The sequence below is a fragment of the Candidatus Clostridium helianthi genome (assembly GCF_045310795.1).
GTDB lineage: Bacteria > Bacillota > Clostridia > Clostridiales > Clostridiaceae > Clostridium > Clostridium helianthi.
Genome location: NZ_JBJIAB010000001.1, coordinates 1 through 115343, shown reverse-complemented (window position 1 = coordinate 115343; position 115343 = coordinate 1). Strand labels below are relative to the sequence as shown.

Sequence of the window (115343 nt, the reverse complement as noted above, 5' to 3'; positions counted from 1 at the left end):
TAGATTTTAAAAATGTTACACTGGTTGGAGTTTTAGCGGCAGACATGTCTCTGAATTTGCCTGATTACAGAGCTTCTGAAAGAACATATCAAATAATAACGCAGGTTGCGGGCAGGTCTGGAAGAGGTGAAGATGAAGGCAAGGTAATAGTTCAAAGCTATACGCCAAACCACTATAGTTTAAAGTGTGCTCAAGAAGAGGATTATGAATCTCTATTTAAAGAAGAAATAAAGATTAGAAGGTTGATGGAAAATCCTCCTTTTGGTAAAATATTATTAATTGTTGGATCTTCGAAATTTGAAGAAAAATTAACAAAATTTATGTATACTTTAGAGGCTGATTTGAAAAAATTAGTAGTAGATGATCTTACTATTCTCGGACCAGTTCCTTGTATAATTTCTAAATTAAAAGAAAATTACAGATGGCAGATAATAATAAAAGGAAATTTTGATGATGAGTTTAGTGAAAAAGTTAAAGATACACTTTATCTATTAAATAAGAGTGTATATAATGAAATAAGGGTTAGTATAGATATTAATCCTAATAATATGACATAGGGGGAATACAAAATGGCATTAAGAAATATAAGAAAATATGGTGATGACGTACTAAGAAAGAAATGCAGAGAAGTTGATAAAATAGATGCTAGACTATTGACATTAATTGAAGATATGAAAGAAACAATGTATGACGCTGACGGCGTTGGTCTTGCAGCTCCTCAGGTTGGGATATTAAAGAGATTATTTGTTGTAGATATTGGAGATGGACCACTAGTATTTATTAATCCAGAAATAATAGAAACAAGTGGGTCTCAAATAGACGAAGAAGGATGCCTTAGTTTACCAGGAGAAACAGAAGAAGTTATGAGACCTAATTACGTTAGAGCGAAAGCTTTAAATGAAAAGGGAGAAGAATTCGAAATAGAAGCTGAAGAGTTACTTGCAAGAGCTATATTACATGAATATGACCATTTAAATGGAACTTTATTTATAGATAGAGTTAAAGGTAGAGGGGCTTCAAAAAAATAAATACTGATAGGAGGATAATATAATGAATATAGTATTTATGGGTACTCCTGATTTTGCAGTTCCTTCTTTGCAAAGAATGATTAAAGAGTACAATGTTACTGCTATTTTGACTCAACCAGACAAACCAAAGGGTAGAGGAAAGAAAATGGCATACTCTGCAGTTAAAGAAGAAGGATTAAAACATGAAATCCCAATATACCAGCCAGTAAAGTTAAAAAATGATAGAGATTTGATAGAGAAATTAAAAGAGCTCAAACCAGATTTTATTATAGTAGTGGCATTTGGGCAGATTTTAACTAAAGAAGTATTAGATATACCAAAGTATGGATGTATAAATCTTCATGCATCTTTGCTTCCAATGTATAGAGGTGCTGCACCACTAAATTGGGCAATAATAAATGGAGAGAAGATTTCTGGAAATACCACAATGCTTATGGATGTTGGTTTAGATACAGGAGATATGATTCTTAAGGATGAAGTTGAAATTCCTAATAATATGACAACTGGTGAATTACATGATATATTAATGATTAGAGGAGCAGACTTACTTGTAAAAAGTATAGAGGGAATTTCTAAAGGAGAGATAGTTCCAGAAAAGCAAGGAAATGAGACTTTTTATGCCAAGATGCTTGATAAGAACATCGCTAATATAGATTGGAATAAAAGTGCTGAAGAGATTCATAACTTAGTTAGAGGACTAAATCCATGGCCAATTGCTTACACCGATTATAAGAATGAAAGAATGAAGATATATGAAACAGAAGTTCTAAGAGAAAAAAGCAACAAAGAACCTGGTACTATTATAGATGTAAGCAAAAATGGAGTGAAAGTTTCATGTAAGGAAGATGTTCTCTTAATAAAAAGAGTACAGTTTCCTAATGGTAAGCCTTTGGCAATAGAACAATATATTAATGGACATGAAATAGAGGAAAATATAATTTTACAATAATGGAGTTGATGTTTAATGCATTTTTATCCGTTTTTTGATCCAACAATGATATTATTAGTTCCAGCTATAATAATTTCATTTTGGGCTCAATCCAAAATTAATAGTGCGTATAGTAAGTATAGCCAAGTAAGAACAATAAATGGATATACTGGTCAACAAGTTGCAAGAATGATGTTAGATGAAGCTGGGCTTTTTGATGTTAGAATAGAATTGATAAATTCAAAGCTTGGAGATCATTACGATCCTACAAGTAAAATCCTCAGACTGTCCCCAGAGGTATATTCAGGTGGATCTATTTCTTCAGCAGGCATAGCTGCCCATGAGGTTGGGCATGCATTGCAGCATAAAGAAAGGTATGCTCCACTAGTAATAAGAAATTCTATTGTGCCAGTTGTAAATATTGGCTCAAATGTATCATGGATGCTATTCTTTGTTGGTATATTATTAGGTTTTAAGGGATTAACTACACTTGGAATAATTCTATTTTCAGGAGTTGTAATTTTTCAGCTAATAACATTACCTGTAGAGTTTGATGCATCTACCAGAGCTTTGAATATATTAAAGTCTAGAGGAATATTATATGGTGACGAAACTAAAAGTGCACAAAAGGTTTTAGACGCAGCAGCAATGACATATGTAGCTGCAACGTTAATGGCAGTATCACAGTTAATAAGATTAATTGCTATAAGCAATAGAAGAAATGATTAGTAAAGAGGTAGCGTATGAATTGTAGAAAATTAGCAGTAAAGATATTAGGAAGAGTCTTAAATGAAGGGGCTTACTCTAATATAGTATTAGCAAAAGAGTTAAATGAAGCAGAATTAAGTGATAAAGATAAAGCACTATTGACTGAAATTGTCTATGGAGTTTTAAGAAGGAAAAAAACATTAGATATTATAATTTCAAACTTTGTAAAAGACCTTAAGTTAATGAATAAAGATATCTTAAATATTTTAAGAGTAGCAATATATCAAATGAACTTTTTGGATAAGATACCTAGCTATGCTGCTTGTAATGAAGCAGTAGAGGAAGCTAAAGAAATATCAGAAAATGATTCAAAGTTAGTAAATGGAATACTTAGAAATTTCACTAAAAATCCTGATGATATTGAAGTTCTAGGAAATAAAATTGATGAATATGCATATAAGTTTTCATTTGAACCTTGGATGATAAGACTTTTAATAAAACAATATGGTGAAAATGTATCAAAGAAAATAATGTCTGGATTAAATTCAATCCCACAAGTAAGTGTTAGAGTAAATGAACTTAAAGCAGATTATGATGAAGTCTTTGAAAAATTAGAAGAACTTGAATATGAAGTTGAAGAAGGCGCTATTTGCCCAGAAGCAATTTGCATAAAAGGTGGTAAATCTATAGAAAATAATCCGCTATTCCAAGAAGGAAAAATCACAGTTCAAGATGAAAGTGCAATGATTATAGCACCATTATTAGAATTGGAAGAAGGAATGACAGTTACAGATTTGTGTAGTGCACCTGGTGGTAAAACTACTCATATTGCTGAAATACTTCAAAACACTGGAAAAGTATTAGCGTATGATCTTCATGAATCTAAACTTGGATTAATAAAAGAAAATTGTGAGAGATTAGGTATAACTAACGTTGAAGTTAATACAAGTGATGCAACTAAATTAAACCCAGATTTAATAGCATCTAGTGATAGAATCTTAATAGATGTTCCTTGTTCAGGGCTTGGAATAATAAGAAAAAAACCGGAAATAAAGTGGAACAAGACAAGAAATGAATTAAGAGAAATTATAAAAATTCAAAGAGATATAATGGAATGTGCATGGATGTATTTAAAAGAGGATGGAATAATGATATATTCAACTTGTACATTAAATAAAGAAGAAAATGAAGAAAATATTGAGTGGTTTGTTAGCAGACATAAAGACTGTAGCGTGAAAAAGATCTTTATTGGTAAACAAGATAACTTAGTATACAATAGAGATGGTTCTCTAACTATTATGCCAAATGAAAATATGGATGGATTCTTTGTGGCTAAATTAGAAAAAAGACAATAGTAGGTGAATAAATGAACAATTTGCTAGATTTTACTTTAGAAGAACTTAAAGCATGGATGAAGGAAAATGGTGAAAGTGCATTTAGAGGTCAACAAATATTATCATGGATTTATAAAGGTGTTAAAGAATTCGATGATATGAGAAATATACCAAAGCCATTAGTACACAAACTAAAAGAAAATTTTTTTGTAGGTTTGCCAAAGATAATAGAAGTATATAAATCTAATATAGATGGTACAGAAAAATTCTTGTTAGGATTTAAGGATGGAAACTTAATAGAATCTGTACTAATGAGATATAAGCATGGAAATTCCATATGCATATCCACTCAAGTTGGATGTGCGATGGGATGCAAATTTTGCGCATCTACAATTGAAGGTAAAGTTAGAAATCTTACAACTGGAGAAATTTTATCGCAAATTATGGTTGTTCAAGATTATATCAATGAAAGGATTTCTAACGTCGTATTAATGGGAAGTGGTGAACCACTTGATAATTATGATAATGTTATGAAGTTTCTAAAAATAGTTTCTGCCGAATATGGATTAAATATTGGGCAGAGACATATAACATTATCTACTTGTGGAATTGTACCTAAGATATACGAATTAGCAGGTAAAGAACTTAGTATAACTCTAGCTATATCGTTACATGCATTTAGTAATGATAAGAGAAAAGAGATTATGCCTATAGCTAATAGGTATAGTATTGAGGAAGTATTAGAAGCTTGTAGATATTATATAAGCAAAACTAATAGGAGAATTACGTTTGAGTATGCACTAGTGAAAGACGTAAATGATGGCAGAGAAGATGCAAAAGCATTAGGCAAATTGTTAAAAGGTATGCTTTGTCATGTTAATTTGATACCAGTAAATGAAATAAAGGAAAATACATATAAGAGATCTTCAAAAAAGGCGATAGAAGATTTTTCGGAAATACTAAAAAATCATGGAATAGAAGTTACTACAAGACGTGAAATGGGAAGTGACATTAATGCAGCATGTGGACAACTTAGAAGAAGTTACATAAATACCCAAGAAATAGAGGGGGAGCAAAATGGTAGGTTTAGTTAGTGATGTTGGGTTAAGGCGGACATTAAATGAAGACTCTGCTTCGTATTTAGAAAGAGACGAATTCAAGATTTATGTAGTGGCAGATGGAATGGGTGGACATAATGCAGGAGAAGTGGCCAGCCAGATGGCTGCAACGAATATTGTTGATTACGTAAAAGAAAACTTTTCTTCTAGTAAAGCAGAAAATTTACTTGTAGAAGCTATAGAGAAAGTAAATAAAGATATATTTACTTTCTCTAACACTAGCGAAAATTTAAGTGGAATGGGAACTACTGTTACAACTTGTTTTATGACTAAAAATTTTATACAGGTTGCAAATGTAGGTGATAGTTGTTGTTTTGCAGTTAAAAACAATGAAATTAAAAAGATTACTAAAGATCATTCTTTAGTACAAGAACTAGTTGATATTGGGAGTATAAGTGAAAAAGAGGCGGAAAATCATCCTAAGAAAAATATTATTACAAGAGCATTAGGAACTAGCATTAATGTGAATGTAGATATATTTCAGTTAGAGAACAGAGAATATGACCTTTATATATTGTGTTCAGATGGATTGACAAATGAATTAACTAAAGAAGAGATTCTACAAGTCGTCACTGAAGGAGAAAGTTATGTAAACATTGCTAATAAACTTGTATACTTGGCAAAGCAAAACGGTGGCAGAGATAATATAACAGTATTGTTGTTTGGAGGAGAGATGTAGCATGGATGGAATTGTACTTGGAAACAGATACGAGTTGTTAGAAAAAATAGGGGAAGGCGGAATGTCAGAAGTATTTAAGGCAAGAGACAATAAATTAAATAGGTTTGTTGCAGTTAAAATACTTAAGAAAGAACTTTGCGACAACCCTGATATTGTAGAAAAATTTAAAGGTGAGGCAACAGCTGTTGCAGCCTTATCTGACAATAATATAGTAAATATACTAGATGTAGGAACACAGGATGAAATAAATTATATTGTAATGGAATATGTTAAAGGAAAAACATTAAAAGATATTATAAAACAAGTTGGAAAGATGAATTATGAAACAGCTATATCAGTTGCAATTCAAATAGCCAAAGCTTTAGATTGTGCTCATAGAAACAATATAATACATAGAGATGTTAAGCCACAAAATATTTTAGTAACAGAAGATGGAGTTATGAAAGTAACTGATTTTGGAATAGCAAAATCATCAAATTCTGAAACTATTACAAATACTAGTACAATAATGGGATCTGCTCATTATCTTTCTCCAGAACAAGCAAAAGGAAATTTTATTGATTGTAGAACGGATTTATATTCATTAGGAGTTGTATTATATGAAATGGTTACTGGAAATCTCCCATTCCAAGCAGATACTGCTGTAACTATAGCTTTAAAACATCTTCAGGAAGAGGTTGTTCCGCCAAAAAGTGTTAATTCAAAAATTCCTGAGAGTTTAAATCAATTAATTTTAAAAGCAATGGAAAAGGACCCTATTAAGAGATATCAGAATGCTAAGGAAATGATCTCAGATCTCCAAAGAATAAAGGATGACCCTAATGCAAAGATAGATAAAGAAGACGACAATGATCATACGATAATAATGTCTGCCGTAACTGAACAGATATCAAAGCAAGAGGAAAAGTTGCCCAATAAAAAAGATGATGACTATGATGATGAAGACGATGATGATTATTACTACGAAGATGATGAAGATGAAAAAGGCAGTGGAATAAACAAGAAGAGAATAATGAAAATAACAATAGGTGTAGTTTTAGCATTACTATTAATAGTTTTAGGTGTTGCAGCTTTTAAAATGGTTAGTTCTGCTACTGCTAACAGTAAGGAAGTTCAGGTTCCTGACATAGTAGGAAAGAATGTGGATGATGGGAAGAAAGCACTTGAAGCTTTAAATTTAGTTTTAGTAGAAGGTGGAACTGAAGCAAGCGATCAGCCAGAAGGAACTATTCTTAAGATGAATCCAGATGCTGGAACTAAAGTTAAAGAAAAAAGTCAGATTAGAGTCATTGTAAGTGGAGGAGCAACAAAACTTAAGATGCCTGATTTAAAGGAGTATGATATAGATACTGCAACTACTATTTTAAAATCCTTTGGACTTAAGATTAGTGATAAAAGCGAAGCTTTTAGCGATAGTATACCAGAAGGACAAATAATAAGTCAAACTCCGAAAAAAGATACTGAAGTAACAGCAGATGATAAGATAACAGTCGTTGTAAGTAAAGGACCGGAAGTTAAGACTACAAAAGTACCTGGTGTAGTGGGTAAAGACCAAGATACAGCTACAGGTGAATTACAAGATGCTGGTTTAAAAGTATCTGTAAATTCCCAAGAAACACAAGATGAAAGCCAAAATGGTAAAGTTTTAAAACAAACAGGAGAAGGAAATAGAGTAGAGCAGGGTACTACAATTGTTATAACAGTTGGTAAATATGTTGCAAAACAAGATCCGCCTGTAACTAATAATCCTCCTCAAGGAAATACTAAGCCAGGTGGAAATGGAAGTACTCCTGATAAAAACACTGGAGGAACAGGTGGTACTACTACTGATACACCAGGAAAGACTCCTAATACTCCAGGTACAACTAATCCTACAGGCCCATGGGATGATACAAATAACAGCCAAAACAACACTCAAACTAAAACATCAAATCAAAACCATCAATAATAAGGTAAGGAGAGGTTGATAAAAACCTCTCCTTCTATGATATATATGTTGCAATTCACAATGCATATTTCACAATTCACAATTATGGCTAAAATTCTTAAAATATTTTTAGAATTATGATGAAGAATTATTTTTGCAATATATATTTGTATTTAGACCTACATTAAATCTCTAAAAAGAAAATATACTATGATAGAAAATACTAATTTAGAAATTTAATATATTTTGCAATTAAGTTGTTAAGTTCTAGTCGGGTTTAGGCACTTGGTTTATTAAAATCTTAAACTTACGTTTATCTGATTAATTATTGCAGCATATATTAACATTCTATAGAAGAATATATAAATTTATTTTATAAGTTATGGAGGGAAATTATGAATGGAAAAATAATAAAGGGCATAGGAGGCTTTTATTATATTAAGACAGATGAAGGCTTAATAGAATGTAAAGCTAGAGGGAAATTTAGACATAAGGACATAAAGCCTATGGTAGGGGATGATGTTACAATTAAGATGGAACATGGAAAAGGCGTTATTGAAGAGATACATAAGAGAAAATCTCAATTGGTTAGACCTACTGTGGCAAATGTTTCTTTAGCATTTGTTGTTTTTGCAGTTAAGAATCCAGACATAAATTTTGATTTATTAAATAAGTTTTTAATTCTATGTGAATATAATAACATTGAGGTTATAGTTTGCTTGAATAAGATAGATTTAGTATCGGAAGAAGAAAGAGAAGAAATAAAGAAGCGAATAAATGTCATAGGTTATGAGGTTCTTTTTATAAATGCTAAAAAAGGAATAGGAATAGAGCGGTTAGAAGAAAAGATTAGAGGAAATATAACAGTTTTTTGTGGACCATCAGGAGCAGGAAAGTCAACATTAATAAATAAGCTTTCCAACAAAGAACATATGGAAACAGGTAATGTAAGTGAGAAGCTTGGAAGAGGTAAGCATACTACAAGACATAGTGAGTTAATTGAGGTAGCGGACGGATATATCGTTGATACCCCTGGATTTTCTACACTAGAAATAAAAGATTTAATGGATAAAAATTCTTTAAAATATTGTTTTCCTGAATTTACACAGTATAATGATAAGTGTAAATATAGAGGTTGTTTACATTATAAAGAACCAAATTGTGCTCTAAAAGAGGCTGTAGAAAGCGAAAAGATTAATAGATACAGATATGAATTTTATGTAAGAGCATTAGAAGAAATAATTGAGGAGGAAAAAAATAAATGGTAAAGATTGCACCATCAATATTATCAGCGGATTTTTCAAAGTTAGGAGAGGACATAGAAAGAATAGATAAAGGAGGAGCAGATTTTATTCATATAGATGTAATGGATGGATCTTTTGTTCCTAATATATCTTTTGGTTTACCAGTTATAAAATCTATTAGAAATAGAACAAAGAAGGTATTTGACGTTCATTTAATGATAAATAATCCATCAAATTACATAGATGCTTTTATAGAGGCTGGGGCTGATATAATTACAATTCATCATGAGGCAGATAAACATATAGATAGGACAATTAATTATATTAAGTCAAAAGGAAAAAAAGCAGCGGTTTCTTTAAATCCAGGAACTCCAACAAGCGTATTGAAAGATTTAATACCAAGTTTAGATATGGTCTTGATAATGTCTGTTAATCCGGGATTTGGAGGACAAAAATTTATACCTTATTCTTTAGATAAGATTAGAGAGATAAAAGCACTTAGCGATAGATTGAACCCAGAGCTTTTAATAGAAGTTGATGGTGGTATTGATAAGACAAATGTTAAAGAGGTTATAGAAGCAGGTGCAAATGTCATTGTTGCAGGTTCAGCAGTATTTAATGGTGGGGAAATTGATGAGAATATAAAAGCTCTAAGGGGGTAATAATTTGAACGTTGCAATTGTAAGTGGAGGAAACCCACCTTCAGAGAAGTTACTAAAGAAATATATTAGTGAAGTTGAATTTATAATAGCAGCTGATAAGGGAAGTGAATGTCTTTATAAGTATAATATTATTCCAGACTTGCTTTTAGGTGATTTTGACTCTGCCAAAAAGGAAATTTTGGATAATATGAAGTTAAAGGTTAAGGAAGTCTTAGAATTTCGACCAGAGAAAGATTATACTGATACTGAAATTGCAGTTATGGAAGCGATAAAAAGAGGCGCAGAAAAGATATATTTATTCGGGGCGACTGGAACTAGAATGGATCATACACTAGGAAATATAGGACTTATGCTAACTACGAAAAAAAAAGGTGCTAATTTAGAAATATTAGATGATAATAATAGGCTTTATCTTGGAGAAAATAAAATGAGGTTATACGGAAAATATGGTGAAAATATATCATTTCATGCATTGAGCGATAAAGTAAGCAAACTTGAAATTAGTGGTGGTAAGTACAATCTACCAAGTTATGATTTGGGCTTGTTAGATCCACGAGCTATATGTAATGAATTTATTGATACACCAATAGATATAACTTATGAAGAAGGGGAGTTATTAGTTATTCATTCCATAGACTAAATATTCATGAACTTATTAAATTATTTTTTATATTTATAAAGTGGAACATTTTGAGTAGTAACTGAATATTAATATAATAAGACGGATTAAATTTTGATTTTTATTTTTAATGTATTAATATTTGGGAGGATTTATAAATGAAAATAATAGCTTTTAAATTACCTAAGTTTCTATCTAATATAATAAAGTTTTTTAGAAAAAAAGGCTAGAGGTACATAAGGTATAGTTTAGTTTTAGGCTTTCTAAATAGCTTTAGGCATAATCAAAAATAATAACAAGTCCATCTGCCAAGAAAAGTTCCTTGTTGCAGCATAGCTGCTCTTTTCATAAGCGCCCATTTTCCATCATGCTTCATCAACAGATTGTACTAATAGGCTCGCTATGAGCCCAATCTGCTTCTTCGCCTGATGAAAAATAATCATGGCATTTTAGGCTCGTTATTTTCTTTAATATGCCTTAAAAATAAAAAATGCAATTGGGATAACAATTGCATTTTTTATTATGAACTTATATTGCTCTTTGAACCTTTCCAGATCTAAGGCATCTTGTACATACATGAACAGTTTTTGGTGTTCCGTTAACTAAAGCTTTTACTTTCTTTATGTTAGGAGCCCAAGTTCTCTTTGATTGACGATGTGAATGGCTATAGCTTACTCCAGCTACAACACCCTTATCACAAATTTCGCATCTTCTTGCCATTAGAAAACACCTCCTTATATTCCAAAGATAATCATCTTCAATAGGACAGAGTAAATTATATCATAGGAAAATGTAATAGGCAAGATAAATTATTAATTATAAAATAAAAAATATGTATTGCAGCTAATATAGGGCTTTACAATGGGAGTGAAGCTTATGTGAATACCTGCCGAAATTTGATATATATTATGTTGCAATTCACAATGCACATTTCACAATTTACAATTACGGCTAAAATTCTTGCAATATTTTTAGAATTATGATGAAGAATTATTTTTGCAATATATATATTTATTTCATAGGTAAATTATTCTCATGATTATGTTTTAAAAACTTTTTGGAAGGAAAGACTTTGTAGAGATAGATTTTTAAAGAAGAGAAAAACTTTTAGCTTTGGTTTTAAAGCTCTTAATTGTAATTGGCACTAGTTTTTTTGTACATGAATGTTTTATTTAAAGGTAAAAAGAGCTTTGGTTATACTGCGTATTTTAAGAGAGAAGATGAACGGTTGTACTTTATGATTTCTAAATTGAGAATCATCTTAAGTGGATTCGATTCTTCTGTCTAGGGAAAGGACTTGATTACCCATAGTAAGTTCCTAATTGTGATTTGAAATCTTTTCATATATGCATGCTTTTTTAGGAAAAATGATATAGTTGTGCTTTATGTTTTATAAATGGAGTATAATCTTGAGTGAACTTGATACTTTTTTCTGGGGAAAAGATCTTTATTGCAGTTTGGGTTTTTAAGAGAGAAAATGACTTAGTGGTACTTTGTGTTCTTTTAGTTGAGAATTATCTTAAGTGGATTCGATTCTTTTGTCTAGAGAAAGGATTTGATTACCAATAATAAGTTACTAATTATGCTTTGAAATCTTTTTATATGCATGCCTTTTGAGATGGAAGGGTCTAGGCTGCAGTTTGTGCTTTTCAGAGGGGAAATGATTTAGTTGTACTTTATATTTTCTAAATGGAGTATAATCTTGAGTGAACTTGATACTTTTTTCTAGGGAAAAGATCTTAATTTCAGTTAGTAAGTTTTGAATTGTGCTCTACACTCTTTTCATATGTGTGTGTGTGTTTTATAAATTTATGATCCAGGTTGCAGTTTGTGCTTTTTCATAGGGGGAAATGATTTGGTTGTACTTTATTTTTTCAAAAGCGAGAAGCATCTTAATTGGATTTGAATCTTTTTTTTCTAGGGAAGGAAGCTTGATTGTAGTTAATAAGTTCCGAATTATGTTTTACACTCTTTTCATATTCGGGTGCTTTTTTTAGGAAAAATGATCTTAATTGCGCTACGCGCTTTTTTTAGAGGTGTATATTTTTTGGATACTTGAATAAAATATTGTTCTAATATAGAATAGAAAATAAGATATAAGAATTTAGGAGGAATATGGATGGTTGGATTTTCAAACGAAAATGGTAATATAAATTATTCAGAGGAAGTTATAGCAAAAATTGTTGGATTATCCACAATGGAATGTTATGGAGTAGTTGGAATGGTTTCTAGAAATGCCAGTGAAGGCTTTTGGGAACTTATTGGTATAGAAAATTTTGGCAAAGGTGTAAAGATACAGCTAACAAGCGAGAAAAAATTACAAATAGAATTGTTTGTGATGGTTGAATACGGAACAAAGATATCGGTTATATCTAATAATATAATTCAAAAAGTACGTTATAGTGTTGAAAACTATACAGGACTTAAGGTGTCATCTATAACAGTAAATGTGCAAGCGGTTAGAGTTTAGGAGGTTAAACTAAATGGAATATACAAAGATAAATGGCCATGATTTTTATAACATGGTTGTGAACGCTAGCAATAAATTGCTAGCGCAGAGTGATTTCGTAAATGCACTTAACGTATTTCCTGTTCCAGATGGAGATACTGGAACTAATATGTCTATGACGTTTAAGGCGGCAGTTAAGGAAATAGAAGGTATGGATACTTATTCTATAGGAGAAATATCAAAAAAATTAGCTAAAGGTGCTTTAATGGGAGCCAGGGGGAATTCTGGCGTTATATTATCGCAAATTCTTAGAGGTTTTTCTAAAGGCCTAGAAGGAAAAAAAGAAGTAGATATTAAAGAGTTTGCAGTAGCGTTTTCAGAAGGATCAAAGTCGGCATATAAGGCGGTAATGAGACCTACTGAAGGTACTATACTTTCTGTAATTAGAGCCGCTGCTGAAGCGGCAGTGTCATCTGATGCTAAGGATATGGTTGCCTTTATGGAAGAGATAACAGTTAAATCAAAAGAAATGTTAGATAGAACTCCAGAATTATTGCCGGCACTAAAAAAGGCTAAAGTGGTTGATTCTGGTGGAATGGGGCTTTATATTATACTTCGAGGTATGTTTGAAGCATTGAAAAATGATATTAAAGCTGAATTAAGCGATATGAAAATAAGTGATGCAAATGGTACTTTAGCTAAAGCTACAGAGGAAATTGATATAAAGTTTGGGTATTGTACTGAATTTATAATACTTGGTGATGCTAAACGTGCGCAAGATTTCCAAAATGAGATAGAGAGCCTTGGAGATTCCATGATAGTTGTTGGATATGATGATGTTATAAAAGTGCACATACATACTAATGATCCTGGATTAGTCTTATCAAAGGCAGTTGCTATAGGGGAATTATCAAAGATAAAGATTGATAATATGAGAGAAGAGCATAGAGAGTTATTAATAAGCACTAAGGGATTAACAGAAAATTCATCTGAAGACGAAGGTGTCGATAGTGAAAAGAAAAAGTACGGCTTTATAACAGTTGCTATGGGAGATGGAATTTCAAATATCTTTAAGGACTTAGGAATAGATTATGTCATTGAAGGTGGTCAGACAATGAATCCATCTACTCAGGATATTTTAGATGCTGTTGAGAAAATAAATGCTGAACATATTTTTATCATGCCAAATAATAAGAATATAATTATGGCAGCGAATCAGGCGGCAGAAATATCAAGTAAAAATATATTAGTAGTACCTACAACAACTATTCCTCAAGGAATAGCATGTGCCACAATGTTTAACTATGATTCTGAAGTTGAAGAAAATTTCACTAATTTAAAGGATACAATTGAAGTAGTTAAAACTGGTTCGGTGACATACGCAGTCCGTGATACAGAAATTGATGGAATAGATATTAAACAAGGAAATATGTTAGGACTTGTAGAAGGTAAAATAAAAGAGGTAGGCGAAGACAAGAAGGTTGTTGCCGGTAAAGTTCTAGAAGATATGATAGATGATGAAAGTGAACTTATTACTGTATATTATGGTGAAGATGTAAGTGATGAAGATGCAAATGAATTTGAAGCTGAGCTACAAGAAAAGTACGAAGACTTAGATATTCAATTTTATAAAGGAAATCAACCACTATATTACTTTTTAATATCAGTAGAATAAGAAATAGTAAGGGCACCTAATGCTAGGTGCTCTTATTATTTAAGGAGGAAGAGAAGGGCTTTGGATATATATAGCAATATTTCAACATTAAAAGGAGTAGGCCCAAAGGCCACAGAAAAATTAAATAGATGTGGAATTTTTAATATATTAGATATTCTGTTATATTTTCCAAGAGATTATGAATTTGTAGATAGTAATGTGGAATTTGAAAATATTACAGGAGAAGACAAGCAGATTTTAAAGTGTAAAGTCATTAGATTTAGAAGCGATGTAAAAACTAAAACTGGTAAATTATTAACAACTGTAGAATTTGATTATAATGGACACAAAGTATCTGGAAAGTGGTTTAATCAAAGGTATATAAAAAACTCCTTTAAAATAGGAGAAATATATAATTTGATGGGGAAATTTAAAAGGATAGGAAATACTTTAGAGGTGGTTAATCCTATGGTCACATGTGAAGAAGCTATTTCGAATGAGATTATACCTAAATATCCTCTAAAAGGTGATATAAGCAATAAATTGTTTGAAAAATTAATTAATGAAATTTTGTCCAAGATGACAGTTAAGGAGAATTTACCACAAAATATATTAGATAAGTATTCTTTAATTTCATTAAATGAAGCTATTAGAGGCGTCCATTTTCCTGATAATAAGGAAGTGCTGGAAAACGCTATAATAAGACTTAAATTTCAGGAATTATTTACATATTCACTAAAGTTACTACTTCTTAAAAATAAAATTAAGAAAAACAAAAATGGTATACTTTTTCAGTGGGTAGATGAACTTAGCTTATTTAAAGAGAAGTTACCATTTCCTCTTACTAATGCTCAAACAAGAGTTATACGTGAAATATTGAGAGATCAAAAATCAAATTCATCAATGAATAGACTTATACAAGGAGATGTTGGAAGTGGAAAGACAATAATTGCACTTATAGCTATTTTTAATGTGATCAAAAATGGTTATCAATGTGCATTTATGGCTCCAACAGAGATTCTTGCAAATCAACACTTTGAAGAAGCAAGGAAAGTTTATGATGAATTTAACATAGAAATTGAATTACTAACAGGAACAACTTCAGCAAAAGAAAAGCAGAGGATCAAAGAAAGAATTAAAACTAAAGAACCAATTTTAGTGATAGGAACTCATGCACTTTTCCAAGATGATGTGGAATTTGGAAAGCTAGGGCTTATAGTAACCGATGAGCAGCATAGGTTTGGTGTTGAGCAAAGGAGTAAACTTATAAACAAGGGAAAAAGGGCTGATTGTTTAGTTATGACAGCGACTCCAATTCCAAGAACGTTGGCGTTATACTTATATTCAGATCTTGATGTATCTATAATTGATGAGCTACCACCTGGAAGAAAGAAAATAGATACTAGATTTTATGCTGATAATCAAAGAGATATAGCTTATGATTTGGCATACGATGAAATAAAAAAAGGTCGCCAAGTGTATATTGTATGTCCTCTTATTGAGGAGGATGAAAAAGAGGAGTTAAATTCGGTAGAAACTTTGTATGATAAACTTACCAGTGGAATCTTTAAGGAATTAAAAGTTGAGATACTTCATGGAAAAATGAAAGGCTCTGAAAAAGATGAAATAATAAAAAGGTTCAAGAATAATGAAGTTAACGTTCTAATATCAACAACTGTTATTGAGGTAGGTGTTAATGTTCCTAATGCATCTGTAATGATTGTTGAAAATGCAGAAAGATTTGGACTGTCACAGTTACATCAATTAAGAGGAAGAGTTGGAAGAGGTCAGTATTCATCTTATTGTATATTAATAGCAAAGGCTAAAAGTAATGTGACTAAAAAAAGGATGCAGATAATGACAGAATGTAGTGATGGATTTTTAATATCAGAAAAAGATTTAGAACTCAGAGGCGCAGGAGAGATGTTTGGTAAGAAACAAAGTGGTGATGAAGGATTTGTACTTGCAAATCTTTATGATGATATGAAGATTTTAAGATGTGCTAAATTAGAGGCGAATAACATTTTACAAAACGAATTTGAGGTAAATAGAGAAATAATCAATGAACTTAGTAAAAATTTGGAAAAAAGTAGTAAATATATATGCTTTAATTAATTTGAAATATTATGTATAGATATGTTAATATATAAAATATACACCTATTAAAAGAGCGCGAAGCGCAACCAAGATCATTTCATTGATGAAAAGAGCACGAGGTGTACAACTAAGGTTAATTTTAAATTGTAAATTAAAAAATCTAGAGAGTAGATTTTCTTATATGCTTATTTTAGGAGGAATAAAAATTTGAGAATAATAGCAGGAAAAGCAAGAGGACATAAATTAATACCTCCAGCTACAATGGAAACAAGACCTACGCTAGATAGAGTTAAAGAGGCTATGTTTAGTTCTATTCAAATGTATATACCAGAAGCAGTAGTTGTAGACGTTTTTGCTGGAACAGGAAGCCTTGGATTGGAAGCAGCGAGTAGAGGGGCAAGTGAAGTTTATTTATTTGATAAAAGCTCTGTGACTTTTCCTTTGTTGAAGGAAAATGTAGAAAGCCTTAAATTTCAAGATTTCTGTTTTCCTATGAATATAGATGCTTATGAAGGCTTAAAGAATCTTGCGAAGAAGGGAAAGAAATTTGACATAATATTTATTGATCCACCTTATTGCAAAGAAATGATTCCAGAAGCCATGAAAATTGTTAAGGATAATGAAATTTTAAAAAATGATGGAATAATAGTTACTAAAATAGATACTATTGAAGAAATTTATGAAGGGTATAAAGATATAAAATTAACAAAAAGTAAGAAGTATGGAAATACAACAGTATGTTATTACAAGCATGAGGAGAAGTAAATAATGAGAGTTGCAGTGTACCCTGGAAGCTTTGATCCCATAACTAATGGACATCTTGATATTATAAAAAGAGGAGCAAAGGTTTTTGATAAAGTAATAGTTGCAGTATTAGTTAATGTTGATAAGAAGTATCTTTTTGAAAGCAGCGAAAGAGTTGAACTTATAAAAAGAGTGACAAGAGATATTGGGAATGTTGAAATAAGAAGCTTTGATGGGCTTTTGGTTAATTTTCTAAAAGAATGTAAGACTAATATAATATTAAAAGGATTAAGAACGGCTTCTGATTTTGAGTATGAATTTCAAATGGCGTTTATTAATAAAGAATTAGATCATGATACTGAAACTGTATGTATGATGTCATCATCTAAAAATATACATATTAGTTCCTCAACTGTTAAGCAGGTGGCAAGGTTTGGGGGAGATATTAGCGGGCTTGTTCCCAATGAAATTATTTCAGATATAATGTCAAGAATAAATCTATAAATGATCATTTTCTAAGGAAAAGTATTTTCATAATTAGAATGTGCTATGTTTAAGTAGCTGCATTAACTTAAAATTAACGCTATTAATAATGCTAAAAGCAATTAGAAGTACTAGATGAAGATTTGTTCATGGTATTTTGCTCATTTATAGAATAAATATCTAAGGAGTGTTTTTATGGAAAAGATGGAGGTAAATATAATAGAATTATTAGAGTATTTACAAGACTTGGTGGAAAATTCACCTAAAGTACCAATGAGCGGTAAAGTTATGATAGATAAAAGAGAAGTTGTTGATGTAATAGATCAAATAATTAACTATATGCCTGATCAATTTAAAAAGGCTGAGTGGGTTATGAATGAGAGAGAAAGAATTCTTAATGAAGCTAAAAAAGAGTATGATTCTGTTAGAAAAGAAACAATGACTATGATGAGACAGAATATCGAGAATCACGATATAGTAAGGGAAGCCAAAGGAAGAGCTCAAGAAATTATAGCCTCAGCACAGAGAGAGGCCAAGGCTATAAGATTAGGATCTAGAGATTATTCTGATGAAATATTAACGCAATTAGATCAAGAGCTAGAAGAACACAAAATAAAATTAATAAAGAGTCTTCAAGAAAGTTTTGAAGTAGTAGCTAAAGAGATAGATACAAATTTAACTGGTACATGCGATGTTATAAAAGAGAACATTAAAGAATTACGCAGCATGAAAAAATAATTTCAAGGTTCTATTAAATATACTTAGCAAAAGTGTTAATAACAGTATCGTTAATGCTGGGTATATATATACAAGTAAACTTGAAGAATGACTTGTTTGTAAGTTTGATGTATAAATACTTGTAGGAAACACTTTGCATAACCCATAAGTTATAATAAAACTAACGATTCCTTGGATTACTTTTAGAAATATATATCTGCTATAATTTATCTTAGTATCGCTTACGAAAGAACTTACTTGTGCAATTACAGCAAGGCCAGAAAATGAAGTTAAAAAGCTTATTATACCAAGCTTTAAAGGAATAGAAATTTCTAGAGGAGAGATTATGCTGCATCCATTAGTCATTTCAATGCTTCCTAAAAATATGCTGTATAAAGTTTGAGAAGGCAATTTTAAAATATTATCAAGCTGTCTAAATGCAATGTTGATATAAGGATTATTTTTAACGAGAGATATAACAACTGAAAAAATTATTATGAAACCACCTATAGATAATGTAGTGTTTATTCCGTTTTGAACTGCATTTTTTACAGCATTACCGAAATTCATACTTTCATTTTTTGGACAAGGGAGAGAACTTATATTATTTAAGTTTCTCTTTTTTTTCGTTAAAAATCCCATTATGATTATTGATAAATTGCTTCCTAGAAGCAAAATATAACCTAATGATACATTTCCTAATAAAGTTCCAGCAACAGATCCGATTAAAAACAAGGGCCCAACGTTAGAAGCTATGTTTAAAAGTCTTTCGTATTCATTTCTGTCTATATACTCCATCTTGTACAAATCTACACAATATTTAGCACCTAATGGATAGCCGCATAATATACTCGCTACAATTGGAAAGGAACAATTTCTAGAAAGACCTAATGGTTTGCAAATTAATGGTCCAAGAAATTTAGAATAAAGATTTATTCCATCGTAGTATATTAGTAAATTACATATAACCACAAAAGGAAAGGTAGTTGGCAATATTGAGTTATACCATAATTTACACCCATCAATAGCTGCAATGATGCATTGGTTTATGTTTAAAACAAAAAGAACTATTAAGACAGATATAAATATACAAATGATAGTATTTTTTTTAATATTAAGTTGTTTGATTAAAATAAAAATTAAGCTAATAATAAGAAACCATAAGACAATAATATATATCATGAAATCACTCCAATCAATAATATTTATATTCTTATGGTTATGTAAAATATTACTACATTATAAAAGGACCTTTTAAATAGTCATCCATAGGGTTAACTTTTGGATTTAGCAGCGAATATGCTTTTGTTCCTAAGATATCTATTTTTAGATGATCACATTGATTGTTTCTTGGTACCTTTGTTATTAAATTTATACTAGAATTGGCTTTTATACTCTTTAGAATTCTTTGTCCTGTAGAATTAAAAGCAAGAACTCTTGCGTAAGGAACAGAGCTTTTAGATAAGTTTAATAAATCAAAATCTTCAAGGTTTAAAAAGCTTTGCAAAAGAATTCTACTTATCCTGGTATACGTATACCTCTTGCTTTTAGAATTTAATATTAATTCATTAAGTGAATTGGATTTTAAGATTTCTTTTAATATTTTATTGTCTATGCCTTCTGATACATCTGGCAGATTTGAAAGAGATCTTTCGTTGGTAAGTAATTTATATTTTATATATTTAAATGTGTCTTCTTCAAAAATAAAAGGATAATTAGAAGAAGATAGATTAAGCAGAATGTCATAACTGGCTTTGGGCATAATATCAGCTAGATCATTCAGTGATTTCTCTTTCAAATGCTTTCTTATTGATGTAGCGGAAGCAAATGAATCACTTATGTTGATATCATTATATAATGAACCTTCTCTTTTAATGGTTTTAGGAACTATTTCGCTATTTAAACGAATTAGAGATTTTATATATTCAATACCTAAAATATTATTAGAATTTGATATTGTATCTAATAATTTATTTGAGTTTAAATAATCTTTAAGTGCATTTGCTCGACTCAAATGAAATGGTAAACCCAAGTCTAAATTATCCTTTAAAAGTTTTTTGTATCTTAAAGGTTCAGAAACTAAAACTTTTGCTATGTCTTCTAATATAGATATATTTCCTTCTTCGCTTCCAAAGTATAAGTGATCTATTACGCCTAACGAGTTAAGAAGAGACACGCTTCCAAAAGCAAAATGTTCAGCGGAAGAAATGGAATAAACTAGAGGCAACTCTAGAACTAGATCAACACCATTTTTAATAGCTATTTCAGCTCTTTTCCATTTATCTATAATTGCTGGAATTCCTCGTTGCATAAAATTACCACTCATTACGCAAACTATACCATCTGCGTTTGTGTCAGATTTTGCGTTAATAAGGTGATATTCATGACCTTTATGAAATGGATTATATTCTGTAATTATTCCTGTAAGTATTAAAATCATCTCCTTTATAAAGCTAGTATAGCATATTGTGGAATCTTATAATATTAGTTATTAAGAGTTTAATATGTTATGTATTTTTTGTAAAATGTCAATAAGATATTATAAAATTATTGTTAAAAAATATACTTTTTTAATATTACTCTATTAAAAAGTAGTTTAAAAAATATTCAGAACATTAAAAGAATGGTGAATTTTTAATTATTGCTTAATATTGACAAGAGAATAGCTTATATACAGCTAGTTAAACGAATATACTATGGATTTTTAAGAAAAATTGAATGAAAATAATGGGAAATGGACATGTATTTTTCATATATTGGGTCAATAATTTAAAACATTTGATAGCGTTTAATAATAAATTATAAAATAATTTTAAATAAAATTTAATTGTTAAAAATTATACTTTTCCTATATTGTTATTTTACAGGAGTATTGTCTGACAATTTAGATTATTTCAAATCTAAAGACTTCTATTTTATAGAGAATTTGTGTTGAAAAAAGCACTGATAAAGGAGTATATTAGTATTAGAGATAGGATATAGAGAGGAGATAAATAGATTATGGACCTTATGAAAAAAATATGGACTGCAGCACAATCAAATAAACAAAAAATTGTTCTTCCAGAGGGAAACGAGGAAAGAAATATAGCAGCTGCAGAGAAAATACAAGAATTAGGATTAGCTTACCCAATTTTAATAGGTAACAAAGAAGAGATAAATAATAAGGCAAAGGAATTAGATGTAAATTTATCAGGAATTGAGATTATCGATCCAAATGAATCAGATAAATTAGAAAAGTATATTGAAGCCTTCTATGAACTTAGAAAGACAAAAGGCGTTACAATGGAAAAGGCAGATAAAATAGTTAGAGATCCTCTATATTTTGGTACGATGATGGTTAAATTAGATGATGCAGATGGAATGGTATCAGGAGCAATTCACACAACTGGAGATTTATTAAGACCAGGATTACAAATTATAAAGACAGCACCAGGAGTATCTGTTGTTTCAAGCTTCTTTATAATGCAAGTTCCAGGATCATCTTATGGTGAAGAAGGAACATTAATATTCTCAGACTGTGCAGTTAACCCTAATCCTAACGAGGATCAATTAGCAGCAATTGCAATAGCTACTGCAGAAACAGCTAAGAGTTTATGTAACATGGAACCTAAGGTAGCAATGTTATCATTCTCTACTATGGGAAGTGCTGATAATGAGTTAGTTGATAAGGTTAGAAATGCTACTCAAAAAGCAAAGGAAATGAGACCTGACTTAGATATAGATGGTGAGCTACAATTAGATGCAGCTATAGTTGGAAAAGTAGCAGCTCAAAAGGCACCAGAAAGTACTGTTGCTGGAAAAGCTAATGTTTTAGTATTCCCAGATTTACAAGCTGGAAATATAGGTTATAAATTAGTTCAAAGATTTGCAAATGCTGAAGCTATTGGACCTATCTGTCAAGGTTTTGCAAAACCAATCAATGACTTATCAAGAGGTTGTAGCTCAGATGATATTGTAAATGTTGTTGCGCTTACAGCAGTTCAAGCTCAAACAAACAAATAGTAAGTATTATTTTTACAGATAATTTAAGGTAAGTTAGCTTATAGATTGTTAAAACAAAAATACAAAAGGTTTGAATGTTAAAAGGAGAGTAGAGTTATGAAAGTATTAGTTATAAATTGTGGTAGTTCTTCACTAAAATATCAACTTATTGATATGAGTAATGAAGAGTCTTTGGCTCAAGGACTTGTTGAAAGAATAGGAATTACTGGGTCAATATTGACTCAAAAAGTTGAAGGAAAAGATAAATATGTAGTTGAAACACCATTAAAAGATCATCAAGATGCAATAGAACTTGTTTTAAAATGCTTAGTTGATGAAAACCATGGTGTAATAAGTTCAATGGATGAGATATCAGCTGTTGGACATAGAGTTGTTCATGGTGGTGAAAAATACGCAACTTCAGTAGTAATTAATGAAGAAGTAATTAAGGCACTTGATGAATTTACAAAATTAGCACCACTTCATAATCCTCCAAATATAATTGGAATAAATGCATGTAAGGCTCTTATGCCAAAAACTCCAATGGTAGCAGTATTTGATACAGCATTCCATCAAACTATGCCAGAAAAAGCATTTATGTATGCTCTTCCATATGAATTATACACAGAAGATCACGTAAGAAGATATGGATTCCATGGTACATCTCATAAGTATGTAGCAGGTGAAATGGCAAAATGGATGGATAAAGACATAAGCGATTTAAAGATAGTAACTTGTCATATAGGTAATGGTGTAAGTATTACAGCTGTTGATGGTGGAAAATCTGTAGATACTACAATGGGATTCACTCCATTAGATGGTATTATAATGGGATCAAGATCTGGAAGCATAGATCCAGCAATAGTTACTTATTTAGTAAAAGAAAAAGGATATTCTATAGATGAAGTAAATGATATCTTAAATAAGAAATCAGGGGTTCTAGGTATATCAGGAATAGGAACAGATTTTAGAGATATTAGAAGTGCTGTGGAAAATGATAATGATCCTAGAGCATTACTTACAATGGATATATTCGGATATCAAGTTAAGAAGCAAATAGGTGCTTATGCTGCCGTAATGGGTGGTGTTGATGCGATTGTATTTACAGCAGGAATAGGAGAACATGCTCCAGAAATAAGATCAAGAGCTTTAACTAATATGGAATTCTTAGGAATAGAAGTAGATTTAGAAAAGAACGAAAGTCATAACATCGGAGATGGTATGGAAATTTCTAAGGAAACTTCAAAGGTTAAAGTAGTTGTAATACCTACAAACGAAGAATTAATGATTGCTAAAGAAACTTTAGAATTAGTTAAGTAAGGCATAATTGAAAAAATAGTAATTTAACATGCTGATTGTTTTTATTTATAATTTATCAGCATGTTTTTTCAATAGCTTTCTACAATATATTTGGCTGTACTTCCTTTATAGAAGAAAATATATACGTAAAAGGGAGCAGTTATTATACATACAAAAACACTTATATCACGAGCCTGCTGTTTTCTTTCATATGGAGAAATAGGAATTTATAATAAATTTCTTGACTTTTTGGCACGCAATTTATATAATTAGTTGTGTTTGTTTTATAAATATATGTGCTAAGGAGTGAAAGAGGAAATATTATATAGTTTACATTAGTTTTATTATATAATTATCCTGTGATTTTATGAAAGTACAAATTTCAGATATTATTTCAGGTAAAGATAGAAGCAAGAAGATTGATTATACATTTGATGCACCACAATTTGATTTTGAGGGAGATATAATTAAGCCAATAAAACCTTGTGAAGTTGTTGGGAAGATCGCATCAGATGGGGATATATTAATATTAAATGCTAAAATCAAAACTGATTTAGAAATGATATGTTCAAGATGTTTAGATACCTTTATCTATCCAATAGATATTGATATAGAAGAAAGGTTTACAACTAATAGAGATAGTGATGACGATGAAGCTATTGTTGTAATGGATGATGTTTTAGACATCACAGAAATTGTTGAAAGTAGCATAATTTCAACACTACCTATTAAAAGAGTTTGCAAGAACGACTGTAAAGGGCTATGTCAAGAATGTGGGTGTAACTTAAATCACAACTCATGTTCGTGTCAAAAAGAAGATGTAGATATACGTTTTGAGGCCTTGAAAGGTTTGTTTGATAATAAGGAGGTGTAATGAATGGGTTGTCCAGCAAGAAAATCAGGAAAAGCTAAAGTAAAAGCAAGAAGAGCTCAAACTTTTAAAGCTAGTTTACCTGGCATAGTTGAATGTCCACAATGCCACGAAATGAAACTTGCTCATAGAGTATGTAAAAATTGTGGTTATTATAAAGGTAAGGAAGTTGTAGCTTCTGAAAAATAAAAGAAAGTCTTTATGACTTTCTTTTCTTATATAAAGAAATATATACATGTTGCGCTATTAAATTTATACTTAAAACTTCTTATCGAAATTTTCATAGTTCTGAGAAATAACGATGTTTCTACTTTGGGTTTATTACCACATAAGTATAAGTTGAATAATCTTTATCTAAAAAAGAGAATATTCTATTTATTAATTAAACTAATTTATTTATAATTAAAGTGGAAGAAGGGAGGTATTCAGATGAAAATAGCTATAGATGGCATGGGGGGAGATAATGCACCTGTGGCAGTAATAGAAGGCTCTATTCAAGCTCTTAAGGCATATAATGATATCCAATTGTATATTACCGGTCCAGAAGAAGTTCTAAATCTAGAGTTAGCTAAATATACTTATCCCAAGGAAAAAGTTATTATAGTAGATGCAAAGGAAGTAATTTCACCTAATGAGCATCCTGTCATGGCTCTACGAAAGAAGAAAGATTCAAGTATAGTTAAGGCACTAAACTTAGTTAAAGAAGGAATTTGTGATGCTGTAGTATCAGGAGGCAGTACAGGTGCATTTTTAGCTGGGTGTACGTTGATAGTAGGCAGAGTTAAAGGAATAGAAAGGCCTGCTCTTGCGCCTATAATGCCGGGTAGACGTGGAAAGTTTATGATAGTAGATGTTGGTGCTAATGTTGATTGCAAACCTTCATTTTTGGTGCAATTTGCAAAGATGGGAAAAATATATTATCAAAAGGTTTTCAATGTTGAAAATCCGACTATAGGACTTATAAATATTGGAGAAGAAGAAGAAAAAGGAAATGAACTTACAAAAGCTGCTTTTAAGCTTTTGAAGAAAGAGAGTTCTATAAATTTTAAAGGGAATATAGAGCCTAGAGAAATACCTACTGGCGACACTAATATTTTAGTAAGTGATGGTTTTGTGGGAAATACAGCTTTAAAGATGTATGAAGGGTCCGCTTCGAGTATATTAGGTATAATTAAAGATGAGGTGCTTAAATCGTCGATTATATCTAAAATAGGAGTAGTTCTACTAAAACCTGTGCTAAAAAATATAATGAAAAAGTTTGATTATAAGGAATATGGTGGAGCTCCGTTCTTAGGAGTTGATGGGATTTGTATAAAAGCTCATGGCAGTTCTGACGCAAGAGCATTTAAGAATTCTATTAAACAAACTAAAATTTTCTATGATAATAATGTATTAAAAGATATAAGAAATGAATTTTCTTCGGAAAATTAGTTAAAATATATTGAAACTAATATTGACGATTTAAACAATATATAATATTATCTAAATGTAGAACTTGGGAGGTGAAACAAATGTTTGAAAAGATCCAAGCAATTATTGCTGATAAATTAAGTATCGATGTAGAAAGCGTTGTTATGGAAGCATCATTTATTGAAGATTTAAATGCGGACTCATTAGATATAGTTGAGCTTATAATGGCTCTAGAAGATGAACTAGATATGGAAATACCTGACGAAGACGTTGAAAACTTCAAAACAGTTGGAGATGTTGTCAATTACGTAAAAGCTCATCACGAAGAATAAAATAATCCCGCATCTTGCGGGATTTTATATTTTACAAAGTGAGGACTAAATTTAAAATCATTTTAAAATAGATTTTAGTGAGAAATGTACTTTAGTAATATATTTGCGTACAAATGTTACTGTCTATGATAACGATGTTTTTAGTTGGAAATTAGGAATGAAAATCAATATAGTAACTAAAATATCAAATTAATAGTTTATTCTTGAATTTGTTATGTGTGACATACAGTAATAAGTTAGCAAGTTGAAGAATAAACTTCAAGGAGTGGAATACATGAATAGATATACACTTAAAGAAATAGAAGAAAATTTAGGGGTTTTTTTTAATAACCACACACTACTAAAAACGGCTCTTACTCATAGCTCTTTTGGAAATCAATTTAAGGATGCGGAATATAATGAAAGACTTGAATTTCTAGGGGACTCAGTATTGCAGCTTTGTATTACAGAATACCTTTTTAATAATTACAAACATAAAACAGAAGGTGAGCTGACAAAAATAAGAAGCTTGATAGTTTGTGAAAATTCTCTTTACGAAATTGCAAAAAAGATAAACCTAGGATCTTATATTAGAATGAGTAAAGGTGAAGAAATTACAGGTGGAAGAGAAAGAATTTCAATACAAGCAGATGCTGTTGAAGCAATCATTGCAGCTGTTTATTTAGACAAAGGCATTGGTTTTGTAAGAGATTTTATATTGCTTCATTTTGAAGAGATAATAAATAAAGCAATAAATAATGAAATAGTATTAGATTTCAAAACAAAACTTCAAGAACTTCTTCAAAAAGATGGAGAAGTAGCAATTCAATATGAACTTACAAAATTTGAAGGACCACCTCACAGAAGAAAATTTTTTACGAATGTAGTTATAGATAAAAAATTAATGGGTGAAGGTTCAGGCTATAGTAAAAAAGAAGCAGAACAAAATGCAGCTAAACAGGCATTGGATATATTGGAAGGTAAACATGAGTAAAAATTATTATATAATACCGATATTTGTACCTCACGAAGGATGTCCGCATAATTGCGTATTCTGCAATCAGGATAGAATAACAGGTGTTGATGATGAAGAGGTTACGGCAAGTTCAGTAATTACCACAATAAATGATTATTTAGAAACTATAAAGAATAAAAATGCAACTATTGAAATTTCATTTTTTGGTGGTACATTTACAGGGATTAGGGAAGAAAAACAAAGGGAACTTCTAAAAGTGGCTAAGGAGTTCAAAGAAAAAGGTCTCATAGATAAAATAAGACTTTCTACAAGACCAGATTACATCAATGATTATATACTTACATATCTTAAAGAGTATGGAGTTGACATAATAGAGCTTGGAGTTCAATCTCTAAATGAAGAAGTGCTAAAAAAGGCAGGTAGAGGACATAGCGTTAGTGACGTTATAAATGCATCTAAATTAATAAAGGAATATAAATTTATATTAGGGCATCAAATAATGCCAGGACTGCCAGGAGATACTTTTGAAAGAGATATAGAAACGACTAAGGAATCAATTAAGATGAATCCAGATATTTGTAGAATATATCCGTCTTTAGTTATAAAAGATACTCCAATGGAAAGAATGTATATTAATAAAGAGTATAATCCGTATTCTCTTGAAGAGGCAGTTAACGTAAGTAAGGTTATGTATGAGATGTATAAAAAGCATAACATCAATGTAATAAGAATTGGTCTTCAGCCAACAGAAAGCATAAATGAAGGAAAAGATATAGTGGCAGGTCCGTTCCATCCATCGTTTAGAGAATTGGTCGAAGGCAGTTTATTGTCAGATATCATTTTAAAAAATATGATGGAAGAAAAAATAGGACTTCTATATATTAACCCAAGGGATTTAAGTAAGCTTTACGCTAATAAGAAAACATATTTCAGTAAGCTTAGAGATAATGGGAAAATTATTGATGTAAAACAAGATGATGATATTGAAAGATGTCATATAAAACTTTGTCTAAAAAATAGAGATTTAGATATAGAATACTAGCGAGGGGAGACTCTCGCTTTTAATAATGCAGATTATTGGTGACAAATTAAAACTTGAAAGTGATAAGTTAAAAGCTTGAAAGTTAATTAGTGGCAAATTAAGGATGAAATTTTCTTGAGAAGATCTTTAATAAAGAATAAAAAGCCTGGGCTTTTTACCTTAATTTACTACTTATCATTTTTCACTTGTAACTTAGAAATCTTACGGCATTTTTATTAGTGAATTATTGATATTTAATAAGCTTTACTATAAACTAAATTATAATAAGGAGTTGTTTAATATGAAAAAAAAGACCAGAGAAAAAATGATGATTGCAATGACTATTTTTATTATAGTAATCTTTGTTGTAACATTATTACCTAGTATATTTTCTTTTTAAGGAGAGGACACATGTTTTTAAAATCTCTAGAAATACGAGGATTTAAATCTTTTGCTGATAAAACAGAATTAAAATTTAAACAAGGCGTTACAGCTGTTGTAGGACCTAACGGAAGTGGAAAGAGTAATATTTCGGATGCTGTAAGATGGGTATTGGGAGAACAGAGCGTTAAGGTTCTAAGAGGCGGAAAAATGGAAGATGTAATATTTGCAGGAACGCAGTTTAGAAAGCCGGTGGGCCTTGCTCAGGTTTCGCTAACCCTTGATAATAGTGATGAAAAGCTCGCGACAGAATATAACGAAGTAGTTGTATCAAGAAGAATATTTAGATCAGGAGAATCGGAATATTTAATAAATAATTCAAAGTGTAGGCTAAAAGATGTAATAAATCTTTTTATGGATACAGGAATTGGTAAGGAAGGTTACTCACTAATTGGACAAGGTAAGATTGAAGCCATATTAAGTGGTAAGCCAGAAGATAGAAGAAATCTCTTAGAGGAAGCTGCAGGTATTGTAAAGTTTAAAAATAGAAAAGAAGAAGCAGAGAAAAAGTTAAGCAATACGGATGAAAATTTAGTTAGAATAAATGATATTCTATCAACTTATGAAGAGAGAATAGAACCCTTGAGGATTGAAAGAGAGAAGGCATTAGAATTTACTGACTTATCTAACAATTTGAAAAAGAAAGAAGTATCACTTATAGTACATACCATAGACAAGATGGAAGAAGAATTAAAAGGCTTCAATGAAGATTTAAATTCAAAAATTAAAGAAATTGAAGATAAGCGTAAAGAAGTGTCTAGTTATAAGTCACAACTTAAAGAGTTAGAACTGAAAATAGAAAAGCTAGAAAAGAAGAATTTAGAAGAAAAAGAGAAATATTATAGCCTAAAAGAAACTGTTAGTGAAGATGAAAAAAGTATAGAACTTTACAAAGAAAGAATTAAGAGTTTTGAAGAAAAGATCAATAGGAATAATTATGAGCTAGATGATATTTTAGTTAAGGTAAATCAGCTTAATGAAAACAAGAAATTATTAGAAAGCGAATTGAGTGAAAGACTAAAGGAACAAAGATTAAGAGAAGAAGATATAGTAAGTTTAGAAGAAAACAATATAAAAAGTTCTAAGGAACTTAAAAGTATAGATGAAGAAATAAAATCTCTAAGAGAAGGTGAATTTGAACTTTTAAGAAGTAACTCAGATATGAAGAATGAGATTACTATGCTAAATAAAGATCTTTCGCTAAGAGAAGAGAAAAAAGAAACCCTAAATTCGTCTACATCTTTTCTAGAAAATAATATTGTTATTAATTTAGCGACTTATAAAGACCTAACTAGTGAAATTGAAAAGAATAAAGACAATATAAAATTGTTAAATATGCAAATAGTAGAGCATAAGAAAAAAATAGGTTCTCTATCAGCAAATTTAACTAAAAAAGAAAATGAACTTAGAGAATTAAGTGGGACTTTAACAAAACTTGATGCAAATAGATCAATGTTAGAAAACTTGGAAAAGCATTATGAAGGATATAACAGGTCAGTAAAATCTTTAATGGAATTAATTCATAGGGAAAGAATTACGGCTGCAAATGATACTAAAGTCTTAGGTGAAATTTTCACTGTAGGTAAAAAGTATGAAGTTGCTATAGAAATAGCTTTAGGTGCTGCAATTTCAAATGTTATAACAAAAAATGAAGAAATAGCAAAAGTTCTTATAGGATATTTGAAAAAAAATAGTCTAGGAAGAGCGACATTTTTACCTTTAAATATTATAAAAGGAAAGAAGTTAGAACTAGATAGAAATATAACTGAAGCTGATGGATATATTGGGATTGCAAGTGACATAATATCTTACGACAAAGAGTATAAAAATATAATGGATTATTCTCTAGGAAGAACAATAATCTGCAGTAACATGGACTGCGCTCTTAATATCGCAAGAATCGGAAAATATAATTATAGAATCGTTACTTTGGATGGAGAAATCATAAATCCAGGGGGAGCATTAACAGGTGGTAGCATAAAGGGGAAAAATTCAAATGTTCTAGGTAGAAAAAGAGAGATTGAAGAATTAGTATTAGATATAAGCAATAAAAAAGAGAAATATGAGGAATTGAAAATACTAGTTCAAGATATCAAGAAAGAAATACAAAACCTAGACGAGGATATGCTAAATAAAAGGGACGAAGTTCATGAGAAAAATATTGAGCTTACAAAAAAGGAAAGTGAGATTAAAGGGTTACAATCTGATACGGACAAGTTAAAGAGAAATCTAGAAACTGCTAAAGAAGAAATAAAAAGAATAGCAGGTGAAAGAGAAGCTATTTTAGAAAAGATTAGAGCTAAAGAATCTGAAGTTCAGGTGATTGAAAGTGAAAATACAGCTAACAAGAGCAAAAGTATAGAACTGGAACAATTAATGAAAATCAAAGTTCAAGAAGTTAATGATAGCGATACTAAGCTTACAGAAATGAAAATCAGTAAGGCTAAGTTGGATGAGGCGATAGAAAATAAAAAGAATGAATTTTTAAGAATAGAAAAAGAAATTAAAGATTTAGAGATTAAAAATGAACTTTTAAATAATGAAAATGAGGAAAATAAAAAAAATATTGAAAGTTTAAATTTAGATATAAAAGCTAAGAATAAGAATATTGAAGAAAATAATATTAATATCAGCAATTTAGAAGTAAACTTTAAAGATGATGAGATATTAAAAGAAAAGTTAAAGCAAGAATTTAAAGAAAAAGATAATGTAATAAGCGGTATTTTGGATGAAGTCAGCTTAAAAGAAATGGAAGTTAATAAACGAGAAGTGATTAAAGCTAAGAAAGAAAATGATAGGGAGCATGTTTATAAGAAACTTAATGAAGAGCTAGAATTAACTTATGCAGAGGCATTAGATAAATGTGAGCCAGTAGTTGATGAGGAAGCTTTGAAACAAGAAATCTTTGTTACTAAAGGAAAGATAACAAAACTTGGAGTAGTAAATTTAGCAGCAATAGAAGAGTATGAAGAAATTAAAGAAAAGTATGAGTTTATGTCTACTCAGGCAGAGGATTTAGAAAATGCCAAGAGGGAGTTAAATGCTGTTATTGAAGAAATGACTAATGAAATGAAAAGTTTATTTAAAGAAAACTTCAAAATATTGAATTATAATTTTGATAAAACTTTTAAAGATTTGTTTAAAGGTGGAAGTGCTGAGCTTATTTTAGGTGAAGGCGACGAGCTTACAGCTAATATTGACATAAATGTAGAGCCGCCAGGAAAAAAACTTCAAAATATTAATCTAATGTCTGGTGGAGAGAAGGTTTTATCTGCAATAGCTTTACTTTTTGCAATTTTAAAGATGAAACCAACGCCTTTCTGTATATTGGATGAAATAGAAGCGGCTTTAGATGATGCAAATGTATATAGATATGCAGAGTTCCTAAAAATGTTCTCTCAAAATACTCAATTTATAATTATAACTCATAGAAAGGGAACTATGGAGGTAAGTGATATTATATATGGAGTAACAATGGAAGAGAAAGGTGTATCAAAGGTAGTTTCAGTAGACTTTTCCGATAGCTAGCATACGTAAACCGTCTACTTATAATGAGAGGTAACGGCTGCAAGCTTCTGGATTAGTTCGACTAAGATTTAAGATGAGATGACTTATCTTAAATCAAGTTTCACTCGAGCAGAAAATTTTAATTAGGAGGAAATGAATTTGTTTGGAAATTTATTTAATAAACTAAAAGAGGGATTAGCAAAGACAAGAGATGGATTGACTGATAAGATAAATGAGGCCTTAAATTTGGCAGTAACTATAGATGAGGATTTATATGAGGAATTAGAAGAAATATTAATCATGTCTGATATCGGTATGGACACAACAGTAGATATTATAGAAAGATTAAGGGTTAAAATCAGAAAAGAAAAAATAAACGATCCTCAAGAAGTAAAACCGGCATTAAAAGAAGTAATTAGAGATATATTACTTGAAGGTACATATGAAGATGACGAAAAAGAAAAGAAAGTAATGCTTATAATTGGGGTAAATGGTGTTGGTAAAACTACATCTATAGGAAAACTTGCAGCAAAGAATAAACAAGAAGGAAAAAAAGTATTACTGGCTGCAGCTGATACATTTAGAGCTGCTGCTATTGATCAGCTTGAAGTATGGAGTTCTAGAGCTGAAGTTGATATAGTTAAACATCAGGAAGGATCGGATCCGGCTGCGGTTGTTTTCGATGCAATAGAAGCGTCAAAGGCTAGAAATGTTGATCTATTAATATGTGATACGGCTGGAAGGCTTCATAATAAAAAGAACTTAATGAATGAGCTTGAAAAGATAAACAGAATAATTGATAGGGAATTGCAAGGCTATAGAAAAGAAACATTACTAGTTTTAGATGCAACAACAGGTCAAAATGCTGTTATTCAAGCAAAGCAGTTCATGGAAGCTTGTCCGATAGATGGAATAATATTAACTAAATTAGATGGAACAGCAAAAGGTGGCGTTGTTTTATCTATAAAGCAAAGCTTAAATATTCCTGTTAGATACATAGGAGTCGGGGAAGGTATTGATGATCTTCAAAAATTTGATGCAGAAGGATTTGCTGAAGCATTAATATAGGGTTAGATAAGAAATAATAGGCCAGTATGTTTGGTCTATTATTTTCTTTCATTGCGTTAGGAAATTATAATGAAGTCAAATATACGAATAACTTTTAAAAGTGGCGAAATGTGCACGGTTTTGGAAGTGGATTTTCTTGTGTGTCTTAAAAATATTTCTAGAAAAATATATAAAAATTAAACTATGTTTAAATGTTTATACGAAAATATATTTCTATAAACACATTTTTAAAGGTACATAGGTTTATATAAAAATAGTTTCAAAGATTCATATTTTTAAATATACATATGAAAATATGTAAATATTTATTGGAAACATCAGGGGTTCAAGGTTTTTGATTATGAATATACAAAATATAAGCAATTTAAAAATCATTAATTGTATCAAAAAACTTGAGATATAGAGCCTAGGTGTAAAAAAATAAAAGTGTTAAGTAAAAATACTTGACACTTTGAAATAATCCTGTTAAAATCTCTTTTGTGGGTAAGGTGATTAAATGGAAGATAGAGTTGAGATTTCGTTACTTATGGATTTTTATGGTCCGTTATTAACAGAAAAGCAAAGTGAAATTATGCAGTGGTATTATAATGATGATTTATCGTTAGCTGAAATAGCTGAGCTTAATCAAACGAGTCGTCAGGCTATTCATGATTTAATCAAAAGATGTTATAAACAACTTCTCTCCTATGAACGTAAACTTAACTTACTTCAAAAGAGTATAAATAGAAAAAAGGAAATTATGAATTTTTTAGAACACTTAAAAAATAAATATTCCATAGATGATGAGGATATTATAAAATATAAAGAAAAGCTAGAAAATTTATAAGGAGGAGTAAACATGGCTTTCGAAGGATTAGGTGAAAAATTACAGGAAACTTTTAGAAAATTAAAAGGTAAAGGAAAGTTGACTGAAAAAGATATAAAAGAAGCCATGAGAGAAGTAAAGCTTGCCTTACTAGAAGCAGATGTTAACTATAAAGTTGTTAAACAATTTATTTCTTCTGTTAGTTCTAAATGTGTTGGAAGTGAAGTTCTTGAAAGTCTAACACCAGGACAACATGTAATAAAGATAGTTAATGAAGAACTTACTAATCTTATGGGTGGAACTGAAAGTAAACTTAATTATAGTAGTTCAGGACTTACAGTTATAATGTTAGTTGGATTACAAGGAGCAGGTAAAACTACTATGTGTGGTAAACTTGCGTTAAACCTTAGAAAAAATAATAAAAAACCATTATTAGTGGCTTGTGATATTTATAGACCAGCAGCTATAAAGCAATTAGAAGTTGTAGGAAAACAAATCGAAATTCCAGTATTTTCGATGGGAGATAAAGTAAACCCTGTTGAAATTGCAAAGAATGCAATCACTCATGCAAAAGATAATGGAAATAATGTAGTTATCATAGATACTGCAGGTAGACTTCACATTGATGAAGAATTAATGCAGGAACTAAAAAATATAAAAGATAATGTAAACCCATCAGAAATATTATTAGTTGTTGATGCAATGACAGGTCAAGATGCTGTTAATGTTGCAGAAAACTTTAATAATGATTTAGATTTAAGTGGAGTTATTTTAACAAAACTAGATGGTGATACTAGAGGTGGAGCTGCACTGTCAATTAAAACTATAATTGATAAGCCAATCAAATATGCCGGTGTTGGTGAAAAAATGAATGATTTTGAAGTGTTCCATCCTGATAGAATGGCATCAAGAATTTTAGGAATGGGTGATGTATTATCGCTTATTGAAAAAGCTCAAGAAGCCATTGATGAAAAGGAAGCAGCTGATTTAGGTAAGAGAATGTTAAATCAAGAATTTAACTTTGAAGATTATCTAATGGCAATGGAACAAATGAAAAAACTTGGACCTTTAAATAAGATTATGGAAATGATACCTGGCTTAAATTCAAAGGAACTTCAAGGAGTTGACTTTGATAAGGGGACTGAGGCTCTTGATAAGACTAAGGCGATTATTCAATCAATGACACTAAAAGAAAGAAGAAATCCAAGCCTTATACTAAAATCTCCATCAAGAAAAAGCAGAATAGCTAAAGGATCAGGTACTAATATACAAGAAGTTAATAAACTCATGAAGGGCTATGAAATGATGAAAAAGAACATGAAGCAAATGAAGTCATTCCAGAAGCAGGCAAAGAAAGGCGGCCTATTTGGCAAGTTACCTTTCTAAGCATTAGAGTTAAAATATATATTTATTATCCTTTAAAGGAGGTGAAATTAAAATGGCAGTAAAAATCAGATTAAGAAGAATGGGTGCTAAGAAAGCTCCTTTCTATAGAATAATTGTTGCAGATTCAAGAGCACCAAGAGATGGTAAGTTCATCGATGAAATTGGATACTATAATCCATTAACTGAACCAGTTGAAGTTAAAATCAACGAAGAAAAAGCTAATGAATGGTTATCTAATGGAGCACAACCAACAGAAGTAGTTAAGAGACTTTTCAATAATGCAGGTCTTACTAAGTAATTTTTGGAGGTGAATTCTACAGTTAGTACATACTAATTGTAGGCGTTTATGAAGGAATTAGTTGAATTTATGGCTAAATCCCTTGTTGATAACCCAGATGCAGTTACTGTTAATGAAGTAGATGGAGAACAATCCATAATACTTGAATTAAAAGTTGCACCAGAAGATATGGGTAAGATTATAGGTAAGCAAGGAAGAATTGCGAAAGCTATAAGAACAGTTATAAAAGCTGCAGCAGTTAAACAGAATAAACGAGTTATAGTAGAAATCATCTAAAAATTGAGAGTTAGGGTAACCTAACTCTTTTTAAATATACACATTAGAAAAAAGCGCGCAAGCGCAACTGAGAACATTTCGCTTAGAAAAAAGCGCCTTAGCGCAACCAAGATCATTTAACTATAAAAAAGCGCATAAGTGCAACTGAGAACATTTTGTCTATAAAAATGCGCGTCAGCACAATTAAGATTAATTCGCATATGAAAAAGCACACATATATGAGAAGAGTGTGCTTAACAATTCGGAACTTGTTAAGTGAAACTAAGATCATATAGACAATCTAATATCTTTAACAATGAGTTCAAGGAAAAAAGTATATAATAATTTATATAGGGCATAATCAAAAAAATAATGGATTTTAGTATAAGATACTATTAAAAATAACAACAAGTCAGCATGCTGGTCTATTTTTCGTCATACGCGTCTCTAAGTTATTTTATGCCATTATTCTTCTTATGCTTAAAATGAGGTGAAAAGAGTGGGAAATTTATTTAAAATTGGTCAGATTATAAATACACATGGAATTAAAGGCGAAGTTAAAGTGTATCCTCTAACAGAAGATGTAAATAAATTTAAACGTCTAAAAACTGTTTTAGTAGGTGGAGAGGAAAAGGAAATACTAGGAGTTAAATTCCAAAAAGATAGAGTTATACTAAAAATTGAAGGTATAGACTCTATGAATGATGCTGAAACTTATAAACAAAAATATATTGAAATACCACGCGAAAATGAGCCAGAACTTCCACCTGACACATATTATGTTTCTGATTTAAAAGAATGTACTATATATGATACTAATGAAAAAGAAATTGGAAGAATTTTCGATGTAATAAGCACTCCTAACAATGATGTATATTGGATTAAGGAACCTAAGGAACTATTAATACCAGTTCTTAGAGATATAGTTCTAGATATAGATATAAACTTGAAAAAAATCATTATTAAGCCAGTAGGTGAATGGCAAGATGAAGATTAGCATATTAACGTTATTTCCAGAAATGTTTTCTATTTTTGATCATAGTATAATAGGAAGAGCAAGAGAAAATAACATAGTAGATTTAGAAACGCTAAACATAAGGGATTATACGTTAAACAAACACAAAAAAGTTGATGATTATCCTTATGGGGGCGGTGCTGGAATGGTTATGGCACCTCAGCCTATAGTTGATACTATAAGGGATGCAAAGTTAAGTAATAAAGGGAAGGTTGTTTTCTTAGGGCCGAGAGGAAAAACTTTCAACCAAGAGATTGCTAAAGAGCTTTCTAAGGAAGAAGGACTTATATTTTTATGTGGACATTATGAAGGAATAGATGAAAGAGTTTATAAGCATATAGATATGGAAATTTCACTTGGAGATTTTGTGCTGACTGGCGGAGAGATGGCTGCAATTCCGGTGATTGATTGTATATTAAGATTAATTCCAGGTGTTTTGGGAAAAGAAGAGAGTTTTATGGAAGAATCATTTTATAATGGACTTTTAGAATATCCACAATACACTAGACCAGAAGAGTTTGAAGGAGATAAGGTGCCTGAAATTCTGTTATCTGGGCATCATGAAAATATAAGAAAATGGAGAAGACTTAAGTCTCTTGAGGTAACAAAGAAGATTAGACCCGATTTATATAAGAAAATTACATTAACCAAAGAAGATATTAAAATATTAAAAAATAACAATAATAAATAATTTTTGTTGAAATATAAAAAATTATGTGATAATATTAAGTTTGTGCTAGTACGGGCGTTCCGCTGTCATACATATGTGTTAAGAACGTCAAATTATCGTTAAGGAGGGAATGCACAATGAACGAAATAATAAGAGCTATAGAAGCTGAACAAATCAGAACTGACTTACCTAAATTTGCTATCGGGGATACTATAAAGGTATACGTTAAGATTCAAGAAGGTAACAAAGAAAGAATTCAAATGTTCGAAGGTACTGTTATCAAAAAACAAAATGGTGGTTTAAGAGAAACTTTCACTGTAAGAAGAGTTGCTTACGGAACTGGAGTTGAAAGAACATTCCCAATGAATGCACCAATCATCGACAAAATTGAAATCGCTAGAAAAGGTAAAGTTAGAAGAGCTAAACTTTACTACTTAAGAGATAGAGTTGGTAAGGCTGCTAAAGTTAAAGAATTATTAACTAGATAGTATTTGAAAAGGGGACTGTTTCAGTCCTTTTTTTATTATATAAGAAAAATAATATTAATACGTGATTAATGTACAATTAAAGCAAGGATTTTTTTAGAATAGGATTAGAAAATTACTAAGTCATTTTAGTATAAATTTCTTACAGGGTATCCTAAAGGCATGAAATGTGAATTGTGTATTTTGAACTGAAAAATAAATTTAAGGAGGAATTCATATGGCAATTAATTGGTTTCCGGGACATATGAAAAAAACTCAAAGAGAAATTAAAGAAAACTTGAAATTGGTAGATGCTGTAATTGAAATAAGAGATGCAAGAATTCCAAGAAGTTCTGCGAATCCTGATATTGAAAAATTGTTAGAGGGAAAACCAAGAATTATACTTTTAAATAAGAGTGATTTAACCGATGGTAGAGTTACAAAAGAGTGGATAAATTATTTAACTAAAGATGATGTTAAAGTATTAGAGGTTAATTGTTTAAAAGGTGATGGACTTAAGAATATAAAGCCTACATTGCTAACATTACTTAAGGAAAAGCATGATAGATTAAAGGCAAAAGGTATGGTTAACATAACAATGAGAGTAATGGTTGTTGGAATACCTAACGTAGGCAAATCTACATTTATCAATAAAATGGCTAGAAATAATATAGCTAAAACAGGTGATAGGCCAGGAGTTACTAAGAGCAAACAATGGATTAAAACAGGAATGGGGATTGAAATGCTAGATACCCCAGGAGTGTTATGGCCTAGATTTGAAGATGATGAAACAGCTTTGAATTTAGCTTTTACTGGTGCTATAAAAGATGAAATAATGGATATAGAAGAATTAGCTTTGAAACTTGTTGAAAGATTACAAAGTAATTATGAAGAGAAATTAAAAGAAAGATATAAACTTAAAGAAGTTTTTGAAAATCCATTAGATACATTAGATGCTATAGGCAAAAAAAGAGGTACTTTAATTTCTGGAGGACAAATTGACTATAATAGAATAGCTGTTATACTACTTGACGAATTCAGGGGAGGAAAAATGGGCAATATCACATTGGAGCGCCCAACAGAAGAAAATGATACAGTTTAATGAAGATATAAGATCACTATCATTTGCGGAAATTAAGGAAGAAATACATAAGTTATCTATAGTTGATTTATATAGAAATGATGAACATACAAAAGTTATAAACTGGCTAGAAGAAGATAAAAGGAAAAATGTATTATCACTTAAGAAAAAGATTGAGAAAGATTTAGAATCATATTTAAATGAAGTTAAAAGACTCAAAACAATGTATGAGTTTGATAAATCATTTGGAAGTTATCGGTATATAGCTGGTGTAGATGAAGTTGGTAGAGGACCTCTTGCGGGTCCTATCGTAGCTTGTAGTGTTATTCTTGATTTAAATGTTTTAGAAAAAGATTTAATCTTATATATAAATGATTCAAAAAAAGTAAAAGAGCATAAAAGGGAAGAACTTTCTGAAATAATAAAAGAAAAGGCATTAAGTTACCAAATAGCAGTTTCTTCTAATAAAGAAATTGATGAAAAAGGAATAGCTTTTGCAAATAATAAAGTGTTTTTAGAAAGTTGTAATGCACTTAGTATAAAACCAGATTTAGTATTATCTGATGGCTATTTAATTAAGAACATTGGTATAGAGAATAAATCTGTTATAAAAGGTGATACAAAAAGTGCTAGTATTGCTGCAGCATCAATTGTAGCAAAAGTGTATAGAGATAAGCTGATGAAAGAATATGCTAAGAAATACCCACATTATGACTTTGAAAATAATGTCGGATATGGTACATCAAAACATATAGAAGGTCTAAAAAAATACGGAAAAAGCGACATTCATAGAAATAGTTTTTTAACAAAATTATTGTAATTAAATTTTGCTTAAGCACATGAAAATAGATAATAAGTCAAAAGTGCCATTAATATTTTTTATCAGGCAAGGAAAGGCGACAAATTGGCATCATAGCAGGCCTGCTAGGTCAATACGCCAACATAGTATGTTGAAAAATAAAATTGCAAATAGATTTGTTATTTATTCGAATGTGACTAAATGGAATTTATATGAAGAGATTAGTATGTTCATGATAAATAAATTAATAAAAAAACTATAAGAATATTAGAAATTTAAATAATATTCTTATAGTTTTTTTGTTTTATATGCTGTGGTAGTAAATTTGCATTAAAAACTCAAGTAAACTAATAAATTAGTTAAGTCTAAAAGCATCCTTTATATGGTTTATTTTAAAATTTGTACTTTCTAAATTTAGATAAACTTCAATGACATCAAATCTAACATTAATATTAGGTAATCTTTTATAGTTAATATAAGAATTTGCAACTTTTATTATGGACTTTTGTTTTGAAAAATTAACAGATTCTCTTGGCAATCCATAATTATTGTTATATCTACTCTTAACTTCCACAATAATTAATAAATTATTCTTTTTGCATATAATATCAATTTCACCTAAAAAGTTTTTGAAATTACAATCCAAAATATTATAATCATTCTTTTCTAAATATTTCTTGGCTAAATCTTCGCTAAAATCACCTATATCTTTATTTATTTTTTTCACTAGATCACTTCCAATTTTATTTACTAAAATATATTAAAAATTACTAACTGCATTGCTATTATATCTTTGAATTATTAACAATTAAAAAATAAATATAACAAATGTATTTTTATGGAATTAATATTTAAATGTATGTCTATAATTTTTAGTAGGTGATTTATATGGCAGTGAAAATAATTAGTGCAACGCACAATGGATTAGAAGGTTTTTTAATAAAAGTAGAGGTAGATATATCTAAGGGTTTACCGGTGTTTAATATTGTGGGACTTCCAGACGCTTCTGTAAAAGAGGCAAAAGAAAGGGTTAGAGCCGCAATATTAAACTGTGGGTTTGAATTTCCGTTAGGAAGAATTACTATTAACTTAGCTCCAGCAGATGTAAGAAAAATTGGATCTCTTTTAGATTTGCCAATTGCAATTGGTATATTAATGGAATCAAATCAAATTTGCAGAAAGAATTTGGAGGAGTATATTATATTCGGAGAATTATCCTTATTTGGCGAACTTAAAGGGGTAAAAGGTACTATACCTATAATAATTGAAGGTGCAAGGAAGGAAATTAGAAAATTCATCTTTCCTTATGAAAACTTAGAAGAAAGTTATTATTTCAAGAATGTTGAATATTACCCATTAAAAAATTTAAAAGAAGTAGTCTCACACATTACATATGAAGATATGCTCCCTTATGAGATGGAGAGCGATGAAAGAGAAGAAGAAATACTATATTCACTAGATTATGGGGATATTATAGGACAATATTCTTCTAAAAGAGCATTAGAGATTGCGGCAGCTGGAAAACACAATATAATTCTTTATGGAGAGCCAGGATGTGGTAAAACAATGCTTGCAAAAGCATTAATTTCAATTTTACCATCCTTGTCTCAAGAGGAATTAATAGAAATTGCAAAAATATATAGTGCATGCGGCCTTATGACAAAGATTTCTCATATTAGCAGACCTTTCAGAGCTCCACATCATACAACTACAAGAATAGCCTTAATTGGCGGAGGAAAAGAAATAAGGCCTGGAGAAATAACTCTTGCACATAATGGTGTATTATTTTTAGATGAAATTTTGGAGTTTAAGAAGGATGTTCTTGAATCTCTAAGAGAACCTCTTGAAGAAAAAAATGTGAATATTAATAGGCTTAGTGGAAGTTATCAAATGCCTGCTGATTTTCTTCTAATCGGGGCCTTTAATCCAGTAGAAAACAATGAGGATAAAGATTTAAATGATAGCAAATATTATTTAAATACTAAAATTACTAAATATTCTAAGAAATTTTCAAGTGCTTTGCTAGATAGAATTGATATATTAAATTATGTGCCTAGACTCAATTATGATGAGATAGAAAACAAAAAAGATTCGTACGATTCAAAAATTATGAAAGAAAATGTACTTAGAGCTAGAGAGATACAAAAACTGAGATTTAAGAATACGGCTTATAAATATAATTCAGATATAAAAGGAAAGGACATTTTTGAAATTTGTAGGGTTAATAAGAAATGTTCAGAGCTTCTAAAAAAATATTATAATACATCAAGCGTATCGTTAAGAGGTTATGGGAAGGTAATAAAATTGGCAAGAACTATAGCGGATATAGATAATCAAAGGGATATTTTAGAGTTTCATATTCTAGAAGCTTTTAGCTATAGGAAAAATATTAATGGAGAAATTATATAGGTTTAGAAGGGAATATGTATAAATGGATTATGAATTATGGTTAATACTTATTGATATTACAAGTTTTCAAAAAATAAAATTAATAAATAAATATAAAACAGCAGAAAATGTATATAATAATTTTGAGGAGATATTAAAAGAAAATGAAACAATATCTAAAAAATTAAAAAATTTTCAAAAAGATGATTTATGCTATGAAGTTTTAAAATTAGAAGAAACATTATATAAAAAAAATATAGGATATATAACATACTCTAATCCTTTATATAAAGAGAAATTGAGCGGGATTTTAAATCCTCCTTATTTCCTTTTTTACATGGGAAATATAGGCATTATAAATAATAAATCTATAGGTGTAGTAGGGGCAAGAAAATACTCAAATTATGGACTAACTGTAACAAAACTCTTGACAAAGGAGCTTATTACTAATAATATAACGCTTATAAGCGGAGGTGCAAGAGGAATTGATTCGATTGCACATAAAACAGCTTTAGAGAATGATGGATATAACATATGCGTATTAGGATGTGGAATAGATAGAGCTTATCCATCTGAAAATAAAATGTTGTTTTCTAAAATAGCAGAAAAAGGCGTAGTAATTTCAGAATTTTTACTTGGTACAGCACCATTAAGAGAAAATTTTCCTAAAAGGAATAGAATAATTAGTGGTCTTAGTGAGGGTGTAATAGTTATAGAAGCTTCAGAAAAAAGTGGATCTTTAATAACAGCTAGACTTGCGCAGCAGCAGGAGAAAAAAGTTATTGCTGTTCCAGGCTCTATATTATATGCTGGAGCAAGTGGTTCTAACAAACTAATTAGAGATGGTGCTAGTATATGTACTGATATAGAGGATTTAAGAGTTTTACTTAGTTTAGAACATGTTGAAATTCAACCGATGAATTTTACACCAGAGAAAAGTGAAATACTAGAGTTAATTACAGATTCACCAATTCACATAGATGATATTTTTAAAAATACGTCTGTTGATAGAGGAGCTTTATACGCATTATTATTTGAAATGCAAATAAAAAGTGAAATTATTTGTCTACCGGGAAATTACTATGTGAAAACAATTTAAAAATGTGTAGGGGGTGAATACTTCATAAATTTTATGGAGTTATACTATGGGTCAAAAACTTGTAATTGTTGAGTCGCCGGCTAAAGCAAAAACAATCGGCAAATATTTGGGTAAGAATTATATTGTAGAAGCATCAATGGGACACGTAAGAGATTTACCTAAGAGTACATTAGGTGTTGATATAGAAAATAACTATACTCCTAAGTATATAACTATTAGAGGAAAAGGAGAATTAATAGATAAACTAAGAAAGGCTGCAAAAAAAGCAGAAAAGGTTTATCTCGCAACCGACCCTGATAGAGAAGGTGAAGCGATTTCGTGGCATTTAGCCAATATATTAAAAATTTCAGAGGATGAAACATGCAGAATTGTATTTAATGAGGTTACAAAGACAGCTGTAAAAGCATCTATAAAGCAAGCTAGAAAAATAGACTTGGATTTAGTTGATGCCCAACAAGCAAGAAGAATATTAGATAGACTTGTTGGTTATGAAATAAGTCCGATTTTATGGAAAAATGTAAAGTGGGGACTTAGTGCAGGAAGAGTCCAATCAGCTGCTTTAAAATTGATTTGTGATAGAGAAAAGGAAATAAATGAATTTATACCAAAGGAATATTGGTCAATAGACTGTACACTTAAAAAAGAAAAAAAGAAATTTCCAGTCAGGTTATCAACATATAAAGGAAAGAAGATTGAGATCGGAAACGAAGAAACATCAAATGGAATTATAAAAGAGCTTAATCAGGGAAACTTTGTAGTAAAAAGTATAAAAAAAGGTAAGAAAAATAGAAATCCTCTTCCACCTTTTACTACAAGTACTCTGCAACAGGATGCAAATAGAAAATTAAATTTTATGACAAAGAGAACTATGTCAATTGCACAAGTACTTTATGAAGGTGTTGAAGTCAAAAGTTATGGTACAGTCGGATTGATAACATATATGAGAACTGATTCTGTAAGAATTTCAGAGGAGGCTCAAGAAAGAGCAAAAGAATTTATAGAAGGTACTTATGGAAAAGAATATCTTCCAAGTGCTCCTAGAGTATATAAAGGTAAGAAAAATATCCAAGATGCTCATGAAGCAATAAGACCTACTTATGTAGAGATTACACCTGAAATTGCTAAAGAAAATTTAACTCCAGAGCAATATAAATTGTATTCTCTAATATGGAATAGATTTGTTGCAAGTCAAATGGCGTCATGTGAATTAAATACAAACTCAATAGATATAGAAAATGGAGACTATAAATTTAAAGCATCTGGTTCAGTGATCTCTTTTGATGGTTTTATGAAAATATATGAATACTCAAATGAAGAAGATGAGAATTCTGTAATATTACCAGAGCTTAAGGAAAATGAAGAGCTAAAAGTGGAATCGCTAAATGGAACACAACATTTTACACAACCACAGCCAAGGTATACTGAAGCATCTTTTGTTAAGTTATTAGAAGAAAAAGGTATAGGCAGACCTAGTACGTATGTTCCAACAATTTCAACGCTTCTAGGAAGGAATTATGTTGTTCGTGAAAAGAAGAATCTAATTCCAACTGAACTTGGTGAAATAGTAAATAATATTGTAAGCGAATATTTTAGACAAATAGTTGATGTTGATTTTACGGCAGATATGGAGAGAAAGCTTGATGATGTAGAAGAAGGAAATGAGAATTGGACTCAAATAGTAGAAGAATTCTTTAGTCCACTAAAAGTTGCTATTGAAAAGGCTGAAAAAGAAATATCAAAAGTAGTAATTGAAGATAAGGTCAGCGATGTAAAATGTGAAAAGTGTGGCCGAATGATGGTTATTAAAAGAGGAAGGTTTGGAGAATTTTTGGCATGTCCTGGATATCCAGAGTGTAAGAATGCTAAACCTATTGTTGAGGAGTTGGATGTTCCATGTCCTGAATGTGGAAAACCAATTGTAGCTAAAAAGAGCAAAAAGGGAAAGAAATTTTTTGGATGTTTAGGTTACCCTGAATGTAAATTTGTAAGTTGGTATGAACCAGTAAAAGAAAAATGTCCTAATTGCAATTCTTATATGGTAGCAAAATATTCGAAAACAAAAGGAAATTATATACAATGCTCAAATAGTGAGTGTAATTATAAAGAAGAAGTAAAAAAAGATAACGCAAAAGAAGAATAGAAATAAATACGAAGAAAACAGCTTTATAATTAAATAAGTAATATTATTTTGTCGAATCTAATAAAAAGAGTGTTGAAAAGCAAGATTTTATATGATAAACTAGTCTTGGTAGCAACTTGTAAAAAAATTCAATAAATTAAGAATTTTCTAACAATAATATTCTTTTGCTAAATAATATTGTTATACAGCTGCCAAGGAGGATTATAATATGTCATCATTATTAACTAAAACTAGAATGTTAAATAAGATTCTGCAGAAATCTGGTACAGAACCTGTAGCATTTCAAGATATATGTACATTATTAAGTGAAGTTCTTGAATGTAATGTATACATAATAAGCAAAAAGGGGAAAGTACTTGGATATACTTTTGGTAAAGATTTTGAATGTGAAGCCATGAAGAAAAAGGTAATAGAGGATAAAAAATTTCCAGAAGATTATAATAAGACATTGTTGGAAGTTAATGAAACATTATCTAATCTCCCTAACGAAGGCAGATGTGTATTTCAAGAGATTGGTAAATGCAAGAAGGTAGATAAGCTATCAACAATAGTTCCTATTATAGGAAGTAGAGAAAGACTAGGAACATTAATTTTAGCTAGATTTGGCAATCCATTTACTGATGAGGATTTAGTTATAGTAGAATATAGTGCAACAATTGTAGGAATGGAAATGCTTAGAGCTATGCAAGATGAAATAACAGAAGACACTAGAAAAAAGGCAGTAGTCCAATTAGCAATAGGAACCCTTTCATACTCAGAATTGGAAGCAGTTGAACATATTTTTGATGAGTTAAATGGAAATGAAGGACTTTTAGTAGCTTCAAAGATAGCTGATAAAGTTGGTATAACTAGAAGTGTTATAGTAAATGCACTCAGAAAATTTGAAAGCGCAGGAGTGATTGAATCAAGATCGCTTGGAATGAAAGGTACTTATATTAGAATATTAAATGAAAAGCTAATAGATGAATTAAAAAAGATTAAGTAATAGATAGCTATAGACAAGTAATGGTCTATAGCTATTTTTTTATTCTTTAAGAATTTACAATTCAGTAAAATATGTGAACAATTTTTTGAACGGGTAATTAACTAAGGGAGTATCTGAAAGAATAAAAAATAAATTGTATCGCCAGCTAGATTTTTCTTAAATGCGTTCGAAAAGGCAGAAGTGTAAAAAAAATCTTGCTTAACAGCTTCAGAGATTTTATTCTAAATAAAAATAAATCTTGAAGCACAATAATACAAATAATAATATATAGTTTATTCCATTTGTGTATAAGATTTAACTATTTTGAGAAGACTTTAAGATGATTAATAAAATTTTATTAAATACAAATAATGTGCATATTTTTATTTATGCAAGTTAAATTGAAAAAATTTTTGTTGATACCATAATTACCTTATGATATACTACTTAAGGTAAGAAATACACACACTATCCAATTTATAGATTTGGTGCCCTTATTTTAAGGGAAATTTATAAGCTGAAGATAGTGGAGGTAAAAACCAAGGAGGTAACAAAATGTCAGTAATATCAATGAAACAATTATTAGAAGCAGGTGTACACTTCGGTCACCAAACAAGAAGATGGAATCCTAAAATGGCTCCATATATCTTCACAGAAAGAAACGGGATCTATATAATAGACCTTCAAAAAACAGTTAAGAAAGCTGAAGAAGCTTATAACTTCGTTAAGCAAGTAGCTGAAGAAGGAAAAGATATACTTTTCGTTGGAACTAAGAAACAAGCTCAAGAAGCAATACAAGAAGAAGCTATCAGAAGTAACATGCATTTCGTAAATAACAGATGGTTAGGTGGAATGTTAACAAACTTCTCAACTATCAGAGGTAGAATAAGAAAATTAGAACAAATTGAAAAAATGCAAGAAGATGGAACTTTTGACGTTCTTCCTAAGAAAGAAGTTATAAAGCTTAAAGGCGAAATGGAAAAACTTGAAAAGAATCTTGGCGGTATCAGAAACTTAGATGCATCAAACGTTGGAGCAATGTTTATAGTTGATCCAAGAAAAGAAAAAAATGCTATCTTAGAAGCTAAGATTTTAGGAATACCAGTTGTTGCTATTGTAGATACTAACTGTGATCCAGAAGAAGTTGACTACGTAATCCCAGGTAATGACGATGCTATTAGAGCTGTTAAATTAATAACTGCTAAAATGGCTGATGCTATTATGGAAGGAAGACAAGGCGAACAATTAGCTGAGTAGTTTATATAAACTTTAAAAGGGTAAGTGAGTTCACTCCAACTGCCCTTTTATTAGGTGTTAAGGATTACTTTCGATATAGAGGAGGAATTAAATTTATGGCAAATATAAGCGCACAATTAGTTAAAGAACTAAGAGAAATGACTGGAGCTAAAATGATGGATTGTAAGAAAGCTCTAGTTGAAACAGAAGGAAGTATTGAAAAGGCTGTTGAATTCTTAAGAGAAAAAGGACTTGCAGATGCAGCTAAGAAGTCAGGTAGAGTTGCTGCTGAAGGTATAGTTAAGACATATATTTCAGATGATAAGAAAACAGGAACAGTTCTTGAATTCAACTGTGAAACAGATTTTGTTGCATTAAACGAAGAATTTGTTGGTTTTGCTGATAAGTTAGCTAAAATGGTAGCTGAAACTTCAGTTAAAACAGTAGAAGAACTTCTTGAAGAAAAGTTTGATGGAGAAGCAACAGTAGCAGAAAGTTTAAAAGCTTTAATAGCAAAACTTGGTGAAAACATGTCAGTAAGAAGATTTACTAAATTCACTATTGATAATGGAATAGTTAGTAGCTATATCCATGGTGGTGGAAGAATTGGAGTTTTAGTAGAAGTTTCTTGCGATAAAGCTTCAGAAGTTTTAGATGAAGTTGCAAAAGAAGTTTGTATGCAAATTGCAGCAGCAAACCCATTATTCTTAGGTAAAGATGATGTTGATGCAACATCTATGGAAAAAGAAAAAGAAATCTACAGAGTTCAAGCTTTAAATGAAGGAAAACCAGAAAATATCGTTGAAAAAATGGTAATGGGAAGAATTCAAAAGTACTTTAAAGAAGTTTGTCTTTTAGAACAACCATGGGTAAAAGATTCTGATAAGACAATCAATAAATTCTTAGAAGAGAAATCTAAAGAGGTTGGTTCTCCAGTTAAGATAACTAGATTCGTAAGATACGAAAGAGGAGAAGGAATCGAAGTTGAAAAGGTAGACTTTGCTGAAGAAGTTGCAAGACAAATCGGTAAATAGTTGGAACCTAAAGAGAACACTTTGTGTTCTCTTTTTTTAAGAAATAAAGTACATATATTTATTAAAAAGGTTTTATTGATCCCTAAAATATTCAGGAGGTAATTATAAATGGCAGATTGTAAATACAAGAGAGTAATTTTAAAACTTTCAGGAGAAGCATTAGCAGGAGTTAATGGATTTGGGCTTGATTTTAATGTAGCAAAAAGAATTGCGCTTGAAATTAAAGAATTAATTGATATGGGCGTTGAAGTAGGAACAGTAGTTGGTGGCGGAAACATTTGGAGAGGCAGAAGTGGAGAAGGCATGGACAGAACTACTGCAGATTACATGGGAATGATGGCAACTTGTATAAATGCATTAGCGCTACAAGATTCTTTAGAACAAGTTGGAGTTAAAACAAGAGTACAAACTGCTATAGAAATGAAGGAAATTGCAGAACCATTCATAAGAAGAAGAGCAATGAGACACTTAGAAAAAGGAAGAGTTGTTATATTTGCTGCTGGTACAGGAAATCCATATTTTTCAACAGATACTACTGCAGCACTTAGAGCTGCTGAAATTGAAGCGGATGTAATTCTTTTAGCTAAAAAAGTTGATGGAGTTTATGATAAAGACCCTCATAAGTATTCAGATGCAAAAAAATATGATACACTATCATATATAGAAGTATTAGAACAAGGATTACAAGTAATGGACTCTACAGCAACTTCATTGTGTATGGACAATGAAATTCCTATCCTTGTATTTGGGTTAGATGAGCCAGGAAATATTAGAAGAGCTATGTATGGAGAAAATATAGGTACATTAGTTGCAACACAACCAAGAAAATAATAAACCAGTATGCTTGTTTATTTTGTGCCATTGGAAGCTCGACTCGCATGAGCTCGCTGAGTAAGCGATTCATACTAAATCATAGATTTGGGTTCTCTGCTCATCAGTAAACTCTACTAATAGCATCGCTGTGAGCAGAATTTATTTCCGTGTCTGACGCGAAATATACGTAGCATCTTTGGTCTATTATTTCTTTTATGTGTTTAAAAAGAAATAGGAGGAAAAATCATGATTAAGGATATTATTCAAAATGCAGAAGAAAAAATGAAAAAAACAATATCTGTATTAAAATCAGATTTATCAACAATGAAAGCAGGAAGAGCGAACCCTACGATGCTTGATAGAATTCATGTTGAATATTATGGAAGCATGTGCCCACTTAGCCAAGTAGCTAATGTCTCAGCTCCAGAGCCAAGAGTACTTATGATAACACCGTGGGAAAAGCCTCTATTGAAAGAGATAGAAAAAGCTATATTGAAATCAGATTTAGGATTAAATCCTTCAAGTGATGGTTCAATCATCAGATTAGTAATACCAGAATTAACAGAAGAAACTAGAAAAACTCTTGTTAAAAATGTTAAAAAAACAGGAGAAGAAGCTAAGGTAGCTATAAGATCAATAAGAAAAACTGCTAATGATAAAATAAAAGCATTAAAAAAGGATGCGGATTTATCAGAAGATGAAATAAAAAAAGCTGAAGATGAGGTTCAAAAGAAGACTGATGCAGTTGTAAAGGAAATAGATGCTATAATTGCTGCAAAAGAAAAAGAAGTCTTATCAGTTTAAATTTTAAAGCCTGCTAGAAAAGCAGGTTTTTTCCTTAAGCAGATTTTAGAATTCAGAATTTAGTATATGAATAATTTATTCTTTGAACAAGCTGAAGAGTAAAAATCTAAATATATTATTTGGATTGGTTAATTTAGTTGACTCATATAAGGGTTAACTTATTTTTGGATAAAAGATAAGTTGTAAAGCGAATTTTTCCTCAGGGAAAGTGAAATATGATTCAATATCAGTATGAACAAGATATTTGTGAAATTGTTGAAGAGTAATACATATTATTACATTTTGTTTAAATGAGGATAATTAGTAAAGACTTTATTGTTGACTTCATATGAAAAAGGTTTAGTATTAATAATGTATATAAAGAATATATGCGGGTAGGTCAAGTTTTTCTAATAAACTAGGGGGAGAAAGATGTTAAATATATTTAAATCAAAAAAGGAATTTAATCAAGATTTTGACTTGGATATGAATAACATACCAAATCATATAGCTATAATAATGGATGGAAATGGACGATGGGCAAAAGAACAGAATTTACCTAGAAGCATGGGACATAGAGCGGGTATGGAGAGTATTAGAAGAGTTTTAAAGGAAGCAACAAGGCTTGGAATAAAAAATTTGACTTTATATGCTTTTTCAACTGAAAATTGGGCTAGACCTAAAGATGAGGTAGGAGCAATAATGAAAATATTGGTAACTTATCTTAAAAAAGAGCTAAAAGAGTGTCATGAAAATGGTGTGAAAATGAATGTTTTAGGTGATATGACAAGATTGCCACAAGAATGTCAAGATGCTTTGGAAGAAGCATTAGAAATCACTAAAAATAATACTAAAATAAATTTGAATTTTGCCTTAAATTATGGTGGCAGAGATGAGATAATTAGAGCTATTAAGCTCATTGGTTCAGATATAAAGAATGGCAAATTAAGCGAAGAAGATATTAATGAAGCGTTAGTAGAAAAGTATTTATATACAAAAGGGATACCTGACCCGGATTTAATTATTAGACCATCAGGGGAACAAAGGCTTAGTAACTTTTTATTATGGCAATGTGCTTACTCAGAATTTTGGTATTCTGATATTAATTGGCCTGATTTTAAAGAAGAAAATTTAAGAAAAGCTATAGCGGATTATCAAAATAGAGATAGGCGCTTTGGAAAAGTTAAATAGAGGAGTGGTTAGATTTTGAAGTCTAATAATAGATATTTGGGTGCTGCTATGATTGCTCCATTTATAGTGTTTGTATTTCTTGGGGGAATTTATCTTAAATGCTTTATATTTGCATTGTCAGCGATGGCTTTGTGGGAATTTTACAATGCATTAAAAGAGAATGATTTTAAACCAATGAGAAGTGCAGGATATATCCTGTTGATAATATATTATCTTTTGAATAACAATTTCGAAAATATGATGTATGTTGTTGTTGCTGCAACGTTCATATTATTGATATTTCCGGTTATAAACTTGAAATACACTTTTATTGACACATCACTAACATTGCTTGGTTTTATATATTGTGGAATTTTATTTAGTTTTGTGTATCTTGTTAATGTGAAAGCACATGGTGAATTTTTAGTTTGGATTATATTTATAGGATCATGGCTTTCAGATACAGCTGCTTTTTATAGTGGAAAGCTTTTTGGAAAGCACAAACTTTCACCTAAAGTTTCACCTAAGAAAACCATAGAAGGTTCAATAGGAGGCCTTATAGGGGCGACTGTTTTTACAGGTATATTTGGAATAGTAGTACAAAAGTATGTTAATATTATGCCAATATATAATTATTTTATTATTGGTATTTTATGCGGATTATTTGGACAATTAGGAGATTTGGTTGCATCCTCAATAAAAAGATATGTAGGAGTGAAAGATTATAGTAATTTAATTCCTGGCCATGGGGGAGTTCTAGATAGATTCGATAGTATAATTTTTTCAGCAGCAGCAGTATTTTATTACTTAACTTTTATAATAAAGATTTAAAAATTAGAGAGAAATTAAGCGTTATATAGTATAACTTATATAAGGCTTAATTTTTTTGCGTTAACTGAACTTTTAGATTTACAAAGAATTCACAAGTTTGTAATCTCTAAGGATTTATATTCAAGCTAAATCTGCAGATGAGTTATGGAAAAGATTGATTCAGAAAGCTATGGTTTATAAAAAGAATAAAAAAGAAAATATATTCGCCTGTTAAATTTTTCTCTCATAAGTTTGAAAAAGCCAGATGCGTAAAAAAATCTACACATATGAAAAGAGTGCGAAGCACAATACGGAACTTAATAGCAGTCATCTTTAATTTTTTTATATAAGTTAAGTTATGAAGTTTTTAACAGAAGATGATTGGCATATAATATACAAATATTAATAATTATTAGGTTAGTGAGGTGAAGAATATTTTTAAAACTTATAAGAAACTTTTCTCACTTTTATTGTCTTTTGTATTTGTATTGATAGGAACTTTTTTTATAAAATACTATTTTAAGCCGTTTTTATCAATGATTATAATAATCATAGTATGTACTCCTATATACAAAATAATGATTAAGGCTAAAATACCAAGTAAAATTGCGGGGGCTTTAAGTATTGTTACTGTCAATATTATTATAATACTTGTGACAATATATTTGGGAAGTGAAATTTTTTATATAATAAAAAAATTATACCTAACAAATTTAGAATGGATAGAGAAATTTATTCAGGATATTTCAGTTGCGTTAAATGTAAATTTTAATAACTTGGAAATTGGAAAGAGTGTAATATCTATAATTAATGATCAGAATATAAGGAAGGGAGCAGTAAATACTGGGGATAGTGTTTTAGCCTATTTTATAGGAAACATATGTGCCTTTTTTATATTGATTGATAAATCAAAAATCTTAGAATTAATTTCTATGTTACTTCCAAAGGAAATGATGATGAGATTTAGAGATCAAAAAGAAAATTTTACTCAAATGATTGGAATAGAGGGGATCTTAGTCATAATTTCAACTATGGAGATAATAATGGGCTTTTGTATACTTGGGGTATCGAATTTTTTTGCACTTGGTATAGTGTGTGGAATCTTAGATGTATTACCATATGTTGGAACTATAATTGTATTTATTCCGATTATAATATACAATATTATAATGAAGAATTTCCTTACTGCATTTGGTCTTATATGTCTATATATACTAGTGCAAGTTATTAGGGAAATACTAGAGGCTAAATTTTTAGGCGATAAATTAGATATGCACCCTCTTGTTATATTGTTATCTATATACATAGGAGTGAAAATATTTGGTGTTTTAGGTATATTAATTGGCCCAATGTATAGCATTCTAGCAAAAGAAATAATTTATAGTACTGAGTGATTATGAAGAATAAAGAATCTTAGTTTGATTTAAATAATTTATTTAAAGTTAATTGAGACGCTTTTAATCTTCGAATTAAACCTTAAGCAGTACTGATTAAGATTTGCTTTTAGGAGGAAAAATAATGAAAAACATTTCTATACTAGGGGCTACGGGTTCGATAGGATCTCAGACCTTAGATGTAATAAGAAAATCAAATGGAGAACTAAAGCTTATAGGAGTAACAGCAAACACATCTGTAAAAAAAGTTATTGAGATAATTGAAGAGTTCAAACCTTTTTATGTAGGTATGATGGATGCTGCAAGTGCTCACGAAATAAAAAAATATTGTGAAGAGCATGATAAAAAGATTAAAGTATTGGAAGGTATAGAAGGACTTGATGAGATAGCTTCTTTAAATGAAATTGATATGGTAGTAACTTCTGTAGTTGGAATGATAGGATTAGAGCCAACTATGAAAGCTATAGAGGCAAAAAAGGACATTGCTCTTGCCAATAAGGAAACTTTGGTTGTAGCAGGCGAAATTGTAATGAAAGCTGCCAAAGAGAACAATGTAAAAATATTTCCAGTGGATTCGGAACACAGTGCTATATTTCAATGCTTAAGGGGGAATGATATAAATACTTTAAGAAAAATAATTTTAACTGCTTCAGGAGGACCTTTTAGAGGAAGAACTTTAGAAAATCTTGAAGATATAAAGGTGGAAGATGCACTGAAACATCCAAAATGGAATATGGGGAGAAAAATTTCCATAGATTCTGCGACACTTATGAATAAAGGACTTGAAGTGATAGAAGCACATTGGCTTTTTAACTGTGATTACGATAATATACAGGTCGTAGTTCATCCACAAAGTATTGTGCATTCGATGGTAGAATATAATGATGGAAGTATAGTTGCACAACTTGGAGCACAGGATATGAGATTACCAATACAATATGCTCTACTTTACGAAAATAGGGAAAAGCGTATTGCAGATACGATAGATTTTTATGAAATATCTCAATTAACATTTGAAAAACCTGATATAAATACTTTTAAAGCTTTAAGTTTAGCGTTTAAAGCTGGGAAAGCAGGCGGACTTATGCCAACTATTTTAAATGGGGCAAATGAAGCGGCGGTAGAGTTATTTTTAGATAGAAAGATAAAATTTTTACAAATAGCTGCCATAATAGAAAGATGTATGGAAGTATTCAAAGCTCAGGCAAACAAGGAATTAACCCTAGAAAACATTATTGATTTAGATAAAGAAGTTAAGGAATATGTAATAAAAAATGCGGTACTTTAAGGAGGGAAAAATTTAATATGTATATAATTTTGGCTATATTAGCATTTGGAGTCTTAATAATAGTTCATGAGCTTGGACATTTTACATTAGCGAAACTTAATGGAGTAAGAGTAGAAGAATTTTCAATTGGGATGGGACCCAAAATTTTTTCCAACCAAGGAAAAGAAACACAATATTCTTTGAGGTTATTTCCAATAGGTGGATATGTAAAAATGATGGGAGAAGAAGAAAGTGTTGAAGATGAAAGAAGTTTTTCAGCAAAATCTCCGTTGAGAAGGATAAGTATAATAATTGCTGGTGTATTTATGAATTATGTATTAGCGATAGTTATTTTTACTTTCTTTATACATGCGTTTGGGTACACAAATAAGATTCCGACTGGCGTTACTCCAGACTCACCGGCTTCAGAAGCAGGGATTTTACCAGGAGATAAAATAGTGAAAGTAAATGGAATGAGAGCTTTCTCATACGATAATATTTCGGCTGGAATAGTATTATCAAATGGAAATCCAGTGGATATTTCTATTGAAAGAAATGGAGAAAAGAAAGACGTTGTAGTAACACCAAAGAAGAATGAACAAGGACAATTGTTAATAGGACTTAATTTTGAAAGAGTTCAAAATCCAGGATATGCTGAGAGCTTTAAGCAAAGTTTTAATCAGACAGCATCGTTAGTTTCTCAAACTTTTAAAGGTTTAGAGATGATATTCACAGGTAAGGCAAATTTAAAAACTGATGTAGGTGGTCCACTTACAATAGTTAAGATGTCAGCAGAAACTGCTAAAGCTGGAATTTGGCCACTACTTTACTTTACTGCTTTTTTAAGTGTTAATTTAGCTGTTTTTAATCTCTTACCTTTCCCAGCTTTAGATGGAGGCTGGTGTGTGATATTACTTATAGAGTTAATAACTAGAAGAAAAGTTCCGGATAAAATAGTTGGAGTTTTAAATTATATAGGATTTGCTGCACTTATAGGCTTGATGATATTAGTAACAATAAAAGATATATTGTTTCCTGTAAAGTTCTAGGAATAAAAAATGATTTTATAACTATAAAAAACTTGCATTCAGATTTGAAGTGATTCTTATATGAATGCAAGTTTGCTAAGTTTAATGTATTAAGCTTACTATACATAATTTTAATAATGTACAATTTATAAAAATTATAAGATGATATTAAAAGTAGTATTAGAAATATTTTTATAAAAGAAAAATGTACAAGAATATATATGATGCAATGCACAATTCACAATTCACAATTACGGCTAAAATTCTTGCAATATTTTTAGAATTATGATGAAGAATTATTTTTGCAATATATATAATGTTTATATTTTAGGTTAATTATAATTAGAGGAGATACATTGTATGGAAAGAAGAAAATCTAGAAAAGTCAAGGTTGGAAATGTATTTGTTGGAGGGGATTCACCTGTCACAGTACAATCAATGACAAACACTCGTACTAAGGATGTAGAAAGTACTTTGAATCAAATAGAAAAGCTATATAACGCTGGATGTGATATCATAAGATGCGCAGTTTTGGATATGGAAGATGCAGAAAGCCTAGGGGAAATTACAAAAAGATCTCCAATCCCAGTAGTTGCAGATATACATTTTGATTACAAATTAGCGCTAAAAGCAATAGAAAATGGTGTTTCAGCTCTTAGAATAAACCCTGGTAATATAGGAAGTGTAGATAGAATAAAAATACTTAAGGAAGCTTGTAGTGAGAAAAAGATACCAATAAGAATAGGTGTTAATTCTGGGTCTCTAGAAAAAGATATTCTAGAAAAATATGGCATGCCAACTGCAGAGGGTTTGGTTGAAAGTGCTTTAAGGCATGTTAAAATTTTAGAGGATTTAGACTTTCACGATATTGTGATATCCATAAAATCATCTAGTGTACAAATGATGATAGAATGTTACAGATTGATAGCAGAAAAATGTGACTACCCTCTTCATTTAGGAGTGACAGAAGCAGGAACTATTCAAAGAGGGACAATTAAATCAAGTATAGGAATAGGGACGCTTCTTGCAGAAGGAATAGGTGATACTATAAGGGTATCATTAACCACTGATCCAATTGAAGAAATAAAGGTTGGAATTGAAATTTTAAAAGCATTGGGATTAAGGAAAAAAGGTGTTGAATTCGTATCTTGTCCTACTTGCGGTAGAACACAAATAAACTTGATAAAAATTGCAGAAGAAGTTGAGAAAAGGCTTGAAAATTATAAAAAAGATATTAAAGTTGCTGTCATGGGATGTGTTGTGAATGGGCCTGGAGAGGCTAGAGAATCTGATATTGGTATTGCTGGTGGAAAAGGAGAAGGAATAATTTTTAAAAAAGGCGAAATCATAAAGAAAGTAAAGGAAGAAGATCTTATTGATGCCCTAATGGAAGAAATAGAAAAATTATGCACAGATGAAAAAGGTGCGGAGCACAATTAAGAACATTTCACAGATGAAAAAGGTGTGGAGCGCAATTAAGAACATTTCACAGATGAAAAAGGTGAGAAGAAAAATTAAGAATAATTCATAGATTAAAAAGGCACGAAGTGTAATTAAGGATGTTTTCGCAGATTGAAAAATTATGGCTAAGTATATATAATAATGTGTATGTCTATAAAAGGTATTTTAAAATTGTGAATTATGAACTATGCATTAAAATATTGAGCAGATATTTAAAATTTGGGAATATCACTTGTAAAGTTAATTTGTTTATGATATCATATAAGAAGATTTATTTCTAATAGCTAGAAAAAAGGAGTGGGAAGTTACCCGCTCTTTCTGTTTGTAACGCAACTAACTTAAGATAGTTGCGTTTTTGATTACAAATTTTAAAAATGCATAAGATAGATATGAGACATGTGTTTTTAAAAGATGAAAGTGAGGGTTAGAAAGATGAAAAAAGATGTATTGATTGAAAGAATTGAAGAATTAGTAAGACCTATTGTTTCAGAATTGTCATGTGAATTATATTATGTAGAATATGTTAAGGAAAACGGTGAGTTTTACTTAAGAATATATATAGATAAAGAAGGTAGAGTATCACTAAATGATTGTGAAGCAGTTTCAAGAAGAGTTAGTGATGTTCTAGATTCAGAAGATCCAATTAAGGAAGCCTATTATCTAGAAGTTTCTTCACCAGGTCTAAATAGAGGATTATATAAAGAAGAGCATTTTAATAAGTACATAGGAAGAGAAGTGCTAATTAGGCTTACTAGTTCACTAAATGGAGTGAAAAGTGTAAAAGGAGTATTAAGAGATGTCTCAGAAGATTCTATATTAGTAGAAGGCGAGACAGAAGTTAAAATACCAAGAGATAAAATTAAAGCAGCAAATTTAGAAGGGGAAATATAACGAGGAGGGTATAAAAATGAATGAAGAGTTTGTAGGTGCTCTTAAAGAATTAGTTAAGGAAAAGGGGATTTGTGAAGATTTACTTTTTACAACTATTCAAGATGCGATGGTTGCAGCGTATAAGAAAAATTATGCCAATGCCAATACAAATGCGCAAAACGTTAAAGTTAATATTGATAGAGAAACAGGAGAAATACATGTATATGCTCAAAAAACAGTAGTTGATGAGGTATATGATGATGTAACAGAAATTTCATTAGAAGAAGCTAAAGAATTAAATCCAAAAAGTGAAGTTGATGATATTATAAGTTTAGAAGTAACTCCTAAAAATTTCGGAAGAGTTGCAGCACAACTTGCTAAACAGGTTGTTACTCAAAGAATTAAGGAAGCTGAAAGAACTATAATATATGACGAATACAAAGAAAAAGAATTTGATATAATTACAGGGACTATATTAAGAAAAGATAAAGGTATTGTTTTTGTAAATTTGGGAAAATTGGAAGGTATAATAGGACCTAATGAACAAATTCCAAATGAGGAATATAAATTCAACGAAAAGTTAAAACTATATATAGTTGAAGTTAAAAATGGTAATAAAGGACCTCAAATACATGTATCAAGAACACATCCTGGATTAGTTAAAAGACTATTCGAACTTGAAGTTCCAGAAATATTTGAAGGAGTAGTTGAAATTAAAAGTATTTCAAGAGAAGCAGGTTCAAGAAGTAAAATAGCTGTATACTCTAACGATGAAGAAGTAGATCCAATGGGCGCTTGTGTGGGACCAAAAGGAGTAAGAGTACAAAGTATAGTTAATGAACTTAAAAACGAAAAAATAGATATAATAAAATGGAGCAAGAATCCAGAAGAATTTATAGCTAATTCTTTAAGTCCTGCAAAGGTCTTAAGTGTAGCAGTTGATGAAGATAATAAATCTGCTAAGGTTGTTGTTGATGATAATCAATTATCTCTTGCAATAGGTAAAGAAGGCCAAAATGTAAGACTTGCGGCTAAGCTTACAAATTGGAAGATAGATATAAAGAGTAAATCTCAAAAAGAAGCACAAGATGAAGAAGATGAAAGAATTCTAAATACCGAAGTAGAAATAGAAAATGAACAAACTACTGATTTAAATGAATTAGAAATTTTTGATGATATTGAAGTTGATGATTCAATAGATGAAGAAACTTCAATGGAAGAAATACAAGAATAGAGGGGTGCTTTTCATGAAGGTTAAGAAAATTCCTTTAAGAATGTGCACTGGTTGCATGGAAATGAAACCCAAAAAAGAATTAATAAGAGTAGTTAAAACTCCAGAAGGCGAAGTGTGTGTTGATCTGACTGGTAAAAAATCAGGAAGAGGCGCATACATTTGTAAGAACACAGAGTGCTTAGAAAAAGCATTTAAAGCAAAAAGACTTAGTAGAAATTTAGAAATTCCTATAAGTGAAGAAATTTATAATAAACTAAAGGATGAAGTAAATAATGAATAAGTTTTTTAACTTTCTAAGTATGGCAAAGAAGTCAGGAAACTTGCTTGAAGGATATAGCAAGTGTGATGACTATAGAAATAATACTAAAATTTATCTTTTTATCATATCTAATGATTTATCAGATAAATCTAAAGATAAATTTAAAAAGCATTGTAATGAAAAAAATATACCATATATTGAAGACTTCTCAAAAGAACAACTAGGACCTCCAATTGGACGTAAAGAAATTATGTTGCTGGGAATTCTAGATAACGATATAGCAAAAAGACTGTTAGCGTTATATGAGGAGGAAAAAATATATGAGTAGATAATAATACGGGGGTGACTGCATGTCAAAAATAAGAGTACATGAATTAGCAAAAGAATTAAACATAGAGTCAAAGGAATTAATAACTATATTAAAGGAAGAATTTAATATAGAAGTAAAAAATCATATGAGTACAATTGAAGATGAAGATGCTGAATTAATAAAAGAATTATTAGCAGGAAAATCACCAAGCGATTTAGTAGCATCGGCTGATAATGCTGAGAATTCAAAAAGCATAGTTGACGAATATGAAGATGAATTAGCAGAACAACTTAACAAAGGTATAAAGAAAAAGAAAAAGACTAAAAAAGAAGAACAAGAAGAAGCAAGAATAGCTGCTGAAGCAGAGGCTGAAGGTAAAGTAATTGAAATTGGTGGAAGCATAACCGTTAAGGAATTGGCAGAAAAATTGCAACAACCTTCAAATGATGTAATAAGAACGTTAATTTTTGCTGGAGTTATGGCAGCAATAAATGCGGAAATAGATTTTGAAACTGCAGAAAAGGTATGTGCTGAATATGGAGTTTTAGTTGAAAGAAAAGAAGAAATTCAAGAATTAGAAGTATTAAAAATAGAAGAAGATGATGAAGAAAATCTTCAAAAGAGACCACCAATTGTAACTGTTATGGGTCATGTTGACCATGGTAAAACATCTTTACTTGATTGTATAAGAAAAGCAAAAGTTACTGATACAGAAGCAGGTGGTATAACTCAGCATATAGGTGCTTATACTATTAAATTGAACGGAGAAGAAATAACATTTTTAGATACTCCGGGTCATGAAGCGTTTACAGCTATGAGAGCTAGAGGTGCACAAATTACAGATGTCGTTATATTAGTTGTTGCTGCAGATGATGGAATCATGCCACAAACTAAGGAAGCTATCAATCACTGTAAAGCAGCAGGAGTTCCTATTGTTGTTGCAATAAATAAAATAGATAAACCAGGAGCAAATGTAGATAGAGTTAAGCAAGAATTAGCTGAACAAGGATTGCTTGCAGAAGACTGGGGCGGAGATACTATATGTGAAGAAGTATCTGCGAAACAAAACCTTAATATTGATAAGTTATTAGAGATGGTTCTACTTACTGCAGAAATGCTTGAGCTTAAAGCAAACAAAGATAGAAGAGCAGTTGGAACTGTTATAGAAGCTAAATTAGATAAAGGTAGAGGAGCAGTTGCTAGTCTTTTAGTTCAAAATGGAACTTTAAGAGTAGGAGATTCTATATTAGTCGGATCTACATATGGTAGAATAAGGGCTATGTTTGATGATACTGGTAAAAAAATAAAATCTGCTGGACCATCTATACCAGTGGAGGTTCTCGGACTTTCTGAAGTTCCAGAAGCTGGAGATAGATTTAATCAAGTAAAAGATGAAAAAACTGCTAGAAATATGGCTGAAAGCAGAAAAGACAAATTAAAAGCAGAAACTTTACTTGCTAACCATAGAGTATCATTAGAAGATTTATATAATCAAATTAAAGAAGGTAAGGTTAAAGAGCTTGCTATAATAGTAAAAGCAGATGTTCAAGGTTCTGTTGAAGCTATAAAGCAATCTTTAGAAAAACTTTCTACTGATGATGTAAAGGTAAGAGTTATTCATGGTGGCGTTGGAGCTATAACTGAAACAGATATAACTCTTGCGACAGCATCTAATGCAATAGTTATCGGATTTAATGTAAGACCTGATAACAATGCAGCTGCTCAAGCTGATAGAGATGGAGTAGATATTAAATCTTATAGAATTATCTATGATGCAATTGATGATGTTAAATCAGCAATGATAGGAATGCTTGAACCAGATTATAAAGAAGTTATATTAGGAACAGCAGAAGTAAGAGAAACTTATAAAATTTCAAATGTAGGAACAATTGCTGGTTGTTATGTACTAAAGGGTAAACTTCAAAGAAATGCAGAGACAAGAGTTATAAGAGATGGAATAGTAATATTTGAATCTGCATTATCATCATTAAAGAGATTTAAAGATGATGCAAAAGAAGTTAATGCTGGATACGAATGTGGTTTAACAATTGAAAAATTTAACGATATTAAAGAAGGTGACATCGTTGAATGCTTCATGATGGAGGCAATTAAGAGAAAAGAACTTTAAAAGAGGTGAAGATCAACATGGCAAACTATAGAGGTGGAAGAATTAACGAAGAATTTAAAAGAGAAATTAGTAATTTAATTCAAAATGAAGTTAAAGATCCAAGACTTACAGCTATGATTTCAGTTACAGATGTTAAAGTTACAAAAGATTTAAGATATGCTAAGGTTTATGTAAGCATATTCTCTAAAGATGATGAGGAAAAGAAAAATAATCTAGAGGCATTAAAAAATGCAAGTGGATTTATAAGGAAATCAGTAGGCCAAAAAATAAATTTAAGGCACACACCAGAAATAATTATTGAATTAGATGACTCTATAAATTACGGTATGCATATGGATGAATTAATTCAAAGGATAAGTAAGGGTAATGAGTAGTCTTAAAGAAATAAAAGAAGAGATTTTAAAATCAAAAAGAATTGGATTATCATTCCATACATCTCCAGATGGAGATGCTATAGGTAGCACTTTAGCACTACTAAATGCATTAAGGCATTTAGGGAAGGATTCATATATTATATCAAGAGATGTTATTTCTGATAACCTCTCTTTCCTTTCTTTTGCAAATGAAATTGATGGTAATACTTTAGAACCAAAAGAAGGTACTGATCTTGTAATAATACTAGATTGTGGTAATGTTGAAAGAATATCTGCAGATCTAAGTAATTACAAAGGTAAGGTCATTAATATTGATCATCATATTTCAAATGAAGAATATGGATTTATTAATTATGTAGATGTAAGTGCAGCAGCCACATGTGAAATATCATATTTGCTAGCAGAAGAGTTAGGAATTGATTTTAAGAATAAAACTGATGTTGAAATAAATATAGGGAGTGCAGTTTATACAGGAATTGTAACAGATACAGGTTCTTTTAGACATTCCAATGTTACTAAGAGAACTCATAAAATAGTATCAGAACTTATAGAACTTGGAGTAAACAACAGTAAAGTCCATAGCAATCTTTTTGATAATAAACCATTTGAGAAAGTAAAATTAATGGGATGTGTGTTATCTAATATTGAGCTCGCTCTAGAAAATAAAGTGGCAGTCCTTGAGATACCGAAGGGAATGTTAGAGGAATTTAACTTAAAAAATACTGATACTTCAGATATAATTTCAGTTGGCCTTGGAATTAAAGGCGTAGAAGTTTCTATGCTTTTGAAAGAAGTTGAAGATGGAGTTAAAGGAAGCTTAAGATCTAAAAATGATGTGGATGTTCGAAAAGTTGCAGAAGTATATGGCGGTGGCGGACATATAAAAGCTGCTGGAGTTATGCAAAAAGGCGTAGATATAGAAACTGCAAAAGAAAATCTGCTAAAGATACTTAAAGAAGAGCTTAAATAATAAAAAATAAAATATAAATTATATTTATGAAAAGTAAGTAATAACTTCACTTATATAAGGAAGGAATAGAGAATTCATATATGAAAGATACAAAAACTTCACAGATAAATGGAGTATTAAATATATTCAAAAATAAAGGAATGACTTCCTTTGATGTAGTTAGAAAAATAAAATTCTTAGCTAACGAGAAGAAAGTTGGTCATACTGGAACATTGGACCCAGAAGCTACTGGAGTCCTTCCAGTCTGCCTTGGAAAAGCTACAAAAACTATTGATTATATAATGAACAGTAATAAGGTATATGAGGTGAAGTTTCTACTTGGAGTGAAGACAACTACATATGATCTTGAAGGTGAGATATTGGAGAAGAATGAAATAGATCATATTAAGAGTGATGAAGTTTCAGAGGTTGCATTATCTTTTATCGGAGAATATGACCAAGTTCCACCTATGTATTCTGCCCTTAAAAAAAATGGAGTAAGGCTCTATGATTTGGCGAGGAAAGGTATTGAGGTAGAAAGAGAAGCGAGAAAAGTTAGAATATTTAATATATCAGACTTGAAGATTGAATTACCTTATGTATATATGAAAGTAGCTTGTTCAAAAGGGACATATATTAGAAGTTTATGTTATGATATTGGTGAAAAACTAAAAGTTGGAGCAGCTATGGCAGAATTAAATAGATCTGAAACATCTATTTTTAAGCAATCAGATAGTGTAAACATAGATGATTTAACTAAGGAAAATATACAAGATTATATTATGACTATAGAGGATGCACTTTCTTTTTACCCTAAGATTACAGTAAAGAGTACATTTACTAAATTATTAGTAAATGGAGTTAAAGTATTCGATAAGAGATTGACAAATGAAAAAAGAGAAAAAAATGTTTTATATAGGGTATATGATAGTGAAGGTACTTTTATAGGAATTGGAAAACAAGATGATGATGGATTCAAAATCGAAAAATTGTTGCTTTAGGCATCTTAACTAGTATGTAGCTGTTTTTCTGGGTGCCTTGATTTAGGAGTAAGAATAATGATAATTATAGATAAACATTCAAAAGATATTCAAAGTTCTAATAATTATATAGCTCTTGGAAGTTTTGATGGACTTCATATTGGGCATCTTTCTTTAATAAACAAAGTAGTAGAAGTTGCAAAAAAAAATAAAGGGAGAAGTATGGTTTTTACATTTAAAAACCATCCGAGAACTCTTATAAATAAAGAAAACTCAGTAAAACTTTTGATGGACAATGAAAGAAAAGCAAAAATTCTGGAAAAACATAAAGTAGATATAGTTTGCTTTAAGGAATTTGATCTTGAATTTATGAAAATGACTCCAAAGGAATTTATAGAGTTTTTGATAGTTAATTATAATATCAAGGGGTTTGTTGTAGGGTTTAATTATAAATTCGGATACAAAAATTTAGGAAATGTAGAACTTCTAAGAGAATTGCAAAATGAATATGGGTATGAACTATATGTTATGGATCCATGTACATATAATAACGATGTTGTAAGCAGTACTAGAATTAGAAAAGCCATTCAAGATGGTGAGGTTTCAGAAGCTAATAATATGCTCAGCATGCCTTATACATTAAGTGGTGAAATTATTCATGGAAAGAAAATTGGAAGAACTATAGGTTTTCCTACAGCGAATTTAAAATATGATGAAAATTTCATTTTACCTAAGATTGGTGTATATTATACTAATATTAAGGTAAATAATAATATATATAAAGGAATTACATCTGTTGGATATAATCCTACGGTTGAAGGTAAAAATTTAACGGTAGAAACGTATATATTAGATTTTAATAAAGAAATATACGGAGATAAAATAGATGTGAGTTTTATAAAAAAAATCCGCGACGAAGAAAAATTTAATAGTTTAGAAGAGTTAAAGGACCAGCTCGAAAATGATAAGGCTTTTGCAAAAAATGAGAATTGCATGTCGGCTTTAATAATATAGTTTACAATAATAGTTACTTTTGATATAATAACACAGGGAACCTAATTCTAAGTTGTAAGGTGCCATCTTTTACTTGGAACTAGGGGATAATTAATATAATACACGGAGGTGCACTTATAATGGATAAGGCAAGAAAATTGGAATTAATTAAAAAGTTTGGAAGAAGCGAAGGAGACACTGGTTCACCAGAAGTTCAAGTAGCATTACTTACTGAAAGAATTCAATCTTTAACTGAACATTTAAAAGTTCATAAGAAAGATCATCACTCAAGAAGAGGGCTATTAATGATGGTTGGTCAAAGAAGAGGTCTTTTAAACTATTTAAGTGATCAAGATATCGAAAGATATAGAACTTTAATCAAAGAATTAGGTTTAAGAAGATAATTTTTAGAGCGGAGTTTTCCGCTCTATTATTTTAAACTATACAAATTATAGAAAAATTATACAATATTATTAATGATTAGATGAACCTAAAGGGAGGTCATAAATTATGAATAACGTTCTAACGACTGAAATCGCTGGAAGAGAATTGAAAGTTGAGTTCGGAAAAGTAGGTATGTTATCAAATGCAGCAACATTTACTAGCTATGGAGACACAGTAATTTTAACTAATGTTAATGCATCAGAGCAGCCAAGAGAAGGAATTGATTTCTTTCCTCTAAGTGTTGAATATGAAGAAAGATTATATGCAGTAGGTAAAATTCCAGGTGGATTTATCAAGAGAGAAGGAAGACCATCAGAAAAAGCTATATTAAATGGTAGAGCTGTTGATAGAACTCTAAGACCTCTATTTCCAAAGGGATACAGAAATGACGTTCAAGTTGTTACTACAGTTGTATCCGTAGAAAAAGATAATTTGCCAGAAATCTTAGCAATTAATGCAGCATCGCTTGCATTATGCCTTTCAAGTATTCCTTATACAATTCCAGCTGCAGCAGTTCAAGTGGGAATTATCGATGGTAAATTCGTTACAAATCCAGATACAGAAGGCCGTGAAAAAAGCATTCTTCACTTAACAGTGTGTGCTACAAAAGAAAGAGTAATGATGATTGAAGCTGGTGGACAGGAGATACCAGAAGATACTATGATAGACGCCATTAAATATGGTTTTGATGAGTGTCAAAAGATTATTGCATTCCAAGAAGAAGCAGTAGCTAAGTTTGGAAAGAAAAAAGATGAGCCAGTATTATATGCTGTAGATCCAGAACTTGAAAAAGATGTTAAAGAATTTGCATCTGACATGATTAAAGAAGCAATGTACATCATGGAAAAAGATGAAAGAAATGCTGCTGTTGATGCAGTTTATGAAAAAGTTAATGAAGCATTTGGTGAAAAATATGCTGATAAAATGGGTGATATTAAAGAAGTTCTTTACACTATGCAAAAGAAAGTTGTAAGACATATGCTTCTAAAAGATAAGAGAAGACCAGATGGAAGAGCATTTGATCAAATCAGACCATTAGGGTGTGAAGTAGGAATTTTACCTAGAACACATGGTACAGGATTATTCACAAGAGGATTAACTCAAGTAATGACAGTTGCAACTCTTGGGTCAATTAGCGAGATTCAAATACTAGATGGAATAGATGAAGCTCAATCAAAACGATATATGCATCATTATAATTTCCCAGGATACAGTGTTGGAGAAGTAAAACCTTTAAGAGGTCCTGGTAGACGTGAAATAGGTCATGGAGCTTTAGCAGAAAGAGCTTTAGAACCATTAATCCCTTCCGAAGAAGAATTCCCATATACAATAAGATTAGTATCAGAAGTTTTAAGTTCTAATGGTTCAACTTCACAAGCATCAGTTTGTGGTTCAACATTAGCATTATTAGATGCAGGTGTACCAATTAAAAGACCAGCAGCTGGTATTGCAATGGGATTAATAACTTCAGAAGATTTAAGTGAAGAAGCAGTATTAACTGATATTCAAGGAATAGAAGATTTCTTTGGAGATATGGATTTCAAGGTAGCTGGAACAACAGAAGGTATAACATCTATTCAAGTAGATACTAAGCTTCAAGGTTTTAGTTTTAATGTAGTAGAAAATGCTATAAGAGATGCTAGAAAAGCTAGACTTACTATAATTGATAAAATAAATGAATGTATTTCTACACCTAGAGAAGATGTTTCATTATATGCTCCAAAAACACAAATTATGAGCATAAATCCTGATAAAATAAGGGATGTAATAGGAGCAGGCGGTAAGGTTATAAATAAAATAATACAAGATACAGGAGTTAAGATAGATATAAAAGAAGATGGAACTGTATTTGTAAGCTCAACTGATCATAATGGTGTTAATGAAGCCATAAAGATAATAGAAGGATTAACTAAAGAAGTTAAAGCCGGAGAAGTTTATCTTGGAAAAGTTACTAAAATAACTACATTTGGAGCATTTGTTGAGATCTTACCAAGTAAAGAAGGATTAGTTCATATTTCTAAGTTAGCTAAAGAAAGAGTGAACAAAGTAGAAGATGTAGTATCTATTGGAGATGAGATTTTAGTTAAGGTTACAGAAATTGATAACCAAGGTAGAATAAATCTTTCAAGAAAAGATGCTTTATTAGAACAAGAAAATAAGGAAGAGAAATAAAGGGCAATTAATTGCCTTTTTTTTAACTAAGAAGGAGGGCAAGGACAAAATGTATAACACATATACCCTTAAAAATGGATTAAGAATTGTAACAGAAAAAATAGAACACTTAAACTCTATCAGTGTTGGAGTAATGGTTCAAAATGGTTCTAGAAATGAGAACCCAGAAGTTAATGGGATATCGCATTTTATTGAGCATATGTTTTTTAAAGGAACTGATAAAAGAACTTCGAAAGAAATAATGGAGGATATTGAAAATGTTGGAGGACAGATCAATGCTTTCACAAGTAAAGAGGCTACCTGCTATTATATAAAAGCATTAGATACCCATCTGGATTTAACTTTAGATGTTCTTTCAGACATACTTTTAAATGCAAAATTTGATCCAGAAGAGATAGAAAAAGAAAAAGGCGTAGTAATTGAAGAAATTAATATGAGTGAAGATTCACCGGAAGATGTATTAGATGATGTGCATTCTAAAGCTTGTTTTGGAAATGAGTCGTTAGGATATCCTATTTTAGGAACAATACCATTGGTAAAGTCATTTACTAGAGAAAAGATACTAAATTTTATTAGTGAAAAGTATACTCCATATAATTCTGTAATATCAGTTTGTGGTAAATTCAATGATAAAGAGTTAGATGAATTGATTAATAAATACTTTGGTGAATGGAAAAGTAAAGGTGAATATACTCCGGAATATGATAAAACAATAATACAAGTTGATTCTGCATATGCAAAGAAAGAAATTGAGCAGCTTCATATTTCTTTGGGATTAGAGGGATTGCCTTATGGAGATGAAAACAATTACGCATTAGTGCTGCTTAATAATATATTTGGAAGTGGCGCATCTTCAATCCTTTTCCAAAAAGTGCGAGAAGAATTAGGATTGTGTTATTCTATAACATCTTACCTGCAACCATTTCAGGGAGTAGGAACGTTAAATATATATGCCGGCTTAAATAGAAATTATGGAGAGAAGGCCTTAGAGGTTATAGAAAAAGAAATTACTCTATTTAGTAAGAATGGAATAACTGATAAGCAGCTTGAAATAAACAAGGAGAAAATTAAAGCTAATTATATTTTAGGGCTTGAAAGTACGAGTTCGAGAATGTTTTCGAATGCAAAGACATTCCTGTTTAGAAATAAAATAAAAACTCAAGAAGAAGTAATAAAGAAAATAGATAATATAAGAAAAGATGATATACAATACGTCTTAGAAAGATGTTTTAAAAAGGGAGTTATAAATGCAGCGTATGTTGGGCAAGATGTAGAATGTAGTAAATTAGATTCTATAATACTAAAGAATGCCAAAGCATATGATAACTCAAATCATAATGGTAAAATTAATTTATAGAAGATTATGTAATAATACACCTCCTTTTCTCATATTATTTTATGAGTACTAAAAGGAGGTTTTTATTATGAGCGAAGAAAATAAGGTAAAATATTTAAGTGATATAGAGAGATACGAACTTATTAATATAAATGATGGTGAAAAGTATGATTATCTATTAAATAATGATTTAATAATAGATGAAGAAGGAAACTTTAAATATTTAATAGTTAATTTAAGTGGCGGAAAATTTAATCTGTTTAGCAGTAAAGATTTTTTAGAAATTCCATGGGATTGTGTAAAAAAAATTGGTGCTAAAACTATCATATTAGATGCAGATGAGGAAGTAATAAAAAAAGTAAAGTTATAATTCAGGAGGAAATTTAATGAAAATAGTTGTACAAAAGTTTGGAGGAACTTCAGTATCCACTGAAGAAAATAGAAGGAAAGTAATTGAAAAAGTTAAGAGTGCTATTAAAGAAGGATATAGTCCTGTTGTAGTAGTATCAGCGATGGGAAGAAAAGGTCAGCCATATGCAACAGATACATTATTATCATTAATAAGCGATAAATTTAAAAATGCCAATAAGTTAGCACAAGACTTATTAATGACATGTGGAGAAATTATAAGCTCAGTTGTTATGAGTAATGATTTATATAATGCAGGAATTGATGCTGTACCACTTACTGGCGGACAAGCAGGAATATTAACTGATAATAATTTTACAGATGCAACTTGTATTGAGGTGAAACCTAAAAAAATATTAGAGTTAGTGTCTCAAGGAAGAATTCCTGTAGTAACTGGATTTCAAGGAATGACTGAAAACGGATATTTAACTACTTTAGGTAGAGGGGGAAGCGATACGACGGCTTCTATTTTAGGAGTGGCCCTCAAAGCGTCAGCAATTGAAATATATACTGATGTAGATGGAATTATGACAGCAGATCCAAGAGTGGTTGAAAATGCAAATTTAATTGATGTAATAAGTTATAATGAAGTATTCCAACTAGCGGATAAGGGTGCAACAGTAATTCATCCAAAAGCTGTAGAAGTTGCTATGGAAGGAAATATTCCTATATTAATTAAAAATACTATGAGCAATAGTAAAGGAACTTTAATAAACAACTTTGGGGATAAAGGTAATGACAGGATAATGACAGGAATCGCAAGCCAAAAGAATAGAATTCAGATTTCTATCAGGGCTGTAGAAAATCAAGGAAATGTGAAATACAAAAATGTATTGGATTTATTAGCCGCAAATAAAATAAGCTTAGACCTAATAAATATATTCCCTGATGAGCAAATTTTCACTATAAATCAAGTGGATAAAGAGATTTTAGAAAATGTTTTAAACAATGCTAACTTGAAGTATACTTTGATAGATAACTGCAGCAAAGTAGCAGTTATTGGTTCGAGAATGAAGGGAATACCAGGAGTAATGGCTAAAATAATCAAGGCATTAAGTGATAATAATATAGAAGTACTACAGACAGCAGATTCGCATATGACAATCTGGTGCTTGGTTCACTCTGAAAACGAAAAAGAAGCGATAAATGTTTTACATAAAACTTTTAAACTTTAATATAAAGGAAGTTAAACTAAGTGCATTCCATGAGTTTTTATAGGTAGTAAGTTCGATTAATCAAATCATAGATTTGGAATTCAAAAGGAAACTCGATTTGCTGAGTAAGTTCAATTAACTAAATTATAGATTTGGAATTTCACTTATGAATAAAATAATTCCTACTGTACAAAATAAAAAGAGTATAGGAGGAATTATTTTATGGATAAATATATTTTAAATAATAATGAGAAAGAGAAAGAAAAAGAAGATAAAAATACATCAGAAGCACAAGATAAAATAGAAAATGTAAAAGAACTTGGAAATACTACATTAGCAACACCAAATAAAAGAATACAGGTTTTATCTATAATAGGGCAGATTGAAGGACATTCTGTACTTCCGCCACAAACAAAAGCCACAAAATATGAACACATCATACCTCAATTAATAGACATTGAGCAAAATGACGATGCAAAAGGGTTGCTTATAGTCTTAAATACCGTTGGAGGAGATGTGGAAGCAGGTTTAGCTATTTCTGAAATGATTCGAAGTATGTCAAAACCAACCGTTTCAATAGTTATTGGTGGAGGTCACTCTATAGGAGTGCCACTTGCTACATCAGCAGATTTTTCATTTATTACACCATCTGCAACAATGATAGTTCACCCAGTAAGAATGAATGGATTTGTAATTGGAGTATCGCAAACATTTGAATACTTTAAGAAAATGCAAGAAAGAATAAATGAGTTTATAGTTAGAACATCAAATATAAAACAAGATACTTTAGAAAGGTTTATGCTTCAAACAGATGATTTATTAAATGATGTTGGAACAATGTTAATTGGAAAGCAAGCAGTTGATTGTGGACTTATTGATCAAGTTGGAGGAATACAGGAAGCTTTAAGTAAACTTAATGAACTCATAGAAAAATAGTATCTATTTTTAAGGTTATAGAAAAAAATCTATAGCCGATTTTTGTTTTTAGTGTTATCTTATTAAAGGAGAATTGCTATTCAATGTAGAAATAAAAATATGAGGTGATTTAAGGTGGGTAGGACTAAAGGCAAACATAGCACTACAAAAAGTAAAAAAGATGAAAATACAATAAATCCAGATGTAGTAGGAATAGTGTATATTGCAACAGGAATAATACTTGGCATAGCAATATACACTTCTTTAGCTGGAATATTATCATCTTTAGCACAAAGAGTATCGTATGTGGTAATTGGAATAGGTGCAAATGCATTGCCTATTTATTTAATATATTTTGGATTCCAATACATAAAAACAAGAGGAAATATTAAATTAAGTAAGAATTTTTTTGGAATAACTATATTGGTGTTTGTTACAATATTGACATTTGGAACAATAAACATTCAAAGTTTAGACGGCCAAGGCAGTTTTTTTGAAAATATTAAGGTTATACTTAATGATAGCTCACAGACTCCTCATGGTGGAATAATGGCATATCTTATATGTTATCCAATGTATAAAATTATAGGGGCTCTGGGGACATATATAGTTCTTCTCGCATTTTCAATAATTGCCATCACTTTGATTTTCGATATTACTCTTTATGATTTAGGGATAAAGGCCTACAATAAAGGTGAAAAAATAAGAAATAGCAGAAGAAGTAGAAGAGTAAGGGATGAGCAGAAGCCAGTTAGAGAGAATTTTATAAATATAGTAGAAAAAGATGATAAAGAAAATGAAAAAGAAGCATTTCTTTCTGGTGTAGAAAAGAAAATAAAAATTCTAGATTTTATGAAAAATACTAGTGATGATACAGAAATTTCACCTATATCGAAAGCTGAAGTATCATCAGATATTCAAATAGAGAGTTTTATAGAAAAACCTACGCAAAGTCATACTAAGAAAAAAGAAAACTTAGGTAATGATGTTAAGGAAGTAGTAAATAAAGAGATACAAGAGCATATTATGGAACAAAAAGAGACTAAAGAATATAAGCATCCAAGTCTTGAATTATTAAAATTAAATTCAAATACAAAACTTAATAGTAGTGACAAAAAAGAATTAATAGAGAATGCTAATAAGCTTGAAGAAATATTATCTAACTTTGGAGTAGATGCCAAGGTTACTCAAGTTACAAAAGGTCCATCAGTTACTAGATTCGAGCTTCAGCCAAGTCCAGGTGTCAAAGTTAGTAAGATCGTAAATCTATCTGATGATATAGCTTTAGGATTAGCGGCTTCAGGGATAAGAATAGAAGCTCCAATTCCGGGTAAGGCGGCAGTTGGTATAGAAGTTCCAAATGGGAAACAAAAACCAGTCTTTTTAAGAGAGGTTCTAGAAAATGATGAATTTATCGAGTCTAAGAAAAAGCTTGCATTTGCTCTAGGAAAAGATATATCAGGAAAATGTGTTGTGGGAGATTTGAGTAAGATGCCACATACACTGATTGCAGGGGCAACTGGTTCTGGTAAGAGTGTATGTATAAACTCTCTTATAATAAGCCTATTATATAAGTATAATCCAGAAGAAGTTAAACTTTTAATGGTAGACCCAAAGGTTGTTGAGTTAAATGTTTATAATGGAATACCACATCTTTTGATTCCAGTTGTTACAGATCCTAAGAAAGCGGCAGCAGCTTTAAATTGGGCAGTAAATGAAATGACCAATAGGTATAAGCTATTTGCAGACTCTGGAGTTAGAAATATGGAGTCGTATAATGAATTATTTAATAAGGGTATAATAGAACAAAAACTGCCATATATAGTTATTATAGTAGATGAGCTTGCTGATCTTATGATGGTATGTCCTAATGATGTAGAAGATTATATCGGAAGATTAGCACAAATGGCAAGAGCTGCAGGTATGCATTTAGTTATAGCAACTCAAAGACCATCAGTTGATGTAATAACAGGGGTAATTAAAGCTAATATTCCATCTAGAATATCATTTGCAGTATCATCTCAAATTGATTCTAGAACTATCTTAGATGGATCTGGAGCGGAAAAACTGTTAGGAAAAGGTGACATGTTATATTATCCAGTGGGAGAAAGTAAACCGCTTAGAGTTCAAGGTTGCTTCATATCGGAAGAAGAAGTAGAGCAAGTTGTATCGTTTATTAAGAGTGAACAGGGTGATACTAAGTATGAAGAAGATATAATTGATCATATTAATAATGCGTCAGATTCAAAATCTGTAGATGCAAATGATAATAATGATGATGTTGATGAATTACTTAATGAAGTGATAAACGTTGTAGTTGAGTATGGTCAAGCGTCAACTTCGTTTATTCAAAGAAAGTTCAGGATAGGATTTAATAGAGCTTCTAGAATAATGGATCAATTAGAAGAACGAGGCATTATATCAGAAAAAGATGGAAGTAGACCACGACAGGTGCTTATTACTAAGCAGCAACTATTGGGAGATGAACATGAAGAGGAAAATTAATTATGCCCAAAAAGTTTAAAACTTTAGTTATGATTAATTATGAAATAAAATTAAACTTTATGTTAACTTTTTTAATTTAACTCTTTTGAGAGGAAATAATAAGTGATTTTTATGAGATATGGGAGTAGTATATGTATAATAGCAACTTGTAAAATGTAGTTCTAATTTGTTATAATTAAGACTATTAGAACGTAGGAGGATATAAGAAGTTGAGCGAAATTAAAATAGAAATAGCGAAGAATAAAGAACAATATAATGAAGAGGCTTCAAGCAAGTATAAAGTTGGAATGGTAAGCTTAGGATGTGATAAAAATAGAGTTGACTCAGAGATAATCTTAGGTAAGATGAGTGATGAGTATGAGATAACTAATAATCCCAAAAACGCGGATATAATTATAGTAAATACATGCGGATTTATAGAGAGTGCCAAACAAGAATCTATTGACACAATTTTAGAGATGGCTAATTATAAAATTAATTATAAATGCAAACTGCTTATAGCTACAGGCTGTCTTACTCAAAGATACGGAGAAGAATTGAGAACATTAATACCTGAAATAGATATAATGCTTGGAGTTAATGATTATAATAAAATAAATGAAATTATAACTGAATTTATAGAAGGTAATAAATTAGCAACAGAACTTTTAAATTATTCTGATGAGAATATTAATGAAGGAAAGAGAATTATTACAACTCAAAGAGAAAGTGCATATATAAGAATAGCAGAAGGATGCAATAATTTTTGCACATATTGTATAATTCCTAAGATAAGGGGAAAATTTAGAAGTAGGAAGATGGAAAATATTATAAATGAAGCAAGAGATTTGAGTGAGAGTGGAGTAAAGGAAATCATACTTATAGCTCAAGATACTACTTTATATGGAAGCGACATTTATGGGAAAAAGAATCTTCATGTTCTTCTTAGTGAATTATCCAAAATTGAAGGAATTAAATGGATAAGAGTACTTTATTGTTATCCAGAAGAGATATATGATGAACTTATAAACGAAATTGCTAGTAATGAAAAAGTTGTAAAGTATTTAGATATACCTATTCAACATATAAGCGATAAGATTTTAAAACTTATGGGAAGAAAAACGAGTAAAAAAGATATAATTAATAAAATACAAATTTTAAGGGAAAGAGTTCCTGAAATTGTTATAAGAACAACATTTATAGTAGGATTTCCAAACGAAACTGAGGAAGATTTTAATGAAATTATTGATTTCTTAAAGGAATATAAGCTTGAGAAAGTAGGTGCATTTACTTATTCTCAGGAAGAAGATACTCCAGCAGCTAAGATGGATGGGCAAATAGAAGAAGAAATTAAGGAAAAAAGAGAAGAAGATTTAATGCTTTTACAAAAGAATATTTCAGAAGAAATAAATAAATTGAAAATTGGAAAGTTATATGATATTCTTGTTGAGGGATATAATGGAAAGTGCTATTATGGAAGAAGCTATGAAATGGCTCCTGATATAGATGCAAATGTATTATTTGAATCAAATGCAAAAATAGAAAATGGTCAATTTGTAAAGGTAAAAATAGTAGAGAATATGGATTATGATTTAGTGGGAGTTGTTGTTGATGAATCTTGCAAATAAGTTAACCTTAATTAGAATATTTTTGGTTCCTGTATTTTTAGTATTTATAGCTGTTAAGGGTATACCTTATGGCAGTTTTATAGGTACATTTATATTTATCTTAGCATCATTAACTGATAAATTAGATGGATATATTGCGAGAAGCAGAAATCAAATAACTAATTTTGGAAAGTTTATGGATCCTTTAGCAGATAAGTTATTGGTCACAGCTGCGTTAATTTCTTTAGTAGAATTACACGTAGTGCCATCATGGGCTGCAGTTGTTATAATTGCTCGTGAGTTTGCTGTTTCAGGTCTAAGATCAATAGCAGCAGCGCAAGGAAGAGTTATAGCTGCAAGTTGGTGGGGAAAAGTAAAAACTGTTATACAAATAATAGCAATAATTTTATTATTATTAAAAATCAATATACATGACGCAAGACTTTTGAAAATCTTTGTTATAGAGAACCATTATTTAAAACTATTTTTTGCAATAGCCCCAAATCTAATGCTTATGATTGCAGTTATAGTAACACTAATTTCAGGTTACGATTACTTTAAGAAGAATAAGGAAGCTGTTTCTTACGATAAATAAAATATATAAGATCCATGTTTAGAAATATAAAAAAATGGATATGAATTAAAAAGGTTCCTTCTTTGCTAGCAAAGAAGGGGCTTTTCTTAGAATTAATTATTGACTATGGTTTGTAATTAATTTATAATAAATATAGAACATAAGTTCGATGGAAGGGAGTTAATTAGTATTATGGGAATTATAAATGCAGAAAAGTTAAAAGCAATTGAAAGTGCTATGAGTCATATAGAAAAACAATTTGGTAAAGGATCAGTAATGAAATTGGGTGACCACAATATTTCAAATATGGATGCTATATCAACAGGATGTTTAGATTTAGATATAGCTCTTGGAATTGGAGGAGTACCTAAGGGTAGAATTATTGAAATTTATGGACCAGAAAGTTCAGGAAAAACTACAGTTGCGCTTCATATAGCAGCAGAATCACAAAAGAAAGGTGGAGCAGTAGGATACATAGATGCAGAACATGCATTAGATCCTAGTTATGCCCAAAAACTTGGTGTTGATGTAGATAGTTTAATAATTTCACAACCTGATACAGGAGAACAAGGACTTGAAATAGCTGAAGCACTAGTTCGTTCTGGAGCTATTGACGTTTTAGTAGTAGACTCTGTTGCAGCTTTAGTACCTAAAGCTGAAATTGAAGGAGAAATGGGAGATTCACATATTGGTCTTCAAGCAAGACTTATGTCACAGGCTTTAAGAAAACTTGCAGGAACAATAAATAAGACTAATTGTGTTGCTATATTTATTAACCAACTAAGAGAAAAAGTTGGGGTTATGTTTGGTTCACCAGAAACAACAACTGGAGGTAGAGCATTAAAATTCTATGCATCAGTAAGACTTGATATTAGAAGAATAGATTCTATAAAACAAGGGGATTCTATAATAGGTAACAGAACAAGAGTAAAAGTAATGAAAAATAAAGTTGCCCCACCATTTAAACAAGCAGAATTTGATATTATGTATAATGAAGGTATTTCAAGATATGGTAATATAGTAGATGTTGGAGTAAAAGAAGAAATAGTTCAAAAGAGTGGAGCTTGGTTTTCTTATGGAGACGTAAGATTAGGTCAAGGAAGAGAAAATGCTAAATTATATCTAAAAGAAAATCCTGAAGTAGCTTTAGATATAGAAAATCAAATTAGAGAAAAGTATAATCTTGCACCAGCAGAACTATTTAAAGGAGCTGCACCAGAAGTAGCTAACGAAGATATAAAAGATAAAGATGATGTTGCTGTAGATACAAAAGAATAAAGAAGATGTAATAAATAGAAAGTTTAAATGTAAATTTACTTCATAATATTTATTAATAAATATATAGCTGCATATATATGATAACTCATATATATGCAGCTATATTAAGTATTTAACAGCATAATGCAGTATGTAACAGTTATATGCGCAAACTTGACATAATTTTGTTTTTAATATAGAATAAAAAGGAATACTGGTTTATCATATTCCAAATGCAGTGAGAAGAATATGACACCTACTATACTTTCTTGTTAATAATATAATGAGAAAATGATAAATTAGGAGGTGTTTATGTGGTAACAGCAGTAATGATATTAATAGATGTAATAGTTTTATTAATATTAGGAATAGTGGTTTATAAAACGATTCAAAACATATCAAAAGCAAAGATTGAATCGCTTGAAAAAGAAGCAGAAGAAATTCTAGTAAGAGCCAAAAAGGATGCAGAAGCAACTAAAAAAGAAGCAATCCTTGAGGCAAAAGAAGAACTTCATAAATTAAGAAATGATTTTGATAAGGAATCTCGTGAGAGAAGAAATGAGATTCAAAGGCTTGAAAGAAGAGTAATTCAAAGAGAAGAAGCACTTGATAAAAAGAGTGAACTTCTTGAAAAGAAGGACGAAACAATCAATCAAAGAATGCTTGAGGTAGATCAAGTAGAAGCAAGAGTACAGAAGCTTTATGAAGAAAGAAGAGCAGAACTTGAAAGAATATCGGCTCTATCTAGTGAAGAAGCACGTGAGATTCTTCTAGATGAAATAAGGAAAGAAATTACACACGATGCAGCTTTAATGATAAAAGATATTGAAAGTAAGGCAAAAGAAGAGGCAGACAAGAGGGCAAGGGAAGTAATTACAACTGCGATCCAAAGATGTGCTGCCGATCATGTGTCTGAATCAACTGTACACGTTGTTGCACTACCGAATGATGAGATGAAAGGTAGAATAATAGGTAGAGAAGGAAGAAACATTAGAACCTTGGAAACATTAACAGGAGTTGATTTAATTATAGATGATACTCCAGAAGCAGTCATTCTTTCTAGCTTTGATCCAATTAGGAGAGAAGTTGCGAGAATGGCACTAGAAAAGTTAATAGTGGATGGCAGAATACATCCAGCAAGAATCGAAGAGATGGTTGAAAGAGCAACTAAGGACGTGGAAAGTAGTATAAAAGAAGAAGGAGAGCAAGCAGCTCTGGAAACTAGTGTACATGGACTACATCCTGAAATTATAAAACTTCTTGGTAGATTGAAGTATAGAACAAGTTATGGGCAAAATGTGTTAAAGCATTCCATAGAAGTTTCATACTTAGCTGGCTTAATGGCTTCAGAGCTAGGTTTAGATGTTACTTTAGCTAAAAGAGCAGGATTGCTACACGATATTGGTAAAGCTGTGGATCAAGAACAAGAAGGGCCTCATGCTCTAATTGGTGGAGATCTAGCTAAAAAGTATCACGAATCGCCATTAGTAATAAATGCAATAGCAGCGCATCATTCAGATGTAGAAATGCAATCTTTAGAAGCAGTACTAGTTCAAGCGGCAGATGCAATATCAGCGGCTAGACCAGGCGCTAGAAGAGAGACATTGGAAGCATACATTAAGAGATTGGAAAAGTTAGAGGAAATTGCAAATTCACATGAAGGTGTAGAAAAGTCATATGCCATTCAAGCTGGTAGAGAGATTAGAATTATGGTTAAACCAGATAAAGTAGATGATGCTGGAACAATTGAATTGGCACGTAATTTAGTTAAAAGTGTCGAGGAAGAACTTGAATATCCAGGACAAATTAAAATTAATGTCATAAGAGAAACTAGAGCAGTAGATTTTGCTAAGTAAAAAAGTGAAGTATATTTTGTTAAGTGATGAAATATACTTCATTTTATTATAGATTAAGTGTAATTAATTCATTTAAACTATAATTGAGTATTTAAAAACAAAATACCTAGAAAGAAAAATATTTTTTAATTTAGTAATTCTAAAAGGAATTTTAGGAATTATATAGAATATATTTAATGTAAACGATTTGTGTATTAAATTCTAGGAGGAATAACAAAAATGGAAGTATTAAAAGTATCAACAAAGTCAAATCCTAATTCTGTAGCAGGTGCACTAGCAGCTATAATAAAGGAAAAAAATATTGCAGAAATTCAAGCTGTTGGTGCAGGTGCTATAAATCAAGCTGTTAAAGCTATTGCAATAGCAAGGGGATTTGTTGCACCAAGTGGAAAAGATATAGTATGTGTACCGGCTTTCACAGATATACAAATAGATGGAGAAGAAAGAACGGCCATAAAATTAATAGTACAACCTAGATAATTAAAATTATTTCTAAATTATTATATGAGCAATCATTTTTAAGTTGAAATTATCAATAAAAACGATTATACTATAATAGTTAAATGCTATATTTATTAATTTTTTGTAAAGAGGTGTATATAATGATAGCAAAAGAGGTTACAGTAAAAAATTCATCTGGTCTTCATGCTAGACCAGCAACATTATTAGTTAAGAAGGCTTCTTCATTTAAATCAGACGTTAGTATAGAATATAACGGAAAGAAAGCAAATGTAAAAAGCTTAATCGGAGTATTATCTTTAGCAGTAACTAAAGATGCTACTATCAAGGTTGTTGCTTCAGGAGATGACGAAGCTTTAGCAGTTGAAGAAATCGTTAAATTAGTTCAAACTTTAGAAGACTAATATACCAAAAAGGGTTCCATATTATTAATATGGAACCTTTTTTGGTGCATTAGTAGTATAAGTATTAAATAATTTATATAAGTATAAATTTTGATATCGATTACTCATGCAGATCTTTAATTAAAGGCTAATTCTCATCCATTATTAAATTGCATCTAAATAGCAATGAAAACAAATCTAAGGCACCTAAAAATACTGCAATATAGATAAACCTCTCTATTATTGGAATATTCATAGAAATTAATTTTGCTATATTTAGGTTAAACAAACCTATTGTTCCCCAATTTAATGAACCTATAAGAACTAATAAAAAGGAAAGTTTATCTAAGATACCTATCTTACACATATTTCTTCACTCCAATCTTTAATATGATCCTTAGTATATATATATGATTCTTAGAGACAATAATAACAAAAATGTAAAATAAATTTAAATACAAAAGAGTACAAATAATTCTAAAATTAAATAGGCAAAAATGAAAAAAATATGATATAATACGAATGTTAAAAGAAAAAGCATAAAATATATTCGTGTGGAGGTTTTTAGATGAGAAATTTATATAGCACACCTTTAAATTCAAGATACGCATCAAAGGAAATGAGTTTTATTTTTTCTGATGATATGAAGTTTACAACTTGGAGAAAATTATGGGTAGCTTTAGCAGAAGGAGAAAGAGAACTCGGATTAAATATAACTGAGGAACAAATAAAAGAGTTAAAAGAACATATCAATGATATAAATTATGATGAGGCTGCTAAAAAAGAAAAAGAAGTTAGACATGATGTTATGAGTCATGTATATGCATATGGTCTTCAATGTCCAAGCGCAAAGGGAATTATCCATTTAGGAGCTACATCTTGTTATGTTGGAGATAATACAGATATTATAATAATGAGAGATGCTTTAAATCTAATTAAAAATAAAATAGTTACAGTTCTAAATCATTTGAAAAATTTTGCACTAGAATATAAAGACATGCCAACATTAGGTTTTACACATTTCCAACCAGCTCAATTAACTACAGTAGGAAAAAGAGCTACATTATGGATGCAAGATTTAGTAATGGATGTTGAAAATATCGACTTTTTATTATCAACATTAAAGCTTAGAGGTGTTAAGGGTACTACAGGCACTCAAGCTAGTTTTATGGAACTTTTTGATGGGGATGAAAATAAAGTTAAATCTTTAGATAAAATTGTTGCAGAAAAAATGGGATTTGAAAAAAGTTATGGAGTAACAGGTCAAACATACCCAAGAAAACTTGACTCTATCGTATTAAATACATTATCAGAAATTGCTCAAAGTGCTTACAAATTTAGTAATGATTTAAGATTACTTCAAAATATGAAAGAAATGGAAGAGCCATTTGAAAAAAACCAAATAGGATCATCAGCTATGGCTTATAAGAGAAATCCTATGAGAAGTGAAAGAATAAGTGCATTAGCTAGATATGTAATAGTAGATGCATTAAATCCAGCAATTACAGCAGGAACTCAGTGGTTTGAAAGAACACTAGATGATTCGGCTAACAAGAGACTATCTGTAGCTGAAGGATTTTTGGCATTAGATGGAGTTTTAAATTTATACATAAATATTGCTGAAAACATGGTAGTATATGATAAAGTTATAGCATCTCACGTGCAAAGAGAATTACCATTTATGGCTACTGAAAATATAATGATGGAAGCTGTAAAAAGAGGTAAGGATAGACAAGAATTACACGAACAGATTAGAATACATTCTATGGCTGCTGCTCAAAGAGTAAAAGGAGAAGGGTTAGATAATGACCTAATCGATAGAATAATAAATGATGATTCATTTGGTCTATCTAAGGAAGAAATTTTAGCAATTATAGATCCAACTAAGTTTGTTGGAAGAGCACCAAGTCAAGTTGTTGAGTTTATAGATGAATATGTAGATCCTATTATTAAGAATAATGAAGATGCATTAAAAATCAAGAGTGATATAACTGTATAACAATATAAACGTTAAAATTAAGCATATACATAAATCAAAGAAATGAGATACATATTTATGAATATGTATTTGAAAGCTAACTGTTATAAGTGAAAGTTCAAATTTATAATTTGAGTTCATGAACTTAGTTAACTTATTAAAGATTGATTTAATTACAAGTAAGGTTGTTCAGGATTAGCTTGCTAAATCAGAGTTGAAGCAAGCTAGTCCTTGATGCAACCTATTTTTTTATGTGCTTTCAGAGCTATGCTTTGGTAGTATTCAGGTAAACATGCATCTGATTTAGATTAATGTAATCTAGAGTTTGAGATAGATATTGTATATCAATCGAATTTCAAGGCTCTAAGTGTTGGATACCTGTTAGGATAAATTTGGCTAAGGGGATAATTCAGTTTGTCATAACTATGACAGCAATAAAGACAGTCACCATTTTGAAGTCTATAAGTAATAAAGCCGTTATGAAAATACCGTCCTATAGATGGAGTGTAAAATTGAATTAAACAGCCTCTATCTAATGATTTATCGTTTGGAAGCTTAGTGGCTCCTAATTTTGGCGTTATTAAGTATTGATATAGCTCTTCAACTCGAATCCAGGCATGAGTGTATGGCTTCCAAGCTGCATTTTGACTAAAACCCCCAGCATGAATTATTTGAGACATAAAATTAGTACAATCCCCTCCGATTCCAGAAAATGATTTATATTCAGGATTATAATTTAATGCAAATCTTTCAGCATAATTGCAGGCATCTGTGACATTAAATTTGGAAGATCTTTTTTCATCGTGGTTATTAGTAGAAAGACAGCTAGAAGCTATAAACATTTCAAATAATGAATCAATTGATGAAAGTTTATCCTTATATGCATTTATGTTGCGGTTTTCATTGAAGTTAAGGCTATTTACTAGGCTTGATAAATCAGTGTTTAGGATATGTTCATATAAAAGTGGATTTTCTTCATTCTCTGCTATAAATTGTATTTTGCATTTGTCTTGCAAATACTCTAAAATGAGTATATATTCATTTATTGAAACTGAATTTATATTTTGAGGATAATTTTTTATAATAAAAGAAGTCTTCAGAATTAATTTAACTTTAATGAAACTTGGGATTTGTTCTAATATATTATACGCATAATCAAATTTATAGTCTTTAAATGAAGAATTTAATTTTTTTGCCCATTCAAAGTTGAATAATTTTTTTAGGTAAATTTCTTTTAATATGGTATCATCTAAATTATACTTATGTTTAGAAATTAAATTAAGATTATTATAAGGCATTGATAGTAAAAAGGATAAATTATATAAACTGTCTGTTAGCATATAGTTTCCTTATTTAAAATTGTTATCATTAAATATGTTTATGAGGGAAATTATAGAAATGTGTTAATAAATTAATTTTTTATAAAGTTATTTGTTTGTACTACCTGATTGATAGTTTAATATGGGCTTTAGGCATAATCAAAAAATAAAATGTTCATTTATTTTATATGCCTTAATGAATTAAAGTTTTAAGAAAAATATATATTAAGATTTGTAATACCCTAGATTATAGATTAAAACAACAAAAATATTCATAAAAATTTAAAAGTAGATACAAATATATTTAATATGTTATAATGTAATATGGACGAAAAAAGTGATGAACTTATAATATTTTTATAGAGAATATTGTAAATCTAAAATGAAAATTATAAATTTGGTGACTATACTTGCAAATTATAATTGTTGTAGGATAAAGTCAAATTTGTTAAAGATTTTTATAAAGGAGCTATAAGAAGAAATGCAAGAATTATCTAACGGAATAGCTAGCAAGTATGAAGAAATAATTGAAAAAATAAAGAGTTTTTCAGATGAATATCTAAATGAAGATTATAAGAATATTTGTGTTCTAGCAACAGAAACTTTATTTTTAAATTATGAAGAACAATTTAAAAAGGGGAAGAGCTTTTCATGGGGAGCAGGAATAGTGCATGCTATAGGAACTGTAAATAACTTATTTGATTCAAAAGAAAAGCCATATATTAAAGTTGCTGACTTATATAAGGAGTTTGGTGTTAGTAGTAGTACAGGCTCTAGTAAATCAAAAGAAGTAAAAAGCTTATTAGATATATCAAAAGATAATAATAAATGGATAATAGGCGAAAATAAGGATGCAGAAGCTTCAGAAGGTACTATGCTAAAAGCTAAAGAAGAAGTTGCATTAACAATGAATGATGAAATAGAAGAGGATAAAGCTGTTAAGGATGAAACAAAAGTTCCTTTTAAATTTGTTGTCCATAAAGATTATATAATGGCTCAAAGAATTATTGAGTATGCATGGAGACAAAAGAATTATAAAAATAAGGCGAAATATGCAAAAGAAGCTTTAGAAGTATATGAAGATTGTGCGGATGCATATATAATATTATCAAAAGATTCTAGTTTAAATAATAACCAGAAGACAGAACTTCTAGAAAAAGCAGTTACAGCAGCAAAGAATTTATTAAGAATAGATGATTTGAAAAATGCACCAGCAGAGCTTCTTAGATTAAAGATAGCGAGGCAACTTTTCGGAGCTAAGTATAGTTTGGCGATTCATTTATGGGAAATTGGTGAAAAAGAAGCTGCAATAGAGAATGCTTTAGAAATCCTAGAGTATGATGAGAAAGATGAATTAGTGGTTAGAAGTTTAGTAGTTAATTGGCTTTTAATTGAGAAAAGATATGAACAACTAAAAAGCCTGCTAGAAAAATATGAAAAAGATAATTTGGCAGCTATACATTATAGTAGAGTAGCGTTATTATATAACACCAATGAAATTAGAGCGGCAGAAAGTGCTTTAAGAAGAGCCTATAAGAGAAATCCGCATGTGATACCATACATATTAAAACAAAAAAGAGTTTCAAACTCTTTGCCAAACCTAATTAGATTTGGAAGCGAAGAAGAAGCTATGAAATATGCTAGCTTAGGGTTAGATGTTTGGAATGATCCTAAGATGCTTCAATGGATTAAAGAAAAGAAGAAAGAATTTGATATAATAAATTTTGGATAGTTACTTTACAATGATAAAGTTTCATGATATTATAATTATTGTAAATTGAATAAAGAAATCTTCGGGGTTGGGTGAAATTCCCTATCGGCGGTACAGCCCGCGAGCTTTAAAAAGCAGATTCGGTTAGATTCCGAAGCCGACAGTAAAGTCTGGATGAAAGAAGAGAGCAATGTTATAAATTATATTTAAAATTAAAGTTTTAAATGTTATTTGTTCGTATTTAAGTACCCTGAATTAAGTAAAATTCAGGGTTTTTTATTGCAATATATTTTTAAGTTTGAAATTATATAAGATTGATAGAACTGGCTTAAAATATATGCTGTAATATATAGGATAAATTTTAAAATTTTACTTGTATATATAAATAATCATTACAATTTTTGAAACTCCGAGGATTTGAATCCCGGAGTTTCTTTATTATTCATTAAATTATAATTCAACTAAGTGTTTATAAGATTATATTATAGGAAATAGTATAAAAAATTGGAGATGATTAGTTTTGGATGAGAAGTACATGGAGATAGCTTTAGAATTAGCTAAAAGAGGAATAGGAAGAGTAAATCCTAACCCACTAGTTGGAGCCGTTATAGTTAAAGAAAATGAAATAATAGGAGAAGGTTATCATGAGTGCTATGGAGAAGCTCATGCAGAAAGAAATGCAGTGAAAAATGCAACAAAACCTGTGGAGGGGAGCACAATTTACGTCACCTTAGAACCTTGTGCGCATTATGGAAAGACACCGCCATGCGTAGATCTAATAATTGAAAAGAAGTTTAAAAGAGTAGTAATAGGAATGTTAGATCCAAATGAGTTAGTTTCAGGAAAAAGTGTGGAAAAGTTAAAAGAGCATGGGATTGAAGTTGTAGTAGGTATTAAAGAAAAAGAATGTAAAGAATTGAATGAGATTTTTATAAAGTATATAACATCAAAGATTCCATTTGTTATTTTGAAAAGTGGAATGTCCATTGATGGGAAGATAGCAACTTATAGTGGAGAATCAAAATGGATTACATCTAAAGAATCTAGAGAAGATTCTCAACACTTAAGAAATAGGTTTCATTCGATTATGGTAGGTGTAAATACAGTAATTGAAGATGATCCTGAGCTAACATGCAGAATCAACCATGAGAAGAAGCTAATAAGGATTATTGTAGATAGTAATCTTAGAATTCCATTAGATTCTAAAGTTCTTATAAATAATGATAAAGCTGCAATAGTAGCAACGACTTTGAAATCAGATGAAGAAAAGAAAAAGAAATTAAGATCTATGGGCATTAAAGTTATAGAAGTGGAAGATAAAGATAATAGAGTTAATCTGAAAGAGCTGGTTAAGAGGATTGGAGAAGAAGGAATAGATTCAATACTTATAGAAGGTGGAGGAACTTTAAATTTTTCTGCATTGGAAGAGAGAATTGTAGATAAAGTAAGATTTTATATAGCACCTAAGATAATAGGCGGACAAAACAGCAGAAGTAGTATAGCAGGAAAAGGGTTCTTTAAATTAGATGACGCAGTTAGATTAAAGGACATTAATTATAGAACAATTGGAGAGGACTTAGTACTAGAAGGTTATGTTGCTAAATAAGAGGTGAAAGAATAAGGAGGAGAAGATGTTTACTGGAATTATTGAAGAAGTTGGCGTGTTAGAGAAATTTAGCACAGGTAATGGCTTTGGAGTTATGGAAATCAAGTGTAGTGAAGTTTTAAAGGAAACTAGAGTCGGAGATAGTATAGCTACCAATGGAGTTTGTTTAACAGTAAAAGAAAAATATTCAGATTCCTTTAAAGCAGAAGTGATGGGAGAAACTTTAGATAAAAGTAACTTAGGAAATTTAAAGGCTGGAGATAAAGTAAACCTTGAAAGGGCATTGAGATTAAGCGATAGGCTTGGTGGTCATATCGTAAGTGGACATATAGATGGTGTTGGGAAAATAGTTTCCATAAAAGAAGAAAGTAATGGAACTTGGTTTACCATATCTGCACCTGAGGAGGTACTAAGATACATTATATATAAAGGATCAATTGGAATAGATGGAATAAGCTTAACTGTTGCTTATGTTGATGATGAAGTATTTAAGGTTTCTGTCATACCTCATACTATAGATAATACTATACTTTCATATAAAAAAGTCAATTCAAAGGTTAATTTGGAGTGCGATTTAATTGGAAAATATGTAGAAAAGTTATTTGGCGGAAAAGAAAAAGAAGAAAATGAAAATAGCAATATTACAATGGAATTCCTAAGAAAAAATGGGTTTTAATAATCTAAATTATCAGAATGAATTTTAAGTATATATAAAATATAAATTTAAGGAGCTGAGCATTATGTTTAATAGTATAGAAGAGGCATTAAAGGATATTAAAGAAGGGAAAATGATAATAATTGTAGATGATGAGGGAAGAGAAAATGAAGGGGATTTAGTAATTCCAGCAGAATTGGCTAATGGAGAGAATATCAATTTTATGATTAAGTATGCGAGAGGACTTGTTTGTGCACCAGTAGAAGAAGAAATTGCAGTGAAACTTGGATTAAATCCAATGGTTGAAAAAAATACTGACAACCATGAAACTGCTTTTACAGTATCCATAGATCATAAGGATACGACAACAGGCATATCAGCATTTGAAAGAGCTTATACAATAAATAAACTTGTAACTGCAAGTGAAGGCGATGACTTTAGACGACCAGGGCATGTATTTCCTTTGATAGCTAAGAATGGCGGAGTCTTTGAGAGAATTGGTCATACAGAGGCAGCAGTAGATTTGGCAAAACTTGCAGGATTTAAAGGTGCGGCAGCTATATGTGAAATAGTAAAAGATGATGGAACAATGGCAAGACGTGATGATTTGATAAAGTTTGCTAAGGAGCATAGCTTAAAGATAGTTACTATAGCTGATCTAGTTAAATACAGAAAAGAAGAACATTTAAGTGTCGTTATGGAAACGGAAGCTAATCTTCCAACTAAGTATGGGAATTTTAAAGTACTCGCATTTAAAGAAAAAGATTCCTCAAAATGTCATTTGGCTTTAGTCAAAGGAGATATTAAAAATAATGATGAACCAATACTTGTTAGAGTTCATTCTGAATGTTTAACCGGAGATGCTCTAGGATCTAGAAAATGCGATTGTGGAGAACAATATGAAGCTTCGATGAGAATGATAGCAAAAGAGGACTCGGGAATACTTTTGTATATGAGACAGGAAGGAAGAGGAATAGGACTTTTAAATAAGTTGAAGGCATATACGCTTCAAGACCAAGGATTGGATACAGTAGATGCAAATTTAGCTCTAGGATTCAGAGAAGACATGAGAGATTACAAAACAAGTGCTGATATGCTTAAGATTTTAGGTATAAAGAATGTTAGATTAATTACCAATAACCCAGATAAAATAGAAGGATTAGAAAAAAATGATATAAAAGTTGTAGAAAGAGTTTCAATACAAATGCCTTTGAATGAAAATGATGAGTTTTATTTAAAGACTAAAAAAGAAAGAATGAATCATTTGCTAAATATTTGATAACTAAATTCTAATAACATGTTACTACATTTGGAGTAACATTAGCGGGGATAAGTTGGATGTAATATTTGTGGTTATAAATTCAATTAGTATTTAGTCTACATTCAAATCTAATTGAAGTTGATAAAAAATAAATAATATAAAATATTGGAGGAAAAAACAATGAATATATTTGAAGGAAATTTAGTTTCAGAAGGATTAAAATTTGGGATAGTAGTAGGAAGATTTAATGAATTTATTGGAGGAAAACTTTTAGAAGGTGCAATAGACGGATTAAAGAGACATGGAGTAAAAGAAGAAGATATCGATATTGCATGGGTGCCAGGTGCTTTTGAAATACCACTGATTGCTAAAAAAATGGCTAAGAGCCCTAAATACGATGGAGTAATATGTTTAGGAGCAGTAATAAAAGGATCTACATCACATTATGATTATGTTTGCTCAGAAGTATCAAAGGGAATCGCGAGTGTTTCTCTTGAAAGTGGAAAGCCAGTAATTTTTGGTGTTCTTACAACAAATACTATAGAACAAGCAATTGAAAGAGCAGGAACTAAAGCTGGTAATAAAGGATATGAAAGTGCAGTTTCAGCTATCGAAATGGCGAACCTACTTAATACAATAGGATAAACCAACTATAATCTATACTTATGCGTATAGCTCGCCGAAATGAATAATATACTTTTGTTCCAGTTTCTAGGCAATTCTGATGGGTGGTTCTAAGGCTATAAAGTTGCACCCAAAGTGCTAGCCTCAAAGAACGAAATATAAAATTTCGATTCTCACTTTTTGAACTAGCACATTTGGAATAGTTCAAAGGAAACTCGACTCACTTCGTTCACTGAGTAATTTCAATTGACCAAATCATAGATTTGGAATTTCAATTAAGAACCACATCCATCAGAATTACCAATGAAACATTCCACAAAAGTATATTACTCATTTCTAGTTGTAATATGTTTCATAGTTTAAGTATAGTTTATTGATTGTGTTATCTATATGGGACCATGAAAATATAATAAGCCTATAAATATATGTATATATTTATATAGAATTAAAGGTATATATTTTTAAAGAAATATATTTACGTATAAAAATATTTTCATATGTACATATATAAATATTTATAGGAAATATCAGGGTTAAGGGCTACTTGGAGAAAGAGGGGGAACGCTTTGCTTATTCAATTTAAAATGGAATAGGTTTAAGTGGAACTCTCTTTCTCTTAATTATTTCTGAAGTTCTCATGGCTTTTCGGAATTAAAATATTTATAATTTTGGTAAGCGCCAACACAAGTATGACTATTAGTCGCGATATATAAAAAGACAAAACAATTATTAGTTGGATTTATACTATGATATATTATTAACTAGAAAGTGGGAACATTTTTATGCAGCAGGCATTTGAAAATGAGATGTTAAAAGTTCTTAATTGGAGGTTGTTCAACTAATGCTTGTCACAATGAAATTGGGAGCAAGCATTAGTTATGCAACCTCTAATTTAGTACTTTCAGCGAAATTTTTATAGTCCTGCGAAATAACAATGTTTCTACTTTCGGTGAATTGCCGCATAATGCCATCTATATAAGAAAAGTATCACAACAGTTTGACTATATTTTGCTTGTGAGATACACTTAAGTTAGATTTGTTTTCAGCAAAATCTCGTGTTTAATTTTTTTGAATTATGCGAGCTAAAGGAGGAAGTTAAGTTGGCCACTATAAAGGAAATAGCTTCTATAGCAGAAGTTTCTATAGCAACAGTTTCTAGAGTTTTAAATTTTGATGAAACATTAAATGTAAGTGATGCAACAAGGGAAAAAATATTAAAAATAGCAGATGAACTTGATTATGTTTCAGCAAAGACAAAAAAAGCTAAGAATAAGAAAAGCAAGGATATAGGAATTATTTATTGGTATAACTATGAGGAAGAATTAGGAGATCCATATTACTTATCAATAAGGTTAGCTGCTGAAAAAAAATGTAATGAAAATAATTTTAATTTGGTGAAGCTAAGTGAGGATAGCAGTATTGAGGATATTAAGAATGTTAGTGGAATAATTGCTATTGGAAAGTTCTCTTCAAGTACCATAGATAAATTAGCAAGTGCTAATGATAATATAGTATTTGTAGATTTTTCACCTGATGAAAATAAATTTGATTCAGTGATGGCGGATTTAGGAAAAGCAACTTATGAAATCTTAGACTATTTGTACAGTTTAGGCCATAGAAAGATTGGTTTTATTGGTGGAAAGAAATTAGAATGCATAGATTATAGAGATACATATTTGGATAAAAGGGATATAAAATATAAAGAATTTATGGAAAGTAAGAACATCTATAATAATAAATACATATATGAGACAGAGAAATTTACTTTTAAAGCTGGATATAATCTTATGAAAGAAGCATTAAAATCTAAAAATAACATAACAGCTTTTTTCATTGGAAATGATACAATGGCAGTTGGAGCTTACAAAGCAATTTCGGAGGAAGGATTATCAATACCAGATGATATAAGCATAATTGGATTTAATGATCAGCCTAGTGCAAAGTATATGATACCAGCCCTAACTACGATAAGAATACCAAGTGAGTATTTAGGAAAAGCAGCTGTTGACTTGCTGTTTGAAAATTTGAATGGAATTAGGGAATATAATAAAAAAGTAATAATACCAACTGAATTTAAAATTAGAGAGAGTTGTAAGAGAATATAAAAAATAAGCAGTAGCCTTTTTGTAGAAAGGGGTTACTATTTTTTTGCTCTAAAAAATATATATTGCAGAAATAATTCTTCATCATAATCTAAAAATATTGAAAGAATTTTAGCCGTAATTGTGAATTGTGCATTGTGAATCGCAACATATATATTTAAACTTTTTAAGAATTAGATAAAGAAAAAATACAAAAAGCATGTTAGATTCTTATCACCATTAAATCTAACGTGAAGATTAAATTCTTTCATTGAAAAAGACGAGTTTAATACTTATATCAAGCTAATAAAAAAAGTGCTAATAACCAAAAAAAGTACAAATCCCAATATTAATATTATAAAATTATTACAAATTGATACCAATAATGCAATAACGTTTACTATATTGAGAATGCTATAATGTAAACAAATACATAAGTGATATAAAGTGGAAAATTACTTATGTATAAACTTTAATTTGAAGGGGGAATAATTAATGAAACTTAAAAAAATTATGGCTGCAGTTGTAACTGGCATGATGGCTTTTAGTTTAATGGCATGTGGTTCATCATCAGGTGGTAGCAACGCTTCGTCATCAAGCAAAGGAAAAGATGATAAAACAATTACTATATGGGCTTGGGATGATACATTCAATATAAAAGCAGCTAATATGGCTAAAGAAAAATATCTAAAGGATCATCCGGATGTAACTATTAATGTAGTAAGTATGGCACAAGATGATGTAGTGCAAAAATTAAATACAGGTCTTTCATCTGGAACATATGATGGACTTCCTAATGTTGTGCTAATTGAAGATTATAAAATTCAAAATTATTTGCAATCTTATCCTGGTGAGATTAAAGATTTAAGTGGAAAGATAGATAAAAGTAAATTTATGGATTACAAATTAAAGTCTATGCAGCAAGGTGATAAGACTTATGGAGTACCATTTGATAGTGGTGTAACAGCGCTATTTTATAGAACAGATTTAATTGAACAAGCTGGATATAAGAAAGAAGATATGCAAAATCTTACTTGGGAAAAATATATAGAAATCGGTAAAGCTGTTAAAGCTAAAACTGGAAAAGCTATGATAACTATAGATCCAAGTGATTTAAATCAACTAAGAGCTATGATGCAGTCAGCTGGTTCATGGTATGTTAAAGATGATGGGAAAACAGTAAATATTGCTGGTAATCAAGCTTTAAAAGATGCGATTAATATATACAAGCAAATGGTTGATGCAGGAATTACAAAACAAGTATCTGGATGGGACGCATTTATAGCAGCATTCCAAAAAGGTGACGTTGCTACTGTGCCAAGTGGATGTTGGGTTTCATCTTCAATACAAGCTTCTGAAGACCAAAGTGGAAAATGGGCAGTAGCAGCTATTCCAAGAATGGCTTCAAATCCAAAATCAGTTAATGCATCTAACCTTGGGGGTAGTAGCTGGTATGTTCTAGATAAGGTTGGAAATTCAGATTTAGCTGCTGACTTTTTAGCAAGTACTTTTGCATCAGATGATGCTTTAATGAATGAGTTAGTTCCAGCAATTGGTTTAGTAAGTACGTTGAAATCTGCAAGTACAAGTGAAAATTATAGTAAGCCAATAAAATTTTATGGCGATCAACAAGTGTTTAAAGATTTATCAGCTTGGGCTGAAAAGGTTCCATCTGTAAACTATGGTCTTTACACATATCAGTTAGAAAGTGTTATGTCAGAAGGAATGCAGGCTATTGTTGGTGGAGCTGATATAGATGAAACTCTTCAAAAAACTCAAGCTCAAGCAGAAGCGGCTGTAAGTAAATAACAGAGATAAAATAACCGTAATTTGAAAAATATGAATTTGTAAAGGCTATTTGTTAAAAATCTAAATACATGTTTAGCAAATAGCCTTTTATAAACCTCAAAGGAGTTGAAAAAATGAAACGTAAAATTGGATCTGGTATTAACAGCAAAGAAAACTTTTGGGGATGGGTTTATGTAGCATTAGGTACGTTTTTAATAGGATTATTTGTGTTTTTACCAATGATACAATCTTTGATAATGTCACTACAATCAGGTAAAGGCAATAATTTGAAGTTTAGTGGTTTTAGTAATTATGTAAGAATGTTTTCTGATGCAACATTGATTAAAGCAGTTGGAAATACATTTGTATTTTTAATAGTCCAAGTTCCAATAATGATTATTTTAGCACTTATTATTTCTTCAGTTCTTAACGATAAAAAATTAAAATTTAGCGGTTTTTTTAGAACAGCAATTTTCTTGCCTTGCGTAGCATCCCTAGTTGGGTATTCAGTTATTATAAAGAGTATATTTGCATCAGATGGTTTAGTAAATAAATTACTCATTAATATTCATTTAATCTCGGTGCCAATTGAATGGATTACAGATCCATTTTGGGCTAAGATATTAATTATTATAGCTATAACTTGGAGATGGACAGGCTATAATATGATATTTTATTTGTCAGGCTTGCAAAATATTGATCATTCAATTTATGAAGCTGCAGAAATTGATGGGGCATCTCCATTTAAAAAATTCACATCTATAACAGTACCACTATTAAAACCTATAATATTATTTACAACAATCACTTCGACAATTGGTACATTACAGTTATTTGATGAACCTATGAATATTACAAAAGGTGGTCCAGCGAATGCAACAACTACCATTTCTAAATATATATATGATTTATGTTTCACATATACACCAGACTTTGGATATGCAACAGCAGTAGCTTATCTTGTTGTTATTATAGTAATAGTATTAGCTATAATTCAGTTCAAAATAGGAGGAGATAAGAATGACAAGTAAAATGAATAGAGTATTCAAATATATATTTTTAAGTGTAGCATCGTTTGTCTCCATATTTCCGTTTTTTTGGATGGTTATTAGTGCGACCAATAAATCAGTAGATGTGACAAGAGGAAAATTAATTCCAGGAAGTAGCTTTATGGAAAATTTAAATAATCTTTTTAAGCCAGAATTAGGCTTTGCTTCTTCCTTAGTTAATTCAGCAAAAATCGCAATTATAACTACAATTCTTGCACTTCTTGTTTCGTCTATAGCAGGGTATGGGTTTGAAATATTCAGAACAAAAGCTAGAGATAGACTATTTAACATTTTACTTCTGTCTATGATGGTCCCATTTTCAGCATTAATGATTCCATTATTCAAATTTTTCTCAAATTTAAAAAGTTCACAATTAAGCTTTCTTGGGGTAAATACATTATGGGCTGTAGTTTTACCTAGTGTTTGTACTGCATTTTTAATTTTCTTCTTTAGACAAAACACAAAGTCCTTCCCTAAAGAAATTTTAGAAGCAGCAAGAATTGATGGATTAGGTGAGGTTGGAATTTTCTTTAAAATATTTTTTCCAACTATGAGAACAACTTATGCAGCTGCAGCGATTATAACATTTATGGGCGCATGGAATGCTTATTTATGGCCATTGATTGCATTACAATCACCAGAAAAGAAAACTGTTTTACTTATAATTTCAAAGTTAGCATCAAGTTATTCTCCAGATTATGGGTTAATAATGATGGCTATAGTAATTACGACTTTACCAACTGCATTTGTATTCTTTGTTATGCAAAAACACTTTGTCGCAGGAATGACTGGTTCAATAAAATAAAATTTAATAGAAATAAAAATATAAGTATATATAAATTATGAATAATATAATTCATTAAATAATTAGAATCTGAAAAAATAAGAGTTTTATAAAATATTGGAGGTTAAGCTTGTGAAGAAGGAATTTCCTGTACTTAGTAGTAAAATAAATGGATTTTTGCATGGTGGTGACTATAATCCAGATCAATGGCTAAATTATCCCGAAGTATTAAAAGAAGATGTGCGGCTTATGAAACTTGCAAATTGCAATTGTGTATCAATAAACATATTTGGCTGGAGTGCAATAGAGCCGGAAGAAGGGAAATATAAATTTGATTGGTTAGATAAAATTATGAATGATATGGAAGAAAACAATATTCATGTAATTTTATCGACTCCAAGTGGTGCAAGACCTGCATGGATGTCAGAAAAATATCCAGAGGTCTTAAGAGTAAATAGTGATAGAAGTAAAAATCTTCACGGTCAGAGACACAATCATTGCTTTACTTCACCTGTTTATAGGAAAAAGACATATGAAATAAATAAAATTCTTGCTGAGAGATATAAAGATCATCCAGCGCTTATTATGTGGCATGTTTCTAACGAATATGGAGGAGAATGTCACTGCGATCTCTGTCAAGATGCTTTTAGAGAATGGCTTAAGAGAAAGTATAATAATAATTTAGATAAATTAAATGAGGCTTGGTGGACTGGTTTCTGGAGTCATAGATTTAACAATTGGTCACAAATCGAAAGTCCGTCTGAAAAGGGTGAAATGTTTGTTCATGGACATAATTTAGATTGGAAGCGGTTCGTTACAGATCAGACAATAGATTTTTATAAAAATGAAATTGCCCCCATAAGAGAAATAACACCTAACATACCTGTAACAGCTAATTTCATGGGCAATTATCCACGTATGGGCTTGTTCACAGGTTTAGATTATTGGAAGTTTGCAAAAGAAGTGGATGTTGCTACATGGGACAACTATCCTGCATGGCATAATGATTTTGAAAGTACTGAAGATCTTGCAGCTAATGTTAGTTTTGTGCATGATATATACAGGTCGTTAAAAGGTGGACAGCCGTTTTTAATAATGGAAAGTACTCCAAGTCTAGTAAATTGGCATGATACTAATAAATTAAAGCGCCCTGGAATGCATTTATTATCATCAATGCAAGGTGTGGCTCATGGAGCAGATTCTGTTCTATACTTCCAATGGAGAAAAGGAAGAGGAGCTTCAGAAAAATTCCATGGTGCTGTTGTAGATCATTGTGGACATGAGAATACAAGAGTATTTAGAGAAGTTACAGAAGTTGGCGAAGTCTTAAAAAAGATTAAAGAAATTCAAGGGTCAGTTAAAGAATCAGAAGTGGCCATAATATTTGATGTTGAAAACTTATGGGCTATCGATGATGCGCAGGGCTTAAAAAAATGTAGAAAGGGCTATGAAGAAAGCTGTCAAGCAGCTTATAAAGTGTTTTGGGAAAATGGAATTTCAGTAGATATTATTAATATGGATTGTGATATATCAGATTATAAACTTGTAATAGCACCAATGCTATATATGATAAGACCAAATGTTGCAGAAAGAATTAATGAATTTGTAAAGGCAGGAGGAACTTTTGTAACTACTTATTTCAGTGGAATAGTGGATGAAAATGATCTTTGCTTCTTAGGAGGATTTCCAGGACCACTTCGAGAAGTAACTGGAATTTGGTCAGAAGAAATAGATTCACTATATGATGATGAAGTGAATTATATAGAATTTAAAAATGATAAAGTTAAAGAACTAAAGAGCCAATATGAAGTAAAAGATTACTGTGACTTAATCCATGTGGAAACAGCAAAAGTTCTTGGAGTGTATAAAGAAGATTTTTATGCTGATATGCCTGCGTTAACAGTTAATAACTATGGGGAGGGAAAAGCATATTATATTTCAGCAAGAACGGGAGCGGATTTTAACAATGATTTTTATTCAAGTCTTATTAAGGATTTAAATATTAAGAGTGTTATAGAGGGAGAATTGCCACAAGGTGTTACAGCTCAAATGCGTTCTAATAAAAATAATAAGTATACTTTCATTATGAATTTCACTGAAGAAGAAAAAAAGGTGGATTTAGGAGAAGAAATATATTTTGATATGCTTTCTGATGAAAAAATCAGTGGAAAAATCATATTAGATAAATATGGTCTAAAAATACTAAAGCAAGTTAATCATAATAAATTATTAGAATAAGAAAAATTCTTTATGTATATATGTTGCAATAATAAATTGACATTTAAAATTTCAATAAGACAAGTGTTTAGTTAAGGCCAGAATGTAGAAATTAAATTGTGATATATATTAAAAAATTAATATATTACCCCCAATTAAGATAAAATCACTATAAATAATTTGAAAGTTTGTAGTGATTTTATCTTATTTATAAGTGAGGTGAAAGAATGAAAATTAACAATGAATTAATTTAATGCTATACTATAAATAAACTAAATAGGTATAAATTAGATAAAATATTTTAAATAAATAATAAAAGTTGAAAGGATAAGTTATTTATGGATAATAGTAAAATTTGTGTTGTAGGGTTAGGTGGAGTTGGAGGATATATTGGCTGTATGCTTGCAAAGCATTTTTCTAATGTTTATTTTTTAGCAAGAGGCAAAAGATTAGAATCAATAAAAAATAATGGTTTGAAATTATACAGTAATCTTCATGGAGAATTAAATGTACATCCTAAATTAGCAAGCGATAGCGCTGATGAAATTGGAATAATGGATTATATTTTTATATGTGTTAAACATTTTTCTTTGGAACAAGTATGTAAACAAATAAAACCGATGATTAATGAAAATACTGTAATAATTCCATTAATGAATGGAGTTGGAGTATCTGAAAAAGTAAGAAAATTTATAAATAATGGCCAAGTTATTGATGGTTTAATATATATAGTTTCTGGGGCAGAAAAAGATTTTTCAATACATCATGCAAGTTCTTATTGTAAGATACATATAGGGTATGGCTTAAAAAACAATGATGAAGTACAGAATGCATTAATTAGAATTCAAAAAATATTACAAGAAGCTGAAATCATTTGTAAAATAGAAGAAGATATAGAAGCTGCAATTTGGAGAAAATATATATTAAATTGTGCTTATAACGTAATAACTGCTTATTATAACGCAACAACAGCAGAAATCATAAAAAATGATGAAGCAGTCAATCAAACTAAAATATTACTAAAAGAAGCTTGTGCTGTAGCTCGTAAATTAAAAATTAATATTTCTGGCGATTTAGAAGAAGAACATTTTTATCACTTAATGAATAAGCAAGCTGGAGAATCAACAAGTTCATTAAAAAGAGATATTGAGGCAGGAAGGCAAAATGAATTAGAGGTCTTTTCTGGAAAGTTAATTGAACTAGCTTTAAAATGTCAAGTAGAAGTTCCGATGAGTCAATTTTTCTATAGAGAATTAAAGAAAAAAAGTTAAGAATTATAGAATGCGTTTTATTACTAAAAAACTATAATATGTTGTATTTGAAACTTAATATATTCTAGAAAGTTTAATTCATAAGAGATTACTCCAAACTATTGGGCGATTCAAAACAAATAATTTTATAAAGAATGAATTATACTATTTAGAACTTATATACAACATATTATAGTTTTTAAATTTTTATTCTTTAGCAATTTATATTCAAGTTAAATCTGTGAACGTTGTGCCCCTTGAGGACATAAGTTACGGAAAAGGCTGGTTCAGAAAGTTATGGCTCGCAAAGAGAATAAAAAAAGAAAATTAAAAAAAGAAAATATATTCGCCTGCATAAAATAATGTTCTTATATTTAGAATAGTTCAGTATTGTAGCATAGCTACTATTTTTATAAATGCATAGCTGCCGTTTCTGATGTACAGATTTTTCCTACATAATTTAATTCTCTATAAATTCCTTTTGAGCAGGTATTGTTACTCTTACAGTAGTTCCTTTACCTAGTTCACTGCTGATCGAAATGCCATAGTCATCTCCATATAGAAGTTTAATTCTATCATTAACATTTTGAATACCAATACTTGTGAAATGTTCATGCTTTTTAGAGGCGTCATTAAGAATTTTTTTGACTTCTTCAGCTGTCATGCCTACGCCATTATCTATGATTTCACAAATTAAATTTTGATTTTGTTCATTTACAAACACATGTATAGACCCATTATTTCGTTCATTAAAGCCATGAAAAAATGCATTTTCAATGAAAGGTTGCAAAATTAATTTTGGAATTACATAGTTTTCACAATTTGGCATTACGAAAAAATTTACATTAATATTATCTCCATAGCGCATATGATTAATTAAAACATAGTTATTTAAATTTTCTATTTCTTCTTGTATTGTTATCATTTCATTTTTATTACTGATAGTATTTCTAAGAAGCGATATAAATGCATCTATAGTTTGTATGGACTTTTCTGTACTTCCTTGCCACATAAGCCACTTGATTGAAGCTAAAGTATTGTAAATAAAGTGTGGATTAATTTGCATTTGCAAAGCATGTATTTCGGCTTTTCTCTTTTCTTTCTGCATTTTTATCTGAGCATGAACATAATTATTTAAACCATCTAGCATATAATTAAAATTAGCTGATAGTTCACGAACTTCATAGCTTCCGACAACAGGAATATGATTGTTGAAATCACCGTGAATTATTTTGGGCATAACTTTAACAAGAGCTGAAATTGGTTTTGTCGTTCTTCGTATTACAAAGAAAGTAATAGCAATGAATATTGATGCAATTAATATGCTTACTGCTATAATTTCAGAAGAATCATATATCTCACTTAACACTATATTTTTATCAATCGTACCAACTATATTAAAATTGTAAGTTGATAAATGCTTTGATAATATTGCCACATCAGAAGAGCCTAATTTAGTGTTAACGTACTTTAGGCTATTATTTAAAATAACATTTGATATATTATATAAATCTAAATTCTTCGTCCCTATTTTTGAGGAAAGGCTAGAAGAAACAATAGTGCCATCACTTGATATAATAGAAATACTATTTCCATTACCTACAAAATAATCATAATATTTATGAAATGTATGCTCGCTGATAAGTACATATACAAATCCATAGGGCTCTCGTGTAAGTTTGTCACATAAAACCTTTATGGCCACAATGGTACTAGAGTTCTTTGTAAGTTTTGTAAAGCCATGATCTAAGTATTGATATAAAACAGTATTTTTATTATCTAATGCTTTTTTAGTAAAGCTGCTATTTAAAACTTCATTAGTATCTATAATAAGGCGGTCATAATCACTTGCTACATAAGTATTACCATTAATGCCCACAGCTAGTACAGTAATATCATAAAGATCTTTATCAGGGATCATTTTATGGAAGCCTGTAAACATATTATATAAAGTTCGATAATTCTGTTGTGGTGTGAGGTCCTTTTCTGATAAATATCGCTGAAAATCTGGGATATAATCAATCGCATTCATAATATTGATTGTATTATCATTAAACGTATTGAGTTCATTGCTTATTTGTGTTAAAACTTTATAATTTGATTTGCTGAAAGTATCAGCAAGTGTATCTTTTGAAATTTTAATCGTAATAATTCCTATTGAAATAGATACTAAAATAACGCTTATAAGAACAACTGAAGCAACTCTAAAAAACAGGCTCGTAGAATGTACTGATTTTGATAATTTTAGCATAATGAAAAGTCCTTTCCTTTGTTACTAGTATTAATATCTTTTTTTCTAAAAGCGCTAGGAGTGAGTCCGGTAAATTTCTTAAAAACTTTACAAAAGTAACTTTGATCTGAGTAACCAACCATTCCGCTTATATCTGAGATAGGAATATCCTGTTTTAAAAAATCACAAGCTTTTTGTATTCTAATTTTATTAAGAAATTCATTAAATCCCTCTTCATTATGAGAACTAAAGTAGGCTGATAAGTATGAATAATTAAAATTAAATAGCTTAGATACATTAGTTAAAGTGAGTTGCTCGTCGTAATGAACATGAATGTATTGAATAATTTTATTGATCATATGTGAATTTATTTTATTTTCATATGTGTCTATTATTTGTTTAAAGCGATTTAAGAGAGAATTATAGGCCACAAGTAAGTCTTCTGAATATTTAGTTTTATCTATGTCATGAAAGCACTCTTGCTTTAAGAAATTTAGCTTATCTAAATCGAAATTTAAATATTCTAAAGAAGTAATCACATTATAAAAAGAATTTTGAATTAATGCTTTTAATTCAAATTCTGTAAGAGATCTTTGATAAATAGCATTTGTAACGTATATTGTTAGCATTTCGAATGCATTCTGAAATTGCATTATAGAAATTGCTTCTGAAAAACGCTTAAAATTAAATTTTTCTATTATCGATGGTGTTTTGAAGTTGGAAGAACACATTAAAGAAACATTTTTGTTGTAAAAATATTGTTGAGTTAACACTAAGAATTCCTTTTCGTATATATCTTTAATATTTCTACTAGAATAGAAGAGATTGCTCAATACAAAAAATGCTTCTTTAAAACTATTTGAAACTACTTCTGAAATATTTTCTAGCTTACTAAATAAAGAATTATAATTTTTATCATCAAAATTTAGAATTACAACTATGATTTCGTTTTCAATATTAGCAATTTGTATATTATAATTGCTATTTAATCCTTCTAAAGAAAATTCTTTGCCGATTTCTGAAATTGTAAAATCAATAATTTCATGGCGTTTGCTATAATTATCATATATTTTCTTTGCGTTTAAACCAAATAAGCAAAATGATTGAAAAGTAAATATTGTATCAAAGTAGTTAAAGTCAGGATCATTGTCAAAACCTGATATAAGGCGATTTAAGGCGCTATTAGTGAGACTTAAAGAGTTTCCGTCTAAAGTCTTTCTTTTCATTTTAATTGAAATCTTTTTTAGAGTACTTAATAACTCAGAAGGATTTAGAGAAGGTTTTAAAATATAATCAACAGCACCATTTTGAAAAGATGATTTAACATACTCAAAATCGCTATAACTACTTAAGATGATAATTCTTATCTTAGGATATTTGTCCTGCACAAATTTAGCTAATTCAACCCCATTTATTTGAGGCATTACAACATCAGAAATTATAATGTCAGGAATATCCTTTTTTATCATTTCGAGAGCTTCTTGACCATTAGAAGCCTGTCCTATAATTTGAAAGCCTTCTTTTTCCCAATCAATCATATGAGTTATGCCTTGCCGCATAATAAATTCATCATCAACAACTAAAATTTTACTATATTCGTTCAATAGTTAGCACCCCTATTCTAAAATTACCACAAGATAGATAAATATTGCTTAATACTGATTATATATTATAAATTAAAGGTTTTCAATTAAACAATAAATTACTTTAGTAAAGTTTAGTAAAATATAATTGATTTTTTACTAAAAAGATAATAAAATGAAACTATAAATTTAGTTAATAGCATAAATCTAACATCAGAAGATAGGATAAATTAAAGAAGTAATGTAATTGATTACGAAACAAAATCTCATATTAATATTAGCCCATAATTTTTTTATTCTCATATATGTTTAAGTATTAATTAAATGTGACTTTATAAAAAGGTTGCATTTAGTTAATACGATTAACAACTTTAATTTAAAAAAGCAATAACTCTACAAAGTGAAAGTGAGGGGTAAATATGATTAATAATAAACCGTCATTAGATTGGCTAGAAAATCCGGAAATATTTAGAGTTAATAGAATAGATGCTCATTCTGATCATTGGTTTTATGAAAAATTTGAGGATGTTAAATTAGAAGACACCATGCCTCTTAAGCAAAATTTAAATGGAAAATGGAGATTTTCATATAGTGAAAATTCATCATTAAGAATTAAAGAGTTTTATAAGGATGAGTTTGACGTAAGTGGATTTGATTATATTGAAGTTCCAGGTCATATTCAGCTTCAAGGATATGATAAATGTCAATATATTAATACTATGTATCCTTGGGAAGGTCACGATGAATTAAGACCACCTCATATTTCAAAAACATATAATCCGGTGGGAAGCTATGTGACATTTTTTGAAGTTAAAGATGAACTCAAAAATAAGCAGACTTTTATTTCTTTTCAAGGTGTTGAAACAGCATTTTACGTATGGGTAAATGGAGAATTTGTAGGATATAGCGAAGATACATTTACACCATCAGAATTTGATATTACTGATTATTTAAGAGAGGGAGAAAATAAACTTGCAGTTGAGGTTTATAAAAGGAGTAGCGCAAGTTGGATAGAAGATCAAGATTTCTGGAGATTTTCAGGCATCTTTAGAGATGTATATTTATATGCAGTTCCAGAAACTCATGTAAATGATATATTTATAAAAACAGATTTATATGATGATTTCAAAAATGCAAAGTTAAATGCTGAACTTAAAATGATTGGAAATTCAGAAACAACAGTTGAAACATATTTAGAAGATAAAGAAGGGAATAAAATAGCTATATCTGAAAAAGTTCCGTTTTCTGATGAGTTGACTTTATATTTAGATGCGCAAAATATAAGCTTATGGAGTGCAGAAGAGCCTAACTTATACACACTTTATATTTTAGTAAAGAAAAAAGATGGTACTTTAGTTGAGGTTGTAACTCAAAAGATAGGTTTTAGGCACTTTGAAATGAAGGATAAAATTATGTGTCTAAATGGAAAGAGAATTATCTTTAAAGGCGTAAACCGTCACGAATTTAGTGCAAGACGTGGACGCTCAATTACGAAAGAGGACATGTTGTGGGATATTAAGTTCTTGAAACAACACAATATTAATGCTGTTAGAACATCACATTATCCAAATCAAAGCTTATGGTACAGGCTTTGCGACGAATACGGAATATATTTAATAGATGAAGCAAATTTAGAAAGCCATGGTTCATGGCAAAAGATGGGGCAGATTGAACCATCATGGAATGTGCCAGGAAGTCTTCCACAGTGGCAGACAGCAGTTTTAGATCGAGCATCATCAATGGTTGAAAGAGATAAAAATCATCCATCTGTACTTATTTGGTCATGTGGTAATGAATCCTATGCGGGTGAAGATATTTATCAGATGTCTAAATACTTTAGAAAAAAAGATCCTTCACGTTTAGTGCACTATGAAGGGGTAACTAGATGCAGAGAATTTGATGACACGAGCGACATGGAAAGTAGAATGTATGCAAAGGCAGCAGAAATAGAAGAATATCTTAATGATAATCCGAAGAAACCTTATATCAGCTGCGAATACATGCACTCAATGGGTAACTCAACTGGTGGAATGATGAAATACACAGAACTTGAAGATAAATATTTGATGTATCAAGGTGGATTCATTTGGGATTACGGCGATCAGGCGTTGTATAGAAAACTTCCAGATGGAAAAGAAGTTCTAGCTTATGGAGGAGACTTTACAGATCGTCCAACAGACTATAATTTCTCTGGAAATGGTTTGATTTATGCAGATAGAACTATATCACCTAAAGCACAGGAAGTTAAGTATCTATATCAAAACGTAAAATTAGAACCAGATGAAAAAGGGGTGACTATTAAGAATCAAAATCTTTTTGTTAATACTGATAAATATGATTTATACTATATCGTTGAAAGAGATGGAAAACTAATAAAAGATGGTTATCTAAATGTATCTGTAGCTCAAGGTGAAGAAAAATATATAGAACTTCCAATAGAAAAGTATAATTTTCTTGAAGAAATTGTACTTACAACCTCATTAAGATTAGCACAAGCTACACTTTGGGCAGAAAAAGGATATGAAATAGCATTTGGACAAAAGGTTATTAAAGAAAAATCAGATATGAATAATCATAATTCAGAGTCTAAAATGAAGATCATTCATGGAGATGTAAACATAGGGGTTCACGGAAAAGATTTCAAGGCTATATTCTCTAAACAAGAAGGAGGAATCGTATCCTTGAGATATAATAATAAGGAGTTTATAACGAGAACGCCAAAAACTTTCTATTGGAGAGCAACAACAGATAATGATAGAGGAAATAGACATGAATTTAGATGCAGTCAATGGCTGGCTGCTACTATGGGGCAGAAGTATGTGGATTTTTCAGTTGAGGAATTTGATGAGAAGATTACATTATATTATACTTATCAATTGCCAACAGTGCCATCTACTAATGTTAAGATAACTTATGAAGTATCTGGAGAAGGAATAATTAAAGTAAATGTTAAGTATAAAGGAGCTAGCGGATTATCTGAAATGCCTGTAATAGGAATGAATTTTAAATTATTAGCCGAATTTAATTCATTTAGCTGGTATGGAATGGGGCCAGAAGAAAACTATATAGACAGATGTGAGGGTGCAAAACTTGGAATATATGAAAGTACACCAATAGAAAATCTATCAAGGTATTTAGTACCACAAGAATGTGGTAACAGGATAGGAACTAGATGGGTAGTAGTTAAAAATCATAAGAATGAAGGTCTTAAATTTACTTATGTTAAAGTTCAATTTGAATTTAGCGTTTTACCATACAGCAACATGGAATTAGAAAACGCACTTCATATAGAAGAATTACCATCTGTTAATTTTACACATGTGAATATAATAGGTAAACAAATGGGTGTTGGCGGAGATGACAGCTGGGGAGCGCCAGTATTACCTGAATTCTGTATCGATTCAAGTAAGGATTTAGAATATAGTTTTACAATTTCTAAAATATAATACGCACATATAGGAACTATAGATATCCAAAACAAAACTTAGACTTATGCAATAATTTACCGAAAGGACAGGTACTCTGTTGTTTCGGTTACTAAGAATAAGTTGAGGCTTTCTAACATCATAAGTTGCACCATTTCAGCATGCTCCCGAGACAAGCTCGTGACAAGCAAAAATGGAACAACTTATGATGAAGAAATGCCTGCAACATATTCTTTAATGTAACACTGCACAAAAGAGTACCTGTCCTTTCTGATATAGCAGATTTTTCAAGCTATAAGTATATCTCACCGAAATCATAAATATTTTGATTCCGAAAAGCTATGAAAATATCGCTGAAGGTTCTAAGCAGCTGGTTGTGTGCACCTTAGCATGCTCCAACTTTCAGTTTGACAAGCTAAAATGGAACAATCTACAGCTAAGAAACTTTAACAGCTCATTTTCAAATGTTTTCTACACAAATATATTTATGATTTCTAGTGAAGATATGAAATTAAATTTTTAGCGACTTTGTAAATATGTTAATCTAATAAATCGAATTCTTAAACTGTTTATCTATATAGATAAGCCAATTATAAGTTAGATTTATACTATGAAATATATCCCAACTAGAAACTGGAACAAAAGTATGTTATTCATTTCGGCGAGTTATATGCATAAGTTCAGGTCTTAGTTGGTTTATCTATAAAATGTTATAAATTATATAAATGAAAAATATCTATTAGATAAACATCGGTTAAGAGATTCTAGAAGTATATATCTATTAAGTAAAGAAAAAATAGGATACTCATAAAAGCATCCTATTTTTTGTATCATATAAGTTTATCATAATTTTATTAATTAGGATAAACTAAATTTTTCTCAGTTATATTTAATAAGATATCGTTAAAAAATTTATTTGCTAAATATTTTGCCATTGGTAAATTCATATCTAAATAGTTTCCACAATCTTTTGCAGAAGCACCAGGAATATCTCCTTCAAATTCAGCCATAAATTTATATAGTTCTGTAAGTAGAGGAACTATATCTTTAGATTTATAATCACCATGTAAAATTAAATAAAAGCCTGTCCTACATCCCATTGGTCCAAAGTAAACTGTTTTATCTGCATAATCTTTATGATTTCTTAAGAATGTAGCAGCTAAGTGCTCAATTGCATGCATCTCTGCTGTATTCATAGTTGGCTCAAAGTTTGGTCTAGTCATTCTAATATCAAAAGTTGTAAGAACTGTATCACCAAACTTATCTTGTCTTGAGACATATACACCAGGAAGTAATTCTAGGTGATTAATTGTAAAACTTGCTATCTTCTCCATTAACGTCACTCCTTAATATAATTTAGAATAAATGCTCAATAATATACTATAATAGTTACATCTATTAGAACCTTATTTAAATTTGTTTCTATTAAATTTTAACACTTGTAATTTCTATTATCAATAACATGCTTACATATTAGATAATTATCCAGAAAACCATAAAATATATTATATGAAAAAGAATTTATAATTAATAGAGAAAAAGATGATACTTTTAAATGACCAAAGAACATATCAGTGATATTATTTTTATAAAGAATTAAAAACAATAGGAGATAGAAATTATAAATTTAGAATATAGTTTGTATGAATTTGAAAGGAGAAAAAATGAATTATTTAGCGCACATATATCTCGCAGATAGTAGCGAAGAAAATATGTTGGGAAATTTCCTAGGGGACTTTGTAAATAAGTCTTTGGAAAATGAATTTGAACAATCCATAAGGCAAGGGATTATTATGCATAAAAAGCTTGATACTTTCACTGATTCACATCCAGACTTTCTAAGGAGTAGAAAAAGAATTTCAAAAAGTAATAGACGCTTGGCAGGGGTATTGATTGATATATTTTATGATCATTTCTTAGCTAAAAATTGGAAGGATTATTCAACAATGCCTTTAGAAGAATATGCTGATAATTTTTATAGAATACTTAGAAAGTTTTCTTACTGTCTGCCAGATAAATTATTAAGAAGGATGAATTATATTATAGAAGAAAACTGGCTCCTTTCTTACAGAGATATACATGGCATCCAAACAGCAGTTGATAGGATTGCTACAAGATTTGCTAATACAAAGCACCCATTAGTAAATCCTATAGAAGAGTTAATTAATAATTACGAAGGTCTTGAAAATGACTTTAAATGTTTTTATCCTCAGGCAATTGATTATTCGAATAATCTTAAAATAATTCTTTAATGGAATAATTTATAGTAGTTAGAGTTAATGTAGAGTATACAATATATTTTGAATGTTAAACCAATATATTGTATATTTTTATGTTTAGAATATTCTAGCTTATCATAGGAAAACATAATTTTATTGAAATACTAAGCTCTAAATATAGGTAATTTAAGGGTAGAGGAATGGTTTTATATTTTTAAGATGAGCCATTATATGCGAGGATATTCAAAAATTAAATATTTTAATAAGAATATTTAAAAAAATATAGGCGATTAAAGACAAAAAATATAGTATTATATGAAAATCGTGTTATAATATTGCTTGTGAAATATAAAAGGAGGTGCCCTTATGAATAATAAATTGTCCAAAGATGCATATGGCGGTGTGGCTGGTAAGAACTATGTTCCATACATTTCTAATGGTTCTAAGTCGGGTGGAAACGTTTCGGTTTTAATTATTGGTATTATATTGGCTGTTCTATTTGCAGCATCAACGGCCTACTCGGGAATGAAATCAGGACTTACAGTTGCTGCTGGTATACCAGGATCTATAATAGGGTCTGGGTTTATAGCTGTATTTGCAAAGCAAAAAGGTATACTTGGTAAAAATTTAGTTCAAGGTATGTCAAGTGGTGGAGAATCTGTTGCTAGTGGTGTAATATTCGTATTACCAGCAATTCTTTTAATCGGCTCTAAAGTTAGTTTCATAGAAGGTTTTTCTGTTGGAGCAGCTGGAGTTTTATTTGGTATAGGAATAGCTTCTCTTGTTTACAATTACTTAATTGTTGAAGAACATGGAAAATTAATGTATCCAGAATCAATGGCTATATCTGAAACACTTGTTGCTTCAGAAGGTGCTGGAGAATCAATGAAGTTCATGGGAATTGGTTTTGGAATAGGCGGTATTATAACTGTTATAACAAGTTCATTTTTGAATTTAGTTAACAATGTTATAAGTTATGTAAATGAGTCGTTTTATAAGTGGAAATTCGAAGTTGAAGTTAATCCGTTACTATTAGGAATAGGATTCATAGTTGGTATGGAGGTTTCTTTAACCATGTTTGCTGGAGCCATACTAGCTAACTTTGGAATTATGCCATTAATAGGTTACTTCTCAAGTCTTGGAAGAGATGGAGGATCTGTATGGAATAATCCTAATGTTGCTATAAATGCTATGCAAGTTAAAGATATAGCTGGTAGCTATGTAAAATATATAGGGGCAGGAATGATGCTTTCTGGTGGTTTAATAGGCGCTATAAAACTTATTCCGACTATAATATCTTCTATAAAAGAAACTCTTAATGCTAAAGCTTCAAATAGTGGAAAGAGTTCATCTGTTGAAAATATGATATTACTTGGTGGTATAATATTAGGATTTGTAGGTGGTTTTGTAGCATCTAATGGTAATATAGTAATGGCAATACTTGCTTCTATTTTATCATTATTCTTATCATTATTATTTGTTATAGTTTCTGGTCGTTTGACTGGTACTATAGGAACCTCAAATCTTCCTGTATCAGGTATGACTATAGCTTCTATAGTTATTGTGACATCATTATTTGTTGTAATGGGATGGAAGAGCCCTGAAAGCAACAAATCACTACTTTTATTTGGAACATTTATTGTTACTGCTATATCAGTAGCTGGAGGGTACTCACAATCTCAAAAGGTTACTTTTGTAATAGGTGGAGACAAAAGAGAAATGGAAAAGTACTTTGCAATAGCTGGAATTCTAGGTGTTGCAGTAGTTGTTGGTACTATATTATTACTTTCAGATCAACTTGCAATTACTGGTGATAATGTTCCGTTTGCATTACCACAAGCTAATTTAATGTCTACACTAACTGCTGGAATAATGTCAGGCCAATTACCTTGGGTAATGGTAATTGCTGGTGTTGTTATGGGACTTGTTTTATTTATGTTAAACCTTCCTATAATGGCAGTTGCTATAGGATTCTATTTACCTATATCTACAACTACTATAATATTGGCAGGAGCGCTAGTACGTCTATTTATAGAAAAGAATTCTAAATCTGAAAAGGAAAAAGAAGCTAAAGTTTCAAATGGTATAAGCTTATCTTCTGGACTAGTTGCTGGAGGTTCCATTCTTGGACTTGTAGGCATAATATTCCAAATATCAGGTCTTGTAGGTGGAGCTGAGCCAAGTGGATTTGCTGCTTCTAATGGAATGGCGTTCATATTACTAATAGTTTTAGTAATAGCAACTGCAGTACCAATTCTAAAGAGTAAGATAAAAAATGCTGGAAAGTAATAAAGATGTTTTAGAGTTAGTATATAAGATATCTGATGATTTAGAGTATGAAGTGGATAAAGATAATATTGTGACTATACTTTTAAAACAAGACCATAAGGTCCAAAGGTTCTTTAGAAAACTTAAATTCAGAATTCCAGAGTATAAAAAGATTACTTTAGATGAATATGGAAGCTGGATATTATTGCAGATAGATGGAAAGAAAAATGTGAAAGACATAGGAGAAAGTCTAGAAGCAAAATATGGTGATAAGGTTCATCCGCTTTATGAGAGATTATTATTATTTTTAAATCATATTGATGTTAATTGTCACTATATAGAAAAAGTGAATTTTCAAAATTAAATATGATATTTTATTATACTTGTCATAAATTATAATATATAAAGCTAAAGCCATAGAGATTTGAGTTTCTCTATGGTTTTAATTTTTTGTATACATCCTAGAAAGAGCTAAGTAAATATTTTGAATATTATTATAAAGTCCACGATTATCATTATATAATGTGACTATGCCTCAATGAATAGTGGATTTTTTATTTTAGTGATATCAAGCAATTCTGTTTCTTAATTGTTAATATAAAATTTAATGTGTTTGACTCTAAAGAGATGTGTTAGAATAAAAGACTATTTCTAAATTCTAATTTGACTGCAGTTAAAATTTGTATTATATTAAAAGTAGATGGAAAACTTTAATAAATTGGTAATAAAAATTCAAAAGTGTTAACGAATTCGTTATTGGGGGGCTATAAGTGAAAGAAATTAATATGAAATATGGAAGAGATAAAATGAAGGCTTTTATTGAAGAAAAAAATCTTTTGGAGATAATTGAAAGCAACGATTTTAAGAAGAGTAAGACAGAAGATGAAATTATAGCTGAGGCATTGTATAATCCTATTGACAGCGAAAGACTTAAAGATATTGTACATGAAGGTGAAAAAGTTTGTATAATAATTTCAGATATTACAAGAAGTTGGCAAAAGCCATATAAATTTTTATATAAAATCGTAGAGGAACTAAATGAAGGCGGAGTTAAAGACGAAGATATTATATTTTTATCTGCTCAGGGAACTCATAGGAAACAGACAAGAGAAGAACATCAAATACTTCTTGGAGAAAAGCTATCAAAAAGATTTGAAGTTTACGATCATGATTGCTTCGATGAAGAAAACATGATATATCTAGGGGATACAAGCTATGGCACTCCTGTTATGTTAAATAAAAAAGCTATTGAATGTGATCATATAGTTATTACAGGAGCTATAGTTTATCATTTTCTTGTAGGCTGGTCAGGAGGAAAAAAATCTATACTTCCTGGTATTGCATCATTTAAAACAATATCAGCAAACCATTCACTTTCCTTAAATGATGGATTTGGAAGCGGGACAAGAGAGAGTGTGTGCTCAGGAAATATTATAGAAAATCCTGTACATGATGATATGATGCAAGCAGCTGCAATGGTGAAACCTGCATTTATGTTTAATGTAGTCATGGGACCTGATGGAAATATAGCGGGGGCGGTTGCTGGAGACTATATAACAGCTCATGAGGCAGGAAGAAAATTGGTGGATAGTATTGACGGTGTCAATATAAGAAGTAAATCAGATATAGTTATTGCAAGTGCGGGAGGGGCACCAAAAGACATAAATCTTTATCAATCAATAAAAACTTTGATAAATGCCAAAGAAGCAGTTGTAGAAGGAGGTACCATTATAATACTTGCTGAGTGCAGTGAGGGAATTGGAGAAATTAAAGATATTAATGATATGATATTAAATTTTGACAATATGCTTGATAGAGAAAGAGATCTTAGAGAGAATTATACTATCTCAAAATATGTAGGGTACTTCTTCTGCGAAACAGGAGAAAAGTATAGGTTAATTTTGGTTTCAGAAATTGATCCTGATTTGCTGAAGAATACAAAAATTATTGTTGTTAGAACGTTAGAGGAGGCACTTAAAATTTCTTATAATAATGATGAAAATAAAAATCTTACGATTAACCTTATGACTCATGGAGCGACTACACTTCCCAAATTAGTTTAAAATAGTATTTGTCATAAATTGTGAAGTATTTTAATGAAAGCACAACTGTTCTTTATATGGAAGTTAGTGCTTTTTTTCTTTTATGAGACTAAAATCTAATAAATATAAATACTTTGTTAACTAGGAAAACATAAAGGTGAAAAATCAAAATAATATTAATGGAGTAGTTTTTTGAGTAATAAATTTAATAGTGAAATTATAGAAAAAGTAGTGGCGGATCAAAAAATATTCTTATCGTAAAAGTCTGCATTCTTATATAAAATATGCCAACGTATATAAAAATATTTATAAACCTTAACTTAAGTAAATGTGAAGATTTTACCAAATTTTTAAGGAGAATAAGAGAATGGGGAAGAAAAACTAATTTAATGTATCATCACAGCATATATGAGGTTTGTTGACGGTTACTAAAAGTGCTATAATTATGTATAACAGGGGATGACAAAGGGGGAAAGGGTTGTAACAACCGACGGTATTATGAAAAATAAGGTTTTAGCACTTATATTAGCAACAGTAATCACTACAAGTAGTTCAATAGCTGCTTTTGCAGCACCTGATAATGCACAGTTGGATGCTTCAAGACAGAAATATGCTGAAATAGAAAATAACATAAAAGATATTGAAAATAAAATTTATGATTTAGATACTCAGATGGAGCCATTACAAGCAACTGTGGATAAAAATAAAATAGAGATAGATAATATTAATAAAATTACTGAGAAGACAAAAAAGGATATTGAGCAATACAAAAAAGACATCAATGATTTAGATCTAGCTTTAGGACAAAGAGTTAAAGTTATGTATGCATCAGGAGATTTGGAATTTAATTACTTAAATTTTGTTGTTAACTCTGATTCAACAACTGAATTTTTCTCAAGACTACAAGCAGTTAGTAAAATTGTAGGGAAAGACAAGTCTTACATAGAAGATATCAATAACAAGAAAAATGAATTAAATGCTAAAATAAAGTCATTAGACGATAAAAAAGCAGAAATTAGCAAGCTTAACAAAGAGACACAAGATAATTTAAATCAGCTATCGCAAAAAAAGAAAGAAGAAGAACAATTAGCTAATCAGGCTAAGGCAGAAAAAAGTAAATTTGATGAACAGTATTTATCACAACTTGAAAGAGAAGCTGTAAAGTATCAATTTGATGTAATTGATAGTTCAAATAGTTCATCAACAGAGATTCAAGGAGCAGTGAACCAGTTAATTAGTATTAGGGATAGTCAAATTAAGAGCCCAATTGTTACTAAGGAAATTAATGATAAAATAGAAAAAGGAAAGGCAGCCGCGGCTAAAAAGAAGCAAGAGGAAGATAGGATTGCTGCAGAAAGTGTAAAGCAATCAGTAGTAGCTTCAAATGTACAATCAAGCGTCAAATCAAAGAGTAGTCAGAAATCAAGTTCATCTGTAGCTGCGCCATCTGGAGGTAGTGCACAAGCAGTTCTTAATGAGGCATATAAGCATTTAGGAGCATCTTATGTATGGGGAGCAACAGGGCCAAGTACATTTGATTGTTCAGGATTTACAGAATATGTTTATGAGCATGCTACAGGGATAGATATTTCAAGAACAACTTATACACAGATTGATGTTGGACGACCTGTTAGTGAGGATCAACTTCAACCTGGAGACTTAGTGTTCCCTCATGCTGGACATGTTGGAATATATGTTGGAAATGGACAAATGATTCATGCGCCACAAACAGGTGATGTTGTTAAGGTTGGTCCAGTATATAACTTTTACGCAGCAAGAAGAATACTTTAAAAAAGCTTTTATATTGGATTAGAGTATAATATAAAACATAAATCAATTTAGAATATATGATAAGGATAGAAACTTAGTGATTCTATCCTTATTGTTTTTTATTCTATAGGAACTGCTCATGACGGCAAAGCCTTAACAAAGTATACTGAGAATATTGGAAAGCACAATACGTAACTTAACCACAGTCGCCTGTGATTTTTTTATACTAATATGCATTATTGAAATAACTGCATAAAAATTACATATTTAAGTCAGATTAATTGGAGGGATTTATATGAGAATAGACTACAAATATTTATATATTTTCATAGCTTTATTTTTAACTGAAGTATATATTGGAGTTTTCATACATGATAATATAATTAGACCTTTTATTGGAGATGTATTAGTTGTATGTTTAATTTATTTTTTTATTGGAGTGTTTACTAAGAAGGTTTCACCAATACAGGTTTTCATATTTGCTTGCTTAATTGAGATTGGCCAGTATTTTAATTTGGCTTCTCTTTTGCACATGGAAGATTTTAAAATAGCTAAGATAATTATTGGATCAACTTTTGATTTTTATGATATAATTTCGTATTTTATAGGAGCAATTCTTATATTTGAGGATATTTCATAATTAAAATATCCGAATCTGTGGATAACTTTTAGAAATTTTTAAAAAAAGCCGATAGCGAAGC

General features: G+C 30.3%; 100 protein-coding genes and 1 riboswitch (1 of these 101 running past the window's edge). Of the genes, 91 read left to right on the top strand and 9 right to left on the bottom strand.

The genetic code is table 11. From position 1 onward, the window contains the following. From priA to ACJDTP_RS00450, 11 genes are all read left to right on the top strand, one after another. Positions 1-557: the 3' portion of a primosomal protein N' gene (priA, locus tag ACJDTP_RS00500; RefSeq protein ID WP_103698106.1), read on the top strand. 1642 nt of this gene lie to the left of the window's left edge; the window shows 557 of its 2199 coding nt (coding positions 1643-2199); its start codon lies off the left edge, out of view; the stop codon is at positions 555-557. A gap of 12 nt (positions 558-569) precedes the next feature. Further along, entirely contained in the window at positions 570-1028 is a 459-nt protein-coding gene (gene def / locus ACJDTP_RS00495; RefSeq protein ID WP_077844578.1) for a peptide deformylase, read from the top strand. Between the two features lie 22 nt (positions 1029-1050). Beyond that, a complete protein-coding gene (gene fmt / locus ACJDTP_RS00490; RefSeq protein WP_406760192.1) occupies positions 1051-1977 on the top strand; it encodes a methionyl-tRNA formyltransferase in 927 nt (308 codons plus the stop codon). A gap of 15 nt (positions 1978-1992) precedes the next feature. Then, positions 1993-2685, top strand: a complete 693-nt coding sequence (locus tag ACJDTP_RS00485) for a zinc metallopeptidase (protein WP_103698108.1) — start codon at positions 1993-1995, stop codon at positions 2683-2685. A gap of 14 nt (positions 2686-2699) precedes the next feature. Then, positions 2700-4019 (top strand): 16S rRNA (cytosine(967)-C(5))-methyltransferase RsmB, encoded by a 1320-nt coding sequence (rsmB, locus tag ACJDTP_RS00480; protein ID WP_077840599.1) that lies wholly within the window; start codon positions 2700-2702, stop codon positions 4017-4019. An 11-nt stretch (positions 4020-4030) separates the two neighbouring features. Continuing rightward, entirely contained in the window at positions 4031-5092 is a 1062-nt protein-coding gene (gene rlmN / locus ACJDTP_RS00475) for a dual-specificity RNA methyltransferase RlmN (RefSeq protein WP_103698109.1), read from the top strand. Further along, complete coding sequence (locus ACJDTP_RS00470) at positions 5076-5795, top strand: Stp1/IreP family PP2C-type Ser/Thr phosphatase (protein WP_077844574.1); 720 nt, start codon at positions 5076-5078, stop codon at positions 5793-5795. Before rlmN ends, ACJDTP_RS00470 begins: the two co-directional genes overlap by 17 nt. A gap of 1 nt (position 5796) precedes the next feature. Beyond that, a complete protein-coding gene (pknB, locus tag ACJDTP_RS00465) occupies positions 5797-7743 on the top strand; it encodes a Stk1 family PASTA domain-containing Ser/Thr kinase (protein ID WP_103698110.1) in 1947 nt (648 codons plus the stop codon). Positions 7744-8117: 374 nt separating this feature from the next. After that, positions 8118-8990 carry a ribosome small subunit-dependent GTPase A gene (gene rsgA, locus ACJDTP_RS00460; protein ID WP_078114848.1) on the top strand — a complete coding sequence of 291 codons (873 nt, stop codon included), beginning with the start codon at positions 8118-8120 and terminating at the stop codon, positions 8988-8990. Further along, entirely contained in the window at positions 8984-9628 is a 645-nt protein-coding gene (rpe, locus tag ACJDTP_RS00455) for a ribulose-phosphate 3-epimerase (RefSeq protein WP_077838829.1), read from the top strand. The genes rsgA and rpe overlap by 7 nt, the downstream gene beginning before the upstream one ends. A 4-nt stretch (positions 9629-9632) precedes the next feature. Beyond that, positions 9633-10268, top strand: coding sequence for a thiamine diphosphokinase (locus tag ACJDTP_RS00450; RefSeq protein ID WP_103698111.1), 636 nt, complete (start codon positions 9633-9635; stop codon positions 10266-10268). Positions 10269-10775: 507 nt separating this feature from the next. On the opposite strand, the gene rpmB is transcribed toward ACJDTP_RS00450, so the two are convergent. Then, positions 10776-10967, bottom strand: coding sequence for a 50S ribosomal protein L28 (gene rpmB, locus ACJDTP_RS00445; RefSeq protein WP_008424849.1), 192 nt, complete (start codon positions 10965-10967; stop codon positions 10776-10778). A gap of 1399 nt (positions 10968-12366) precedes the next feature. Here rpmB and ACJDTP_RS00440 point away from each other — a divergent pair. The 6 genes from ACJDTP_RS00440 (at position 12367) to ACJDTP_RS00415 (ending at position 18412) form a co-directional block, all read left to right on the top strand. Next, a complete protein-coding gene (locus tag ACJDTP_RS00440; protein ID WP_041894943.1) occupies positions 12367-12717 on the top strand; it encodes an Asp23/Gls24 family envelope stress response protein in 351 nt (116 codons plus the stop codon). Between the two features lie 13 nt (positions 12718-12730). Then, positions 12731-14371 (top strand): DAK2 domain-containing protein, encoded by a 1641-nt coding sequence (locus ACJDTP_RS00435; protein ID WP_406760191.1) that lies wholly within the window; start codon positions 12731-12733, stop codon positions 14369-14371. Positions 14372-14374: 3 nt separating this feature from the next. After that, the gene (gene recG, locus ACJDTP_RS00430; RefSeq protein ID WP_278286274.1) at positions 14375-16465 is read left to right on the top strand and encodes an ATP-dependent DNA helicase RecG; all 2091 of its coding nucleotides are present in this window, start codon (positions 14375-14377) and stop codon (positions 16463-16465) included. A gap of 189 nt (positions 16466-16654) precedes the next feature. Continuing rightward, the gene (rsmD, locus tag ACJDTP_RS00425; protein WP_077838833.1) at positions 16655-17212 is read left to right on the top strand and encodes a 16S rRNA (guanine(966)-N(2))-methyltransferase RsmD; all 558 of its coding nucleotides are present in this window, start codon (positions 16655-16657) and stop codon (positions 17210-17212) included. A gap of 3 nt (positions 17213-17215) precedes the next feature. After that, the gene (gene coaD, locus ACJDTP_RS00420) at positions 17216-17695 is read left to right on the top strand and encodes a pantetheine-phosphate adenylyltransferase (protein WP_077838834.1); all 480 of its coding nucleotides are present in this window, start codon (positions 17216-17218) and stop codon (positions 17693-17695) included. A 174-nt stretch (positions 17696-17869) separates the two neighbouring features. After that, positions 17870-18412, top strand: a complete 543-nt coding sequence (locus ACJDTP_RS00415) for an ATPase (protein WP_077838835.1) — start codon at positions 17870-17872, stop codon at positions 18410-18412. Here ACJDTP_RS00415 and ylbJ read toward each other — a convergent pair. Continuing rightward, positions 18392-19573 carry a sporulation integral membrane protein YlbJ gene (ylbJ, locus tag ACJDTP_RS00410; protein WP_161222959.1) on the bottom strand — a complete coding sequence of 394 codons (1182 nt, stop codon included), beginning with the start codon at positions 19571-19573 and terminating at the stop codon, positions 18392-18394. The genes ACJDTP_RS00415 and ylbJ overlap by 21 nt on opposite strands. 52 nt (positions 19574-19625) lie before the next feature. Further along, positions 19626-20831: a nucleotidyltransferase gene (locus tag ACJDTP_RS00405; RefSeq protein WP_406760190.1), complete on the bottom strand. Its 1206-nt coding sequence runs from the start codon at positions 20829-20831 to the stop codon at positions 19626-19628. Positions 20832-21391: 560 nt separating this feature from the next. Between ACJDTP_RS00405 and pta the strand changes: the two genes are divergently transcribed. From pta to ACJDTP_RS00310, 19 genes are all read left to right on the top strand, one after another. Beyond that, the gene (gene pta / locus ACJDTP_RS00400) at positions 21392-22393 is read left to right on the top strand and encodes a phosphate acetyltransferase (protein ID WP_161222961.1); all 1002 of its coding nucleotides are present in this window, start codon (positions 21392-21394) and stop codon (positions 22391-22393) included. Between the two features lie 96 nt (positions 22394-22489). After that, positions 22490-23692, top strand: coding sequence for an acetate/propionate family kinase (locus ACJDTP_RS00395; protein ID WP_161222962.1), 1203 nt, complete (start codon positions 22490-22492; stop codon positions 23690-23692). 346 nt (positions 23693-24038) lie between these two features. Continuing rightward, a complete protein-coding gene (locus ACJDTP_RS00390; RefSeq protein WP_077844564.1) occupies positions 24039-24545 on the top strand; it encodes a YceD family protein in 507 nt (168 codons plus the stop codon). Positions 24546-24548: 3 nt separating this feature from the next. Continuing rightward, entirely contained in the window at positions 24549-24731 is a 183-nt protein-coding gene (gene rpmF, locus ACJDTP_RS00385; RefSeq protein ID WP_011968506.1) for a 50S ribosomal protein L32, read from the top strand. A 240-nt stretch (positions 24732-24971) separates the two neighbouring features. Continuing rightward, positions 24972-25973 (top strand): phosphate acyltransferase PlsX, encoded by a 1002-nt coding sequence (gene plsX / locus ACJDTP_RS00380; protein ID WP_406760189.1) that lies wholly within the window; start codon positions 24972-24974, stop codon positions 25971-25973. 80 nt (positions 25974-26053) lie between these two features. Further along, the gene (gene acpP / locus ACJDTP_RS00375; RefSeq protein WP_009169140.1) at positions 26054-26284 is read left to right on the top strand and encodes an acyl carrier protein; all 231 of its coding nucleotides are present in this window, start codon (positions 26054-26056) and stop codon (positions 26282-26284) included. Positions 26285-26558: 274 nt separating this feature from the next. Next, entirely contained in the window at positions 26559-27257 is a 699-nt protein-coding gene (rnc, locus tag ACJDTP_RS00370) for a ribonuclease III (RefSeq protein ID WP_103698118.1), read from the top strand. Next, a complete protein-coding gene (locus ACJDTP_RS00365) occupies positions 27250-28281 on the top strand; it encodes an elongator complex protein 3 (protein WP_406760188.1) in 1032 nt (343 codons plus the stop codon). The genes rnc and ACJDTP_RS00365 overlap by 8 nt, the downstream gene beginning before the upstream one ends. A 390-nt stretch (positions 28282-28671) precedes the next feature. Further along, positions 28672-32229: a chromosome segregation protein SMC gene (smc, locus tag ACJDTP_RS00360; protein ID WP_406760187.1), complete on the top strand. Its 3558-nt coding sequence runs from the start codon at positions 28672-28674 to the stop codon at positions 32227-32229. A gap of 138 nt (positions 32230-32367) precedes the next feature. Then, positions 32368-33276 carry a signal recognition particle-docking protein FtsY gene (ftsY, locus tag ACJDTP_RS00355; protein WP_041894962.1) on the top strand — a complete coding sequence of 303 codons (909 nt, stop codon included), beginning with the start codon at positions 32368-32370 and terminating at the stop codon, positions 33274-33276. Between the two features lie 496 nt (positions 33277-33772). Further along, positions 33773-34102: a putative DNA-binding protein gene (locus ACJDTP_RS00350; protein WP_065415735.1), complete on the top strand. Its 330-nt coding sequence runs from the start codon at positions 33773-33775 to the stop codon at positions 34100-34102. Between the two features lie 12 nt (positions 34103-34114). Continuing rightward, on the top strand, positions 34115-35467 hold the full coding sequence (gene ffh, locus ACJDTP_RS00345) for a signal recognition particle protein (protein ID WP_077838845.1): 1353 nt from the start codon (positions 34115-34117) through the stop codon (positions 35465-35467). 52 nt (positions 35468-35519) lie between these two features. Further along, complete coding sequence (gene rpsP / locus ACJDTP_RS00340; protein WP_008424801.1) at positions 35520-35765, top strand: 30S ribosomal protein S16; 246 nt, start codon at positions 35520-35522, stop codon at positions 35763-35765. Between the two features lie 48 nt (positions 35766-35813). Further along, entirely contained in the window at positions 35814-36041 is a 228-nt protein-coding gene (locus ACJDTP_RS00335) for a KH domain-containing protein (RefSeq protein WP_011968514.1), read from the top strand. 478 nt (positions 36042-36519) lie between these two features. After that, on the top strand, positions 36520-37017 hold the full coding sequence (gene rimM / locus ACJDTP_RS00330; RefSeq protein ID WP_077838846.1) for a ribosome maturation factor RimM: 498 nt from the start codon (positions 36520-36522) through the stop codon (positions 37015-37017). Beyond that, positions 37007-37726 (top strand): tRNA (guanosine(37)-N1)-methyltransferase TrmD, encoded by a 720-nt coding sequence (gene trmD, locus ACJDTP_RS00325; protein ID WP_077838847.1) that lies wholly within the window; start codon positions 37007-37009, stop codon positions 37724-37726. The genes rimM and trmD overlap by 11 nt, the downstream gene beginning before the upstream one ends. 116 nt (positions 37727-37842) lie before the next feature. After that, positions 37843-38193 (top strand): 50S ribosomal protein L19, encoded by a 351-nt coding sequence (gene rplS / locus ACJDTP_RS00320; RefSeq protein WP_023973323.1) that lies wholly within the window; start codon positions 37843-37845, stop codon positions 38191-38193. Positions 38194-38407: 214 nt separating this feature from the next. Beyond that, positions 38408-39271: a ribosome biogenesis GTPase YlqF gene (gene ylqF / locus ACJDTP_RS00315; RefSeq protein ID WP_077838848.1), complete on the top strand. Its 864-nt coding sequence runs from the start codon at positions 38408-38410 to the stop codon at positions 39269-39271. Next, positions 39258-40070: a ribonuclease HII gene (locus tag ACJDTP_RS00310; RefSeq protein ID WP_406760306.1), complete on the top strand. Its 813-nt coding sequence runs from the start codon at positions 39258-39260 to the stop codon at positions 40068-40070. The genes ylqF and ACJDTP_RS00310 overlap by 14 nt, the downstream gene beginning before the upstream one ends. 334 nt (positions 40071-40404) lie before the next feature. Here the strand turns inward: ACJDTP_RS00310 and ACJDTP_RS00305 are convergent, their stop codons facing one another. Next, positions 40405-40776 (bottom strand): YraN family protein, encoded by a 372-nt coding sequence (locus ACJDTP_RS00305; RefSeq protein WP_077838850.1) that lies wholly within the window; start codon positions 40774-40776, stop codon positions 40405-40407. A 161-nt stretch (positions 40777-40937) separates the two neighbouring features. Here ACJDTP_RS00305 and ACJDTP_RS00300 point away from each other — a divergent pair, with 161 nt between their 5' ends. The 36 genes from ACJDTP_RS00300 to ACJDTP_RS00125 all read left to right on the top strand — a co-directional run bounded on the left by ACJDTP_RS00300 (position 40938) and on the right by ACJDTP_RS00125 (position 80803). Next, complete coding sequence (locus ACJDTP_RS00300; protein ID WP_406760186.1) at positions 40938-42458, top strand: YifB family Mg chelatase-like AAA ATPase; 1521 nt, start codon at positions 40938-40940, stop codon at positions 42456-42458. Positions 42459-42480: 22 nt separating this feature from the next. Next, positions 42481-43536 (top strand): DNA-processing protein DprA, encoded by a 1056-nt coding sequence (gene dprA / locus ACJDTP_RS00295; protein ID WP_406760185.1) that lies wholly within the window; start codon positions 42481-42483, stop codon positions 43534-43536. Positions 43537-43582: 46 nt separating this feature from the next. Further along, positions 43583-45676, top strand: a complete 2094-nt coding sequence (gene topA / locus ACJDTP_RS00290) for a type I DNA topoisomerase (protein WP_077838853.1) — start codon at positions 43583-43585, stop codon at positions 45674-45676. 208 nt (positions 45677-45884) lie between these two features. Further along, a complete protein-coding gene (gene codY, locus ACJDTP_RS00285) occupies positions 45885-46661 on the top strand; it encodes a GTP-sensing pleiotropic transcriptional regulator CodY (RefSeq protein ID WP_011968524.1) in 777 nt (258 codons plus the stop codon). A 534-nt stretch (positions 46662-47195) separates the two neighbouring features. Then, entirely contained in the window at positions 47196-47897 is a 702-nt protein-coding gene (rpsB, locus tag ACJDTP_RS00280; protein WP_011968525.1) for a 30S ribosomal protein S2, read from the top strand. A 95-nt stretch (positions 47898-47992) separates the two neighbouring features. Further along, the gene (gene tsf, locus ACJDTP_RS00275) at positions 47993-48910 is read left to right on the top strand and encodes a translation elongation factor Ts (protein ID WP_077838854.1); all 918 of its coding nucleotides are present in this window, start codon (positions 47993-47995) and stop codon (positions 48908-48910) included. Positions 48911-49018: 108 nt separating this feature from the next. Further along, on the top strand, positions 49019-49741 hold the full coding sequence (pyrH, locus tag ACJDTP_RS00270) for a UMP kinase (RefSeq protein WP_017210741.1): 723 nt from the start codon (positions 49019-49021) through the stop codon (positions 49739-49741). Positions 49742-49969: 228 nt separating this feature from the next. Next, a complete protein-coding gene (gene frr, locus ACJDTP_RS00265) occupies positions 49970-50527 on the top strand; it encodes a ribosome recycling factor (RefSeq protein WP_077838856.1) in 558 nt (185 codons plus the stop codon). Between the two features lie 411 nt (positions 50528-50938). Further along, positions 50939-51697 carry an isoprenyl transferase gene (locus ACJDTP_RS00260; RefSeq protein WP_103698987.1) on the top strand — a complete coding sequence of 253 codons (759 nt, stop codon included), beginning with the start codon at positions 50939-50941 and terminating at the stop codon, positions 51695-51697. Between the two features lie 15 nt (positions 51698-51712). Further along, positions 51713-52507 (top strand): phosphatidate cytidylyltransferase, encoded by a 795-nt coding sequence (locus tag ACJDTP_RS00255; RefSeq protein ID WP_077838858.1) that lies wholly within the window; start codon positions 51713-51715, stop codon positions 52505-52507. 404 nt (positions 52508-52911) lie between these two features. Then, positions 52912-53880 (top strand): AI-2E family transporter, encoded by a 969-nt coding sequence (locus ACJDTP_RS00250; protein WP_103698988.1) that lies wholly within the window; start codon positions 52912-52914, stop codon positions 53878-53880. A gap of 124 nt (positions 53881-54004) precedes the next feature. After that, positions 54005-55168 carry a 1-deoxy-D-xylulose-5-phosphate reductoisomerase gene (gene dxr, locus ACJDTP_RS00245; protein WP_406760184.1) on the top strand — a complete coding sequence of 388 codons (1164 nt, stop codon included), beginning with the start codon at positions 54005-54007 and terminating at the stop codon, positions 55166-55168. Positions 55169-55185: 17 nt separating this feature from the next. Continuing rightward, positions 55186-56196, top strand: coding sequence for an RIP metalloprotease RseP (gene rseP / locus ACJDTP_RS00240; protein WP_077841116.1), 1011 nt, complete (start codon positions 55186-55188; stop codon positions 56194-56196). Between the two features lie 339 nt (positions 56197-56535). Further along, a complete protein-coding gene (gene ispG / locus ACJDTP_RS00235; protein ID WP_077839313.1) occupies positions 56536-57615 on the top strand; it encodes a flavodoxin-dependent (E)-4-hydroxy-3-methylbut-2-enyl-diphosphate synthase in 1080 nt (359 codons plus the stop codon). A gap of 453 nt (positions 57616-58068) precedes the next feature. After that, positions 58069-58527, top strand: coding sequence for a ribosome maturation factor RimP (gene rimP / locus ACJDTP_RS00230; RefSeq protein WP_077839312.1), 459 nt, complete (start codon positions 58069-58071; stop codon positions 58525-58527). A gap of 16 nt (positions 58528-58543) precedes the next feature. Beyond that, on the top strand, positions 58544-59740 hold the full coding sequence (gene nusA, locus ACJDTP_RS00225; RefSeq protein ID WP_078114867.1) for a transcription termination factor NusA: 1197 nt from the start codon (positions 58544-58546) through the stop codon (positions 59738-59740). Between the two features lie 13 nt (positions 59741-59753). Further along, positions 59754-60020, top strand: a complete 267-nt coding sequence (gene rnpM, locus ACJDTP_RS00220) for an RNase P modulator RnpM (protein ID WP_017210732.1) — start codon at positions 59754-59756, stop codon at positions 60018-60020. Next, positions 60013-60327, top strand: a complete 315-nt coding sequence (locus tag ACJDTP_RS00215) for a ribosomal L7Ae/L30e/S12e/Gadd45 family protein (protein ID WP_406760183.1) — start codon at positions 60013-60015, stop codon at positions 60325-60327. The genes rnpM and ACJDTP_RS00215 overlap by 8 nt, the downstream gene beginning before the upstream one ends. Positions 60328-60349: 22 nt before the next feature. Further along, positions 60350-62437 carry a translation initiation factor IF-2 gene (infB, locus tag ACJDTP_RS00210; RefSeq protein WP_077839311.1) on the top strand — a complete coding sequence of 696 codons (2088 nt, stop codon included), beginning with the start codon at positions 60350-60352 and terminating at the stop codon, positions 62435-62437. 17 nt (positions 62438-62454) lie between these two features. Beyond that, on the top strand, positions 62455-62811 hold the full coding sequence (rbfA, locus tag ACJDTP_RS00205; protein ID WP_011968540.1) for a 30S ribosome-binding factor RbfA: 357 nt from the start codon (positions 62455-62457) through the stop codon (positions 62809-62811). After that, the gene (locus ACJDTP_RS00200; RefSeq protein ID WP_077839310.1) at positions 62804-63781 is read left to right on the top strand and encodes a DHH family phosphoesterase; all 978 of its coding nucleotides are present in this window, start codon (positions 62804-62806) and stop codon (positions 63779-63781) included. The genes rbfA and ACJDTP_RS00200 overlap by 8 nt, the downstream gene beginning before the upstream one ends. Positions 63782-63885: 104 nt before the next feature. Next, positions 63886-64761, top strand: coding sequence for a tRNA pseudouridine(55) synthase TruB (truB, locus tag ACJDTP_RS00195; protein ID WP_406760305.1), 876 nt, complete (start codon positions 63886-63888; stop codon positions 64759-64761). A 57-nt stretch (positions 64762-64818) separates the two neighbouring features. Beyond that, positions 64819-65754, top strand: coding sequence for a bifunctional riboflavin kinase/FAD synthetase (locus ACJDTP_RS00190; RefSeq protein WP_077844546.1), 936 nt, complete (start codon positions 64819-64821; stop codon positions 65752-65754). A gap of 119 nt (positions 65755-65873) precedes the next feature. Beyond that, a complete protein-coding gene (gene rpsO / locus ACJDTP_RS00185; RefSeq protein WP_011968544.1) occupies positions 65874-66137 on the top strand; it encodes a 30S ribosomal protein S15 in 264 nt (87 codons plus the stop codon). A gap of 106 nt (positions 66138-66243) precedes the next feature. After that, a complete protein-coding gene (locus tag ACJDTP_RS00180; RefSeq protein WP_077844545.1) occupies positions 66244-68349 on the top strand; it encodes a polyribonucleotide nucleotidyltransferase in 2106 nt (701 codons plus the stop codon). 49 nt (positions 68350-68398) lie between these two features. Further along, positions 68399-69706: a M16 family metallopeptidase gene (locus ACJDTP_RS00175; protein ID WP_406760182.1), complete on the top strand. Its 1308-nt coding sequence runs from the start codon at positions 68399-68401 to the stop codon at positions 69704-69706. Between the two features lie 67 nt (positions 69707-69773). Further along, on the top strand, positions 69774-70055 hold the full coding sequence (locus ACJDTP_RS00170; RefSeq protein ID WP_011968547.1) for a YlmC/YmxH family sporulation protein: 282 nt from the start codon (positions 69774-69776) through the stop codon (positions 70053-70055). Between the two features lie 16 nt (positions 70056-70071). Then, positions 70072-71268 (top strand): aspartate kinase, encoded by a 1197-nt coding sequence (gene dapG / locus ACJDTP_RS00165; RefSeq protein WP_103698990.1) that lies wholly within the window; start codon positions 70072-70074, stop codon positions 71266-71268. A gap of 201 nt (positions 71269-71469) precedes the next feature. Further along, positions 71470-72183: a ClpP family protease gene (locus tag ACJDTP_RS00160; RefSeq protein WP_077839304.1), complete on the top strand. Its 714-nt coding sequence runs from the start codon at positions 71470-71472 to the stop codon at positions 72181-72183. A gap of 114 nt (positions 72184-72297) precedes the next feature. Continuing rightward, entirely contained in the window at positions 72298-74667 is a 2370-nt protein-coding gene (locus ACJDTP_RS00155; RefSeq protein WP_077839303.1) for an FtsK/SpoIIIE family DNA translocase, read from the top strand. 287 nt (positions 74668-74954) lie between these two features. After that, on the top strand, positions 74955-76274 hold the full coding sequence (gene rimO / locus ACJDTP_RS00150; protein WP_171983623.1) for a 30S ribosomal protein S12 methylthiotransferase RimO: 1320 nt from the start codon (positions 74955-74957) through the stop codon (positions 76272-76274). Then, complete coding sequence (gene pgsA, locus ACJDTP_RS00145) at positions 76258-76848, top strand: CDP-diacylglycerol--glycerol-3-phosphate 3-phosphatidyltransferase (protein ID WP_077839301.1); 591 nt, start codon at positions 76258-76260, stop codon at positions 76846-76848. The genes rimO and pgsA overlap by 17 nt, the downstream gene beginning before the upstream one ends. A 171-nt stretch (positions 76849-77019) precedes the next feature. Next, positions 77020-78105, top strand: a complete 1086-nt coding sequence (gene recA / locus ACJDTP_RS00140; RefSeq protein ID WP_406760181.1) for a recombinase RecA — start codon at positions 77020-77022, stop codon at positions 78103-78105. A gap of 293 nt (positions 78106-78398) precedes the next feature. Next, positions 78399-79940, top strand: coding sequence for a ribonuclease Y (rny, locus tag ACJDTP_RS00135; protein ID WP_103698992.1), 1542 nt, complete (start codon positions 78399-78401; stop codon positions 79938-79940). Between the two features lie 219 nt (positions 79941-80159). Continuing rightward, positions 80160-80420 (top strand): stage V sporulation protein S, encoded by a 261-nt coding sequence (locus ACJDTP_RS00130; RefSeq protein WP_009169189.1) that lies wholly within the window; start codon positions 80160-80162, stop codon positions 80418-80420. A gap of 122 nt (positions 80421-80542) precedes the next feature. Beyond that, positions 80543-80803 carry an HPr family phosphocarrier protein gene (locus tag ACJDTP_RS00125; protein WP_011968555.1) on the top strand — a complete coding sequence of 87 codons (261 nt, stop codon included), beginning with the start codon at positions 80543-80545 and terminating at the stop codon, positions 80801-80803. A 127-nt stretch (positions 80804-80930) separates the two neighbouring features. On the opposite strand, the gene ACJDTP_RS00120 is transcribed toward ACJDTP_RS00125, so the two are convergent. Then, the gene (locus ACJDTP_RS00120) at positions 80931-81149 is read right to left on the bottom strand and encodes a DUF378 domain-containing protein (protein ID WP_077844541.1); all 219 of its coding nucleotides are present in this window, start codon (positions 81147-81149) and stop codon (positions 80931-80933) included. Between the two features lie 201 nt (positions 81150-81350). On the opposite strand from ACJDTP_RS00120, the gene purB reads away from it, so the two are divergent. After that, a complete protein-coding gene (purB, locus tag ACJDTP_RS00115; RefSeq protein WP_406760180.1) occupies positions 81351-82781 on the top strand; it encodes an adenylosuccinate lyase in 1431 nt (476 codons plus the stop codon). Positions 82782-83104: 323 nt separating this feature from the next. On the opposite strand, the gene ACJDTP_RS00110 is transcribed toward purB, so the two are convergent. Further along, positions 83105-84100, bottom strand: coding sequence for an amidase domain-containing protein (locus ACJDTP_RS00110; RefSeq protein WP_173707277.1), 996 nt, complete (start codon positions 84098-84100; stop codon positions 83105-83107). Positions 84101-84560: 460 nt separating this feature from the next. On the opposite strand from ACJDTP_RS00110, the gene ACJDTP_RS00105 reads away from it, so the two are divergent. The 11 genes from ACJDTP_RS00105 to ACJDTP_RS00055 all read left to right on the top strand — a co-directional run bounded on the left by ACJDTP_RS00105 (position 84561) and on the right by ACJDTP_RS00055 (position 99126). Beyond that, positions 84561-85811, top strand: a complete 1251-nt coding sequence (locus ACJDTP_RS00105) for a DUF6398 domain-containing protein (protein WP_406760179.1) — start codon at positions 84561-84563, stop codon at positions 85809-85811. A 53-nt stretch (positions 85812-85864) separates the two neighbouring features. Then, a riboswitch (FMN riboswitch) is annotated at positions 85865-85980 on the top strand. Positions 85981-86310: 330 nt separating this feature from the next. Then, positions 86311-87396 (top strand): bifunctional diaminohydroxyphosphoribosylaminopyrimidine deaminase/5-amino-6-(5-phosphoribosylamino)uracil reductase RibD, encoded by a 1086-nt coding sequence (gene ribD / locus ACJDTP_RS00100; RefSeq protein WP_406760178.1) that lies wholly within the window; start codon positions 86311-86313, stop codon positions 87394-87396. Between the two features lie 25 nt (positions 87397-87421). Beyond that, positions 87422-88072: a riboflavin synthase gene (locus ACJDTP_RS00095; protein ID WP_406760177.1), complete on the top strand. Its 651-nt coding sequence runs from the start codon at positions 87422-87424 to the stop codon at positions 88070-88072. A gap of 64 nt (positions 88073-88136) precedes the next feature. After that, a complete protein-coding gene (locus ACJDTP_RS00090) occupies positions 88137-89330 on the top strand; it encodes a bifunctional 3,4-dihydroxy-2-butanone-4-phosphate synthase/GTP cyclohydrolase II (RefSeq protein WP_406760176.1) in 1194 nt (397 codons plus the stop codon). A gap of 162 nt (positions 89331-89492) precedes the next feature. Next, the gene (gene ribH / locus ACJDTP_RS00085; protein WP_011968563.1) at positions 89493-89957 is read left to right on the top strand and encodes a 6,7-dimethyl-8-ribityllumazine synthase; all 465 of its coding nucleotides are present in this window, start codon (positions 89493-89495) and stop codon (positions 89955-89957) included. A gap of 1079 nt (positions 89958-91036) precedes the next feature. After that, positions 91037-92041, top strand: a complete 1005-nt coding sequence (locus ACJDTP_RS00080) for a LacI family DNA-binding transcriptional regulator (protein ID WP_406760175.1) — start codon at positions 91037-91039, stop codon at positions 92039-92041. A 471-nt stretch (positions 92042-92512) separates the two neighbouring features. Next, positions 92513-93826 carry an ABC transporter substrate-binding protein gene (locus ACJDTP_RS00075; RefSeq protein WP_078114879.1) on the top strand — a complete coding sequence of 438 codons (1314 nt, stop codon included), beginning with the start codon at positions 92513-92515 and terminating at the stop codon, positions 93824-93826. Between the two features lie 113 nt (positions 93827-93939). Further along, the gene (locus ACJDTP_RS00070; RefSeq protein WP_271808664.1) at positions 93940-94836 is read left to right on the top strand and encodes a carbohydrate ABC transporter permease; all 897 of its coding nucleotides are present in this window, start codon (positions 93940-93942) and stop codon (positions 94834-94836) included. Further along, entirely contained in the window at positions 94826-95659 is an 834-nt protein-coding gene (locus tag ACJDTP_RS00065) for a carbohydrate ABC transporter permease (RefSeq protein WP_406760174.1), read from the top strand. Before ACJDTP_RS00070 ends, ACJDTP_RS00065 begins: the two co-directional genes overlap by 11 nt. 111 nt (positions 95660-95770) lie before the next feature. Continuing rightward, complete coding sequence (locus tag ACJDTP_RS00060; RefSeq protein WP_406760173.1) at positions 95771-97876, top strand: beta-galactosidase; 2106 nt, start codon at positions 95771-95773, stop codon at positions 97874-97876. A 317-nt stretch (positions 97877-98193) separates the two neighbouring features. Next, on the top strand, positions 98194-99126 hold the full coding sequence (locus tag ACJDTP_RS00055) for a ketopantoate reductase family protein (RefSeq protein ID WP_406760172.1): 933 nt from the start codon (positions 98194-98196) through the stop codon (positions 99124-99126). A 439-nt stretch (positions 99127-99565) separates the two neighbouring features. Here the strand turns inward: ACJDTP_RS00055 and ACJDTP_RS00050 are convergent, their stop codons facing one another. Then, complete coding sequence (locus ACJDTP_RS00050; RefSeq protein ID WP_406760171.1) at positions 99566-101356, bottom strand: cache domain-containing sensor histidine kinase; 1791 nt, start codon at positions 101354-101356, stop codon at positions 99566-99568. Next, entirely contained in the window at positions 101350-102939 is a 1590-nt protein-coding gene (locus ACJDTP_RS00045; RefSeq protein WP_406760170.1) for a response regulator transcription factor, read from the bottom strand. The genes ACJDTP_RS00050 and ACJDTP_RS00045 overlap by 7 nt, the downstream gene beginning before the upstream one ends. A gap of 398 nt (positions 102940-103337) precedes the next feature. Between ACJDTP_RS00045 and lacZ the strand changes: the two genes are divergently transcribed. Then, positions 103338-106364 carry a beta-galactosidase, LacZ type gene (lacZ, locus tag ACJDTP_RS00040; protein ID WP_406760169.1) on the top strand — a complete coding sequence of 1009 codons (3027 nt, stop codon included), beginning with the start codon at positions 103338-103340 and terminating at the stop codon, positions 106362-106364. 833 nt (positions 106365-107197) lie between these two features. Here lacZ and ACJDTP_RS00035 read toward each other — a convergent pair. Beyond that, positions 107198-107677: an S-ribosylhomocysteine lyase gene (locus ACJDTP_RS00035; RefSeq protein ID WP_406760168.1), complete on the bottom strand. Its 480-nt coding sequence runs from the start codon at positions 107675-107677 to the stop codon at positions 107198-107200. Between the two features lie 330 nt (positions 107678-108007). Here ACJDTP_RS00035 and ACJDTP_RS00030 point away from each other — a divergent pair, with 330 nt between their 5' ends. The 6 genes from ACJDTP_RS00030 to ACJDTP_RS00005 all read left to right on the top strand — a co-directional run bounded on the left by ACJDTP_RS00030 (position 108008) and on the right by ACJDTP_RS00005 (position 115282). Next, entirely contained in the window at positions 108008-108595 is a 588-nt protein-coding gene (locus ACJDTP_RS00030; protein WP_406760167.1) for an acyl carrier protein phosphodiesterase, read from the top strand. Positions 108596-108928: 333 nt separating this feature from the next. Then, entirely contained in the window at positions 108929-110851 is a 1923-nt protein-coding gene (locus ACJDTP_RS00025; protein ID WP_077840696.1) for an OPT family oligopeptide transporter, read from the top strand. Beyond that, positions 110838-111194, top strand: coding sequence for a PqqD family protein (locus tag ACJDTP_RS00020; protein ID WP_077840697.1), 357 nt, complete (start codon positions 110838-110840; stop codon positions 111192-111194). The genes ACJDTP_RS00025 and ACJDTP_RS00020 overlap by 14 nt, the downstream gene beginning before the upstream one ends. A gap of 406 nt (positions 111195-111600) precedes the next feature. Further along, entirely contained in the window at positions 111601-112893 is a 1293-nt protein-coding gene (locus ACJDTP_RS00015) for a lactate racemase domain-containing protein (RefSeq protein ID WP_406760166.1), read from the top strand. 477 nt (positions 112894-113370) lie between these two features. After that, positions 113371-114663 (top strand): C40 family peptidase, encoded by a 1293-nt coding sequence (locus tag ACJDTP_RS00010; RefSeq protein WP_171770842.1) that lies wholly within the window; start codon positions 113371-113373, stop codon positions 114661-114663. A gap of 274 nt (positions 114664-114937) precedes the next feature. Further along, positions 114938-115282: a ribosomal maturation YjgA family protein gene (locus tag ACJDTP_RS00005; RefSeq protein WP_406760165.1), complete on the top strand. Its 345-nt coding sequence runs from the start codon at positions 114938-114940 to the stop codon at positions 115280-115282. Positions 115283-115343: the final 61 nt, after the last annotated feature.

What these genes read in the sequence shown, in the direction of transcription:
- def (WP_077844578.1), top strand. Translation starts at nt 570, where the DNA reads ATGGCATTAAGAAATATAAGAAAATATGGTGATGACGTACTAAGAAAG.
- fmt (WP_406760192.1), top strand. Translation starts at nt 1,051, where the DNA reads ATGAATATAGTATTTATGGGTACTCCTGATTTTGCAGTTCCTTCTTTG.
- ACJDTP_RS00485 (WP_103698108.1), top strand. Translation starts at nt 1,993, where the DNA reads ATGCATTTTTATCCGTTTTTTGATCCAACAATGATATTATTAGTTCCA.
- rsmB (WP_077840599.1), top strand. Translation starts at nt 2,700, where the DNA reads ATGAATTGTAGAAAATTAGCAGTAAAGATATTAGGAAGAGTCTTAAAT.
- rlmN (WP_103698109.1), top strand. Translation starts at nt 4,031, where the DNA reads ATGAACAATTTGCTAGATTTTACTTTAGAAGAACTTAAAGCATGGATG.
- ACJDTP_RS00470 (WP_077844574.1), top strand. Translation starts at nt 5,076, where the DNA reads ATGGTAGGTTTAGTTAGTGATGTTGGGTTAAGGCGGACATTAAATGAA.
- pknB (WP_103698110.1), top strand. Translation starts at nt 5,797, where the DNA reads ATGGATGGAATTGTACTTGGAAACAGATACGAGTTGTTAGAAAAAATA.
- rsgA (WP_078114848.1), top strand. Translation starts at nt 8,118, where the DNA reads ATGAATGGAAAAATAATAAAGGGCATAGGAGGCTTTTATTATATTAAG.
- rpe (WP_077838829.1), top strand. Translation starts at nt 8,984, where the DNA reads ATGGTAAAGATTGCACCATCAATATTATCAGCGGATTTTTCAAAGTTA.
- rpmB (WP_008424849.1), bottom strand. Translation starts at nt 10,967, where the DNA reads ATGGCAAGAAGATGCGAAATTTGTGATAAGGGTGTTGTAGCTGGAGTA.
- ACJDTP_RS00440 (WP_041894943.1), top strand. Translation starts at nt 12,367, where the DNA reads ATGGTTGGATTTTCAAACGAAAATGGTAATATAAATTATTCAGAGGAA.
- ACJDTP_RS00435 (WP_406760191.1), top strand. Translation starts at nt 12,731, where the DNA reads ATGGAATATACAAAGATAAATGGCCATGATTTTTATAACATGGTTGTG.
- coaD (WP_077838834.1), top strand. Translation starts at nt 17,216, where the DNA reads ATGAGAGTTGCAGTGTACCCTGGAAGCTTTGATCCCATAACTAATGGA.
- ACJDTP_RS00415 (WP_077838835.1), top strand. Translation starts at nt 17,870, where the DNA reads ATGGAAAAGATGGAGGTAAATATAATAGAATTATTAGAGTATTTACAA.
- ylbJ (WP_161222959.1), bottom strand. Translation starts at nt 19,573, where the DNA reads ATGATATATATTATTGTCTTATGGTTTCTTATTATTAGCTTAATTTTT.
- ACJDTP_RS00405 (WP_406760190.1), bottom strand. Translation starts at nt 20,831, where the DNA reads ATGATTTTAATACTTACAGGAATAATTACAGAATATAATCCATTTCAT.
- pta (WP_161222961.1), top strand. Translation starts at nt 21,392, where the DNA reads ATGGACCTTATGAAAAAAATATGGACTGCAGCACAATCAAATAAACAA.
- ACJDTP_RS00395 (WP_161222962.1), top strand. Translation starts at nt 22,490, where the DNA reads ATGAAAGTATTAGTTATAAATTGTGGTAGTTCTTCACTAAAATATCAA.
- ACJDTP_RS00390 (WP_077844564.1), top strand. Translation starts at nt 24,039, where the DNA reads ATGAAAGTACAAATTTCAGATATTATTTCAGGTAAAGATAGAAGCAAG.
- rpmF (WP_011968506.1), top strand. Translation starts at nt 24,549, where the DNA reads ATGGGTTGTCCAGCAAGAAAATCAGGAAAAGCTAAAGTAAAAGCAAGA.
- plsX (WP_406760189.1), top strand. Translation starts at nt 24,972, where the DNA reads ATGAAAATAGCTATAGATGGCATGGGGGGAGATAATGCACCTGTGGCA.
- acpP (WP_009169140.1), top strand. Translation starts at nt 26,054, where the DNA reads ATGTTTGAAAAGATCCAAGCAATTATTGCTGATAAATTAAGTATCGAT.
- rnc (WP_103698118.1), top strand. Translation starts at nt 26,559, where the DNA reads ATGAATAGATATACACTTAAAGAAATAGAAGAAAATTTAGGGGTTTTT.
- ACJDTP_RS00365 (WP_406760188.1), top strand. Translation starts at nt 27,250, where the DNA reads ATGAGTAAAAATTATTATATAATACCGATATTTGTACCTCACGAAGGA.
- smc (WP_406760187.1), top strand. Translation starts at nt 28,672, where the DNA reads ATGTTTTTAAAATCTCTAGAAATACGAGGATTTAAATCTTTTGCTGAT.
- ACJDTP_RS00350 (WP_065415735.1), top strand. Translation starts at nt 33,773, where the DNA reads ATGGAAGATAGAGTTGAGATTTCGTTACTTATGGATTTTTATGGTCCG.
- ffh (WP_077838845.1), top strand. Translation starts at nt 34,115, where the DNA reads ATGGCTTTCGAAGGATTAGGTGAAAAATTACAGGAAACTTTTAGAAAA.
- rpsP (WP_008424801.1), top strand. Translation starts at nt 35,520, where the DNA reads ATGGCAGTAAAAATCAGATTAAGAAGAATGGGTGCTAAGAAAGCTCCT.
- ACJDTP_RS00335 (WP_011968514.1), top strand. Translation starts at nt 35,814, where the DNA reads ATGAAGGAATTAGTTGAATTTATGGCTAAATCCCTTGTTGATAACCCA.
- trmD (WP_077838847.1), top strand. Translation starts at nt 37,007, where the DNA reads ATGAAGATTAGCATATTAACGTTATTTCCAGAAATGTTTTCTATTTTT.
- rplS (WP_023973323.1), top strand. Translation starts at nt 37,843, where the DNA reads ATGAACGAAATAATAAGAGCTATAGAAGCTGAACAAATCAGAACTGAC.
- ylqF (WP_077838848.1), top strand. Translation starts at nt 38,408, where the DNA reads ATGGCAATTAATTGGTTTCCGGGACATATGAAAAAAACTCAAAGAGAA.
- ACJDTP_RS00310 (WP_406760306.1), top strand. Translation starts at nt 39,258, where the DNA reads ATGATACAGTTTAATGAAGATATAAGATCACTATCATTTGCGGAAATT.
- ACJDTP_RS00300 (WP_406760186.1), top strand. Translation starts at nt 40,938, where the DNA reads ATGGCAGTGAAAATAATTAGTGCAACGCACAATGGATTAGAAGGTTTT.
- dprA (WP_406760185.1), top strand. Translation starts at nt 42,481, where the DNA reads ATGGATTATGAATTATGGTTAATACTTATTGATATTACAAGTTTTCAA.
- topA (WP_077838853.1), top strand. Translation starts at nt 43,583, where the DNA reads ATGGGTCAAAAACTTGTAATTGTTGAGTCGCCGGCTAAAGCAAAAACA.
- codY (WP_011968524.1), top strand. Translation starts at nt 45,885, where the DNA reads ATGTCATCATTATTAACTAAAACTAGAATGTTAAATAAGATTCTGCAG.
- rpsB (WP_011968525.1), top strand. Translation starts at nt 47,196, where the DNA reads ATGTCAGTAATATCAATGAAACAATTATTAGAAGCAGGTGTACACTTC.
- tsf (WP_077838854.1), top strand. Translation starts at nt 47,993, where the DNA reads ATGGCAAATATAAGCGCACAATTAGTTAAAGAACTAAGAGAAATGACT.
- pyrH (WP_017210741.1), top strand. Translation starts at nt 49,019, where the DNA reads ATGGCAGATTGTAAATACAAGAGAGTAATTTTAAAACTTTCAGGAGAA.
- frr (WP_077838856.1), top strand. Translation starts at nt 49,970, where the DNA reads ATGATTAAGGATATTATTCAAAATGCAGAAGAAAAAATGAAAAAAACA.
- ACJDTP_RS00260 (WP_103698987.1), top strand. Translation starts at nt 50,939, where the DNA reads ATGTTAAATATATTTAAATCAAAAAAGGAATTTAATCAAGATTTTGAC.
- dxr (WP_406760184.1), top strand. Translation starts at nt 54,005, where the DNA reads ATGAAAAACATTTCTATACTAGGGGCTACGGGTTCGATAGGATCTCAG.
- rseP (WP_077841116.1), top strand. Translation starts at nt 55,186, where the DNA reads ATGTATATAATTTTGGCTATATTAGCATTTGGAGTCTTAATAATAGTT.
- ispG (WP_077839313.1), top strand. Translation starts at nt 56,536, where the DNA reads ATGGAAAGAAGAAAATCTAGAAAAGTCAAGGTTGGAAATGTATTTGTT.
- rimP (WP_077839312.1), top strand. Translation starts at nt 58,069, where the DNA reads ATGAAAAAAGATGTATTGATTGAAAGAATTGAAGAATTAGTAAGACCT.
- nusA (WP_078114867.1), top strand. Translation starts at nt 58,544, where the DNA reads ATGAATGAAGAGTTTGTAGGTGCTCTTAAAGAATTAGTTAAGGAAAAG.
- rnpM (WP_017210732.1), top strand. Translation starts at nt 59,754, where the DNA reads ATGAAGGTTAAGAAAATTCCTTTAAGAATGTGCACTGGTTGCATGGAA.
- ACJDTP_RS00215 (WP_406760183.1), top strand. Translation starts at nt 60,013, where the DNA reads ATGAATAAGTTTTTTAACTTTCTAAGTATGGCAAAGAAGTCAGGAAAC.
- infB (WP_077839311.1), top strand. Translation starts at nt 60,350, where the DNA reads ATGTCAAAAATAAGAGTACATGAATTAGCAAAAGAATTAAACATAGAG.
- rbfA (WP_011968540.1), top strand. Translation starts at nt 62,455, where the DNA reads ATGGCAAACTATAGAGGTGGAAGAATTAACGAAGAATTTAAAAGAGAA.
- ACJDTP_RS00200 (WP_077839310.1), top strand. Translation starts at nt 62,804, where the DNA reads ATGAGTAGTCTTAAAGAAATAAAAGAAGAGATTTTAAAATCAAAAAGA.
- ACJDTP_RS00190 (WP_077844546.1), top strand. Translation starts at nt 64,819, where the DNA reads ATGATAATTATAGATAAACATTCAAAAGATATTCAAAGTTCTAATAAT.
- rpsO (WP_011968544.1), top strand. Translation starts at nt 65,874, where the DNA reads ATGGATAAGGCAAGAAAATTGGAATTAATTAAAAAGTTTGGAAGAAGC.
- ACJDTP_RS00180 (WP_077844545.1), top strand. Translation starts at nt 66,244, where the DNA reads ATGAATAACGTTCTAACGACTGAAATCGCTGGAAGAGAATTGAAAGTT.
- ACJDTP_RS00175 (WP_406760182.1), top strand. Translation starts at nt 68,399, where the DNA reads ATGTATAACACATATACCCTTAAAAATGGATTAAGAATTGTAACAGAA.
- ACJDTP_RS00170 (WP_011968547.1), top strand. Translation starts at nt 69,774, where the DNA reads ATGAGCGAAGAAAATAAGGTAAAATATTTAAGTGATATAGAGAGATAC.
- dapG (WP_103698990.1), top strand. Translation starts at nt 70,072, where the DNA reads ATGAAAATAGTTGTACAAAAGTTTGGAGGAACTTCAGTATCCACTGAA.
- ACJDTP_RS00160 (WP_077839304.1), top strand. Translation starts at nt 71,470, where the DNA reads ATGGATAAATATATTTTAAATAATAATGAGAAAGAGAAAGAAAAAGAA.
- rimO (WP_171983623.1), top strand. Translation starts at nt 74,955, where the DNA reads ATGGTAAGCTTAGGATGTGATAAAAATAGAGTTGACTCAGAGATAATC.
- pgsA (WP_077839301.1), top strand. Translation starts at nt 76,258, where the DNA reads ATGAATCTTGCAAATAAGTTAACCTTAATTAGAATATTTTTGGTTCCT.
- recA (WP_406760181.1), top strand. Translation starts at nt 77,020, where the DNA reads ATGGGAATTATAAATGCAGAAAAGTTAAAAGCAATTGAAAGTGCTATG.
- ACJDTP_RS00130 (WP_009169189.1), top strand. Translation starts at nt 80,160, where the DNA reads ATGGAAGTATTAAAAGTATCAACAAAGTCAAATCCTAATTCTGTAGCA.
- ACJDTP_RS00125 (WP_011968555.1), top strand. Translation starts at nt 80,543, where the DNA reads ATGATAGCAAAAGAGGTTACAGTAAAAAATTCATCTGGTCTTCATGCT.
- ACJDTP_RS00120 (WP_077844541.1), bottom strand. Translation starts at nt 81,149, where the DNA reads ATGTGTAAGATAGGTATCTTAGATAAACTTTCCTTTTTATTAGTTCTT.
- purB (WP_406760180.1), top strand. Translation starts at nt 81,351, where the DNA reads ATGAGAAATTTATATAGCACACCTTTAAATTCAAGATACGCATCAAAG.
- ACJDTP_RS00110 (WP_173707277.1), bottom strand. Translation starts at nt 84,100, where the DNA reads ATGCTAACAGACAGTTTATATAATTTATCCTTTTTACTATCAATGCCT.
- ACJDTP_RS00105 (WP_406760179.1), top strand. Translation starts at nt 84,561, where the DNA reads ATGCAAGAATTATCTAACGGAATAGCTAGCAAGTATGAAGAAATAATT.
- ACJDTP_RS00095 (WP_406760177.1), top strand. Translation starts at nt 87,422, where the DNA reads ATGTTTACTGGAATTATTGAAGAAGTTGGCGTGTTAGAGAAATTTAGC.
- ACJDTP_RS00090 (WP_406760176.1), top strand. Translation starts at nt 88,137, where the DNA reads ATGTTTAATAGTATAGAAGAGGCATTAAAGGATATTAAAGAAGGGAAA.
- ribH (WP_011968563.1), top strand. Translation starts at nt 89,493, where the DNA reads ATGAATATATTTGAAGGAAATTTAGTTTCAGAAGGATTAAAATTTGGG.
- ACJDTP_RS00075 (WP_078114879.1), top strand. Translation starts at nt 92,513, where the DNA reads ATGAAACTTAAAAAAATTATGGCTGCAGTTGTAACTGGCATGATGGCT.
- ACJDTP_RS00070 (WP_271808664.1), top strand. Translation starts at nt 93,940, where the DNA reads ATGAAACGTAAAATTGGATCTGGTATTAACAGCAAAGAAAACTTTTGG.
- ACJDTP_RS00065 (WP_406760174.1), top strand. Translation starts at nt 94,826, where the DNA reads ATGACAAGTAAAATGAATAGAGTATTCAAATATATATTTTTAAGTGTA.
- ACJDTP_RS00055 (WP_406760172.1), top strand. Translation starts at nt 98,194, where the DNA reads ATGGATAATAGTAAAATTTGTGTTGTAGGGTTAGGTGGAGTTGGAGGA.
- ACJDTP_RS00050 (WP_406760171.1), bottom strand. Translation starts at nt 101,356, where the DNA reads ATGCTAAAATTATCAAAATCAGTACATTCTACGAGCCTGTTTTTTAGA.
- lacZ (WP_406760169.1), top strand. Translation starts at nt 103,338, where the DNA reads ATGATTAATAATAAACCGTCATTAGATTGGCTAGAAAATCCGGAAATA.
- ACJDTP_RS00035 (WP_406760168.1), bottom strand. Translation starts at nt 107,677, where the DNA reads ATGGAGAAGATAGCAAGTTTTACAATTAATCACCTAGAATTACTTCCT.
- ACJDTP_RS00030 (WP_406760167.1), top strand. Translation starts at nt 108,008, where the DNA reads ATGAATTATTTAGCGCACATATATCTCGCAGATAGTAGCGAAGAAAAT.
- ACJDTP_RS00025 (WP_077840696.1), top strand. Translation starts at nt 108,929, where the DNA reads ATGAATAATAAATTGTCCAAAGATGCATATGGCGGTGTGGCTGGTAAG.
- ACJDTP_RS00020 (WP_077840697.1), top strand. Translation starts at nt 110,838, where the DNA reads ATGCTGGAAAGTAATAAAGATGTTTTAGAGTTAGTATATAAGATATCT.
- ACJDTP_RS00010 (WP_171770842.1), top strand. Translation starts at nt 113,371, where the DNA reads ATGAAAAATAAGGTTTTAGCACTTATATTAGCAACAGTAATCACTACA.
- ACJDTP_RS00005 (WP_406760165.1), top strand. Translation starts at nt 114,938, where the DNA reads ATGAGAATAGACTACAAATATTTATATATTTTCATAGCTTTATTTTTA.